Raw genomic sequence first — 112,872 nt, forward strand, 5'->3', positions numbered from 1 at the left:
TTTCGCAGCTTGTTGCGAACGCGCACGATCATTGGCAAGATGATCGCGGGTGGCACTGGGCGCGTGCTCCGCACCCACAGAAACAGTTAAAGAAGATTCTCTGTTAGATAAGTTAGCGGTCGGATTCCGCTTTTCAGGCCAGAGCGTTAGCTGCGGTTCGTGCGCCTGATCTGCCGATAGTGCTGCGCCTGATGTGCCGATACCCCGTGCGCCTGATCTGCCGATGGCATCAACAGGGTTATCAACAGTGCCTGTTGATGAGTTTTCGGGGCGGATGCGCAGCAGCTCGCGGCCGTCTTCCCGCTCGATCTGGAGGCGGTAGCCGGGGAGTTGCTGGCGGGCCGCGATCCGGCGCAGGTCGAGCGCGAAGTCGGACGGCCGGGCGAGGCTGCCGGATTTCTGATGAAGGTGCGCGACCTCGAAAATCCAGCCGTGGCGCTGGTGCCCGGCGTGCTTTCTGGCGACGCGGTAAAGCCATCGCTCGATGCCGCCAGTCAGCCGGAAATAGGCAGGGTCGATGGTCAGGACCAGCGAGCGGTCGATGACGCTATTGTAGAACCATTCGGGCAGGACAAATTCCATGCCCTCGACGCGGCCGGCGCGCGTCGTCATTTCCTCCCACTCGTTGATCCATGAGAATTGCCGGCGACGCCAATGCGGGCCGTTGCGGATGGTGGTGGCAATGACGGTCGATTGCAGCCGCGCCAGCGCGGCTTTCAGAAGCCGGTATTGGTGATTGCCGGTCGGCCGCCCGATGGCGCGCAACAGATGGTAGGGCGTAAACCGGACAAAGCGCGACGTGGTGAGGCCGTTGTTCTCGGCCGCAACGATCTGCGAGGCCGCCCATATCAGCACATCGGCGTCCCATATGGTCGCCATGCCATGCTCGGGCATCCCGAACACCTGCACCTCTATGTCGGCGGCCTTGTAGAGAATCGGCTTGGTGCGCGGGGTCTTCGCCAGCGAGAAGAACGGCCGTTCCATCAAGTCGCGCTGGTCGCGCGGCGGCGCGTCGCCCGTTGCGACCACGAAGGGGTCTAGACGGCTGCGCTCGCTATCCTCGGTCGGGTGCGCGGGGTCGTGATCGTCCTCGCGCAGCATCTAGCAGTCGCCCCGTTCTTCGGGCGTGAGGGGACGCGCGGGAAAGACGGTGCCGGCGGTCTTGTCGCGGGTGGATTTGCGTTCGCCGACCGCGCTCCAGTCTTCCAGATCGCGGACGGTGTAGAGGACGCGACCGCCGACCTTGCGATAGGTCGGGCCGGTCCCGTAGGTGCGATGCTTCTCAAGGGTGCGGATGGATATGCCGAGGAAGCGCGCGGCTTCCTTGGTGCGCAGCAGGCGCGGCGGCAGGCCCGCAAGCGGGTTGGGCATGGATCACCTCCAGTCAGGATTGGGCTGCCGGGGGCGGCAGCGGACTGTGGCGAACCATGGCGAGGGATCGGCGGCGCGTAGCGTGCCGCATTTGCGCCTATGCGCTGGCGGCACCCCCTCTGGGGTGATGCGGGCTAATAAATGAGATAATTCAGCGTCTCACTGCCTGCCCCGCCGAATAGGCAAAGACATTTACGGCCGGCTCGGATAGAAACGTAGACGGAGCAGACGCGCTGCTCTGGGGCGTAGTAACCCCTGACTAGCGGTTGGTGCCGGCCGTGACGGCACCACCATCCTCGAACCTTATGGTCGGGGAGCCCATGGCGTATGTCCAGGGCTTCTCGCCTAAAGGTCATGGGGCCGTCTAGTCACGGTTACTAACTCCCCGATCACCAGGTAGAGGGGCCAGTTGCGGGGGCGCACCGCAAACAAGGCTCTCTGGAACCTAGGAGGAGTGACTATGCGGGTTCCCGTCGAACTCGATCCCGATGTGGACGATGAAGCGCCGACCGGCGATACCATAACCGTCTATGACAAACGGCATTACGTTACCTATCTGCGCCTTCTCGATGCGAAGGCCGAGGGCGCGGACTGGAAGGAAGTCGCGCAGATCGTGTTGCACCGTGATCCGGTCGCCGATGAACTTCGCACCCGCCGTTGCTGGCGAAGCCATCTCGAACGCGCGCAATGGCTGTCGCGTGAGGGCTATCGGAAGATTCTGGAGCAGGCGGCAGCCAACAAGGCGTGAGGGTCACGCCACCCGATCAACGCTTGCCGGGCTTGATCGGGTAGTGAAGCAGAAGGCGATAGCCGCCGCGCATCATCTTGATACCGTGCGTGACCAGGCGGCGGGCCTTGTTCTTGCGAGGATCGCTCTCAAAGTCCTCCTTGGTGCCGCGAAAGCCGAGCAGGACTTCAGCGATGGTGCGATAACTTTCGCCATGCAGTCGGGCGTCGAGCGCGCGCAGGGACAGGATATGCCATTGCCGGAGTTGGGCGGGAACGGCCCGGAAGTCGGGACCGGGCGCGCGACCGTTGAGAGACCGCCAAAGACGGCGCGCAGCGTGGGCGCGCAGCTCCAGAAAGGAATCCATCGGCAGCGTGACAGCGTAGAACGCTGCCGCGTCGGGCACCGCCTTTGGCAGCCAGAATTGATGCGCGACGCCATCCACCTGCCAGATGCCGTGCCAGCCATCGGCCGCGCGGCGCATATCGAGGCCGTCGAGATGCGCCAACGTCAGTACCGGTTCGGTGTCGTCGTCCTTGTGATTGACGGGCGACAACATTACGGCTTGCGGTTGAAGGCGCGGACTCCAGATTGGCGAATGCTGCTCATGCGGCGCGTCTGGATCGCACGGGAAATCGCAAACCCCAGCGATGCGCGAACTCTTCGAGGTCGCGGGCATCTGTCCCTCCGGTCAATGCGATGGTCTGGCAGTCCCGACGATATTCGTCGTTGCGGCGCAGGTATTCCCAAGCGAAACCAGCGGCAGGGATGTGCTTTGTGTACCCGTATGCCGCCGGAGATCGCCAATCGATGCTGAGCATGGCGTCACCTCCCCAAGCCGGGATGCTGGGCAGCGCCCGGCAAAGAGAGGTTCAAGGATCGTTGGAAATAGAGAAGCCGCTCAAAGCAGATACCTTGAGCGGCTAACCCGATCATTCTTTGGTGTTTTTAGCTTAGCGACAGCCGGTGCTTTCGAGATGCCTGCCCTTATGAGCACGGACAGGCATTCACGTTCTCATCTGCTGGAAAACACATGCACCTCGCCATGCGCCGTCTCGATGGTGAACAGGTCGCCACCGATCTCAGCGTCGCGCGCCATCGCCTGCCAATCGACATAGTAGCGCAGCGCCTCGGGGATCGTGACGCTCTCTGAGGTCAATTCCTCCATATAGTCGGCGAGGCTGGCGTACTGACCATGATAGCAGTCTTGAAAGGCGGTTTCGGCTTGGTCCATGTCGCCACCGAAATGCCCCAGCAAGCCCGCGCCGAGTGCGCCATGCTCTGCGATGAAAGCGGCCATCCGCGCCACGCTGTCGATGCCGGCATATTCGGAGATGCTGACGCCCTCGAAGCCCTCATAGTCGTGAATGGCGTATTCCTCCGCGTCCTCGACGGGGGAACGGGCAAGCATCGCGGCAATCTCGTCCCTGATCTGGTCCGCGTCCTGATCCGCGTCGATCCAAGTGCCATGCAAATAGCCGTTATTGTAGGCGGCAAGGCAGGCGACATAGATGCGGGGGGTGCTGTCGGATACGTTGGTCATTTCTCTGATCCTCGGGTCGGAAGGTCAGCGAAGCGGAACGCCGCGCCTGACCTTCTGGCCGTCGCCGAGACCGGGTGTGCAAACGGAAGGAGGCTTCGCGGGGAACCGGCTGCACGGAGCGCGGCACGCGCGTAGGAAGCTGGGCGGAAGCCTCTTGAAGTGCGCGGAGGGCAGAGCCCTAAGTCTCAATCCTCAGAAAGGAATTTCGTCATCCAGATCGGGAGAAGTGGAATTGTTCATGGGAACCGCACCCTCGCTAGATGCCGTTGGCGGTTCCGTGCTTTGAGCGTCAACTGCGATAGGGGCTGTCCAGTGCCGGGCGATCCGATGCCAATCAACTTCGCGCTTGTTGGCACCTGTCCAAACATCCCAAAAATCAGGGTCGGCGGATTGAGGCTGATGCTCCTTTGCCAACTCGTCGATCTCGACCAGTACGGGAATAGGCGTCGCCCATCCCAACAGGATCGCCTGTTTTGATGGCAAGCTGGGCAGATCGCGCAGCAACCCACCCACGTTGTCTGGTACAAGACGCGCGACAAGGTTTTGGTCGGAATCGTTGACTATACGATGGAGAATGAAGGTGTTGCACTGAGCCAAAACGGTCGGCGAAAGCTCTGATGGTCGCTGCGACGACAGCACCAGACCTAAGCCGAATTTGCGTCCCTCGCGGGCAATGCGCTCGAAAATTTCCCGGCAGAGCTGGTTAGGACTGGACGCCGGGCCTTCGTCGTCCTTACCGCGTCGAATGAAGGTGTGAGCTTCTTCCAGCACGAGGACTGTGGGCAGTGATAGCCCCTCTGCATTGAGCCGCCGATAGCGTTGCAGAGATTCAAAAATCACCCGGGCCAGCACGGCCACAACGACGTGAACGACCTCGGAGGGGACCAAGGAAAGGTCGACGACAGCTAGCGGGCCATTGCGTGCGCCGTCATCACCGATATAACTTTTTAGCCATTCCTCGAAGCTGGTTGGCGGTACCTTTCCAATGACGCTTCCAAGCCGTTGATCCGCGAGCATGCTGCGAATACGAAGGCCAAGCGTGCTAATAAACGCCGCGAAATTTCCGCCTTGCTCGGCAGCCAGATGATCCAGATGTTCGGCAAGCAGTGTGACATCGAATGGAACTGGAGCGTCTTCACTGATTGCGGCGGCCGCGCCGACAATATCCGGTAGGGCATCTGTAACAACAGCGATGGCGTCACGGGCCGATTCAAGATCGCCGACCAAGAAGTCGTTAAAATAGGTCAATCCCGACCGCCGGGAGTCAACAATTTCAGTGATTGTGGCAGAAAGCGTTTGCAATAGCGTCGTCGCTGGGTCATCGACCGATGCTGCAAAATGAGCGGAATCCTCGGCGATGCCGCCCAGCAAGCGCGCGCAATCAAACCGGGGGCCGACCGCTCCGGCGAAGGCGGTGCTTCCCATATTGAGCATGGCGGTAATGCGACCACTTGAAACAAGCAGATGCCGCTTGATGGTGGCTTCTCGCGGTACATCTTCATGATGGCCGCTCTTCAGTTCTCGTATCCCGCGCAACAGAAGCGGACGTTGCGCACCCGGCTGGGCATGGGCAACGGCAGTCCATTCATGGCCGCTCCAAAGCCATGCCGGAACATCCAGCTCTCTTTCAGTTCCAACGACTGGTGGGACTCGGAACAGACGGAGTTGATCTCCTCGATCCGCAAAGGCTTTGGCATATTCGCCATTGGGATCTAGAACGATGAAGCGCGCGTTCGGATGGCCTTTTCGGCCCGCGTCACTCATCGCTTTTGCTCCTGCGTCGAGCGACCAGCGGATCAGTCCGGCAACCGTACAGGACTTGCCACTGCCCGTATTGCCGAGCACGGCGAGATGTCTGCCGAATAGCTTGTCGGGATCGACCTTGATCTCGGCGCTCGATGCAAGGGCCGAAGTCCCGATACGGACACGCCGATCCGACTCCTTCGCACCAACGATAGCCTCGACCTGTTCAGGTGTCGGCATGAGTACCTGATCGCCCACTGACGGAAACGCGGCTACGCCGCGCGACAGTTCATACACTGTCTGCTTCGATGCTCGGTCCCGCCGAGACGTGAGTGTGCCGACAGGCGAGACGCACATCTTTCGCAGTGGAAACGGAAGGTCGATCAGACCGAAATCTTTCAAGCCCGACCGTTTGGGATAGGGCGACCGCTCTATCCCGATCCATGATATGTAGGCGACCGTCGCGCCGGCCTCGTTAGGAATAAGGACATAGCCATTGAGGCGAGGAAATGCGGCAGGTGTTCCTGTGTTCAGCGCCGTTGCCTGCGGTGCATCCAATTCGAGCAGGATGCGGATTTCATCAGGCGAAACAGACTCAACCGCGCCGATAACCAAGCCAGCAATGGACTCTATGGGCGTGGTCATGCTGTTGTTCCGCCGCCTAACAATTCGCCGAACTCATCGGTAGTCGCAGCAGCAGCGTCTGGTGCGGACGGATGCTCTGGCGGGCGGTGCTTCAATAGTTCGGTCATGCGCCCGGTGATGTAATCAAGCGTTGGTTTCGGGAGGTAGTTTTCGATCAACGTTGTGAGGTCACCGAAATGGGGACCGATTAACAGCGATACCTGCGCCTCGCGAGTCCGTGAAAGAAAGCCTTTCAAGCGGTCATCCGCCGAGTAAGCGAGCACCACGAGATGGGTTGATGGGATCGTCAGCATGTCGAGCAACACGCGGTTGATGTGATCGTCCCCGAAGCCATAGCCGTAAGTGACGACAACCGCATTGGGCCTGCACGTTGCGGCGGCAAAATCACGAAACAGCTCTGCGTACGGATACTGTGTCGTTTCGACATCCTTCGCCGGGTTCGGATAGATCATCACCGTATCGACCGGCTTTTTGGGCAGATCGGTGTGATCGGTGGGGGCACCGAAGGGTATTCCCTTCCGCAAAATCTTCCGATCTGTCGTGCTGAATAGCCAGTCGAGAGAACCATGAAGTTTGGTCAGGCGGATGACGCCTTCCATGAAGCGTGGTTCCCCGCGAATGCCCGGCGGGTTGTAATGCACATCAACCTCGACGCGGGTTGACCGGAAAACAGGCGTGAGCGCTCCAACAAAACGGTCGATAATACGAAGCCCGGCGAGGTCGCAACCGTGCTCAATCAACCTGTCGTAGTTCGTAGTGAAGACATGAAGCCTCTCGCGCGAAGCCGCGCGACTGGCGAAGCTGAGTAGGAACGACTGAACTGCCCCTTCTGCAATGACTCGCTTTGCCGGATCGCCGCTGATCAGACCGGCTTCAGTTTTGAGAAGTGATTCAAGGAAACCACGGAGCTGTACATCCATCGCGGATTTAAGGGTGGCGGCTTTAGCCGTATCAATGATCTTCAACCCCTCATAAACCGAAAGGGCTGCCCGGAACTGATCCTCGATATTGGCCGCACCACGCCCCATGCGTGCCGCCTCATTCGCAGCGAAGTCGTCGATCTGCTTGTCGAACTCGCTCCCGAACACAACCTTGCCCATGCCTGTAGCATTGGCTCCGGCCATATATCCCACGGCGGTCGTGAAGCCGCTACCTATCAAAAGATTCAAGTGTTCGGCTTGAAAAACAGCGGATAGCCAAGGCTCGATCCGCTTTCGCGCTGACGCGATGAATTTATCTAGCGTATCGTCATCCGCAGGTAGATCGCTCCATGACTCGGAATGGCTCCCAACGCGATACGCATGCTTATCATCAAGATTCATATTTCCCCCGAACACACCCTACACGCCCTGAGGCTCGATCACCTTGAAAGGTGTTTTTCAAGAGCAGCATTAGTTGCCTTGAATAGGCGCTCGAACCGGCCTTCACTTGCGGCGGGCAAAACCGACGACGGGTCGCTGGCCATTTTTTGTAGGAACAGCCGCGTTGGCCGTGTTTTGTGAAACGCAATAGTAAGTGCATCAAACGCCGCCTCGAAGCGGCGGGCTATGCGAGGAATGCGGGCATTCAATTCCAACGTTTTGCCCTTCAGTTCCTTGGCGTAGGCTTCGTGCACAAGTGCTTCGTAAACAGCCGAGTCCAGTATATCTTCAATGTCGGCTTCAGTGGGGGGAGCTTCGAATGCTTCGCTTACGAAAACGATGTTATCCGACCGGATAAGCTTGCCTTTCACCAAATCGTCGCGCGTTGCCTTGGCGTCCTTTTCGTCATCGAATAGGACAAGCACGTTCAGTTGTTCAGACGTTAGCAGCGCTACCATGTAGTGAACTTTTTGCGCGCCGCCGGCTGGCGTTATGGTCAACCGGTCATCGAGGCCAACTTTTCCTTGCTCATTCAGATATGCCGAAACCGCCGAAAGAATCCAAAAGTCGGTGACGCCTTCAACAACCAGGTTGTTCGGCCCGATAAACAGGCTTTGGGCAAGGTCGTATCCAAGCGCGGCTTGTAACGGAAACAGGGTGCGGGCGTCACCGTTCGGGTCGTTGGAAACGGTCGTGCCTTCTTCTTCGGCAATATTGACCGTTCGTACCCAATCCAATTGGTGCGTTGGGACCATGAACGGTGAGTGTGTCGTATAGACGATTTGGTTGGTGAAATCGTCTTCGAGGTGTCGAAGCAAATCACCTTGCGACCGCGCGTGGAGATAGAGACCCGGTTCGTCCAACAGCAAAATCGCGCCATCGGCTTCGCCGTCTTCGGTATCTGCCGCGAACACGACATAGAACGCGAAAAACCATTGGAAGCCACGGCTTCTTTCATCAAGGTTCACTTCAACGTCATACGTACTGTTAGGATCGGAAATCAGCGTGTCGAAATGGTGTGCGTCGAGGTTGAAGCGTACCTTCAGTTCGCGGTCCTTCCACCGCTTGCGAATGGCGGTCGTGACGACGGCACCAGCACGGTTGGCTAATTGCCCACGTGTTTCTTGGTCATCGCTTTGCGACAGTTCGTTGAGCTTTTCAGGGCTAAGCCCGGCAACCTTACAAAGCTTTTCAAAATTTACGTCGGCGGCTGTCTGCTGCCCTTCATTTTTACGCTTGAGGAAGCGAGCAATATCTTGATGACCTCGTATTTCGGGGTAGTCTTCAAGATACATGAACTTTGGCAAGCGTTCGATAATCCAACCGCGCGCCTTCGAGTGTGCTTCTTCGCTTCCCGGGATGGCTTCGGCCATCTCTTCCAAGGACACAATTTTTTGGTCTTGGGCGTCTGTAAGTTCGATGTCCGCTGCTGCAAGCGCCTGCCGAAGCGCGGCAAGCGCCGAGGTCGCCGTTGCAGCCCATTTCGCGGCAGTCACTCCGGCACCGATGGCAACCACGAATGCGTCTGAAGCCCGCTCCAACTCGGCCTTTGCTTCGCCCGTCAACTTCGAGGCTTTTGCCTTGACCGCCGCGTCAATCTTACGCGCTTCGGCTTTAATCGCAGCGAGGTCGAAAGGGGTTTCCGGGGCGTCGATGCCAACATACCGCTTGTCGCCATATCGACGGCCAACAGTGACCTCAGACACACCTTCAGCGGCCGGCCAAATCTCAGCTAGGCGTCGCTGTTCGTACTCGCTCAATTGCCATGTGGAGTCTACAACCGGGGTGTGGTCGTTACATTCTGAAAGCTTCCGATGTCTCGGAAAATCCTTGATGGGATTGAGCGCCTTGAAGCCGTCTGCTGGGTTTAGACTATGAAGCGCCCGCAAGACGTTCGACTTGCCGCTCTCGTTTCGACCTAGTAACGCCGTGATACGAGAAACATCAACTTCACCGCTATCGTTGATGGATCGAAAATTCCTTACGCGAAAAGACTTGAGCTGCATTCGACACCCCCCCCCTTGAAGCACGAGGATAGGCGGTTCATGAGCCTCTCTCAATACAGTATGTGTCATCAAGACCAGCAACGAAGCTGCTGGAGCATGACCGCATCCCTCGGACTGGCTGTGGCATAGCGTCCGTGCACTAAAGGGCGTTGGGGCGTTCCTCAATTATCAGCTAAAAGCCACAAGTGATCCTCAAGTACAGTGACCGAAAGTGAAACGGGGGGAGCAAGGGGCGCGGAACACAATCAACCAAAGCCTCACGGGTCATTTGGGAGGGCTATAGCGTAGGTGTAGTTCTCTGTTTCTTCGGCTTCGGCCCGCCACCGGGCCCTTAGGCCGCAGTCTACCATCACTCAAATCGCTGTCTGGTGAAAGTTAGGTTACCCCGCTCTTCCATAGCGGCCGGTCCATCGAATTCAGCGCGGGTCAGCTTCGGGCCACGACGAGACATTGACCCAGGAGCGAGCGACACAACCCGCTTGCTCACTCTGCCATCATGTGACCGAGGTATCCTGCGGCAATCAACAATGCGACGAAGATGGCGAAGAGGATGAGCGCCGAGCTGCCAGCAAAGCCGGTTTTTCCACTCGGGAGGGGGGTGAGCGCCACGAGCAAGCTCCTAGTGGTTGTGCGTTTCAAACCGGTGTGCGACGCATTCAAAGAGTGACTATCACGCGTAAAGCCACCGTGGCTGACCTTAGTGCGGGTTCGCGATGCCGGAGGCCAGTTTCGCGGCCCGCTCTCGGTCAAGATCTTCGAGCATATCCGTGACTTCTGCTTCGGTCATATCGCGGATGTCGAACCAGTTTTCACAGTGTTGCACGACGACCCATTCATTGGACGACGTAGTCGCGTGGGAGATGATATACCGCGCTTCGGCTTCGGTGATGAGCTTGCGCGCTTTGTAGCGTGTCTTGAGAATTTCAGCGCGCGAGTTGTCTTTCGCTGTCATCTTCAATCCAGCGATGTCGGATAGCTGAGCGAGGCCCGTGGATGGCGCGTGCTGCGACCTGCTGGTTCATGCACGATCATGTCGGCGTGAGCTGCAAAAGCAACCGCACGAGCAAACGCAATGGCATGGGCTCGCACGCGGTAGTTCGCCGAGGTGGCGACGTGTCCTTCCTGAGCGACTGTCCAAAGCTTGCTAGGTCCACGAATGACATGGACGTCGCGGGTTAATGTTGTGATGTGATCGGTCGTCATGACCTAATCCTTATTGTGACCCTGATAGGGACGGCGTCAGCGCTGGAACTCAGAAGCGTGTTGCGGAACGAGTTCGTCCTGTTCGGCGACACGCGCTTCGCGTTCCAGAATTGTCTTCACGCGATACAACCAGCGGCGCCCATGCCGAGGCAGCAGGGCGAGGATCTTGTAGCTCGTGACCCGACCGACCACTGGGTGGCTGATAGCATCTTTCAGGCAAACCATTTGCCCGACCCTAAACTTGGCTGCTGTCATCGCCATCCATTCGATCTCTATCGAGGGCGCGCTCTAGTTCGGCGGGATCGACCGTCGTGAGTTGCCGGGACAGCACCGTCGGGCCCGGCAGCGTTATAGTGGTGGAGACGCGCCGATAGCCGACGACGGAAAGGCTGTCGATCGCTTCCTCTACCGTCTCGATCTCGTAGATACCCGGCGAGAGCGTTTTCTCGACACCGGCCAGCCGAAACGGGTGTCGAAATTGGACAGATGTGCGAACCGTGCGCTCGAACATGGGCTCTACCTCGAATGGGGGCGCCCTCGAAGTTCGTCAGGGCGCCCCCTGATGGTCGTCGAACTCGTTAGAGCTGGCGACCGTTGGCGAAGGCGTCTACGTCCTTCTGCGCCTGCGCTTTGTCCAAGCCATACTTGGACTGCAACCGAGCCACCAGGTCGTCTTTGTCCTTGAGATTGGCAATCTCGGTGGCATCGAACTTTGGCCACTTCCCTGCGATGTCGTTGCGCATGCCAGCAACTTTATCGGCCTGAGGAGCTGCTGCCGTCGGCTGAGTTGCATTGGTCATTTATCAAATACTCCTGAAGTACGCATAAAATAATCTGGGCCATTCCCAAATCATATTTTGACAATATGGCACATAGCTGCGCTTCAATTATGTTCAAACGAAAAAATAAATCGCAATTATCTAAAGCTTGATACCGAAATCAATTTGCCCTGATCTATTCTTACAACCAAGCGATGCCGGAGATTAAGTAGAAATATTTCGTCTATTTTCAATTCTATTCTTTCATCATTGCTCCAGCGTTGCTTGGGGTTGCATGAAGCGACGGGCATACCGAGAGGAAACAGTAGGGCCTTCTCTGAGAAGACCAACTGGCGCCAGGGACGAGCGCAGCACCTTAGACATCTGACGTGGAGGGTGCGGCTCCACGTCCACCTCGAACGCTCCCGGTTGGGTGGGCTCCTGCCGATGTGCTGCCACGAGAGGCGGGACATGAGCGACGGAACGGGTCGGGCAACTTGCCCGTCACCCGATGCCGGTTTCTGAGATCCTTGATCGCGAGGTTGAAACGATCGCGAAAAAAGGAGCTGATTAGCCCTTTTTGTTGCGCGGCGCTCGGATGTCCGACGTTGCTCCGAGCAACCTCGGGGTCACATCCGCTATCAGATTGTAGACGTCGAGACCCGGAACAACCCGCTCATAGTCGCCATCCAACTCGAGCGACGCGGCCCCGTGGACGAAGGTCCAGAGCCGCACTGCGATCTGCTGTGCGTCCGCTGTCTGCCCGTTCTTGCGGCAATAGTGGGCAACCTCTTCGACGACGTTCTTCAGGCATTCATCTCCCGTCCCATCCACCTTCTTGCTCTTTTTCAGCTCGCCGAACATGAGCCTGAAAATGGCGGGCTGAGCGACGGCGAACTCCAAGTAGGAGATGCCCATCGCGGTAATGCCCTCGATAGTGCCGCTGCCCTTCTCGGCCACCGCCTGTGCGTTCTGCTCACTCAGCTGGTCGAAGCCGCGCGCGACGATCTCCTCAAGGATTTCCAGCTTGTCGCGGAAATGCTTGTAGGGCGCAGCCGTCGTCACACCAGCGCGCCGGCACGCGTCTGCCAGCGTGAAGCCGTCGGGGCCATGCTCGATCAGAAGCTCGCGGGTTGCGGCGATAAGCGCCTCACGCAGATCGCCGTGGTGGAAGCTCTTCTTCGCGCGCACCGCAGTTGTCTTTTTCGCGCTCTGTCTTTTTGCTTGGGCCATAAGACCTTAATCCCATGCCATCGACCACCGACTCAGCAAGTTAGCATATCTAACTTAAGTTAGTGAGATTAACTTTTTTGCCTTCTCGCGCCGATTTCGCCTTGTCAAGTTAGCGTCACTTACTTATAAGTTAGCCCAACTAACTTAGCGCGACAACACTATCCGCACAAGGCCGCAACAGCGATGAGGCTTAAGATGAGCGTTCCCGCATCCAAACCCGCACGTCTCGCGAACTCGACACGGCCAGTCCTTCTTGCCGGCGCCCTCGTTTCGGTCGCGGTTGGCCTCGCTGGCTGCAAAAGCGAAGGCGCTGAGTACAAGGCGCCGCCGCCCCAACCCGTCCGCGCGGCTGCGGTGACACTCTCAACCGCGACAGAGACGCGTTCCTATACCGGAACGATCAAGCCGCGCTACGAAAGCGATCTCGGCTTCCGCGTCTCGGGAAAGATCGTCGAGCGTTTCATCAACATCGGCGACAAAGTCACGCCCGGCATGACGCTCGCGACGCTCGATGCCACCGACTACAGGCTCTCGCTTGAATCAGCCGACGCCGAACTCAAGGCCGCGGAGAGCAGCCGCGCCCAGACGGATGCTGACGAGAAGCGCTTTGCACGCCTGACAAAGGAGGGCTGGGTCAGCGCCGCCAGCTACGACCAGAAGAAGGCGGCGGCGGACGAAGCGCGCGGACGCGTCGAACGGGCCCTGCGCTCGCTGTCACTTGCCAAGAATCAGCTCGACTACACCAGTCTGCGCGCAACGGAAGCCGGCATCGTCACGGCGCTCCCAGTCGAGGTCGGCCAGGTCGTCAATGCCGGCCAGTTCATCGCTCGTGTGGCGCGCCTCGACGAACTCGAGGCCGTTGTCTCCATCCCGGAGAGCCGTATCGACAGCGACCGCAGCGCCGTTCCCTCTGTGACGCTCTGGGCTGCGCCCGATCTCGCCTATGAGGCCAAGCTGCGCGAGGTCTCGCCACAGGCCGATCCCGCCACCCGCACGTATCAGGCACGCTATTCGATCCTTAAGCCGAACGACGGCATCGGGCTCGGCAAGACCGCGACCGTGCACCTCGCGCAAATGGGCAATGGAGCCCAGGCAAAGCTGCCGCTCGCGGCTGTGTTCAAGGATGAGGGGCAGCCCTCGGTCTGGCTCATCGACGAGACGCATGGCCGCTTGATCAAAAAAGGCGTTGAAGTCGGCGCATGGACCGAGACCTCGGCCATCGTCACGAGTGGACTAGAGTCCGGCCAGAAGATCGTCGCGACGGGCGCGCATAAGCTCGACGCCGCCATCCCCGTTCGTATCATCGAGGTCGTGCAATGAACGCTCCCATAGAGCCAGATCATGCCCCTTCGCGCGGCAACCTCTCTGCCTGGGCCGTCGCTCATCCGGCGCTGGTCCTCTTCCTCATCATCGTGCTCTCGGCGGCTGGACTTTTCAGCTATCTCAATCTCGGTCGCGCCGAGGATCCGTCGTTCGCCATCAAGACCATGGTGGTCAGCGCGGCCTGGCCAGGCGCCACCGCCGAGGAAATGCAGGACCAGGTCGCGGACAAGCTCGAGAAGCGTCTGCAGGAACTCGAGTTGTTCGACTACGTGAAGACCTACACGCGCCCGGGCGTCACCGTCATCCAGATGCAGCTCAAAGACCGGGCGCGAGGGCAGGACGTAGACGATGCCTGGTACCAGGTTCGCAAAAAGCTAAACGACACCAAGCCGACGCTGCCGCAGGGCGTGCAGGGTCCCTTCTTCAACGACGAGTACGGTGACGTCTATTCTGCGGTCTATATGCTTTCGAGCGATGACGTCACGCTCGCCAAGCTCAAGGATTACGCCGAGATCGTGCGCCAACGCCTGCTGCGGACGCCCGGCGTCTCCAAGGTCGATATCGTGGGCGTACGTGAGCAGCGCATCTTCATCGAATTCAGCCACCGGAAGCTCGCCACGCTGGGCATCACGCCGCAGGCGATCTTCGATAGCGTGGCGCGTCAGAACGCGGTGACGCCGGCCGGCACCGTCGAGACCAGCGCCGACCGCATCGACGTACGCGTGACCGGCGCGTTCAAAGGCGAAGCGGCCATTGCGGAGGTGCCGATCGAGGCGGGCGGGTCCACGTTCCGGCTGGGGGACATTGCCACAATCAAGCGCGGCTACGAGGATCCTCCGAGCAGCATCGTCCGACACAACGGGGCTGAGGCCGTCGGCATCGTCGTGGCCATGACGAAGGGTGCCAACGTGCTCGAACTCGGCGAACGCCTAAAGGCGGCTATCGCCGATGCCCGGACGCAGATTCCGACCGGAGTCGAGATCGACCAGATCACGGACCAGGCGCACGTCGTCGAGGACTCGGTCAGCGAATTTCTGCGTTCGTTCGTGGAAGCGCTCGGCATCGTGCTCGTCGTGAGCTTCGTCTCGCTCGGATGGCGATCGGGCCTCGTGGTCGCAACGTCGGTACCTCTCGTGCTCGCGGTCGTCCTCCTCGTCATGTACGTTGGAGGCCTCAACCTCGACCGCATCACGCTCGGCTCACTCATCATCGCGCTCGGCCTACTCGTCGACGATGCCATCATCGCCGTCGAAATGATGGTGGTGAAGATGGAGCAGGGCTGGAACCGCATGCAGGCCGCGGCCTTCGCGTGGGACTCGACCGCGTTCCCAATGCTGACCGGCACGCTCGTGACGGCGGCCGGATTCCTGCCCGTCGGCCTCGCAAAATCGACGGCGGGCGAATACGCTGGCAACATCTTCTGGATCGTCGGCCTCGCGCTCGTCGTGTCGTGGATCGTGGCCGTGTTCTTCACACCGTACATCGGCGTCAAACTGCTGCCCGACTATGCGAAGCACGGCGCGGGGCATGATACCCACCACATCTACAATACGCGCATCTACCGCGCGCTGCGCGGCGCCGTACGCTGGAGCGTCCGCCATCGCTGGACCGTGATCCTGCTGACGCTTGGCGCATTCGGCTCGGCCATCGCGGCCTTCACCCAGGTGCAGCAGCAGTTCTTCCCGACCTCTTCGCGACCGGAGCTCTTCATCGAGATCCGCATGCCGGAAGGCACGTCCATCGGCGTCACCGAGGCGGCAGCCAAGAAGGCCGAGGCGCTGATCAAGGGCGATCCGGACCTCGACTACTACACGACCTACGTCGGCGAGGGCTCGCCGCGCTTCTTCCTGGCGCTCAACCCCGTCCTGCCCAACGAGAATTTCGCGCTCATCGTCATGATGACCAAGGGCGCCGAGGCGCGCGAGCGGCTCAAGGACCGACTGGATAAACTCGTCGCCGACAACGTCATTCCGGAGGCGCGGCTGCGCATCGATAGGCTGAATTTCGGCCCGCCGGTCGGCTTCCCGGTGCAATTTCGTGTCATGGGCCCCGACAGCGACAGCGTGCGCACGGTTGCCGACAAGGTGCGCGGCGCGATGCGCGCCAATCCGAACACGCGTGACGTGCAGTTCGACTGGAACGAGCAGAAGAAATCCATCCGCCTCGAAGTGGATCAGGACCGTGCGCGCTCGCTCGGCCTCACGCCGCAGGACATTGCGCAAACGCTGCAAACGCTGCTCTCGGGCTACACCGTGACCGAATACAAAGAAGGGATCGAGCTCGTACCCGTGGTCGCGCGCGCCGTACCTGAGGAACGACTGGGCCTCGGCTCGTTCGAGGACCTCACGATCCCGACGCGCTCGGGCGCGGCCATCCCCGTTTCGCAGGTGGCGCGCGTACACTACGAGTTCGAAGAACCGATCCTCTGGCGCCGGAACCGCGATGTCGTACTTACAGTACGCGCGGACATCGCTCCTGGCGTCCAAGCCCCAGACGTTACGGCACAGATCCAGCCGGAAATCGAAAAGATTGCCGCTGACCTGCCGCCCAGCATGCGCATCGAGGTCGGCGGCGCAGTGGAGGAAAGCGCCAAGGCAAACGTGGCGCTGTTCCAGATCTTCCCGCTCATGCTGATCGTCATGCTGACCCTTCTTATGCTCCAGCTACAGAGCTTCTCAACGTTGTTCCTGGTGTTCTCAACGGCACCGCTGGGTATCATTGGGGCGAGCTTCTCCCTGCTCGCGTTCAACGCTCCGTTCGGCTTCGTGGCCCTGCTCGGCCTCATCGCGCTCGCCGGCATGATCATGCGCAACACCGTGATCCTGGTGGATCAGATCGATGCGGACGTGACGTCGGGCCTGTCGCGGTGGGATGCAATCATCGAGTCGACCGTGCGCCGTTCGCGACCGCTGGTGTTGACGGCGCTCGCCGCCATCCTGGCCATGATCCCGCTAACCCGCTCAGTATTCTGGGGGCCAATGGCGATCACCTTGATGGGCGGGCTTCTGGTGGCGACGGTCCTGACGCTGCTGTTCGTGCCAGCCCTCTACGCTGCTTGGTTCCGGGTCCGCCATCCTCACGCCGGTGAGATTGTCGAAGACATCGGCGAGGAAGGCCCCATCACCGCACCTCAGCAGCCTAGTCTTGTTCTGGACGGCAACTGGCCGACCCGAAGCGTGGCCTGACACACGCGATTGACAAACGACAACGGCCCTCGATGCAGTTCGGCGGGCCGTTTTTTTGGTTCAGGGCTCCAACGCCAGACTTCTCGCACTGACGTCGTCCTGCGCGAACGCGAGGCTTTACGTGCTGACGAGGACGAGCTGTGGGCATCTCGTCCTCGTCCGTTCGTCATGACGCAGCGTCGACAGCATCAAGCGCTCTAGCTGAATAGACGAGCGCTGCTCCGGCATTCATCGCGATCGCAACACCAAGTGCTTCCGCCACCTCTTCCTTTGTGGCGCCGTTCTCCACGGCCTTCTGGGCATGCACAGAGATGCAGCCGTCGCAGCGCGTCGTCACCGCAACCGCAAGGGAGATCAGCTGCCTGGTCTTTTCGTCGAGGTGCCCGGTCTTCGCGCCGGCGCCGCTCGCCACCAGATAGCCTTTGACGGAATCGGGCGAAAGTTTTCCCAACTCGCCAATGCGGCCCATCAGCGCGTTGCGATAGGTATTCCAATCCAGCAAGGACATACGTGCTCCCTTTCGAGTTCTACTGGGTGATCGAGACTTGGGTTGAATGACCGACGAACTTCGTTTCGTCGGTGTCGATGGACGTGACCTCGAGCGTGTTCTCCGAAGCGTTCTCGTAGGTGAACCGGAAGTTTGGGTTGGCGGAGATCGAGAAGCTGGTCTCTGCCTTGAACACGAGCTCACTGCCACGGCGTACGGCGACTTCGCGTATGAACCGCGCGGGCACGTAGGCCCTGGTGTCGGGGTCCATCTGCAGACCGTTGGTGTTGGGGTGCTTGATCATGATCTGTGCCTCGCGCAACGCTGCCGTCTGAAGCGCCGGGTCGAAGCTCTTGACCACTGTCTTGCCCAGATCTGCACTCGCCTGATCCGCATCCTTGGGTGCGGGAGCCGCACATCCTCCGGATGCTTTCACGAAGGCCTTTGTCATGTGCAGCGTGCCGTCGTCCGTCTCGACCACGGCGTGCACATAAGAATAGGTGTCGATCCGTACGCGCGTCGTAAAGCGGCGCTCGCCTCCCCCGTTTCCTGCAGCAGGGCCGAACGTCACAGTCAGGGCCACGGGAGCCGGGTTCTGATCGATGATCAGCCACATCGACTTGAGCGGACCTTTGACGGCCGGAGGCACACGAACGGTAAGGGGAACCACTGCGGCATCCTCAGCCCGGCTGGGGGCATCGAGGATGACCACTCCGTCGCTCTCCTTGATCGGCCGATCGCCGAAGACCTCGCTCCGCAGCGATGGCCACATGTCTTCTTCGGCCTTCGCAGGATAGACGGCGCCCACCATCCATGTCGCCGCCATGACGATGGCCGCCGCTCGGCCAATCGCTTTCCGGTACGTTTCCATTTCTCGTGTTCCTCCGCTTTTCCTTATTCCCATTCGAGTTCGGCGAACGCCGCGATTACATTGCGAACGTGGTACTGCTCGAACAATTTCCAGTTGGAGCGCTCGGATTGCCCGGCCACCTTGGTGGCCTCGGTGAGGCTATTGCCTTCCTTGATGAGGCGGCGGACGTCGGCCGCGACGACCGACCAGTATTGCTTCTCGGGGAGGATGCCCTCGGGCATGTGCATTGCGTGCGGTCCGTGCCCGGGGACGACACGGGCAACGGTCCGTCCCTCAAGCTGCTCGATGAGCGAAAGCCATCCGCGAAGCGAGCCGTCGAGTGTCGGGATGTGGCCGGAGAAAAGCAGATCGCCAAAGAAGGCTGTTCCGGTCGTGCTGTCGGTGACGATGAGGTCGTTGTCCGTGTGAGCTGTCTTCTGCGCCTCGCAAACGAGAGAGCGGCCGCCGAGGTCGATGGTCAGCGTGTCGTCCACGCCTTTGGTTGGCAAGATGATCTCCGACCCATCAAAGGCGTCCTCACCAAGCATGTCTTTGCTGGAGGCCATGTAGCTCTGGGCCCGCGCTTCGAGCCCACGCCTTAGCTTATGATGCCCGACGAATTCCGGATTGTCCTCCTTGAAGGCCGCGTTTCCGAACACATGATCGGGATGCATGTGCGTGTTGATGATGTAGCGAATGGGTTTGTCGGTGACCGCCTTGATCGCAGCCCGCAGCTCACGGCCTACCTTGGCGCTTCCGAGCGTGTCGATCACGGCGACAGAGTCATTTCCAATCACGAAGCTGGCATTTGCCATGTCGCCGCGGTTCTCGGGGGATTGCAGTTCGTAGCGTCCTTGATGGACGAACACGCCGGGTGCGATATCGCTGACCGCGAGCGTCGAGCCGGCCATGGCGGGCATTCGCGCGATCAGGGGCGCGGCGGAAAACGCAAGGGCCGATGTGAGGATCGCCCTGCGGGAAGGACGTCGGCCGAGCACGGCCGTAATCTCGCTTGTCTCGCATTCACACGGCGAATGCCGATCTTTGAGTTGATCGAGTGTGCACATGACCATCCTTTCAGTAGGTAGGTGCCACAAGCAAAAAACTACCCCGCAAGTTGCGCCAACGCCTGGAGATAGGCTGGTTTGATGATCGTGGGATCTTTGAGTGCCCAGGCCACGACGCTCGCGCCCTGCAACACGCTGAGCAGCATCATGGCGTATGCCTTCGCGGGACGGCCGCCTTCGATCTCTCCACTCGAGATACCTTCAGCGATGACCTCTTCCAGCCAAGCGAGATGCAGCTCGAAGAATTTTTTGACGCGCTGCTGCATCGATACCGGCAGGTAGGCCGCGTCGGCGGCGAGCGCGCCGCAAAGGGGCATTTTCTTGTCCTGCAGGCTCGCCGCGAAGAAATCGCCGTAGGCCCGCAGCTTGTGCTTGGTGCCGACCGAGCGCGCGGCCAAAGTCTCCAACTCGGCAACGAAACGCTCAAGATAGGAATCGATAACCGCAGTCCCCAGCGCTTCCTTGGTCGGGAAGTGGTGGTGGATGCTGGCCTTACGAATGCCGACGCGCTCGGAGAGATCGGCATAGCTGAACGCCGCATAGCCCATGGTACGGATGAGCTGTTCTGCTTCGGCCAGAAGCGCCTGCTTTGTATCGAGCTGTGCCATGACTCTACGTCTACCTACTACATGGTAGACAGTCAAGGTCCGGTAATGTGAGATCGGGTCTGGAGCACTGCACGCACAGCTCAGGACGCGTCGCGGATCACTTTGGGCCGTGCGCTCGGGTCCGGATTTGATGCGTTATCGTCGGGCTCTGAACGATCCTGGACCTCGAGATGCACCAAATTGCAGTCAATATTAAAGGCGCTCTTGAGCCGTTTTTGCTCTCGAAGGGCTCGCTTCCTATTGCTCCAGACAGAGCACCGCTCCGCGTGTCCGTTCTCCGGGCTGTTCGGGACAAGCACCCACACTTTCCTCATTGCAACGGTGCCGGTTCGCCAGGCGCAGCAGCGCAATTGTCGTGCATCCAAATCCCTCCCAGCCGAGGCCCGCAACCCTGCTAAAGAGATTTAGAAGCGCACCGAGCTATAGCAAGCGGGGTTGTGCAATCCTTCCGGCACGCGGCACTACGCTTATGAAAGTGCTAGGTAAATTTAGCACCCCCCGTCACGACGCGTATTTCACCTGCCACCCCCACATTCCACTCCCTCGCTCGCACTCCCCGCCTTTCCGGTCCCGACCGCGCGTACGTTGGGGAGTTGGATCGCGGAGGAGAGTTCGAGTAAGTATCGAGCGCTCCCGCCGTTCGACTGCGGCGGAAAGCGCTCCAAAGTGCAGGGACGCATGAGAATTCTACTCATCGAGGACGAAGCGTTGCTTGGGGAAGCCGTGGCAACGCATCTCAGAAAGTGGCATGCGGTCGATTGGATGCAGCGCCTGGACGACGGCGCCGAAGCGATCGAAAACGTGGCCTACGACCTGATGCTGCTCGACCTCAATCTGCCTGATGGCCGAGGCATTGACCTCCTCCGCTCGCTCCGACAGTCTGGAAAAGGCCTGCCCGTTATCGTCATCACCGCGCACGATCAGGTCGGCGACCGAATTGAAGGGCTCAACTCCGGCGCTGACGACTATGTCGTGAAGCCGTTCGATCTGGGCGAACTCGCTGCGCGTATTTCAGCGCTGCAGCGGCGTTCAACGGCAATGCCCAGTCCGCGCCTCAAGGTCGGCGAATTAGAAATCGAAACGGGCAACCGGAAGATTTGGCGCGACGGCGAGGAGATTCCGTTGACGGCCCGCGAATGGGCTCTTGTTGATTGCTTCGTCCATCGGCTCGGCACCATTGTCTCAAAGTCCAAGCTCGAAGAGGCTCTCTTCGAATTCGGCTCCGAGATCGAGAGTAACGCGGTTGAGGTCTATATCAGCCGGCTTCGCAAAAAGCTCGGGAGCGACGTCATTCTGACGCTCCGTGGACTCGGTTACCGTATGGAGCGCTGACGCATGCGTTCCTGGACCATAAAAAAACGGCTGGTGACGTCACTCATAGCGTTGATCGGCGCGTTCTGGATCGTGGGTGTCGTCGGCGCAGCCCTTGTCGTCAGACACGAGCTCAACGAGCTCTTTGACAGCGCACTGCGCGAGACGACAGGTCAGATCATTCCGATTGCGCTGCGCGAGTATGAGCTCAAGAAATCCGGAAAAACCGAAGACATCGATCCTATCTTGAACACCCGCCGCGGACATGTTCACTTCCTGCTTCGTGCGAAGGATGGGACGGTTCTGATCAAATCCTATGGCACTCCCGAAACGGCGCTCCTTGTCGGCCTCAAGAATGGCTTCACGAACCAATCCGGGTTCCGTTACTACTCTCGCTTCCTGAAGAACAAGCAAATCTGGGTGCAGGTCGCCCAGGTACTCGAAGAGCGCCATGAAGCCACAGTCGGATTGTGGCTGGCTTTAGCCTCACCCCTCCTCGCCTTGCTACCGATCGCAGCTCTCGCGGTCTGGTGGACGGTGACGCGCGCAACCGAGCCGATCTCCCATATTTCTCGCGAGCTCGAAGCACGCGGGGGCGACTATCTCGAGCCCGTCGAAACAGCCGGCTTGCCCGATGAGCTTCGTCCCATGACCGATGCGATCAACACGCTCATGAGCCGTCTCAAGGCGGCGCTCGAGCAGGAACGCGCCTTTGCGGCCAATGCCGCACATGAATTGCGCAATCCGATTGCATCAGCGAGAGCACAAGTTCAGGTGCTTGCCGACAAGCTGTCGGGCACGTTCGAGCAGGCACGCGCGGAAAACATCGCATCCTCGCTCGGACAACTCGGGCGACGGATCGAAAAGCTGCTGCAAATGTCACGCGCGGACGCGGGACTCGGGCATTCGCGAGAGCGTACTGATCTCAATTTAATCACGGACTTGCTGGTCGATGAATTCAAGCGGAGACCCGATGTAGGCCCGCGCCTAAAGCTTGAAATGGCAAGCCGGAAGCCAAGCTGGGTGGCCATGGATCAGGACGCGTTGGCGATTGTGCTGCGTAACGCGCTGGAAAATGCCGTTATTCATGGATCGCGGACCGGCCCCATCGAGATCCGCGTCGGCAGCGACCAATCCGTGCGTGTCATCAACGACTGCGTGCCGATTGCACCCGAGAACCTTGCCGAGCTCAAAAACCGTTTTCGCCGTGGGGGACAGCGGAGCGCGAGCGGTGGCACCGGGCTTGGATTGGCGATCGTCGACACCATCGTCCATCAGGCCGGTGGAACCGTAGATCTCCTGTCGCCCGCGACAGAAAAATCCGACGGATTTGAGATCGTTCTGAGATTCCCTCGCACTGCATAATGCTGCCGGTCGCGGGGATAAGCCGCCGCTGTCAGGTTCCTTTCAGGTTTGCGGCGCGAAGTGCCGGACGCGAGCACGCCTCAGGGGGGCGGGCACGGGGGGAACAGCGATGTTTGCGACGGTGGTCTTGCCGGCCTACAACGAAGAGGACAGCATCGGCCCTCTTCTCCGCGAAATCCGCAGGGAAATCGTCGACCTGCCAGTCCGGGAGGTTTTGGTTGTCGACGACGGCAGCAGTGACACGACCGTTCAACGCGCGGCCGCTGAAGTAGGTGGTCTTCCAGGCCTTCGTATCATTCGACACGGGCAAAGGCAGGGACAAAGCCGCGCCTTGCTAACCGGCATTCGGGCCGCCAGCAACGAGATCATCATTACGCTCGATGCGGATGGGCAGAACAATCCAGCCGATTTCCGCAAGCTCTTCGAACGCTTCTCCGCCGAACAGGCATCCAAACCGCACTTGATGGTTGCCGGGCAGAGGGAGCGCCGTCACGACACCTTCGTGCGCCGGCTGTCCTCACGCATCGCCAACAACGTCCGATCGAGGCTGCTGCACGACAATGTTCGTGACACCGGCTGCAGCCTGAAGCTGTTCCGCCGCGACGACTTTCTCGATCTTCCGTTTTTCGACCACATCCACCGTTTCCTGCCGGCGTTGATGAAGGCATCAGGGGTGTCGGTCGTCCTGGTCGACGTCGGCCATCGCCCGAGGCGCGCCGGCATTTCGAAATACGGCCTATGGGACAGGCTCTGGGTTGGCGTGCACGACCTGATCGGAGTGCGCTGGCTCATGAAGCGCCAAGTCTCGAATGTCGATTTGGAGGAAATTCTATGAACGTCGGCGCCTTTCTCAGCGACCCGGAACACACCTGGCTTGCGATCGGTGTCGTCGGTCAATCGCTCTTCTTCATGCGCTTCTTCGTACAATGGATCGCTTCCGAACGGCGGGGCGAATCCGTTTTCCCAACGGCGTTCTGGTACTTTAGCTTGTCCGGGGGCGCGGTGCTCTTGGCCTACGCGATCTGGCGGCGCGACCCGATCTTCATTTTGGGCCAAGCGACCGGGCTTCTGATCTACTTCCGCAATCTCTATTTCGTAGTTGGTGCAGAGCGCGGGCGGCCCGCAATTCGGACGGCAGGCCAAGCGTGACAACCCCTCCGTTCGCGTTGGAGCGCACTGCGTTTGCCGCGCTCGTCGTCGGACTGTGCCTACTTGTCCTGACTGCTGCGTCGCTGCCGGCAATGCCGGTCGACGAGACACGCTATCTGACGGTGGCGTGGGAGATGCGCGCGAACGACTCCTGGGTGCTCCCCACGCTCAATTTTGAGCCCTATTCTCACAAACCACCCCTCCTGTTCTGGCTCATCAATGCGCTCTGGTCCGTGCTGGGGCTCGAGGTATGGCCTGCTCGCCTCGTCGGTTTCGCAAGCATGGGAGTTACGCTTTTTCTTACAGGGCGCCTGGACCGCGCTCTAGCTCAAGCCCCCGAAAGCCCGGAGCAGGCCGCTTTGCCTGCAAGAAGCGTCCTCATCCTGCTCGGTCTCCCAGTTTTCCTCGGGCTCGGATTTGCGATCATGTTCGACATGCTGCTGACCGTAACCGCGGTCGGCGCACTGCTCGCGCTCTGGAATGCAGGCAAGTCCGGCGGGTACAAGCCCTGGCTGCTCTATGGATTGTGCATTGGCCTCGGGCTGCTGGCCAAGGGGCCGGTGGTCCTTTTGTACGTGCTGCCTCCGGCTTTGCTGGGTTACTTCTGGATCGATCCTGAGCGCAGGCGCGGCTGGTATGTGCGTCTCGTGGGTGCCGTCGGCCTAGGAGCTGCAATCGGCCTTGCCTGGGCGCTTCGTGCTGCAATGCTCGGCGGGCCCGAATACGCCGAGATGATCTTTTGGAAGCAATCCGCCGGCCGCATGGCTTCGTCGTTCGCACATGCAAGGCCGTTGTGGTTCTACGTCCCCATCGCAGTCTTTTTCTTTCTCCCTGTCATCCTTTGGCGTCCCGTACGTGAGGCGCTGCGCACCAGCGTGACCACGGCCGGAGCGGCCCGAAACTTCCTCTTCAGCTGGCTGCTACCTGCTTTCGCCGGGCTCAGCGTGATCAGCGGCAAGCAGCTTCACTACTTTCTGCCGCTCGTACCTGGGATCGCAATCCTCATTTCGCTCGGATTGCGCAAGGCGTCCTTCCAGCCGAGCGATAGCCGCATGTTTCCGATATTCGCGAGTGCCGCGGGGATCATCCTGGTCGCACTGCTGGCCACCGCGCGCAAATGGGCTCCGCTGCCTCCTGACGGAACGCTTTCATCTGTCGTCGCCAACGCTCACCTTCCATCAATTGTTGCTGCGACGGTTGTGGCCATTTCCGTATTTCTGATCCTCAACCGCTCTGTCTCACAGATCCTGATCGGCATCGCGATGGCCAATGTGCTGCTTCTCGGGACGCTTTGTGCCGAGTCCCGGAGTACGGTCGCGCACCTGTACGACCTTCGTCCCATGTCGAAAGTGATCGCCGAGCTGAGTGGGCGCCCTATCGCGGCAACGGATCGGTCGCGCGGCGAGTTTGGATTTTTCGCCAAATTGCGCTCGCCTGTCGTTCTTGTCCCGGTCAACCGCCTCGCATGCTGGATGGCCAGCAACCCTGAGGGGGCCGTGATCGTCCGGTCTCATTTAGACGAGGACGAACTCGCCGAGACCGGCATTTCCTACCGCACAATCTATCAACAGACCTACCGCAACGACGAACTATGGAAGATCGTCGAGGCCAAGGACGTCCCACAACGCGTTTGCGGCAGCCCCGGATCGGGCGGCGAAGTGCCGTCGGAGGACATCGCGCCAGACTGATTTCCGGCGCGATGCGCCCGCAAAACAGGTCCTTCGCGGAACTCTGGCCGCGTCGGCGGCAAGAACTCCGCTCCTATCCCAGACAATGCGTGCGTGGCACCGTTAAAGCGCCGCCACGGTTTCGCGTTGGGGTAGCACAGGCTGCGCGTCTTCGATGACGCACCCTTTTACAAAGGGCCCCAGGTGCTGAAGCGTGATTTCCACTCCGTTCCGAAAGCGCACTCCGTCGTGGAACTGGCCTTCGTCGATACGCACGAAGTCGACCACCTCCTCCGAAGTCACTCCCAACTCGGCTTTCAGCCGCTCGGGCACATTCTCCAGCCGCAGGCGAGTGTCGCACGCCATGCAGACGGCGGTATCGGGATCGCCGGCTGCAATGAACCCAATTCCGTGGCTGGGGAAGCGATGCGTCACGTACTGCTCGCCCTTACGTGCGGGCCGGCTCCGATAGGCTTCCAATGAATAGTCACACATATTGGACCTCCTCTCGACCGAACTCCTGCAAAAGCAGGACTAAGATTCGAACGTGTGCGCGGGCCAACTTGTTTCAATGGTTCCAACACAAAAAAACGCGCCAGACGTGAGTCCGGCGCGATTTGCTTCGTAATCTATTCGTAAGCTAGGCGCGTTCAGGTGACCTTCTCGCCCATCGGCAGGTTGCGTAGCCGCTTACCGGTGGCTGCGAAGATGGCGTTGGCAAGTGCCGGTGCGAAGGGCGGAACGCCAGGCTCTCCAATGCCACCCGTATGCCAATCCGGGCCCTGCGGTTCGGCGATCACCGTGGTGACCTTCTTCGGATAGTTCCGCATGGTCGCGATGTTGTAGTCGGAGAAGTTCGACTGCTCGACCGCCCCGTTCTTGAAGGAAATGCCGCTGTAAAGGGCATTCGACATACCCATCACCGCCGCGCCCTCGATCTGGGACCGGATCCGCTCGGGGTTGACGTAGAACCCGCAATCAACGGCCGTCGTCGCCTCTGGAACCCTGATGGTGCCGTCTTCGTCGATGGCAACGTGGACAACGGTTGCGACGTAGCTGGCGAAAGAGCGATGCGCGGCAATGCCCAGGCCCTCACGCTCCGGAAGCTTCTTGCCCCATCCCGCCTTGTCCGCCACGAGCCGGATCACGTTTTTCAGGCGCACGGTATCGATCGGGAAGGACTCGTAAGGCTCGCCATAGTTCCAGAAGTCTTCCGGGAATCCCGAAGCCTTGAGATCGATCCGGCGGTCCGGCCCGATCACCTCGAGCAGGAAGTCCTTGGGATCGCGTCCAACCTTATGGGCAAGCTCGCAGATGGCGGACTGCACGGCGAACGCCCTCGGCACGTTCGAGACCGACCGATACCAGCCGATGCGCGTATGGGCCATGGCCTGGCCGTTCTCGCAACGGAAGTTCGGGATGTCGAACGGGACATCGACAAAGCCCATCCCATATTCAATCGGGAACTGATAGCCGCTGTCCGGTGCGAAGGTCGACACGATCGACGGAGCCACGCTGCGGTGACGCCATCCCGTTACCTTCCCCTTGTCGTCGACCCCCATCTCGATGCGTTCGACTGAGGTCGTGTGATAGAAGGAGTGCCGCGTGTCATCCTCGCGGGTCCATTGCAGCAGGACCGGATCGCCGCCGAGCTTCTGCGACAGAAGCGCGACCTCAATCATGAAATCCCACTTCGACTTGCGACCGAACCCGCCGCCAAGCAACGTCACGTGGACCGTCACGTCCTCGATCGGCATCTTCAGAGCTTCAGCGATATCCTTGCGCGCTCCGTAAGGGCTCTGGACAGGGGCCCAGATTTCCGCCTTGCCGTCTTTGATGCGCGCAACTGCGACCAGCGGCTCCATCGGCGCCTGCACCAGGTGCTTGGCGTGATACTCCACCGTCAGCACGTCTTTTGCCGACGCGAAGGCCTTGTCGACGTCGCCCTCGTTGCGGATCACCTTGCCCGGCTTCGCCGCAGTCGCCGCCATCTCTTTCGTATACGCGTCGGTGTCGTAACTCGCGTTGGGGCCCTCATCCCATTCGATCTGCAGCGCATCACGGCCGATCATGGCGGCAAATGTCGACTTGGCCACCACGGCAATTCCGCCAAGCTGGTGGAACTTCCGCGGCACGGCGTAGACGCCCTCGATCTCCACGACCTTCTCGACGCCTGGAGTCTTGAGGGTTTCCGTGGCGTCGTACTTCTTCATCTTCGCGCCAAGCACGTCGGGACGCGCCATGACCGCGAACTTCATGCCGGGCAAGCGAACATCGGCGCCATAGGTTGCCTTGCCCACCGTGATGTTGCGCAAATCGGCGATCTTGGTTTCGCCTTTGCCGATCAGCGTGAACTCGCCGGCTGTCTTGAAGCGCAAGGAGTCGCGAGCCGGAACCGGGAGGGCCATGGCCGCTTCCGCGAGATCTCCGAAGCCGATCTTCTTTCCAGTTTCTTTTTTGGAATCGTCCAGCAGAACGACACTGTGTGCCTTGGCACGGCAAAGCGCGGGATCGACACCCCACTTTGCGGCAGCGGCTGCTTCCAGCATCTGGCGCATCGCGGCCCCGCATTCACGCATGGGCTGAATGAAGTGGCGCATGCTGCGCGAGCCGTCGGTGTCCTGGTTGCCGTACTTCGGTTCGTCGCCTGGCGCCTGCACCAGGCTCACGCGGGACCAGTCGGCTTCCATTTCGTCGGCTACCACCATCGGCAAGCTCGTGCGAATGCCGGTTCCCATCTCGGACCGGTGGGTAACGATCTTCACATCACCATTCTTATCGATGGCAATGAAAACGTGGGGATCGCTGACCGTCTTGTCGGACATGCCCTCCGCGCCCGTGGGGTAGGGCTTCAAAGGCTCGCGTGCGCCGGCCGGAAGAATCTTGAGCGACAGCACAAATCCCGACGCGACGAGAGCGCCTCCTAGCACCTTGCGGCGGCTTACGTTCTCGATGAGCGCGCGATGCTCCTCGCGCTTCTCGACCTTGCGAGCTTCCTGCTCCAGATAGTGCAACATGGTCAGACTCCTTCCGCTGCCAGCCGCACGGCTGCGTGAATGCGCTGGTAGCATCCGCAGCGGCAGAGGTTTCCACTCATCTCTTCGACGATTTCCGCATCGCTCGGCGCATTGTTCTTCGCGAGCAGCGAGGCAGCCTGCATGATCTGGCCGGCCTGGCAGAAGCCGCACTGGGGCACACTGAGTTCGCGCCACGCCTTCTGCACGCGATGCTCTCCATCCGGGCTCAAGCCTTCGATGGTGGTGACGGATTTTCCATCGGCCATTTCGATAGTCGTCATGCAGGACCGCACGGCAACGCCGTCGAGATGAATGGTGCACGCGCCGCAGAGGCCCTGGCCGCAACCGTACTTGGTTCCGGTAAGACCCGCCTCGTCCCTCAGGTACCAGAGCAGCGGCGTGCCTGGGTCCCCGTCGAACGTCCGGCTTTCGCCGTTCACGGTGATCGTTGCCATGATTGTAACTCCCGGTTTCACGGCGGCACGAATGCCGCCAACTGCGTCGTGTCTTGAGCGTTTCTTGCTTTTATCGAGGCGGCTTTTCGCCGTTCTTGCTGATGTGGTGTCCTCCTGTTCAGGGCGCCAGTAGGGTCATGGGCCACACATAGGCCTGGCCCATGACCAGAAGACCAACGAGGGTCGCGAGCGCGACCGAATGGAAGAACACGAAGCGGAGGATCGAACCTTCGTGCCCGTACCATCTCGTGGCCGTGGAGGCGACGACGATCGACTGGGCGTCGATCATCTTGCCCATGACGCCGCCGGAGCTGTTGGCCGCAGCCATCAGGACCGGATTGAGTCCGAGTTGTTCGGCCGTGACGCGCTGCAGTCCGCCGAAAAGGACATTCGAAGCCGTATCGGAGCCTGTCAACGCGACGCCCAGCCAACCGATGAGCGTGCCGAACAAGGGATACAGCCACCCTGTATTTGCCAATGCGAGACCTAGCGTAGCGTCGGTGCCAGAGTATCTCGTGACGAAGCCAATTGCGAGCATGCAGGCGATGGTCAGCAGCGAATAGCGCACGAGGTAGAGCGTCCGCGCATACGCGCTCAAGAGTCCAAACGCCGAATACCCGAGAAACAGGCCGGACACGATCGCTGCGAGCAGGATCCCGGTGCCGGTCGCCGAAAGAATGTTGAAATTGAAGACTGCGCTTTCAATGTGCGGCGCGGCCACGACGGGTGGCACCTTTTGCACCATCTCGTTCAAGCCCGTGACGGGCACCTTCGCAACCCAGATCCCGTCGAGAGACGCGCGCACTTGAGGCGTTCCCCAGAGGAAGACGAACACGCTCAGCACGACCCACGGCGTCCAAGCCCGGCGAACGGCCGGTGCGGCGATGGGTTCAAGCACGGGCCTCGCTGCGGAAGACGGCGTCGCCGCCGGCGAGTCCGTTACGGATGTCATGGGGTTGGCAGGCTGCCAAACGCGCAGAAACGTAGCCAGCGCGATCATCGACACGATCGCGGCGACGATATCCACGAGCCACGGCCCGTGGAAGTTCGAGACTAGATATTGCGGAACAGCAAACGATACGCCAGCAACCAAGATCGGCGGCCAGATCTCGATGGTCTTGCGGAAGCCGACGAAGGCCCACACCAGCCAGAACGGCACGATCACCGAGAAGAATGGGAGCTGCCGGCCGATCATCGCGCTCAGATCATGCAGGTCCAGACCGGTGACGGCTGCAAGCGCGATCACGGGCGTTCCCAGCGCGCCGAATGCGACCGGAGCTGTGTTGGCGATGAGGGACAACCCGGATGCCGCGAGCGGTGAGAATCCAAGTCCGATCAGCATGGCGGCGGTGACGGCAACGGGCGTACCGAACCCGGCAGCGCCTTCGAAAAAGGCACCCAAGCAGAATGCGATGAAGAGCAGCTGCAATCGGCGATCGTCACTCACTGCGCTGATGGAGCGCTGCAAAATAGCAAACTCGCCCTTCTCGCTCGTGAGCTGATAGAGAAAAATCACGTTGAGGATGATCCAGCCAATCGGCAAGAGCCCAAACGCGGCGCCGTAGGCGGCGGCCAGACCAGCCATCGCCGGCGGCATGCCATAAGCGAAGATTGCAACCGCCAGGGCTGCGATCAAACCCAGGAGGGCGGCGATGTGGGCGCGGATCTCGAGGATGCCAATGGCACCAAGCAAAACGACGACGGGAATGGCAGCGACCGCAGTCGACAGGAGCATGCTGCCGAATGGGTCATATACCTGCGACCACATGCGTGTTCCCTACCCCGACCGACCTTATTGGTAAAATAAATATACCACGCGTGGCCATTGGTCAAAACGTGTTGTAAACTTGATCGTGCGTGCGCCTCTTAACTCGCGCATGACTACCTACGGGCTCTGACAAAAAGAATCGAATGCAAGCCATTCGGACACAGCGGGTTGCGGACGCTATTGCGACGCGCATCGAAAAACTCATTCTCGAAGGCGCGTTACGTCCGGGAGAGAAACTGGCCTCCGAGCGCGAGCTGGCGCAGCGGCTGGATGTTTCGCGGCCGTCCCTGCGTGAAGCCATCGATAAACTTGTCGATCGCGGTTTGCTCACGGCTGGACGCGGCGGTACATCCGTCGCACAGTTTTTGCTGCCGATCATGACCCCGCTCGCCAATCTCTATCGCGACCACAAAAATGCGGCGGGGGACTATCTGGAGTTCCGCCAATGGGTGGAAGCGCAAGCGGCGCAGGCCGCCGCGGAACGCGCGACGGAGGTCGACAAGGCCGCGATCCGCGCTTGTCTCGCCGATATGCGCAAGGCGCACAAATCGAAAGACTCGGCGCAAGAGGCGCAAGCGGACGTAAACCTTCATATCCGCATCTATGAGGCCAGCCACAACTTCATCGTTTTGCATGTCATGCGCGCGCTGAGCGAGCTGTTGCGCGACAATGTGTTCTTCAATCGCGAGCACCTTTATGGCCGGGCCGGCGTCCGGGAGAAGCTTCTCGCTCAGCACGTCGAGATCGGCGAGGCCGTCATCGCCGGGGACCCCGAGCGGGCCGAAAAAGCTGCGGCGACACACATCCAATTCGTGTTCGGCACCGTTGAAGACATTCAGCGGGACGACCAGCGGCTCGAATGCTCGATCTCACGTGTCGGGCGCAACGATTTTCTCGCCGAGCGGTAAGCGGCAAGGTCCAATGGAGCAGCGTATCGAGCGTCGCATGATGGCGGATCCGGGTCCTGGAGGCTTGTCCGGTGGACTGCTCGCGGACGAGGACGTTGTCAGCCAGATGTGGCAATGGGTGGCGGACGGCCGCCGCGCCGTCCTGGTTACGCTCGTCGGTGTGCATGGCGGCGCACCGCGGGCGCCCGGTGCGCAGATGGCTGTCGCCGATGATGGCCGTCATGCCGGTTATCTGTCCGGTGGCTGCCTCGAGCAGGCTATCGTGCTCGAGGCGCAGGATGTCATCTCAAAGGAACAAAACCGCCTTCTCCGATATGGCAAGGGTTCACCCTATATCGACATCAGGCTCCCCTGCGGCAGCGGCCTCGACATCTACTTCGATCAGTCGATCACACGTCAACACCTGGCCGAGCTGGTCCGCAATCGCGATCGGCGTCAAACAACTCTCCTGAGGACAGATCTCCAAACCGGGCAGAGCGTCGTTGTACCATTTGCCGGCAAAATTCTGCGCGAGGCGACTCTGTGCGCCGGTGACATCTTCGAGCGGATCTATACGCCTCCGGTGCAATTGCTTCTCGTGGGTAGCGGGCCGGGACTGCTAGGCCTCGCATCCCTTGGGGCGGCTCTCGGTCTTTCGCTTCGCGTGCTTGCAGTGGATGATCCGACACGTGTAGCGCTCATTTCACACGGCCTGGGTCCATCGCTGGTCGAGATGCCCTTGTCCGAGATCACTGCGGAGATGGATTTCGCCTCGGCTGCAGTTCTTGTGCTGCACGATCACGAACGGGAGCCGGACATCCTCTCCGAGCTGCTGCGCTCGGACTGTTTCTATATCGGTGCGCTCGGCAATCATGCGGTTCATCGGGCCCGCCTCGCCGAGCTCATGCGCCGCGGGATCAGTGAAACGGATTGCCGCCGAATTCGTGCTCCCGTCGGGGCCATTTCCGGCGCAAAGAGCAAGGCAACACTTGCGGTCGGCGTGCTGATGGAGATGATGGACGAAGCCAAGGCGCGTCATCTCGTTCCTTAGAAGACTTCCACACTGGCTGGAAGCAGCGAGCTTGACACGCGCACCTTTCCAATCGAGGTCATGGCCCGCCTAGTCCTGCTGCGCCGCGGAGACGAGATCGCTTGCAGAAGTTCATTTACATCGCTGTCGGGAGCATCGCGAGTTTGCTCGCAATAGCGGGCGCCATGCTTCCGGGTCTGCCGACGACGCCTTTTCTGCTCGTAGCGCTCTGGGCCTTCGCACGCTCGAGCGAGCGCCTCGTCGGCTGGCTGGAGCGCATCCCTCTGCTGCGCGAAGCGCTCGTGGAGGCGCGACGGTTTGAAGAGAGACGTGCCATCCGGCGCGAGGTGAAACTCATCGCGCTTGCAACGGCGTGGGGCTCCGTTCTTTTCACCGGACTAGCGTCAAGCTTTTCCCACCCTATTCTGCTCGGCGCCGTTACGGCTGCGGCTGTCGCGGGCAGTTTTGCAATGTGGTGGTATCCCACCGAACACTAATTTAGGTAGTCTCGTTCTTTGCCGCGCTAGGAGCTTCAATCATGACATCTCGCCCGCCTCTTCCACCCTTCACCGCCGAGACGGCGGCGCAGAAGGTCCGCATGGCGGAGGATGCCTGGAACACACGCGACCCTATGCGCGTGGCGGGTGCGTACACGCCCGACAGCCAGTGGCGCAACCGCGCCGAGTTTCCGCGCGGGCGCGATGAGATCGTCACCTTCCTAACGCGCAAGTGGGTCCGCGAACTTGACTACAGACTGATCAAGGAGCTTTGGACCTTTGCCGGGAACCGCATTGCGGTGCGCTTCGCGTATGAATGGCACGACGACAGCGGGCAATGGTTCCGCTCATACGGCAATGAGAACTGGGAGTTCGACGAGGCGGGCCTCATGCAGCGTCGCTTCGCGAGTATCAACGACAAGCCGATCGCGGAAAGCGAGCGCAAGTACCACTGGCCACTTGGACCACGGCCGAGCGACCATCCCGGACTTTCCGACTTGGGACTCTAAGAGATCAACCCGCGAGCGCAGGCTTTGGAAGCTTCTTGACGTCGGCCTCGAGATGAATCCCGTCCAGATCCTGCGGCCGACCTAACAAGTAGCCCTGCAGGTGATCGCAGCCCGCAAGCGCGGCGATCATCCTCTGCTGCTCGGTCTCGATGCCTTCCGCGGTGGTTTTGATACCCAGCGATTTGGCGAGTGAGACGACGGCCACGAAAATAGAACGCGCCTTGGAGTCCGTTTCGAGGTCGCTCACAAAAGAGCGATCAATCTTGATGCGCCCGATGGGCAGGCTCTTGAGGCAACTCAGCGCCGATTGTCCGACACCAAAATCGTCGATCGCCACGGAAACGCCGAGAGCGCAAAGATCCTGGAGCATTCGGCCGGCCGTGACCTCGTTATCAAGGATTGCCGTCTCGGTGACTTCCAGCTCCAGCCGCCCTGGCGCCAATCCGGTGCGGGTTAACGCCTGCGAGACCCGGCTTACAAAGTTCCGGTCCGACACTTGCGCACGCGAGAGGTTGACTGAGACTTTGACATTTTCCGGCAGACGCAGGGCGTCCCGGCAGGCCTGATCCAGCACCCAGTCGCCAATTTCCGAAATCAGTCCATTGCGCTCGGCAATGGGGATGAACTCGGCGGGCGAAATCGTGCCCAGCTCAGGGTGATGCCAGCGGATCAGCGCCTCCAGCGCTGCGATCCCACTCAAATCTCCAGCCGTGATCGGCTGGTAGACCAGGCGGAACTCTTTTTCGTCGATGGCGCGGCGCAGCTCGCTTTCGAGACGTCGTGCGGAGCACGCCCCCGCATCCTCGGCAGCGTCGAAGAACGCAAAATTTCCGCGGCCATTGCGCTTTGCCTTGTAGAGGGCCACGTCTGCCGATTTGAGGATTTCGTCGGTGGTAATGCCATCGAGCGGGGGCTGGGCAATGCCGATGCTCACGCCGATACGAAGCTGCTTGCCTTCGATGACGACCGGCCGGCGGATTGACTCCAATATGCGGCGCGCCACGATCGCCGCGTCGCAGGGCTGCTCATCGGTAAGGAGCACCGCAAACTCGTCGCCGCCTAAGCGAGCGACGGTATCTGTTTCGCGAACACACGAGCGGAGGCGTTCCGCAACGCCCCTCAGCAGCTCGTCTCCGGCTGCGTGTCCGAGGTTGTCATTGATGGATTTGAAGTAGTCGACGTCGATCAACATGACCGCGGTTTGCCTGCCGCGCCGCGCGGCCGCCAGAGCGCGCTCAATTCGATCGACGAGCAAGCGGCGGTTTGGAAGGCCTGTCAGAATGTCGTGTAGCGTGCGGTGCAGGAGCTCGGTCTCGGCCTGCTTTTCCGCGGTGAAGTCCGTATAGGTGCAGATAACACCGCCATCAGACAACACGCGCTGGCTGATGCGAATGTAGCGTCCATCGACGAGTTGCTGCTCGAGGTCGTTGTTGACGTTCAGCTCGACGCTGCGACCGTTCACTTCAGGAACCGATCCCGCCGCCTGACAGACCGCCATCAAATCCGAGAGCGACATGCCTGCGGGAACCGCCTCCTCCGTCAAACTGTAAATGGCGAGGAATTGGTTGTTCCGGACCACGACCCGGCTGTGGCGATCGAACAGGCAGACGCCCTGAGACATGGCGTCCAAAGCCGTATCGAGCTGACGGCGCCGGTCGTACGCCAGCTCGGAAACCCGCTCGAGCTCTCTTCTCAGCCTGTCGCGATCCGTGATCTCGGCTGCGATGGGTAGCGCGGTCAAGAGGTTCACAAAGCAAAACAGTTGAGCGACCCAAAGGCGCGTGCCCGGATCCTCCATCAACGCCGCAGGCCCCCACCCCTGATAGGTTGTGGTCAGAGAAACGAATGTGAGCCAGAGCGTAGCCATCGCGGCGTACCGCGGCCCTAAGCGGAAGGCGATCAGAACGGAAACCGGAACCAGCAGAAAGAGCAGCGGCGCGGACGACTGAAAGAAGACGATCGATGATACCGTAACCAGCAGCACCATATGCCGGACGACGCTCGCCATGGGCGGAGACGGTCCCGAAACGCGGGTCTTGGGCCAGAGAAGCAATATCGCGGGTGTCAGCACAAGAAGGCCCAGCGTATCCGCTAGATACCAGGTGGTGAACGCTTCGTTGTAGTGCGCACCGAACATGTTCAATGCGATGCCCGCACCAATCGCAGAGGGCAGCACTGGCACCGCGAAGCAGATGATTACGAAAGTGACGACCGTGCCAGCCTTCGTGAAATCGACGCTCTTCCCACAAGAATACCTGAGCAGGTGAAAAGCGAGCAGGCTTTCCGCGGCGCTGATAAGCGGGAAGAGCACGGCGCTCATCCAGGGATCGCCATTAAGGAGACAGGCAATCGCGTTGGCCAGAATGCACGCGATAACGAGGGCATGCCGGGTTTGCGCCCTCCTGCACGCCAAAAGCGCCGCGAGCATGATGCCATTTGCCGGCCAGATCGCCGCGATGCTCGTCGAGTTGCGCGTCAGACTAATCGCGAGATAGACAGCAACGCTATAGGCAGCCGCCGCGCCCAACACCCAAAGGGCATCGCGGCGGGTTCTTGACCTCAAAAGGCTGTTCGTCAGCGCCGTATGGAAACGGGCCTTTTCCATCGCTTGTCGTCCGAGCAGTTTGTCGGCCGACAATAACTGGTGAAATTCTAATAAAATCTTCCAGTTGTCGTTTTTTTGTGCGTGAACGTCTCAAGCATAGAATTCTTGCACTGCACGTGCGCTGCTATTCTGCAGCAGTTGCAAGCGCGACTGTAATGTCCTCCTTCGGGCGCCCAACGCTGACGTAACGGAAGCCGTGCCGAGCAACTACCTCGCGTCGATAGACATTGCGGAGGTCCACGAAAAGCGCTTCCTTCATCAGCGATTTCAATCGCGTGAAGTCTAGCGCCCGGAATGCATCCCATTCCGTCACGAGCACGAGCGCATCGGCGCCATTGGCGATCTCGTATGCATCGCCGCCAAATGCGACATCCGAAACGTATGCCTTCGCGGCCTCCATGCCTTCCGGATCGAAGGCCCGTACATGGGCGCCGCCATCCTGGAGGCCCTGGATAATGGCAATCGCCGGGCTCTCGCGGATGTCATCCGTGTTCGGCTTGAAGGTGAGCCCCAGAAGGGCAACGGTCTTGCCCCTGACATCGGTGCCGATGGCGCGGGCCACCTTGCGCGCCATGGCGCGCTTGCGCTGATCGTTGACCGCCACGGTCGTTTCGACCAAGCGCAGGGGGCTGCCGTAGTCCTGAGCCGTTTTGACGAGCGCGAGCGTATCCTTCGGAAAGCACGAACCACCGTACCCAGGCCCCGCGTGAAGGAACTTCGAGCCAATTCGCTTGTCGAGGCCGATGCCGTGCGCGACGTCCTGAACATTGCTGCCGACAGCTTCGCACAGATCCGCCATCTCGTTAATGAAGGTGATCTTCATGGCGAGATAAGCATTGGCTGCGTACTTGATCAGCTCGGACGTCCGCCGAGCCGTGAACATCAGGGGCGCTTTGTTGAGATAGAGCGGCCGATAGACCTCGGTCATCACCTCGCGTGCACGTTCGTCCTCGATGCCGATAACAATACGATCGGGGCGCTTGAAATCTTCAATCGCGGCACCTTCGCGCAAAAACTCCGGGTTTGAGACAACGGCGATATCGGCCGCTGGATTCTCTTCACGGATAATGCGCTCCACCTCGTCGCCCGTACCGACCGGAACCGTCGACTTGGTGACGACGACCGTGAAGCGCTGGATGTTTCCGGCTATCTCCTTCGCCACCGCATAAACGTAAGACAGGTCCGCATGGCCATCGCCGCGGCGCGAGGGGGTGCCGACGGCGATAAATACCGCCTCCGCGCGGCTAACGGCTTCTGCGAGATCGGTTGTGAACACGAGACGGTTGGCCTTCGTGTTCGTGGCCACCATCTGCTCCAGGCCGGGCTCGTATATGGGCATCACACCGGCTTTGAGGGAGGCGATCTTCTCCTGGTTGCTGTCGACGCAAGTCACTTCATGACCGAAGTCTGCGAAGCATGCCCCCGAGACGAGACCGACATATCCCGAGCCAACAACGGCGATGCGCATGTATTTGGCCTTTCTGCCGAGACGCAGCCGTCGCCGCTCTCAGCCAACGTTATCAGATACGGCAGCAGGGACCCCGCCGGCGCGCGGCGGCAGAACTAAGCAATCCCCGTGACGTTATTGTGCTGAGGGCAAGTGTCATAAACAAAAAAGGAGCGCAAAAGCGCCCCTTCCAAGCCAATCCGGCTGCGCGGACCTCAGAAATTGTGCTTAACAGAGCCGCGGATCGTCAGGTCCTCGGCGGGCGTCTCGACGGGATCAGGCTGCTTGGCGCTGTCATTCGCGCCGTAGAGCAACTCGAGGCCGAAATCCATTTTGGGCAGCACGCCCAGCTTGCCAAGGCCAGGAATACGGACTTCCGTACCGGCATTGTCTTCAGCTTTGGGAGTAGAGAAACCGAGGCCTTTATCTGTCGACGGAGCAGCCTGCACTTCTGCTGGCGCGGCTGTGACCGGCGCAGAAGCGCCTCCCTGCTCCTGAAACGCAAGGGTCGAGGTGCTGACAAGCGCCAGCGCCAGTCCCATCCCGATGTACCCAAGCAACTTCATTGAAATCCCCGCAGTGCCACTCTTCTGACTCGTGAAGATGAGGCTTCAGTCCGTTCATGACAAGAATGTTCGGGCGTAGTTAAGCCCCGATGAACGTTTCGTGGGGGAGGTGTGGTTGCGCTGCAATGTGGCGCGTCAGTAACAGACGCCAAGGTTTGCGCCGGCCTTGTCATTTTTCTCAGTAAGGGCCTGACATAGCCATATTTTCGCCAGGGCTCTTGGGGCGGCCGCCCGTAGTCGACCTCCCCAATCCAATCATCGCTGAGTTTTCCACTTTTCACGCGGAACGGCCAAAGTAGAGCGCTGAACGAACGCCATCTGCGCAAATGCAAAAGGAGCCGCCCTGGGGTGGCGGCTCCTTTCCTTCTCATGCGCCAGAGTCAATGGACGCACTTAGAACTGAATGCGAGCTCCGGCGATCACCATATCGAGGTCGTCGACCCCCGTGGTCGCAACCGCACCACCGACATTGGCTTTCGAGGTGATGTCACCCTCGTTGTGGCGGTAGATCAGGTAAAGGTCCATCGCCGCTGCTTCGATGTTCTGAACCACGCCGAGTGCGTAGAAATCGAAGTCCGAACCGATCGCAGTGCCGGCACCGTTCGAGCCGGTGAAGGCCGTGCCCGTGAAGCCGACATCGTCATTGCGATACTCGCCGAAGATGGTCGTCTTTCCGAGCGGGACGAACTTGCGCTCGAGACCAGCCTGGATGAACCACATCGTGCTGTTGTCATCCAAACCGGGATTGCCGGGGAAGAACTCGATCTCGTTCTCGCCGAAGCCGCCATAAACGTAGAGGCCTGTCGGAGCGTGCATGACCGTACCGGCAGCACCCCACCACTGACAGTCACCGACCTTGACGGCGGTCTGCGCGCAGTTCTGAGCGTTGGTGATCGGATCGCTGCTCTCGCCGTAGCCGGCGCGGGCGGTGATCTTGAAGTCGCCAACCTCGCCCTTGTAGTTCAGGGCCATATCCCACATGTCGTCCTCGCCCCAGGCTGCCGTAGCCGAGAAGCCGGCAAACGTCGGGGTGTCATAGCGGACGATGTTGCGGCGGCCGCTCTGGCCGGGCGTGCGGTTGTTGAAGCCGCCCATGAAAGAGGTCCATGCGGCCTGAACCGGGCCGCCGTTGACGCGGACGCCAAACGCACCAAGGCCGACAGCTGCGGCTTCTGCGTCGGAGTAGTTGCGCGTGTTCGCGCCGTCGGCATCATCGAGCAGATGGTAGGTTGCCGTGCCTTCGAGACCGACGGTCAGCTTGCCGAGGGTCTTGCTCTTCAGGAACCAGTTGCTCTTACGGATCGTGATGGTGCTGCCACCGACGCCATTCTGCTTAAATGCGCTCGACGGAGAACCGGCGATGCCGACCTCGATCGTATAGCCAGCAGCCCAGTCGTTATCGATCTTGGCTTCGCCGGCGAACTTGAAGCGCGTCTGTTCCAGAGAGTTCGTGCCGACGTAGGCGTTCTGCTCCGTGCCGTCGTCCCAGAAAAACACGCCTTCATTGACCCAGCCCGAGATCGCTAGCGAAACCTTCCGATTTCCTTTGCGAGCCGTCGTTGCCTCGAGTTCGGCAATGCGCTCCTCGAGATCTGCGCAGCAATTCCCCCCTAGATCAGCGGCTTGCGCCGATGCACCCCATAGAAGAACACTTGCGGCTGCAGCACACGCTACCTTCCCTGCCGCCTTAATGCTCACTTCATTCATAATCGGGTTCCCCCAGTTAGCTTCCCTAAAAACGCCACTGCTTGCGACTCACCCCACAGGCGATGACAGCCCTAAGTAGCTTTACGCTCTGTAAACTTACGTGACAGAAACCTTACCAATGCGTCACACATCAGGAATTATACGTCAGTAGTTGCACATCCGTTACAGGACCATCCTCCGCCTGATCCAAAAGCAAAAGGAGCCGCCTTTCGGCAGCTCCTTCGCAGTGACAGGAAAAGTGTAAGCGACGACTAGAACTTAATGAGCGCGCCGCCCATCACCACATCGAGGTCTTCGAGGTCAACCTTCGTCGTGGTGCCGCCGTTGAGAAGCGTCAGGTCGGCTTCGTAGTGGCGGTAGTAGGCGTAGAGGTGCATCGCTGCCGAATCGAGGCCCTGCACGACGCCGAGGCCGTACATCTCGATGCCCGAAGCGAAGATGTTGCCCGACGGATTGCCTGCACCGAAGCTGACGCTCCGCTCGTTCGCGCCACCCTCATAGTCGTAGTACTGGGCGAACAGCGTGGTCTTGCCGAGCGGGATCCACTTCCGCTCGATACCGGCTTCAACGGCCCAGAACGAGCTGGTGTCGTCGGCATTCGTGCCAGCGAACGGGCTAGCGGCGCCCTTGATCAGATCGTCCTGAAGCTCACCTGCGGCCGCGTTGATGTAGAGGCCCGTGGGCTCATGCATGACGCTGATCGAGCCGCCGAACTGGCTGCACTTTGCGTCCGGTTCGGTGTTGAAATCGATCGGGCATCCGAAGTTCATAGCCGAGCTGCTCGTCGAGTGCTCGTTGGTGTTTTCGCCGTAGGCGAAGCCAGCGGCGATCTTGAACGCGCCGATCTCGCCGCTCCACTTCAGACCGATATCCCAGAAATCGTCCGTGCCCCAGGCAACGGTACCGACGAAGCCGGCGATTTCCGGCGTGTCGTACTTGATTTCCGGACGACGGTCGCCCTCACCCGGCTGGTCGCCGTGAACGCCAAGGAGGCGGCGCCACTGGGTGTTGCCCGAAAGCGCGCCGTTGGTCAAACGGAGGTGCATGCCGAGGCCGGAGTCTTCGACGTCCGAGTACTTGGCGATGTCCTTCGTGGCAGCGAGGTTGATTTCGGTGATGCCTTCGGCAGCCGAGCCGGTGGTGCCGAGCGACACGCGGCCGTACTTCTTACTGTCGACGAACCAATACGAGTGACGGATGTCGAGGCCGATGTCGGTCGCCGGACCCGTCGGATCGTTCTGCGTCGAGCGCTTCGAGTTGGCGGTCCGGATGCCGAGTTCGAGCACGTAGCCGGCCTTCCAGCCGTCGGCGATCTTCGCATCGCCCTTGAAGCCGATGCGGGTCCGCGAGTTGTCGTTGGTGACGACGTAGGCGTTGCTCTCGAAGCCGTCATCCCAGTACATGACGGACTGGTTCACCTGACCGTAAACGGTCAGCGATACCTTGCGGTTACCCTTACGGGCCGTCGTGGCCTCGAGCTCGGCGATACGCTCTTCAAGATCCGCGCAGCAGTTGCCACCAAGATCAGCGGCCTGGGCAGATGCGCCCCCCACCAGCAGGAAACCTGCTGCCGCAAACAGCGACATGCGTCCCGCCGACATCCTCAAACCCCCAGTCATGCCCAAATCCTCTCGAAATCCTGCTCCGCCACGCAACGGCACGAGCACAAGTCATTGACCCTCACCACTCAGCAGAGCTGGACAGACGCATACCCAACCGCCTGCCCCACCACCGTGGACGAGCGGAGATAAATCCAAACTTTTCATTCGGGTAAGGGGCAAAAGGCTTTGTGACAGTTTCGCTAAACGGCCTAAGTGCCGGACCCGCACCCGCCCGTATTCACCCCTCCGTATTTCGATGTCAGTTATATGACTATATGAAATTCTAATTACTCTAATTGATAGAGAACCTTCCGATGTCATTCAGACTGCGGATGAGCAAAAATCCCGCCATCATTGCTGGACAAGGGACAATGTGCGACGCTTGGGAAGGGCGCGAGGAGCAATGAGCCGTCAGTTCAGAGCAGCAGTTGTCGGAGGTGGGCCAGCGGGTCTGGTCGCCGCGCTGGCGCTTGGGAAAGCCAGAATCGAAGTCTTTCTGGCGGCACCTCCCCATCGCACGCATGCGCATGCTCCCGACAACAGGACAGCGGCACTGTTCGCCGGCTCCATCGAGCTTTTGAAGAACGTCAATGCCTGGGAGGCCATCGCGCCTTCTAGCGCGCCGATCCGCGCCATCCGCATCATCGACGATACGGGAGCGCTGCTGAGAGCGCCCGAAGTGGTCTTCACTGCGGCCGAGGTCGGGCTCGATGTATTCGGATGGAACGTTCCGAACAGCGCGCTGGTTGCTGGGCTTCTCGATGCGGCCAGCCGGTCCGATAGTGGCGTATCCCTGCGCGCGACACGGGGCATCGCGCAGGTCGCGATCGCGGAAGACAGCGCAACGCTCTCGACCCAGGAGGGCGATACGCTCGTTGCCTCGCTTGTCGTTGGGGCGGACGGCCGTAATTCCATTTGCCGGTCTGCTGCCGGCATCGCCACCACCACGTGGCAGTACGAACAAGCCGCCATCGCCACAACCTTCTCGCATTCGCGCCCCCATCGCAGCATTTCGACGGAGTTTCACAGGCCGTCGGGCCCGTTCACGACCGTGCCTCTACCGGGCCTTGCGTCGAGCCTGGTTTGGGTCGAGCGGCCGGATGAGGCCCAGCGCCTCGCCGCGCTGGATGAGGCTTCATTCAGGGCCGCCCTGGAAGAACGGCTCCAGGGTCTACTCGGCACCATCGGTGACATTAGTCCCCGGGCGGTGTTTCCGCTCTCTGGCCTCACAGCCGCGGTCTATGGCCAGAACCGCACCGCGCTCGTTGGCGAGTCGGGACATGTCATCCCGCCTATCGGCGCCCAGGGCCTCAATCTCGGTTTCCGTGACGCGGCAGCACTTGCCGATTGTGTGGCTACCGCCCTCGGACAGCAGCGCGACCCGGGCGAAGCGTCGACGCTCGCCGCCTACAACGCCCATCGCCGTCCCGACGTGACCTCGCGCATCACGACCATCGACGTCCTGAACCGCTCGCTTATTTCGGACCTCGTTCCTGTCCATCTGGCCCGAGGCTTGGGGCTAGTTGCATTGAAAACGTTCCCCCCCCTCCGCCGCTTCGCAATCCGCGAGGGGTTGCAGCCGTCCCGCGAAGTGTCCTCACTCCTGCTGCCGGACGGCGCGCACCGCCTGACCCAACGCCGGGAAGCAGCAATGACCCGTCATTCCGCCGCGTAACGCCGCCCTTGACGCCTTCCTCGACAGTTGGCATCCGAAGATTCCCGACGCCCCGGGGCGCCTTCGGGCAGCCGAGCCTTTAGGAACGTGATGTCTGCCCCTCGCACCAGTTTCGCCCGCGACCTGCAGTTCCGCCTCGAGTACGTGCTGTTGCGCGCCATCGTCGGCCTCGTGCGCATTCTTCCGCTCGACACGGCGACTTCGGTCTCCGCCAGGGCCTGGCGGGTTCTTGCCCCGCGTGTCAACCCCAAGCGACACAAGCGCGCCCTCGCAAACCTCGCCATTGCCTTCCCCGAAAAGTCCGAAGAAGAGCGCCAGAGGATCTGCATGGCGCACTGGGAGAACCTTGGGCGCGTCATGGCGGAGACGATGCAGATCGATCGGCTGATCGAAGACAAGACGCGCATCACGATCGTCTCAGATAGGCTCTTCCGCCGCTACAAGGACAAGCTCGGCCCGGCGATCGGCGTCTCGCTGCATATGGGTAACTGGGAACTTTCGATCTGGCCGTTCGTCGAGGCCCGTGCCAATCCGGCGGCGGTCTATCGCTCGGTCAACAATCCCTACATCGACCGCTATCTGCGCTGGCAGCGGCGCAACCTTTATCCCGGCGGCCTCTTCGGGCGCGGAAAGGTTGAAGGCGAGCATGGCGACGATCAGAAGACGGCGCGCATCCTGACAGACTTCGTCCGCCGCGGAGGACGACTGGGACTGGTCTGCGATCTTTATGATCGCACCGGGCTTCCAGTGCCGTTCTTCGGGCAAGACGCGCGGACGCAGGCCATAGGCGCCATGATCGCGCGGCGCGTCGGCAGCCGCGTCTGGATGTCCTGCTGCAAACGTGTCGGCACATCGTCCAAGTTCGAGATCGAGATCAAGGAGCTTCGCGTTCCGCGTACGAAGAACATCGGCGAGGACGTGCGCTGGATCGTGGTTGAGATGCAAAAGCAGTTCGAAGCGTGGGTGCGCGAAGCCCCCGAGCAGTGGATGTGGTCCAACCGCCGTTGGAGCTGAAGAGGGATTGGCCTCCGTGACGGGACATATGCGCGTACTAAAGCCCCATCCGGCGATCTATGCCTTCTATGATGGGCGCGTGGCAGGCTATCGCTTTGCCGAGCACGAGAACTGGGTCGACGAAGGCGCGTTGGCGCTCGGCATCGCCAGCTATGCGATCGTGAGCGGGCAGGAGGCGCTCGTCTACGACACGCATGTCACGCTCGAACATGCGTCGGCCATCCGCGAGATCCTGGCCAAGGACGGCGTCTCATCCTTCAAGGTGCTGTTGAGCCACTGGCATCTGGATCACATCGCCGGCAATGGCGTGTTCGCCGACTGCAAGATCATCGCGACAGAGAAAACCGCTGCACATCTTAGGAACCGGCGCGAAGCCATCGAAACGGCGACCTACGAAGGCCCGCCAGCCATTTTACCCCTGGTGATGCCGTCGCGTACCTTTTCGGGGACGCTGCCTCTCCAGGTTGGCGACATCCGGCTCGAAGTCATCGAGGTGAACATTCATAGCGACGACGCGGCGGTGGTGTGGTGGCCGGATGAGCGTATCCTGCTCGCGGGCGACACGATGGAAGACACCGTCACGTACGTCGTGGAGCCGGAAAACTTCGAGCTTCACCTCGCGGATCTCGCCCGGCTCGATGCGCTCGCCCCTGCGCGCATCCTGCCGAACCACGGCGATCCCGATGTCATCGCTTCAGGCGGTTACAGCCGTGGCTTCAATCGCGCGATGCAGCAATACGTCCGCGCGCTCCTGCGCTGCAAGTCGGAACCCGAACTTCGCGCCATGCCGTTACGCGAGCTGATCCAGGGGCCGCTTAACACGGGGTGGATCACCTACTTCGAGCCCTACGAGGAGGTCCACCAGCTCAACCTGCAGAAGATTTGCCCCTCCTCGTGAGGACCATCCGTACCGTGTATTTTCCTCCTCGCCACGGCTGTTAACGTTTCGTAAACCGTTTCCGGCAAGAGTTCGTTAACGGTTTCCCGTCCGTGAAATGCCCATGTCAGATTTCGACATCTCAACGCCGACAATGACGTCATCGCTCAACGATGCACGCAACGACACCGGTCGCGTGGCGTTCTGCGGGCCTTACGTGCTGTCCGCTATCACGGGTTATCCGATCAGCAAGGTCGAGGCGGCCGTCAACGCGTACCGCAAGCTGCCGCCGGACCTGCAATACCGGGTCAAGGGCACCTACGCCGACGAGGTCGAAGCGGCGCTCGCGGTCTACGGCTTCGAGATGGTGCTGAAAGAGACCTTCATGCATCTCGAGCGCAAGAAGCGCCCGACTGTGTGGACGTGGATGCAAAAGCCGCGCAACGCCTGGGCGCACTACATCCTGGCCATCCACAAGGGCAAGGAAGGCCACTGGATCCTGATCAAGGGCGTGAAGATGTGCGACACCTTCACGGAAGGAAAGTGGACCTTCGTGGTGGACGGCCCCCACCGTGGCGCGCGCATCATGGACATATTCGAAGTGAAGAAGTCGATCGACGTGTAACGCGCGTAACGGGCCTCCCTCCTTTCGCCCGGTAGCTTCCGGCAAAACGACGTGCAAACGTTACGGTGGCGCCGCGCGGACACTGCCTCATGACTCCAGACCTCTCCGCCATTGTCGAAGAAGCCTACCGCGTGTTCGGGCGCTACAGGCCCGCCGCTTCCACGCTCTCCGTTTGTCACTGCAATTGTTGCATGACCGAAGACGTCGAGCGCGAGCTCATCAAGACACCCTTGCGTCAGATCCCCGCCGACCTTCTCGCAGAGTACACAAATTCGGCCCACGACTGGGATGACGGACCGGTTGCGCGCGAGATGCGGTATTTCCTGCCCCGCTATTTCGAGCTCATCGCGCTAAACCACCCACCGGACACCATGGGTCTCGACATCTGCTTGCGGCGTCTCGGGCAAGCTGACTGGCGAGCCAAATGGCCCGAGACAGAAGAGAAATTTATTGACCGCTTCTTCGATGCAGTCCTCGTTGCGAGCCTGCCCCGGCTGGATCTCGTCGAATGGCCGGCCGGATGGTGGCTGGACTTCGACCTGACCGACGTCCTTACGATGATCGTGACGGCAGACGGCGATCTTGCCCGGGCGCTCGCGGCCTGGGACCGAGCCTCAGACCCTCCTGCTGCCATTCATATGGCCGCACTTCGTCATCAGGTGATGCGGGAAGGCGGCCGAACTTATCTCCACTCCGCCTATCTGGCCGGGGATCACGACGCGGCGGCCGACGCGATCGGTACATTCCTCTCTCGCCCGGAGGTGGACCGCCGCCTCGAAGAAGTCTTCTTTACCGTGACCGATCCGCGGCTACAGAAAATCATTTCCGACGCTATGATGAGCTAGCTCATTCAACGTCCACCACCTCGCCGATGGAGCGTCCGCCGATGGCCCTGCACTTTCGCAGTCTTGCGACCCTGTCCACGGTTCTCGGCTTAGCGACACTTCATCTGATCACCGCAGCGGAAGCCGGAGGGAGCGATCCTCAGATCGTCCTCGATGAGATCTACGGACAGGTCGCTGAAATGTGCAGTGCCGACGGGGGCCCGCCTTACGATTTCACGGCAATCGCCAAAACGTACTTCACACCCGAGCTGGCGAAGAAAGTCGTCAAGGCGTCCAACGATAACAAGCTGGACTTCGATGTTCTCATCGACGGCAACGACTGCAAGGTTACGGAGCTCGATCTCAGGGTCGTCGAAGAGAAGGCCGGCACCGCGATCGGCCGCGCGGAGTTCAAGAACTTCGACGAAGAGCGGACCGTTGATCTGCTGATGTCTAAGGCCGGAAACGAGTGGCAGGTCACGGACATCGTGTATCGGCACAGGCCGTTCTCGCTCAAAGCCGCGTTCTGAGCGCCTTCAACCAACGTCGAGATTCGTGTCGGGGACTTATGCCGCGCGATAGGCGGTCGGGGCGACGCCCGTCCAGCGCCGGAAGGCGCGCGAGAAATGTGCCGGATCGGAATAGCCGAGCTGGAAGGCAATTTCGGTGACGGGAACCGTTCCTTGCGTCAGTAAATCCTTGGCCCGTTTGCACAAGGCATCTTCCACAATGCGATTGAACGACGTGCCGTGTTCGCGCAGATGGCGCTGAAGCGAGCGCCGCGTCGTTCCAAGCTTGGCCGCCACCCAATCGACGCGCGGATAGCCTTCGCAAAGCGCGAGATCTGCGACCGCCGCAATGGTGCCGATCGTATCGCCATTGCCGGGAACCAGCGGCTCCGCTTGGCTCCGCCGCACTGGAACGTCGGCGCTGCGGAAAAGGCCACGCCCCAACAACGCAGCATCGAACTCGATCCCAGGAACAGGATGGCCGTGCGATATATTCGTGCCGAAAATTTCCTCGAGTTCCGCGCGCGGCGATCCGCGTGGGAGCGCGGTAAGCACGACATCCGGGCGCCATTGCCGGCCGGCATATGTCCGCACGACATCGATCTGATAGGCCACGCCCAAAAGCTCGTTGTGGTGCCGACCGTCCGTCTCCGGCTCGACGAACTCAATAAACCACCGCACCTTCGGACCATTCCGCAGCAGCGTAAGCACTGTTGACGTCTGGAGCATCGTGTTGAGTCCAGCGTGCCCCCGCTCCATCGCTTGGGTCAGCGTCTCGGCAGCGCAGACCCAGGCGCCGAACGCGCTCAAGTTTGCCATTCTGACGACTTGCCCTAGGCGCGCGCCGAAATGAGGATCGCCTATTTCGCGCGCTGCGCTTTCAAGAAAGCGGAACTGCGCCCGCAAAGGAATCACGATCTCGGGCTGCTCGAGCACAGCGAACGGAAGATCGACGCCTCTCAACACACGGGCTGCGGAGCCGCCCTGCCGGTCCATGAAGTCGGTGATGGGACCGAGCGAGCTTGCCCGGGTAAAACCTGAAAGGCGAGGCGCCATGAGCGCTCCGAAAATGGGCGACCGTTGGCGCAAAATGGCAAGCGTAATTCATCCGAACAAGTCACGTTGGCGTGACGGATAAATCGACTACGACGGCAAATTTGCCTGCCGTCGCAGCTAATAAGACGATGGAGAAACGCACGATGGGCACCCTTCCCTTCGACACCCGCAACATCAAATGGAACACGCTCGACGGCTTCGACCATGTTGCCTTCCACATCTACGCGGTGGACGAGGAAAAGCGGATCGTCGACATCCTGTTCAAGTTCGACGCCAATTCGCGGATCGTGATGCATCGGCACAAAGCCGACTACATCACGTTCGTGGTGCAGGGGGAGCTGAGGATCTACCGCCCCAACGGCGAACTGAAAGAGATCCGTCCAGTCGGAAGCTATGTGGCGGGTAAAGCCGATGGCGAGCCTCACACAGAGGGCGGTGGCGATCAGGACGTGATCGCCTTCTACAGCAACCGCAACGTCGACACCCTCGTCTACGAAATTCTCGACGAAAACCAAAATGTGGTTGCCACCTTCGGGATGGTGGAATTCAAGGCTCTGCTCGAAGCGCAGACAGCGGCGCCGTCAACGCTCGTCGCGTAGCTTCCTTTTCGCTAGCACACAGTAGAGCGACGACATCCCTACTGTCAGAGGTGCCCCCGTTCAAGCTGCACCTTCGGCGAGACCCTTTCGCGTGGCGCGTGCTTCGCCCGAACTGCCGGCTCGGCGGGTCCAGTGAGAGGGAAGATATGAAAAGGCCCCCGATGCAATGCATCGGGGGCCTTTTCGATTCCGGTATCGGAGGCGCTTAAGCGTTCGCTTCAGCAGCCTTCTGCGCTTCGTGGCGGGCCTTGTCCTCGGCGCCCTTGACCGACTCGTCGCGGTCGACGAGCTCGATGACGGCGCGCGGAGCGCTGTCGCCGTAGCGGAACCCGGCCTTCAGAACGCGCGAATATCCGCCGGCGCGGTTCTTGTAGCGCGGAGCGAGCACGTCGAAGAGCTTCTTGACCATGTCCTCGTCGCGCAGACGGGCTGCGGCGAGGCGGCGAGAGTTCAGGTCACCGCGCTTCGCGAGCGTGATGTACTTGTCGATCACGCGCTTCAGGTCCTTGGCCTTCGGCAGCGTCGTGACGATCTGTTCGTGCTTGATGAGCGCTGCCGCCATGTTCGAGAACATGGCCTGGCGGTGCGCGCTCTGGCGGCCGAAACGGCGGCCCAATTTCTTATGGCGCATAGGTTTCTCTTTCTCTCAGGTTGTTACGGGGAGGTTCTTTGGCCTCACCTCGTAGTCTCTAACGTCTCGCCTATTGCGGCGGACGGTCGTGCCCCACCCCCGAAGGGGTGAGGAAACTCTGGTCCTAGTACTGATCCTCGAAGCGCTTTGCGAGCTCTTCGATGTTGTCCGGCGGCCAGTTCGGCACTTCCATGCCGAGGTGCAGGCCCATGCCAGCAAGAACTTCCTTGATCTCGTTGAGCGACTTGCGGCCGAAGTTCGGCGTGCGCAGCATCTCGGCTTCCGTCTTCTGGATGAGGTCGCCGATGTAGACGATGTTGTCGTTCTTCAAGCAGTTGGCAGAGCGGACCGAAAGCTCCAGTTCGTCGACCTTCTTGAGGAGGGCGGCGTTGAAGGCGAGCTCCGGATGGCGGCTCTCCTCGACGGCCTTCTTCGGCTCTTCGAAGTTGATGAAGACGGCGAGCTGGTCCTGAAGGATGCGGGCGGCGAGCGCTACGGCGTCCTCGGCCTTCACCGAGCCATCGGTTTCGATGGTCATGGTCAGCTTGTCGTAGTCGAGAATCTGGCCCTCGCGGGTGTTCTCGACCTTGTAGGAGACCTTGGTCACCGGCGTGTAGAGGCTGTCGACGGCGATCAGGCCAATCGGCGCGTCATCCGGGCGGTTGCGCTCGGCGGCGACGTAGCCCTTGCCCATGTCGGCGGTGAACTCCATGCGGATCTGCGCGCCCTGGTCGAGGTGGCAGATGACGTGCTCGGGGTTCAGGATGTCGACTTCGGAGCCGGTCTCGATGTCGCCGGCCTTGACGGGGCCGGGGCCTTCCTTCTTCAGCACCATGCGCTTGACGCCATCCGAGTGGATGCGCAGCGCGATTTCCTTGATGTTGAGAATGATGCTCGTCACGTCCTCACGGACGCCGGGGATCGACGAGAACTCGTGCAGCACGCCGTCGATCTGAACGGTCTTGATGGCGGCGCCCTGCAGAGAGGAGAGCAGCACGCGGCGAAGAGCGTTACCGAGCGTCATGCCGAAGCCACGCTCGAGCGGCTCAGCGACGATGGTTGCGACGCGGGTGCGATCGCGGCCCGGAGTGATCTCAAGCTTCGACGGCTTGATCAGGTCTTGCCAGTTCTTCTGAAGTACGTTCGTCACGGGGGTTCCTCGTAGCGGTTCTGGGTGCCGCCTCGCCCAAGCGCGGCACGCTTCCAACAGAGGATAAGCTCGGGGCCGGAGACGGGAGCGTGGCGCCGCTAATTCACCCGCCCAGGGAGGCCCGGAACTCGCTTGGTCTTAAACGCGGCGGCGCTTGCGCGGCCGGCAGCCGTTGTGCGGGATTGGCGTCACGTCGCGGATCGACGTGATCTGGAAGCCGACCGACTGCAGCGCGCGGAGCGCGGATTCGCGACCCGAGCCGGGGCCGCACACTTCAACTTCGAGCACCTTCATGCCGTGCTCCATGGCCTTCTTGCCGGCGTCCTCGGCAGCCATCTGAGCGGCGAACGGGGTCGACTTACGCGAGCCCTTGAAGCCCATCGTGCCCGACGACGACCAGGCGAGCGTGTTGCCCTGCGCGTCGGTGATGGTGATCATCGTGTTGTTGAAGGAAGCATTCACGTGGGCGACGCCCGACGTGATGTTCTTCTTCTCGCGGCGGCGGACTTTCGTACGCCCCTGTGCCTCTTTCGCCATTTGGTCGAACTCCTCATGCCCGTCGGCCGGGCCAAATCACATGCTGCTCGCGACAGCTACAACGTGGTCGGCCGGCAGAGCCGGCCGATGAAACGGATTAAGCCTTCTTCTTACCGGCGATCGGCTTGGCCGGACCCTTGCGGGTGCGCGCGTTGGTGTGGGTCCGCTGGCCGCGCACGGGGAGACCCTTGCGGTGGCGCAGGCCGCGGTAGCAGCCCAGATCCATCAAGCGCTTGATGTTCATTGCAACTTCGCGACGAAGATCGCCTTCCACGACGTAATCGCGGTCGATCGCCTCGCGAATCTGGAGAACTTCGGCGTCGGTCAGCTGGTTCACGCGACGCTCAGCCGGAATGCCGACCCGCTTGCAGATTTCCTCTGCAAACTTGGGCCCGATCCCATGGATATACTGAAGCGCAATCAGAACGCGCTTCTGGGTCGGGATATTTACACCAGCTATACGGGCCACTTCGGTCTCCTGAAGTCTTCTTGAAATGCCGCGAAAGCGGCCGCTATTTATCTGTTATTCAACGAAAAAACACGGATTGGTCTGGTCCGGGCGAAGATCGCCGCACGGAGCAGGCCTTCCGTTTCATCGTCCTGAAAGCGCGGTGTTGTAGCTTGGTCATAATACTTCGTCAACCTGCGCCTTGTTCTTGTGACATCTTTTCATAGGCCTCAGACGCCCACGATCGTATCGATCTGGCGGCCAACTTCCTCGATCGGGGCCATGCCGTCGATCGACTTCAGCTTGCCTTGGGCGAAATAGTAACCAATGAGCGGGGCTGTCTCCCGATAGTAAGCCATAAGGCGCGTTTTCAGAGCCTCGGCGTTGTCGTCGGCACGGGCTGCCCCGCCGGCGGCTACGGTGTCGTTGGCGCGCTTCTCGATGCGCGCCAAGAGGGCATTGTCGTCGACCTTGAGCTCGATGACAGCGTCCAAGATCGTACCCTTGGAATCGAGGAGCTCGTCGAGAGCGGCTGCCTGCTTCAGAGTGCGCGGAAAGCCGTCCAGGATGAACCCGTTGGCGCAGTCCGGTTCGGCGATACGGTCAGCGATGATGCCGATTACGACTTCGTCCGGAACCAAGCCACCGCTCTTCATGATGGCCTCGGCCTTGCGGCCGATCTCGGTCCCTGCCTTTACGGCCGCGCGCAGCATGTCACCCGTCGAGAGCTGGATCAGGCCTTTGCGCTTGGCGAGAGATTCGGCCTGCGTCCCCTTCCCGGCTCCGGGAGGACCCAAAAGAATCAGTTTCATCTACGCCCGCCCCTCGTCGTTGCCCCGCGAAGTTTAGCCTTCTTGATCAGCCCCTCGTACTGATGGGCCAGGAGATGGCTCTGGATCTGGGCCACCGTGTCCATGGTTACGCTGACGGCGATCAGAAGCGACGTACCGCCGAAGTAGAAGGGCACGGCCGCGTAGGACGTCAGGATCTCCGGCATGACGCAGACGGCGGCCAGGTAGATCGCGCCGACGACAGTGATGCGGGTCAGGACGTAGTCGATGTACTCGGCTGTCTTCTCGCCGGGGCGGATGCCGGGCAGGAACCCACCGTGCTTGCGCAGGTTGTCGGCCGTATCCTTCGGATTGAACACGACAGCCGTGTAGAAGAACGCGAAGAAGACGATCATCGCAACGTAGACGAGCAGGTGGACCGGCTGGCCACGGCCGAGCGCCGCGACAACGGTCTGGAGCCACTCAGGGCCACCACCCTGCGCCGACGAGAACTGCGCCGCCGTGATCGGCAACAGCAGCAGCGAGGAGGCGAAGATCGGCGGAATGACGCCCGCAGAGTTGAGCTTCAGGGGAAGATGCGAGGCATCGCCCTGGAACATGCGGTTGCCGACCTGTCGTTTTGGATACTGGATCAAGAGGCGCCGCTGCGCGCGCTCGATGTAGACGATCGCAGCGACGACGGCCAGCATCAGGGCGAGAAGCGCGAGAAGCAGGAACGTCGACAATGCGCCGGTGCGCGCCATCTCGAACAGGCCGACGAGGGCCGACGGGAGGCCGGCCACGATGCCTGCGAAGATAATCAGCGAAATGCCGTTGCCGACGCCGCGTTGCGTGATCTGCTCGCCGAGCCACATGAGGAACATCGTGCCGCCGACGAGCGTGATGACCGTTGTCGCGCGGAAGAACCAGCCGGGATCGGTGACGACGGTGCCAGCCTGCGAGCGTGAGCCTTCAAGGCCGATCGCGATGCCGTAGGCTTGGAAAGCCGCGAGCACCAGCGTCAGATAGCGGGTGTACTGGTTGATCTGCTTGCGGCCCGATTCGCCTTCTTTCTTCAGCGCTTCGAGCTTCGGATTCATGGACGTCATCAACTGAATGATGATCGACGCCGAGATGTACGGCATGATGTTCAAGGCGAAGATCGCCATACGCTCGACGGCACCGCCGGCGAACACGTTGAACATACCGAGGATACCCGACGACTGCGACCGGAACGCTTCTGCGAACGCGGTCGCGTCGATGCCAGGAATCGGAATGAAGGTGCCGAGGCGGTAGATGATGAGCGCGCCCAACGTGAACCAGATGCGGTTCTTCAAATCCTGAGCCTTGGCGAAGGCGCCAAGGTTCAGGTTCGAGGCAAGCTGCTCGGCAGCGGATACCATGTCGTTATCTCCCGGCTCGGTGAGCCTTCTTACTTGGTGTCCGGTGGCCGCCGCGTCGAGCCCCCTCCCCGCATCGTCATGCTCCGGAAGGAGAAAAGCGCGCGGGCCGCCCTCGGAGCGGCGCCGAGCTCAGCGCTATTCCTTACTCCTCTGCGGACGCGACCTTCTTCGCAGAGCCGCCGGCCTTCTTGGCGGCTGATTTCTTGCGCTTGGCCTCGTCGGCAGCCAGCACCTTCTTCTGGATGAGGCTGACCGAGCCGCCGGCCTTCTCGATGGCGGCTTTGGCGGACGCGGACGCGTGGTTCACGGTGAGCGCCAGCTTGGCTTTGATCTCGCCGGTGCCGAGGAGGCGGAGGCCATCCTTGGGGCGGCGGAGAATGCCGGCGTCAACCAGAGCCGTCACGTCGACCGTCTGGCCAGCCTTCAGCTTGCCCTCGTCAACGGCCTTCTGCAGCGCGCCGACGTTGATCTCGTTCCAATCCTTGCGGTCGAACTTGTTGAAGCCGCGCTTGGGCAGGCGGCGATGGAGCGGCATCTGACCGCCCTCGAAGCCACCGATCGCAACGCCGGTACGTGCCGTCTGGCCCTTGCCGCCGCGTCCACCGGTCTTGCCGACGCCGGAGCCGATGCCGCGGCCGATGCGCACGCGAAACTTGCGGGCGCCGGGATTGTCCTTGATGTCGTTGAGACGCATGGCCTCGAGCTCCTTATTCGTCTTCTACCAGAGACTGCGATCTGCGGGCGAGGTCACGAGGACCCGCCACGCATCCAGTCTCAGGCCTTGCCCTTCTCGTCGACGATGCGGACGAGATGGGGGATCCTGTTGATCATGCCACGCACCGAAGGGGTATCCTCCAGCGTGCTCTGGCGATGCAGCTTGTTGAGGCCAAGACCGATGAGGGTCTTGGTCTGGATCTCGGGACGGCGATTTGCGCTCGCAATCTGCTCGACCGTGATCGTCTTCTTGGCTGCCATTTTTCAGTACCCTTCTCGAATTCTCTCGCCGTGCTGGCTGATAGGCTTTGCGGCCTATCAGGCTTCAGCGCCGGCCTCGGCGCCCGAGCCATCGCGCCGACGGGCGACGATCTCAGACACCTTCTTGTTGCGGCGTGCGGCGACGGAGCGGGGGTTCTCCTGCTCCTTCAGCGCGTCGAACGTGGCGCGCACGACGTTGTACGGGTTCGTGGAGCCAAGCGACTTGGCCACAACGTCATGAACGCCGAGCATCTCGAACACGGCGCGCATTGCACCGCCGGCGATGATGCCCGTACCGGCCGGAGCCGAGCGAAGCACGACCTTGCCCGAACCGTGGCGGCCTTCGCTGTCGTGGTGCAGCGTGCGGGCATCGCGCAGCGGAACGCGCACCAGATTGCGGCGTGCGGCCTCGGTTGCCTTGCGGATCGCTTCCGGCACCTCGCGCGCCTTGCCATGGCCGAAACCGACGCGCCCTTTCAGGTCGCCGACAACGACAAGGGCTGCAAAGCCGAAGCGCTTACCGCCCTTCACGACCTTGGCAACGCGGTTGATGTGGACCAGCTTGTCCGAAAACTCGCTCTCGCGCTCCTCGCGCTCGCGTTCCCGGCCCCGGTCTCTCGATGATGGACGTGCCACTATCAAATTCCTTTCATCAGAAGCTGAGGCCGCCCTCGCGGGCCGCATCGGCAAGCGCTTTCACGCGCCCGTGGTAGATATAGCCGCCGCGATCGAAGATGACGTCCTTGACGCCCGCCTTGATTGCGCGCTCGGCGACAAGCTTGCCGATCGTTGCGGCCGCTGCCTTGTCGGCGCCGGTCTTGAGCGACGTGCGCAGATCCTTCTCGAGGCTCGACGCAGAAGCCAGCGTCTTGCCGTTGGCGTCGTCGATGATCTGCGCATAGATGTGCTTCGACGAGCGATGGATCGAGAGACGCGGACGGCCCGCGGCGCGGACCTTCAACGTCCGGCGCACGCGTGCACGGCGCCTTTCGAACTGGGTGTTTGCGTTGGCCATGGCCTGTGGTGTCCTACTTCTTCTTGCCTTCCTTGCGGAAGACGTGCTCGCCCTTGAAGCGTACGCCCTTACCCTGATAGGGCTCAGGCTTGCGCGAGGCGCGGATTTCGGCGGCAACCTGGCCGACGAGCTGCTTGTCGATGCCCGAAACGGTCACGACTTCCTGCTTTGCGCCGCCCACCTTCACTTCGACGCCCGCCGGGATCGTGTGGACGACGTCGTGGCTGAAGCCAACCGACAGCGTCAACTGATCCTTGCCCTTCAGAGCCGCCTTGAAGCCGACGCCGTGGATTTCGAGCGTATGCGTGTAACCCTCGGTGACGCCGGTGATCAGGTTCTGCACCATGGAACGCGACATACCCCACATGGAGCGTGCCTTCTTGGTGTCCTCGGCGAGCGTGAGCTCAATGCCGTCGGCAGTCTTCTCGACCTTGATCTCTTCGGGCAGCGTGAACGAGAGCTCACCCTTGGCGCCCTTCATTTTGACGGTCTGGCCCGACACCGTCGCCGTGACGGCGGCGGGAACGGGAACCGGCTTCTTTCCGATGCGTGACATCTTTTTTGTCCTCGCGCTCCCGGCCGGGGCCGGGACCTCTCGTTAGAATACGTTGCAGATGACTTCGCCGCCGACGTTCTCTTCCTTGGCGCGCGCATCCGACATCACGCCCTTCGGCGTCGAGAGGATGGCGACGCCGAGACCGTTGGCAACGCTCTTCAGATCGCGAACCGGCGAATAGACGCGCCGGCCGGGGGTCGAAACGCGGCTGATCTCCTTGATCGCCGGCTGACCATTGAAATACTTGAGCTCGATTTCGAACTCCGGGAGCGAGCCCTTCTGCTCAACGCGAGCGTAGCCGCGGATGTAGCCTTCCTCGACGAGAACGTCGAGCACGCGGGCGCGCATGTTCGAAGCGGGTGTCGAGACCTTCGGGCGGCGGCGGAGCTGCGCATTGCGGATGCGCGTCAGCATATCGCCGATGGGATCATTCATTGCCATGTGCGGAGGCCCTCTCTTACCAGCTCGACTTGACCATGCCGGGGATCAACCCCTGCGAGGCCAGCTCACGGAGCTGGTTGCGGCACATCTTGAGCTTGCGGTAGTTGCCACGGGCGCGGCCCGTGATCTCGCAGCGATTGCGGATACGCACGGCGGAGCCGTTGCGCGGCATCTCGGCGAGCTTGAGGCGCGCGGCGAAACGCTCTTCAGCGGGACGCTTCAGATCGTCGGCAATCGCCTTCAGGCGCTTGCGCTTCGCGGCGTGCTGGGCGACCAGCTTGCGGCGGTGGTTGTTCTTTTCGATAGAGCTCGTCTTAGCCATTCATATCCTCCAAAGGCCTTTCGGGATTGCCCGAGGTCCTCTAGCTGCGGAAAGGGAAGTTGAAACCACGAAGCAGCTCGCGCGCTTCGTCGTCGGAATTTGCCGAGGTGACGACGATCACGTCGAGGCCCCAAACCTGGTCGACCTTGTCGTAATCGATCTCGGGGAACACGATGTGCTCCTTGAGACCGCAGGCAAAGTTGCCACGGCCGTCGAAGCTCTTCGGATTCAGACCGCGGAAGTCCTTCACGCGCGGCAGCGCGATGGTGACGAAGCGGTCCAGGAATTCGTACATGCGGTCGCCGCGCAGCGTGACCTTGCAGCCGAGCGTCATGCCCTCGCGGACCTTGAAGGTCGCGATCGACTTGGTCGAGCGGGTCATGAGCGGCTTCTGGCCGGCGATGAGCGCCAGGTCGCCTGCAGCGTTGTCGACCTTCTTGCGGTCGGCCGTCGCTTCGCCCACGCCCATGTTGAGCACGATCTTCTCGATGCGCGGAATCTGCATCGGGTTCGCGTAGGCGAACTTTTCCTTGAGAGCGTCGCGGACGACCTTCTCATAGTGCGTCTTGAGGCGGGGTTTATAGTCCTTCGGACGCGGCTTCCACTCGCGCGGAGCGGCCTCGGCCTTCGGGGCTTTTCCGCCCTTGGCTTCCTTGCCCGGCTTGCCAGCGGGCGCGCCACCGGCCTTTGCGGCCTTCTGGGGTTTCTCTTTCTCGGCCATGGCTTAATTCTTCTCCGGAATGATCTCGCCCGAGCGCTTGGCGAAGCGGACCTTCTTGCCGTCGTCCAGGATGCGGAAACCGACGCGGGTCGGCTTGCCGTCCTTAGGATCCTCGAGGGCAAGGTTCGAAATCTGGATCGCGGCTTCCTTAGAGATGATGCCGCCTTCGGCCTTCGCCGTCTGGCGCTGGTGACGGCGCACGACGTTGATGCCGCGAACGAGGGCGCGGTTCTCCTTCGGGCGAACCTCGATGACTTCGCCGCGCTTGCCTTTATCGCGACCGGTCAAGACGACGACACTGTCGCCTTTTTTGATCTTAAGGGACGCCATTACAGCACCTCCGGAGCGAGCGAGACAATCTTCATGTGGTTCTTGGCGCGAAGCTCGCGCGTGACGGGTCCGAAAATACGCGTGCCGACCGGCTCACCCTGTGCGTTGATCAGCACAGCGGCGTTGCGATCGAAGCGGATCAGCGAACCGTCGGGACGGCGCACGCCCTTGGCGACACGCACGATCACGGCCTTCATGACCTGACCCTTCTTAACGCGGCCCTTCGGAATCGCCTCCTTCACGGACACGACGATCGTGTCACCGATGGTGGCGTACTTGCGCTTGGACCCACCCAGCACCTTGATGCACTGGACGCGCCGCGCTCCCGAATTGTCAGCGACGTCGAGATTTGTCTCCATCTGGATCATCGCACCGTCTCTCTTCCTGCCGCTGCAACCGCGGCTTCAAATCGTATTTCGTTCCGGTGCCGGTTCCGCCGAGCGGCCTAGCACCACCTCAAATTCAGTGCTTCTCGAGCACGACCCAACGCTTCAACTTCGAGATGGGAGCCGACTCCTGGATCTCGACCCGGTCGCCCGTCTTGTGCACGTTCTTCTCGTCGTGTGCGTGGTACTTCTTTGTGCGGCGCACCGTCTTCTTCAGAAGCGGATGCGTGTAACGGCGTTCCACCTCGACGACAATCGTCTTGTCGTTCTTGTTCGATACAACCACACCCTGCAGGACGCGTTTCGGCATCGCTCTATCTCCTTACGCGCCAGACTTCGATTTCGAGGCAGCCTTCGACGAGGAACCGCCCCGCTTCTGGCCGGCGAGGGTCAGCACCCGCGCGATATCCCGACGAACCTGGCGCACGCGCGAGGTGTTCTCGAGCTGGCCCGATGCCTTCTGAAAGCGCAGGTTGAACTGCTCCTTCTTGAGTTTCGCCAACTGATCGTCGAGCTGATCGAGCGACATGCCCTTCAAATCACCCGCTGTCATCGTCGTAATCCTTATCCTTGCACTCGCGCGGCTTAGCCGATGCGCGTCACAATGCGTGTCTTGATCCCAAGCTTAGCAGCGCCGAGCAGGAGCGCCTCACGCGCGACCTGATCGGGAACGCCGTCGAGCTCGAACATGATGCGGCCCGGCTTCACGCGCGAGACCCACAGCTCGATACCGCCCTTGCCGGAGCCCATGCGGACTTCAGCCGGCTTCTTCGTGACCGGAACGTCCGGGAAGATGCGGATCCAGACGCGGCCAGCGCGCTTCATGTGGCGCGTGATCGCGCGGCGGGCTGCCTCGATCTGACGTGCGGTGACGCGCTCGGGCTCCACAGCCTTGAGGCCATGAGATCCGAAGTTCAGAGTCGTGCCGCCCTTCGCAGCGCCGTGGATGCGGCCCTTGAACTGCTTGCGGAACTTTGTCTTTTTCGGTGACAGCATCTTCCGATTCCTTCACGGGCCTTCTTAGGCCTGCTCCTGTCCTTCGTTGGCCGCTTCAGCGGAAGCGCCACCACGCGGGCCGCGATCACCGCGATCGCCCCTCGGGCCGCGACGCTCACGGCGCTCGCCATCCTCGCGACGCGGGCGTCCACCGGTGCCGTCGCCGGCTCCTTCGGTCGCGCGGCGCTCAGAGGCCATCGGGTCGTGCTCCATGAGCTCGCCCTTGAAGATCCAAACCTTGATACCGATCACGCCGTATGCGGTCTGCGCAACGCCGTAGCCGAAATCGATGTCGGCGCGGAGCGTATGCAGCGGCACGCGGCCTTCGCGGTACCACTCCGTGCGCGCGATTTCAGCGCCGCCAAGACGGCCAGCAACGTTGATACGAATACCAACGGCGCCGGCGCGCAGAGCGGTCTGCACAGCGCGCTTCATGGCGCGGCGGAATGCGACGCGGCGCTCGAGCTGCTGGGCAATGTTCTCGGCGACAAGCGTCGCGTCGGTGTCGGGCTTGCGCACTTCGAGGAGGTTCAGGTGAACTTCCGACGAGGTGTAGCGAGCCAGCTCCGAACGCAGCTTCTCGATGTCGGCGCCCTTCTTGCCGATGAGCACGCCGGGGCGCGCCGTGTGAACTGTCACGCGGCACTTCTTGTGCGGACGCTCGATCACGACCTTCGAGATGCCGGCCGTGCGCTGCATCTTCATGATGTGCTCGCGGATCGCGAAGTCCTCATGAAGGAGCTTGCCGTACTCACCACGACGGGCGAACCAGCGGCTGTCCCAGGTGCGGTTGATGCCGACGCGCAGGCCGACGGGATTGACTTTATGACCCATTACTCGGCCTCCTTCTCAGCCGCAGCAGCCTTGGTCTCGCCAGCCGGCTTCTTGGCCGCGGCCTTCTTCTTCGGAGCTGCGTCCTTGGCGGACTTGGCATCCTTGCCCTTTGCCTTGGGCTTCTCAGCCTCAGCCTCGGTCTCACGAACAACGACCGTGATCTGCGAGAACGGCTTCTTGATCGAGAAGCCGCGGCCACGACCGCGGGCCGCGAAGCGCTTCATCACGAGGTTCTTGCCGACGTAGGCCTCGGAGACGATCAGGGCGTTGACGTCGAGGTCATGATTGTTCTCGGCGTTGGCAACGGCGCTCATCACGCATTTGCGCACGTCCTGAGCGATCCGCTTCCTCGAGAACTCGAGATCGGCGAGCGCCTGGTCGACCTTCTTGCCACGGATCAGGCCCGCGACGAGGTTCAGCTTCTGCGGCGAGACGCGAAGGTTCTTCGCGATCGCGCGGGCCTCTTTATCGGAGAGGCTCCTTTCCCGGCTCGGCTTGCCCATTATCTCTTACCCACCGCTGCTTTCTTGTCGCCGCCATGGCCATGGAACGAGCGGGTCGGCGCAAACTCGCCGAGCTTATGCCCGATCATGTCCTCGGTGACGTTCACCGGAACGTGCTTCTGGCCGTTGTAGACGCCGAAGGTCAGCCCCACGAACTGGGGCAGGATCGTCGAGCGACGGCTCCAGGTCTTGATGACCTCGTTGCGGCCCGACGAACGCACCTTCTCAGCCTTCTTGAGAATGTAGCCGTCGACGAACGGGCCTTTCCAAATTGCGCGTGTCACTCTCTCGTCTCCTCGATCGTCTGCTCGACGCTTAAGTCGGGTTACTTGCTCTTCGAGCGGCTTCTGACGATGAACTTGTTGGTCTGCTTGTTCTTGCGGGTCTTGAAGCCCTTGGTCGGCTTGCCCCACGGCGTCGCCCAGTGCTTACCACCCTTGGTGCGGCCACCGTTCGGATGGTCGATCGGGTTCATAGCAATCGAGCGGACGGTCGGACGGTTGCCCTTCCAGCGCTGGCGGCCGGCCTTGCCGATCACCTCGTTGTTGTGATCCGGGTTCGAAACTGCACCCACCGAAGCCATGCACTCGGCGCGGACTTTGCGGGTCTCGCCGGAGTTGAGCTTCAGCACCGCCCAGCCAGAGTCACGGCCGACGAGCTGCACGAAGGCACCAGCGGAGCGCGCCAGCTGGCCACCGCCGCCCGGCTTCAGCTCGACGTTATGCACAATGGTGCCGATCGGCATGGCAGCCAACGGCATGGCGTTGCCGGGCTTCACGTCAACCTTTGTACCCGAGACGACCTGATCGCCAACCTGGAGACGCTGCGGCGCCAGGATGTAGGCCAGATGACCATCCGAATACTTGATCAGCGCGATGAAAGCCGTGCGGTTCGGATCGTACTCCAGACGCTCGACAGTGGCGACAACGTCGTGCTTGCGGCGACGGAAGTCGACCATGCGATACGACTGCTTGTGACCGCCGCCGATGTGACGCGTCGTGATACGGCCGTCGCTGTTGCGGCCACCGGTCTTGCGCTTGCCTTCGGTCAGCATCTTGACCGGATCACCCTTCCAAAGGTGACCGCGATCAACCTGCACCAAGTGCCGGAGACCCGGGGACGTCGGACGGTATGTCTTCAATGACATGGGGACGGCTCTCCTTTAAAGGCCCGTCGTGACGTCGATCGAGTGGCCTTCCTCGAGCGTCACGATGGCCTTTTTCACGTCGCTGAGCTGGGCCTGGATGCCGCGGAACGTGCGGCGCTTGCCTTTGCGCACCAGTGTATTCACGGCCTTGACCTTCACATTGAAGAGGGTCTCGACCGCAGATTTGATGTCGGTCTTGTTGGCGCCCGAGGCGACCTTGAAGATCACCTGGTTTGCTTCCGAAACCTGCGTTGCCTTCTCGGTGATGACCGGAGAAAGGATGACGTCATATGCCTTGAGCTTGTTCATCACTTCGCCTCCGCTTTGGCCTTCACGTCGGCGAAGCGCACGTCAAGCGCTTCAACCGCGGCCTTGGTCAGCACGAGCTTCTCGCGGCGAAGAATGTCGTAGACGTTGATGCCGGCGATCGGCAACACGTCGATGTGCGGAATGTTGCGCGCCGCGCGAGCGAACGCATCATCCAGCGACACGCCATCAATGATCAGCGCGCTCTTCCAACCGAGGGAAGCGAACTGCTTCTTGAGCGCGCCCGTCTTGCCGTCCGAGGAAGCCGTATCGATCACGACGATCTCGCCAGCCTTCGCCTTGGCAGACAGGGCATGACGAAGCGCGAGAGCGCGGAACTTCTTGGTCAGGTCGATGGCGTGGCTACGCGGCTTCGGGCCGAACGCCTTGCCGCCGCCGCGCCACTGCGGAACCGACTTGTCGCCATGACGGGCGCCACCGGTTCCCTTCTGCTTGTACATCTTCTTGCCCGTGACCGAGACTTCGGAGCGGTCCTGGGCGTGATGCGTGCCAGCCATGCGCTTGAGCTGCTGGTAACGCACCATGCGATGCAGGATGTCGCTGCGCGGCTCGAGCCCGTAAATGGCGTCGGCGAGCTCGATCTCACCGGCCTTCTTCGCTTCGAGCGTGGTGACGCTTGCTTTCATCACGCCTTCTCCTTGCTGGCCGGCTTGAACGCGCCGGGCGTCGGCGCATCGGCATGGGCCTTCTTCTTGACGGCGTCGCGAACGATCACCCAGCCACCCTTGGAGCCGGGGACGGCGCCGCGGATCATGAGCAGGCCGCGCTCAACGTCGATCTTCGCAACGACGAGGTTCTGCGTCGTGACGCGCTCGTCGCCGAGATGGCCAGCCATCTTCTTGCCCTTGAACACCTTGCCGGGGTCCTGGCGCTGACCGGTCGAGCCGTGCGAGCGATGCACGACGGAAACACCGTGCGTTGCACGCAGACCGCCGAAGTTCCAGCGCTTCATGGCACCCTGGAAGCCCTTACCCTGGCTGGTGCCAGTCACATCGACGAACTGGCCGGCAACGAAGTGGTCAGCCGTAATCTCGGCGCCCACTTCGATCAGGTTCTCCGGGCTCACGCGGAACTCTGCAAGCTTGCGCTTGGGCTCCACGCTGGCAACCGCAAAACCGCCGCGCTCCGACTTGGTGAGGCGCGAAGGCTTTCTGGTGCCGGCTCCGACCTGAACTGCGGTGTAGCCATGCTTGTCGGCGGTGCGCTGCGACAGGACCTGAAGCTTCTCAAGCTTCAGCACCGTCACAGGCACATGCTCTCCCGCATCCGTGAAGATACGGGTCATGCCGACTTTCTGTGCAATCACTCCGGAACGCATTTGTTCGCATTCCTTCCTTTTTATTCGCAGCCGACACGGAAGACCTCCCGTTCAGCGCGGTATCCTCTAGAGCTTAATTTCCACGTCCACGCCTGCAGCGAGGTCGAGCTTCATAAGAGCATCGACAGTCTGCGGGGTGGGATCCACGATATCCAACATGCGCTTGTGCGTGCGCATCTCGAACTGCTCGCGGCTCTTCTTGTCGATGTGCGGAGAGCGATTCACCGTGAAACGTTCGATGCGAGTCGGCAACGGGATTGGGCCCCGAACCTCCGCGCCGGTGCGCTTCGCCGTGTTCACGATTTCCCGCGTCGACGCATCGAGAATTCGATGGTCGAACGCCTTCAATCGGATGCGGATGTTTTGGCCGTTCATTGTCTTGAACCCGCTAAATGAGAGAAGCGCTCCAGCCCGGCGTTACCGCCGCCCTCTCGAGCGCCTCTCTTCTTTTGCTACTCAACGATCTTGGTGACGACGCCGGCGCCGACGGTGCGGCCGCCTTCGCGAATTGCGAAGCGCACCTTCTCTTCCATGGCGATCGGCGAGACCAGCTCGACATCCACCGCGATGTTGTCGCCGGGCATCACCATTTCCGTGCCTTCCGGCAGCGTCACGACGCCGGTGACGTCGGTCGTGCGGAAGTAGAACTGGGGACGATAGTTGGTGAAGAACGGCGTGTGACGGCCGCCCTCTTCCTTGGTGAGGACGTAGGCCTCAGCCTTGAACTTCTTGTGCGGCTTCACGGAGCCGGGCTTTGCGAGAACCTGGCCACGCTCGACGGCTTCCTTGTCGATGCCGCGCAGGAGGCAACCGACGTTGTCGCCGGCTTCGCCGCTATCCAGAAGCTTGCGGAACATTTCGACGCCGGTCACGATCGACTTCTGCGTCGCTGCGAGACCAACGATCTCGATTTCCTCGCCAACCTTGATCACGCCGCGCTCGATACGGCCGGTGACGACCGTGCCGCGGCCCGAGATCGAGAACACGTCTTCGATCGGCATCAGGAAGGGCTGATCCTTCGGACGCTCCGGGAGCGGGATGTAGGTGTCGAGAGCTTCGTAAAGCTTGATGATCGCTTCGTCAGCGAGCGGGCCCTTCTCGCCGTTCAGCGCCTTGACGGCGGCGCCGCGGATGACCGGCGTGTCGTCGCCCGGGAACTGGTACTTCGAGAGAAGTTCGCGAACTTCCATCTCGACGAGATCGAGGAGCTCGGGGTCGTCAACGATATCGCACTTGTTCAGGAACACGACGATGTAGGGAACGCCGACCTGACGGGCGAGCAGAATGTGCTCGCGGGTCTGCGGCATCGGGCCGTCGACTGCGGACACGACCAGGATCGCGCCGTCCATCTGAGCGGCGCCGGTGATCATGTTCTTGACGTAGTCGGCGTGGCCGGGGCAGTCGACGTGGGCGTAGTGGCGGTTCGGCGTCGCGTACTCGACGTGCGAGGTGGCGATCGTCAGAATCTTGGTGGGGTCGCGGCGGCCCTGGCTCTCAGAAGCTTTCGCAACGTTGTCATAGGTAATCGCGCTGGTCGTCCAGCCGCGGTCAAACGAGACCTTCGTCAAGGCCGCAGTCAGCGTGGTCTTGCCGTGGTCGACGTGACCGATGGTGCCGACGTTTACGTGCGGCTTGTTGCGCTCGAATTTCGCTTTGGCCATCGTAGCCTCTCCTTAAAGCTCGTTCTGTACCTGTCCGGGGTTCACCCGGTAACCTTCGCCTGAGACTGCACCCCGGCTGGGGCGCCACCATCAGGCGTATTTCGCCTTAACTTCATCCGCCACGTTGCGCGGCACGTCTGCGTAATGCGCGAACTGCATCGTGTAGGACGCGCGCCCCGTAGACATCGACCGCAGCTGGCTCACGTAGCCGAACATGTTCGCGAGCGGCACGTAGGCACGGATGACCGTCGCGTTGCCGCGCATCTCCTGCGTGCGGATCTGGCCGCGGCGGGAGTTGATGTCGCCGATGATCGAGCCGACGAAATCGCCCGGCGTGACCACCTCGACGTCCATGATCGGCTCGAGAATCTTCACGCCACCCTTTTCGCAGCCTTCCTTCATGGCCGCGCGGGTCGCGATTTCGAACGCGATCGCAGAAGAGTCCACCTCGTGGAAGGCGCCGTCGTGGAGCGTCACCTTCATGTCGACGAGCGGGAAGCCGATCAGAACACCGTTGTCCCACACCGACTTGACGCCCTTTTCGACGCCCGGGATGTACTCGCGGGGAACGGTGCCGCCAACGATGGTGCTCTCGAACACGTTACCCTTGCCGGTCTCGTTCGGCTCGAGCTTGAGCTTGACGCGGGCGAACTGGCCCGTACCGCCGGTCTGCTTCTTGTGCGTGTAGTCGATGTCAGCCGGACGTGCGAGCGTCTCACGATAGGCGACCTGTGGGGCGCCGACGTTGGCTTCGACGTTATAGGTGCGCTTCAGGATGTCGACCTTGATGTCGAGATGAAGCTCGCCCATGCCCTTGAGAATGGTTTCGCCGCTTTCCTGATCGACGGAAACACGGAAGGACGGATCCTCGACAGCCATGGTGTTGAGAGCGATCGCCATCTTCTCCTGGTCGGCCTTGGTCTTGGGCTCGATCTTGAGGTTGATGACGGGCTCCGGGAATTCCATCTTCTCAAGGATGACGGGCTTGTTCGGATCGCACAGCGTTTCGCCCGTGCGCGTATCCTTGAGGCCCTGCAGCGCGACGATGTCGCCAGCATAGGCTTCCTTGATTTCTTCGCGGTCGGCGGCGTGCATGAGGTACATGCGGCCAGCGCGCTCTTTCTTGTCGCGCGAGGTGTTGGCGAGCGCCATGCCCTGCTCGAGCTTACCCGAGTAGACGCGGCAGAACGTGATCGAACCGACGTGCTCGAAGCTCATGATCTTGAAGGCGATCATGGCAAGCGGCTCGCTGTCGGACGGACGGCGCGGGCTCTCTTCGCCGGTCTTCGGATCGATGCCCTTGTAGGCTTCACGGTCGAGCGGGCTCGGCAGGAAGTCGACGACGGCGTCGAGAAGCGGCTGGACGCCCTTGTTCTTAAAGGCAGAGCCGCAGAGCATCGGGTAGAAGGCGCGCGTGACGGTCGCCTTACGGATGAGCTTACGGAGCGTCGCCTCGTCGGGCTCCTTGCCCTCGAGGTAAGCTTCCATCGCCGCATCGTCCATCTCGACGGCGGCCTCGATCATCGCAGCGCGGAATTCGTTCGCTTTATCGACGAGGTCGGCAGGGATCTCGCCCTCGACCATCGGAGCGTCCTTGGCGTCGCCTTCCCAGACGATCGACTTCATTTTGATGAGGTCGACGACACCCTTGAAATCGGCTTCGGCACCGATCGGAATCTGCAACGGCACAGCGCGCGCACCAAGCTTGTCCTTGATGTCTGCGACGCACATGTAGAAATCGGCGCCAGTCTTATCCATCTTGTTGGAGAAGATGATGCGCGGAACGTTGTACTTGTCGCCCTGACGCCAGACGGTCTCAGTCTGCGGCTCGACGCCCTGGTTGGAGTCGAGCACGCACACGGCGCCATCGAGCACGCGCAGCGAACGCTCGACTTCGATGGTGAAGTCGACGTGACCTGGGGTGTCGATGATGTTCAGACGACGCTTCTTGTTGTCACGACCCACCCAGAAGCAGGTTGTCGCGGCCGACGTGATCGTGATGCCCCGCTCAGCTTCCTGATCCATGAAGTCCATCGTCGAGGCGCCATCGTGCGTCTCGCCGATCTTGTAGGATCGTCCGGTGAAGTAGAGGATCCGCTCGGTCGTCGTGGTCTTGCCAGCATCAATGTGGGCCATGATGCCGAAGTTGCGGTAGTCCTCAATGGCGTATTGCCGGGCCATGCGATTGCCTCAGAGTTTTTCCATTTGCGCTTCAGTTGCCAACCCTAGCGGAGCCAAGCTCCACTTGGACGCAACCGCCGCGACTACCAGCGGTAATGAGAGAACGCCCGGTTGGCGTCCGCCATCTTGTGAGTGTCTTCGCGCTTCTTGACTGCCGTGCCGCGGTTCGAAGCTGCATCGAGCAGCTCGGCCGAGAGACGCTCAACCATCGTGTTCTCGTTGCGGCCGCGCGCAGCAGCGATGATCCAGCGGATCGCGAGAGCCTGACGGCGCTCAGAGCGAACCTCGACCGGAACCTGGTAGGTCGCACCACCGACGCGGCGAGAACGAACCTCGACAGCCGGCATCACGTTGTCCAACGCCTGATGGAACATGGCGATCGGATCCGACTTCGCCTTCTGCTCCATACGCTCGAGGGCGCCATACACGATGCGCTCAGCGACCGACTTCTTGCCGTCGCTCATGACGGCGTTCATGAACTTGGTCAGCACCAGATCCGCAAACTTCGGATCCGGATTGACTTCGCGCTTCTCTGCACTGTGACGACGGGACATGTGTCCTAGTCCTTCGCTTATTCTCGCTTCGGCTCACCCCCGGGCGAGCCAACCTTGGAACTTCGAGATCCCGGATCTTTCCGCTCCTAAGCGGCTCGCCCGGGGTACCTCTGCAAGCGGCCCTTACTTCGGCCGCTTAGCTCCGTACTTCGAACGACGCTGCTTACGGTTGGCGACACCCTGGGTGTCGAGCACGCCGCGCAGAATGTGGTAACGAACGCCGGGCAAGTCCTTGACGCGACCGCCACGGATCAGGACCACGGAGTGCTCCTGAAGGTTGTGACCCTCGCCCGGAATGTAGCCGATGACCTCGTAGCCGTTGGTCAGGCGAATCTTCGCGACCTTACGGAGCGCCGAGTTCGGCTTCTTCGGCGTCGTCGTGTAGACGCGGGTGCACACGCCACGCTTCTGAGGGCAAGCCTCCATGTGGCGCGACTTCTCGCGGTAAACCTTCGGGTTCCGGGGTTTCCGGATCAGCTGTTGTATCGTTGGCATGAATGCCCCGCTTATTCGTTCGGCTCCAAATACCTTGGCACCCTTTCGGCTGCCACTTCGTCCCGCTCGGCCCGCGCGTCCGTGACAGCGCATGCACCAAACGAAACCTGCCGAGCCCCGGAGCCCCGGAAGCCTAGCATGGAAAAAACCAGAGGATCATCCGGCTCGCCTTTCGGCTCGCCAGCGATCTTGGCCCGAAAATGTCCTCTGCTTTGGGACGGCAGCGTTTAGGCTGAAGCGCAAAAGAGAGCGCAGAGAGGGCCTACCACCTACCGTGAGAGTGGCGTTCCTATATACAAACGCCGATTCCGGGTCAACACCTTGTGGACAACCAAAACGCAAGAAGTGACGCGTTGCCCCTTGGCTAGCGGGTTTTCGGGCGCAAATGCGTGGACGCGCCGCAGTCAACACCCTTCGTTTATCATACGAAAGTCTTTTTTGTCCGGCGAGATCTCACCTTCTCGGGCTCGACCCCGGGGGCGTGCGGCTCCTGCGTTCGAAATGGATATTTCTTCGACCTGGAGGGCGAAAATGCCTCCTTTTCTCAGCGCTTCAGCCTTGACGGGGCAGACGCGCCCGAACCTCTGGCACGGTGCACTGCTTCTTCTCGGCTTCCTGGTTCTGGTCACGATTCCCACCATGCTGCTGTGGGGCGTCGCAGGCCTGGCGGCTGCGGCGATATTGCTCGCCCTTATTCTCCCCTTGGCGGTGGGAATGCCCGCAGAGGCCGTGATGCGGCTTTACCAGACAACGCGTCTGCCCCGGGACGACAGCCAGCTTTCGAGTCTCGTGGATGTCCTGAGCTTCCGGGCCGAGTTGCCTCGGCGACCGGACCTCTACGTCATCCCCAGCATGACGCTCAACGCCTTCGCGGCCGGATCGCGGGACCGATCGGCGATCGCAGTTACCGAAGGGCTGTTGCGACGGCTAACCTTGGCCGAGACGGCGGGCGTGCTGGCCCATGAAATCTCGCATATCCGGAATAACGACCTTCTCGTCATGGGGCTCGCGGACGTGATCACGCGCGTCCTGCAGCTCATGAGCTACCTGGCACTCGGATTTGCCGTATTCAACGTTTTCGCCTACGCGCGGGGCGATGACATGATCTCGTGGTGGGCCGTTCTTTTCCTCTACCTCGCCCCCGCCCTCTCCAGCCTTCTTCAACTCGGTCTCTCCCGCGCCCGCGAGTTCGAGGCGGACCGAAATGCCGTGGTGCTGACAGGCGATCCGGGCGCCTTGGCCTCTGCCCTGCGCCGCCTTGAGACGTATACGGGGCACTTCTGGGAGGACCTGATGTTTCCGGTTCCCGCCCGGCGCGTCCCGCACCCTTCGCTGCTGCGGTCGCACCCGGAAACCGAGGACCGTGTCCAACGCCTGATCGCTCTCAAGGGCGAGGCTTCCGCGCACGAACCGCTGGTCATCGTCGAGCAGCCGATGATGTCCCTGGTCGGCTATGGTCCGGGGGACATGCGTCCCCGCTACCGGTGGCCCGGGCTTTGGTTCTAAGGCGCTAAATCCCGCTACTTGCAGGGGATGTGACGGCGCACAGGGTTGCCTCGCGGCCGTCGCCAGCGTATCAGCGCGCTCATGAACGACACGCCGCCCACCGCCCCGCCCGTTCCCCGCTCGACGCTCAAGCTCGAAGCGATTCCGGATCTCGTCCAGCGCCTGCGCGCCGGTGAGCGGCGGGCCATTGCCGCGGCCGTCACGGAGCTCGAGAAGCTGTCGGCGAGCGCGCCGCCGCTCCTCGAAGCGTTGCAGCCCTATCTCGGCAAGGCGCTCGTGGTGGGCTTCACGGGCCCTCCGGGCGCCGGCAAATCCACGCTCGTCAATGCCGTCATCGCACACGTGCGTTCGCAGGGTGGCACTGTCGGCGTGATCGCCGTCGATCCGTCGAGTCCAATCTCGGGCGGTGCGATTCTCGGCGACCGCATCCGCATGACCGCCGCCCTGGACGACGACGGCGTCTTCGTGCGCTCTCTCGCGAGCCGTGGCTATCTCGGCGGCCTTTCGCCGGCGGCCGTCCGCGTCATCGATGCGCTCGATGCGGCAGGATTCGACCTCGTGCTCCTGGAGACGGTCGGCACCGGACAAAGTGAAATGGACGTCGCGGAAGTGGCCGACGTACGGGTCGTGATCTCGGCGCCGGGTCTCGGCGACGACATTCAGGCGATGAAGTCGGGCCTACTCGAGATCGCCGACATTCTGGTCGTCAACAAGGGCGACCGCGAGGGCGCGGAGCTGACCCTGCAACAGCTTCTTGGCGCGCTGTCGATCCGCTCGATGCGCGCTCATATTCCGGTGCTCAAGACGACCGCAACGACGGGCGAAGGCGTGCCCGAGCTTTTCAAAGCCATGCAAGAGGTCGGCGCGCGGGGTGAAAAGGCCGGACCGATGGCACGGCGGCGGCGGCGCGCGCGCTATCTCATCGCTCGCGCAGCGGCGGACATCGTCGCGCATCGGGTCAAGGAGGACAGCGGTCGCGAGATCGACGGCCTCGCCGACGACGTCTTGTCCGGCCGCATCAGCCCGGATACGGCGGCGCGCAAGCTTCTGTCACGCTAGCCCAGCGCCGCGCGCAGCATCCAGCCGATCAAAAACATCAGGCCCATCCCGATCCCCAGGATCCAGCTGCGGTAGCGGCGAAACAGCTGATAGGCGGCGGGCGTGTGCCGGACTCGCTGCGTGGATTCCAAGCCGCTACCGGTCGCGGGTGGTGTCGTGAGCTTTAAAATGCGCGTTGGCGACTCATCCGTTGCGGTCGCCGTTGCGTCGTCTTCGATCTTGAGAACGACGACAGTCGCGTTGTCCTGATCCGGATCGCGCTTGGCTTCGACGGCGGCGATCAGGCGTTCCGCCATCTCGCCAGCCGCCCCGTCGCGGTTCGCGTAGACAATGTCACCGATCTCGTCGCCAGCGAGCGTTGCAATACCGTCGCTGGCGAGAATGAGCCAGTCCCCAGCCGCAAGCGGATAGGGATCACCCTGAAGATCGAGGATCTCAATCTTTTTCCCCGTCAGAGCCGAACGGAGGGCGTTGCGATAAGGGTTACTCGCTGCCTCGCCCGCCGACATTTTTCCTCGACGCGCCTGGTCGTCGAGGAAGGCGCCGAGTGAATGATCGGCATTAAGGCGCAGCACATCCGGCGCGCGAAACAACAGAAGCAGCGAGTCTCCGACGCTCACCCACCGCAAGCCCGCGCCGTCGATCCACGCTCCGACCAGAGTGCAGCCCATGCCGCGCAAACCGGCAGTCTCGGAGGCGCGAGCGGCAATAGCCGAATTGCTTGCGCCAAGGGCGGTATGCAGGCGATCCCCGGCCGCGCCATGGCGTCCAGAGAACGCGCTGATGAACGTCTCACACGCGAGCCTTCCCGCTACCTCGCCTCCGGCATGTCCGCCCATCCCATCGGCGACCACGGCAAGAACGCCCTCGCCGTCCTGCGCGGCGGGGTGAGCCGCCGAGGGCCAGATCGCGAAGGCGTCTTCTTGTTTGGCGCGCGTACCGATCGTGGCCCGGGCTGCGCCTGCCACGCGCCAGGTCATGCGTCGCCGACCTCGTCATTCCAGGAGAAATCGGGACCGCAGCAGGCGACGAACCGGAACGTGGTGTTACCGATGCGGAAGATGTCGTTGGGCTTCAGCTCGGTCGGTGCCAGCACAGGCTTTCCGCCAAGCCGCACAAGGTTCGATTTGCCGCCATGCTGAAGGTAGAAGGTCTGTGTTTCGTCGTCGAAGGTGATGAAAGCGTGCTCCTCGCGCGAAATGCTTTCGTCACCAAAGTCGAGAGAAATGCGCTGATCGGGACCTCGGCCGACCGAATTCATACCGACAAAAACTGGCCGGAAACCGCCCCGGCCCGGCCCTTTCACAATGACGATCCAGCCTGCAACCGGGTCTATGTCGACGGTGCCTTCACGTATATACTGCGTCTTGGCGAGAGGCTGCGGCCTCGCCGCCGGAGAGGCCGCAGACGCCCCGAAGTTGCCGACGAGGCGCGTGGTGCCGATGACAGAGCCGGTACGGGGCGGCACGGCGCCCTCTTGCATGTCGGGGCGGGAAACCAAGCGTGTTCTTTTATCCTCCTCGTCGCCCGGACTTCTCGGATCGTTGTTCATCATCGTCTCCTTGTCCCGGCCCCTTCGAGCGATCTCGAAGGGGCGAGACATTTCCTGAATTCAGGTCGAGAACTCCGTCTCGGCGCGGAAGCGCAACCGGACCTCACCGAGCTCCACGGTGTCGCCGTCGTTGAGCTCACGCGATTTGTATTTGGTCTTGTTCACGAGGACGCCGTTCCCGCCACCGAGATCGGTGATCACGAAGCGCCGCGTGTCGGCGTTGTAGTGCAACACCGCGTGACGCCGCGAAATCGAGTCATTCAACAGGCAGATGTCGTTGTCCCGGTGCCGTCCGACGCGCACGTTGGTCGTGCGAAGCGGATGGCGTCCGGTGCCGTCGAGGACTTCGAGCCAGCCATAGATCGCCGGCTCAGCCTGCGCCGAATCGCGCAGCGCCTCGGCTGTTTGCTCCTCCTGCACATCTGCAGCGTTTGAAGTGCCTGAAGCGTCTGCCGCAACGCTCGGCGCAGCGAGACCCCGGGCTAGCAAGCCGCGTCCATAGGTCATGAAGCCGACGATACCGAGCCCCAGCAACGCGCCTAGAGCCACAAGCGGGATCGAATTGTCCTCGACCCAGTTCATGAACCCGCCGGACGGTCCCGGCTTTGGATCCGCGGCGCGTTCAAGGGTCGTCTCAAACGACGGAACGGCCGCGGCGGGAACCGCGACGTCCATTTCCGTTTTGAGGGTTTGGCCGTCGGCCAGCTCGGCTGCAAGCTCAACCGTCTGTGAGCCGGGCTCCCCGGCGAGCGCGACCTCAACGGTGCCGCCATTCTCCAGAACTTCGCTCGCGAAGCGGCTGGTGATGACGTCCTTAGCCAGGTCCTTGGTTCCCTGCTTCACTTCGACCGCATAGCCGCCGGTATCCTCGGCCAGGCGCGAGAGCTTCTGGAACTTGGGACGCTCGGCGCGATCGTCATAGAAGCCGAGTACGTGAATTGTGACGCCCGCGTCGCGCGCCGCCGTCACAACCTGATCGTGCGAATAGCTTGTGTCATTGGACGTGCCGTCACCCAGGATGACGAGGGCCTTGCGGTTACCGCTCTCCTTGCCGAGGGCCTCGATCGCCTGCAGGGCCGATTTATAGAGTTGTATAGTCGCTGGCGCGGATTTGACTGCGATGACCTGGCGCGCGAACTCGTTCTTCGACGCGCCGGAATCGGACACCAGCGTCAGATCATCGGCAAACGTGTAGGCGATGAAGCGGCGCTTGTTGCCGCGATGATCCGCGAACGTGACGACCGCATCCCCCATTTGCGACAGCGTCGTACGCCGAGCATTGGGAAGGAGCTGGATCAAATAGGCGGTGGTCAAGCCTTCGTTGGCGGACTCGAACGGCTGAAACTTGGTTTCCAGCTCAGCCGCGTGCCCCTTGGGCGCGGCCTTGACGCCGCTAAACACGGCAAAGCCATTGGCGCGGACGTCACAGGTAACGGTCGCCCCGCCAGCCGAGGACCGCGGCTCCTGGCACTTTGTGACAAGCTTGACCTGTGCGGCTTCAACGCCGGGCGAGCCAATCGCGGAGAACAACACGCCGATCGCCAGTATCGCTTCGCGCAGCCTCAACGGGCGCAGCATGCTCGCGTCTCCAGGTGTCGTCCCCACGGGTAAGAAAAATCATCTTACGCTGGTGATGTTTGGCGTTCAACAAGCGCACCCGCAGCACTCGTGTCTTGCGCACTGTTCTTATTCATGGAATCCGCCCGATCCCACAGCGCCTCCCTTTTCGCCGCAGGGCGAATGGGGCATTGTAGGGTCATGGGCTAGGAGGGTGCCGCTTCATGGAGGCTCGGAACGAGGCCGTGCTGCCGGTCGGCACGCGGATCGATCAGTACGTCGTCACCGGACTGCTGGGGCGCGGCGGGTTTGGCATTACCTATCTCATCAACGACGAGATGCTGAACAAGGAGTTCGCCCTCAAGGAATTCTTTCCTGAGGATCTCGTCCGACGCGAGGGCGACAGCCTCAAGTTTCTGGCGCGCGCAAACTCGGAAGCCGACTACCGCTGGGCGCTCAAGAAGTTTTTCGACGAGGCGCGCCTGCTTGCGCAGTTCAATCATGCGAACATCGTCGGCGTGCGGCGTGTCTTCGAGCTCAACGATACCGCCTACATGGTGCTCGATCTCGTCAAAGGCATAACGTTCGAGAAGTGGCTACGCGGTCTCGACAGCCCGCCCACTCAAGACGAACTCGATCTCGTGGCCGGACCCTTGCTCGACGCGCTCGAACTTGTGCACGAGAACCGCACCTGGCACCTCGACATCTCGCCCGAGAACATCATGGTGCGCGCGGCGGACGGCGCGCCGATCCTGCTCGACTTCGGCGCCTCGCGGTTCGAGATCAAGCAGCATTCGCAACTCGTCTCGGCGCTCGTCTTCAAAAGCGGCTACTCGGCGCCGGAGCAGTACACGTCCAACGCGGACCGCTACGGCCCCTGGACCGACATCTACGCGTTTGCGGCGACGCTCTATCGCGCCGTGACGGGCGAGCGGCCAATAGAGGCCACGTCGCGGCAGCTCTCCGACGACCTGAAGCCGGCGGTTAAATATTCCGGCCCTTATCGGCGGAGCTTTCTCGAGGCCATCGACGCAGCGCTCAAATTGCCGCCGGGCGAACGTCCGCAGTCGATCCGAGACTGGCGGACGATGCTGCTCGATGGCAGCTCTGTGGTCCCGGTTGAGCCGGCGACAGGCTCCCAGCGCGCGACACTCTCCAGACAAGGGACCGCCTCCCGTCCGCCGCTTGCGTATACGCGTCTCATCACAACGGGTCTCTCCAAACTGGGCGGAGCGTCGCGAATCTCCAAGGCGCTCTACGGCGCCATTGCGGCCGGTGTCGTGGCGCTGCTCGGCGGTGGTGCGCTGCTCGCGAGCGGCGAGAAGAACCCGTTCGCCGAATGCGGTGGACTGTTTTCGAGCGCCGACTGCTGGGGCGCCGTCGTCGACAAAGGCGGCAACATCTTCGCGCGCGTCGAGGAGCCGACCAAGGAAGCGGCGCAGACGGCGGCGCTGAAGAAGTGCGCGGACAAGCTCGGCGGGACCGGGTGCACCGTGATTGCCACCCTCGCCAAGGACGAGTGTTGGGCTCTGGCCGAAACGCCGGGCGATCCTACGCGATGGAAGGCCTCGGCTGGAAAGTCGATGGACCTCGCACAAAAGGATGCCCGGTGGGATTGCGAACGCTCCTTCGGCACGTGCCAGATCACGTTGACGTTCTGCGCCGACGGCACGAAGGGACCGTGAGATCTCTTTTTCTATTCCCGGAAGCGGTTCGTAATAGGGTAGCGGCGATCGCGTCCGAAGTTCCGGCTTGAGATCTTCACACCCGGCGCGGCTTGGCGCCGCTTGTATTCGGCGAGATAGAGCAAGCGCTCGATTTTGCGCACGACGTCCTCGGAGTGCCCGCGCGCAATGACGTCCTGCACAGGCATCTCCTGCTCGACGAGGCAGGCGAGAATGTCGTCCAGCACGTCGTAGGGCGGCAGGCTGTCCTGGTCCGTTTGGTTCTCACGCAGCTCCGCCGTCGGCGGGCGCACGATGATACTCTCAGGAATAACCTCACCTGCGGGACCACGTCCACCGACAGGGACGTTCTCGTTGCGCCAGCGCGCGAGCCGGTAAACCTCAAGCTTGTAGAGATCCTTCACGGGATTGAAGCCGCCGTTCATGTCGCCGTAGAGCGTGGCGTAGCCGACGCTCATCTCGCTCTTGTTGCCGGTGGTCAGCACCATGGCACCGAACTTGTTCGAGATGGCCATGACGATGACGCCACGTGCCCGGCTCTGAATGTTTTCCTCGGTGATGCCGGGCGTCTTGCCCGCGAAGAGGGGCGCGAGTGTTTCCGTGAAGCCTTTGACGGCGGGCTCGATCGGAACCGTATCGAAGCGGATGCCGAGCCTTTCGGCACACGTCGTGGCGTCGGCAATGCTTTGGTTGGAGGTATACCGGTAAGGCATCATGATCGCGTGGACACGGTCGGCGCCCAGCGCATCGACAGCCATGGCGGCTACCAGTGCGCTGTCGATGCCACCGGACAAGCCGAGCACGACGCCCGGGAAGCGGTTCTTGTCGACGTAGTCGCGCAGCCCGAGAACGCAGGCGTGGTAGGCAGTGCTATCGCCTTCCGGAAGGCGATAGATCGGACCCTTCGTGCAGCTCCATCCGTCCGATGTCTTCGTCCATTCGGTGAGCGCGATGTGCTCCTCCCAGGCGGGGAGCTGGCAGGCGAGCTTGTGGTTGGCGTTGAGCACGAACGATGCGCCATCGAAGACCAGCTCGTCCTGACCACCGACCTGGTTGACGTAGGCCAGTGGCAGCCCTGTCTCCGTGACACGCGCGACCGCCACGTTCATGCGCAGATCCGGCTTCTTCCAATCAAACGGCGAGCCGTTGGGAACGATCAGGATCTCGGCGCCGCATTCGGCCAGACACTCGGCGACCTCATCTTTCCAGATGTCCTCGCAAATCGGCACGCCAAGCCGAACACCGCGAAAGGCAATGGGGCTCGGGAGCTCTCCGGCGGAGAACACGCGCTTCTCGTCGAAGACGCCGTAGTTCGGCAGATCCACTTTGTAGCGGACGGCCGTGATCGTTCCTTCATCGAGGAGCGCCACGGCGTTGTAGATAGCGCCCTGATCGGGCCAGACCGTCCCCACTAGTACGGCGGGACCGGGGCCGAGCGTCTTGGCCAGCGCTTCGAGGCGGCTGCGCGCCGCGACGTGGAACGCGGGTCTCAGCACGAGGTCTTCCGGCGGATACCCGGTCAGAAACAATTCCGGAAAGACGATCAGGTCGGCGCCTTCGGCGGCTGCCCGTTCGCGCGCCGCGCGCAGCTTCTGCTCATTGCCGGCCAAGTCGCCCACGATGGGGTTCAACTGTGCCAGGGCAATTTTGAGGGAAGCGGGTGCGGAAAGTGCATTTTGGCTCATGGCGGAAAGATTTAGGGCCGCGGCCGCTTCGGGTCTAGAGCATCTTGCGATCCGATGTAGTCGGATCACACGATGCAATAGGTTTTTGTTTTATCGCATTTTCTCGCGACGAACCCGCCTCCACCTCATCGGAAAATGCTCTAGCGGCATTGAGGCGCGCAGGCCGCATTCGCCCCGCGGATATTGCAACCCGGCGATCCGTTCCCGCCGTAGACCGCGACTGTTCCAGCCTCTATCAGAATGAGTCTGCTTCCGCCCGCCAGTCAGCCAATCTCCTCATGCTCTCGATATTCGCGATCATCGCACCCGTTTTCGCGCTCATGGCCAGCGGATTTGCCGCCCGGCGCTTGCGATTGATCGGCCCGACAGCTGTGTCGGAGCTCAACCGCGTTGTGGTCTATCTCGCGCTGCCGGCCTTGCTGTTCGATATCATGGCGCACGCGAGCTGGAGCGACCTCGCACAGCCGCTGTTCACAGCGGCATTCGGCCTCGCGTGCGGGATCGTGTTCTATGCGACGGTCATTTGCAGCCTCATCGCGGGCCGGCCGCTGGCGTCGGCCAGCATCGATGGGTTGCTCGGATCCTATGCCAACACAGCCTACATCGGCTTTCCGGTTCTGCTCATGCTCTTCGGCAAGGAGAGCCTCGTTCCCGTCACGATCGCGTCCATCCTGACAGTCTGTGTGCTGTTCGCATCTGCCATCGTGCTGGCGGAAATCGGCGAGCATACCGAGCGGCGCCCGCTGCGCCTCGCAGGGAAGGTGATCCTCTCACTCGCGCGCAATCCGCTCGTCATTGCGCCACTGCTCGGCGTGGCGTACGGAGCAACCGGACTCGGCTTGCCCGGTGCGGCCGACACGTTCCTCAAGCTTCTGGGAGGGGCCGCGAGCCCGCTGGCACTCGTCGTAATCGGCCTTTTTCTCGCGGAACCACGGCCTGTCACCGACGCCAATCCACGCGCCGCGCCTCTGCTCGCAGCTGTGAAGCTCTTTGTCCATCCTGCGCTGACCTGGGCACTCGCCGTCGCGCTGGCCGTGCCGCCCCGCCTCGCCGCCATGGCGGTGCTGCTCGCGGCCATGCCAACCGGCACCGGGCCTTTCATGCTGGCCGAGTTTTACCGGCTACCTGCGGTCGTGACCTCGGCGGTTATCCTGATCTCGACCCTCGGCGCTCTGGCTACATTGCCCGCCCTCATGTTGGTTATGGGCGCGGGCAGCCCCTAGGGCGCCGCTAACCAGTCCGTCCAATGAACTTCGACCAATGGACAGGGGGCGGCGACGCCGCAGCCCCTTGTGCCCGCCAGCCCCATAGGGCACAGATTTTTCAAACTCACAGAGATCCCATCCCATGCGCATCGACGCGATTGCCATCGGCACCAACCCGCCGCACGATATCAACGTCATCATCGAGGTGCCGGTTGGTGGCGAACCGATCAAGTACGAGCTGGACAAGGCGTCCGGTACTCTTGTCGTCGACCGGTTCCTCTATACGCCGATGCGCTATCCGGGGAATTACGGATTTGTTCCTCACACACTTTCGAACGATGGCGATCCCATCGACGTGCTCGTCTGCAATACGCGTGCGATTGTACCGGGTGCCGTCATCAACTGCCGTCCGGTCGGCGTGCTGGTTATGGAAGATGAAGGCGGCGGCGACGAAAAGGTGATTGCCGTACCCTCAAGCAAGCTCACCAAACGGTACGACAAAGTGAAGAACTACTCGGACTTGCCTGAAATCACCATTCAGCAGATCGAGCACTTCTTCTCCCACTACAAGGATCTCGAGCCGAACAAGTGGGCCAAGATCCATCACTGGGGCGATGCCGCGGAAGCCCACCGCATGATCGCCGAAGCGATCGAACGCGCGAAGGCGTGAGGCCGGGCTAGCCTCTCACCTTCTCGGCAATAGACGTGTTCGTCGGTGCCGCGGCGGTCTGATCGTACGCCGTCTTGATGTATTGACTTCCCGTCTTTGTGATCTTTGTCGTCCAGCCGGTATCCCACGTAATCACTGCCGAGGGGCTTTCCTCGGTCCACGCTCCCGTCATGCCTTCGCAGGCCCGATCGGCCTCGGCGACGCCAGATGCGAACAGCGTAATTTCGAACGGATTACCTGCCGTATCCTTCACGGCCCACGTTCCGGCAAACTCGCTCCTGGCCAAGTTCTCTTCGCCGGAGCCGACGAGCGACAGAAAGCTGGAGAGCATTGCGCTCCCCTGTTTGCTCAAGCTTCCCATGCGTTAGTCCTCCGCTTTTCTGAGGCCGGCGCGTGGTATGCGCGGCCATGCGGATGAAAAACGCCTGATGAGGGCGACAGTTCCCCGAGGGAATTGGGACACCCTTTCGTATTTCAGGGTGTCCCAAGCTTGCTTTGCTTAACCGAGAGCGACCTGCGATCGCGCGGGGGCGGCCGCCGCTTCACGCTCAAGCTTCATGCGTTCGGCCACCAGGAAGGCCAGTTCCAGCGATTGATCGGCATTGAGACGCGGATCGCACTGGGTGTGGTAGCGATCCATGAGATCCGTTTCGGAAATCGCCGCGGCGCCGCCCGTGCACTCCGTGACGTTCTGCCCCGTCATTTCGACATGGATGCCGCCGGCGTGCGAGCCCTCGGCGCGGTGGACGTCGAAGAACGCCTCGACCTCTTTCAGGATGCGGTCGAAGGGACGCGTCTTGTAGCCGTTGGCAGCGCTGATGGTGTTGCCGTGCATCGGATCGCAGGCCCAAACCACCGTGCGTCCGGCCTTCTTCACGGCGCGGATGAGCTTGGGCAGGTGCTGGCCCACCTTCTCGTGGCCGAAGCGGCAGATCAGGGTCAAGCGGCCCGGTTCATCCTTCGGGTTCAGGATGTCGATCAGGCGCAACAAGCTGTCGGGGTCGAGTGACGGGCCGCACTTAAGGCCGATCGGATTCTTCACGCCGCGGCAGAACTCGACGTGAGCATGGTCGGGCTGGCGCGTGCGATCGCCGATCCAGATCATGTGACCCGAGGTGGCGTACCAGTCTCCGCTCGTGGAATCGAGGCGCGTCAATGCCTGCTCATAGTTGAGCAGCAGGGCTTCATGGCTGGTGTAGAAGCTCGTCGCCCGAAGCTGCGGCGTGTTCTCGCTCGTGATGCCGCAGGCGCGCATGAAGCCCAAGGTCTCGGCGATGCGATCGGCGAGTTCCTGATAGCGGTGACCCTGCGGGCTGTCCTTCACGAAGCCCATGTTCCACTGATGCACGCGCTCGAGGTCGGCGTAGCCGCCGGTCGCGAAGGCGCGGATCAGGTTCAGCGTGGCCGCGGATTGGCGATAGGCCTCGAGCTGACGCTGAGGATCGGGGATGCGAGCTTCCGGCGTGAACTCGGCGCCGTTGATGATATCGCCGCGATAGCTCGGAAGCTCCACGCCATCCTTCTTCTCCGAGGGCGACGAACGGGGCTTGGCGAACTGGCCGGCAATGCGGCCGACCTTCACGACGGGGCTGCCGCCGGCGTACGTCAGCACGACCGCCATCTGCAGGAAGACGCGGAAGAAATCGCGAATGTTGTCGGCGCGGTGCTCGAGGAAGCTCTCGGCGCAATCGCCGCCTTGCAGCATGAAGCCCTCGCCGCGCGCGACCTCGCCCAGCGCTTTCTTCAGCTCGCGTGCCTCGCCGGCAAAGACCAGCGGCGGGAACGTCGACAGGCGCCCCTCGACATCCTTCAGCGCGGCGGCGTCGGGATACTCGGGAACCTGGACGATCGGAAGAGAACGCCAGCTGTCGGGAGACCAAGTTGCGGCCATTGTCGTCTTTACCTTCCTCACCCCGCCCCACGGAAACCTACCGCGCAGCGTATTCAATTCTGGCTGTCAGGCCATCTTGATGGTCCGCCCAAGCCGTGTTCGTTCACGGGCTTATAGGGCAAGTATCCACCGATAGCCAGCCAGCGGCCAGAGCACATTTAAGGCGCGTGGCCGGAAATACGAGAGGCGGCCAGTTGCCCGGCCGCCTCCCCAACTCAACGCCTGTCCGTACGGCGTTATTCCGCAACGCGGCGGCGACGGCGGGCAGGCCCCCCGGCATCTGCTCCTGCCGGCATGAGGGCCTTCTCGGCATCCGAGCGCGCCTTCTCCTTGCTGATCAGCTCGTCGCGCTTGTGAGCGATACGACGGAGGCCGCGGAGCATACCACCGGTGCCGGCCGGAATGAGGCGGCCAACGATGACGTTCTCCTTGAGACCTTCCAGCGTGTCCGACTTGCCGATAACGGCAGCGTCGGTGAGCACGCGGGTCGTCTCCTGGAACGATGCCGCCGAAATGAACGAGCGCGTCTGCAGCGACGCCTTCGTGATGCCGAGCAGAACCGGGGTCGCGGAAGCCGGACGCTTGCCCGCCTTCTCGATCTTAGCGTTCACCTCGTCAAACTCGATCCGATCGACCTGCTCGCCCTTGATGAAGTCGGTCTCGCCGGTGTCGGTGATCTCGACCTTCTGCAGCATCTGACGAACGATGACCTCGATGTGCTTGTCGTTGATGGTCACGCCCTGCAGACGGTAGACGTCCTGGATCTCGTTGATCAGGTAGTTTGCCAATTCCTCGACGCCCTTGATCGCAAGGATGTCGTGGGGTGCAGGGTTGCCGTCGTAGATGTAATCGCCACGCTCCAAATGGTCGCCGGGCTGAACAGCCAGGCTCTTGCCGCGCGGGATCAGATACTCGACGGGCTCCAGCGCCTCGTCATCCGGCCGGATGCTGATGCGCTGCTTGTTCTTGTAGTCCTTGCCGAACTCGACCGTACCCGAGACTTCCGCGATGATCGCGTGGTCCTTGGGACGACGAGCCTCGAACAGCTCGGCAACGCGCGGCAGACCGCCCGTAATGTCGCTCTGCTTGGCGGAGGCCAGCGGAATACGCGCGATCACGTCGCCCGCCTTCACTTCCTGACCGGGCTCGACCGAGAGAATGGCCTCGACGGTCAGGAGGTAACGGGCATCGCCGCCACGGGCGACCTTGATGTGCTTGCCCTTGGCGTCCTTCACGACGATCGCGGGCTTCAGCTCCGCGCCGCGCGGGGTCGCACGCCAGTCGACGATGACGCGGTTGGTCGTGCCCTTGACCTCGTCCGTCTGCTCGCGAACCGACACGCCCTCGAGCAGATCCTCGAACTCGATCTTGCCCGTGGCTTCCGTGATGATGGGCCGCGTGTAGGGGTCCCACTGGGCGAGCTTGGTCCCGCGCTTGACGTCATCGCCTTCGTCGACGTGGAGCCGCGCGCCGTACTGGACCTTGTGCGTCGCAAGCTCCTTGCCCGACTGATCGACGATCACAACCGACATGGTGCGGCCCATCGCGATAAGTCGGCCCTGGCCGTCCTTCACGATGGCGCGGTTCTTGATCTTCACCTTGCCGTTGAAGTTGCTCTCGATGAACGACGAGTCGACGACGTTGGCCGTACCGCCGATGTGGAACGTGCGCATCGTGAGCTGCGTGCCCGGCTCACCGATCGACTGGGCAGCAATAACGCCGACCGCTTCGCCGATGTTGACGGGCGTACCGCGCGCGAGGTCGCGACCATAGCACTTGCCGCACACGCCGGTGATGGTCTCGCAGGTCAGCACCGAGCGGATGCGAACTTCCTGGATCTGAGCCTTTTCGATCGCCTCGGCGTGACGCTCCTCGATGAGGTCGCCCGCCTTGATGATCACAGACTCCGTGCCGTCGGCAGCGGTTGCAACGACGTCTTCGACCGCAGTACGGCCAAGCACACGCGCACCGAGCGAAACGATCACCTGACCCGCGTCGACAACTGCCTGCACCTTGATGCCGCGATCGGTTCCGCAATCAGCTTCCGAGATGATCGCGTCCTGGGCGACGTCGACAAGACGGCGCGTCAGGTAGCCGGAGTTCGCGGTCTTCAACGCCGTGTCGGCAAGACCCTTGCGGGCGCCGTGGGTGGAGTTGAAGTACTCGAGAACCGAGAGGCCTTCCTTGAAGTTGGAGATGATCGGCGTCTCGATGATCTCGCCCGAGGGCTTGGTCATGAGGCCGCGCATGCCGGCGAGCTGCTTCATCTGCGCCGGCGAGCCGCGGGCGCCCGAATGGCTCATCATGTAAACCGAATTGATCGGCTTATCGCGGCCGGCCTTGTCCTTTTCGGTCGCGGAGATGCGATCCATCATCTCCTTAGCGATCTGATCGGTGCACTTCGACCAGGCATCGACCACCTTGTTGTACTTCTCAAGCTGGGTGATGAGGCCATCGTTGTACTGCTGCTCGAACTCACGAACCATTTCGGTCGTATCGTGCACGATCTTGCTCTTGGTGTCGGGGATCAACATGTCGTCCTTGCCGAACGAGATGCCGGCCTTGAAGGCATGGTGGAAGCCGAGCGCCATGATGCGGTCGCAGAAGATCACCGTCTCTTTCTGACCGCAGTTGCGGTAGACGGCATCGATCATGCCGGAGATGGCCTTCTTCGTCAGGAGCTGGTTGACGAGCGAGAACTTCACGCCCGGAGTCTTCGGCAGCACTTCGCCCAGGATCATGCGACCCGGCGTGGTGTCGACGATCTCGGTGACCTGCTCGCCTTCCGCGTTGGTGTAGCGGAAGCGGCCCTTGACCTTGGCGTGGAGCGAAACAGCGCCAGCTTCGAGCGCATGACGCACCTCGCCGACCGAACCGAAGGCCATGCCCTCGCCCGGCTCCTTGTCACGGATGATCGACAGGTAATAGAGGCCGAGGACGATGTCCTGCGACGGCACGATGATGGGCTGGCCGTTCGCCGGATGCAGAATGTTGTTCGTCGACATCATAAGGACGCGTGCCTCGAGCTGAGCCTCGAGAGACAGCGGCACGTGAACGGCCATCTGGTCGCCGTCGAAGTCGGCGTTGAAGGCTGCGCAGACCAGCGGGTGAAGCTGGATCGCCTTACCCTCGATCAATTGCGGCTCGAACGCCTGAATGCCGAGGCGGTGCAGCGTCGGAGCGCGGTTGAGCAGCACGGGGTGCTCGCGGATGACCTCGTCGAGGACGTCCCAAACCTCCGGCTTCTCCTTTTCGACGAGCTTCTTGGCCTGCTTGACAGTAGCAGCCTGGCCGAGCGTCTGAAGGCGCGCATAGATGAACGGCTTGAACAGCTCGAGCGCCATCTTCTTCGGCAGGCCGCACTGGTGCAGCTTGAGCTCGGGACCGACGACGATGACCGAGCGGCCCGAATAGTCGACGCGCTTGCCGAGCAGGTTCTGACGGAAGCGGCCCTGCTTGCCTTTCAGCATGTCGGCGAGCGACTTCAGCGGGCGCTTGTTAGCGCCGGTGATGACGCGGCCGCGGCGGCCGTTGTCGAACAGGGCGTCCACCGACTCCTGCAGCATGCGCTTTTCGTTGCGGATGATGATGTCGGGTGCACGCAGCTCCATGAGCCGCTTCAAGCGGTTGTTGCGGTTGATGACGCGGCGGTAGAGGTCGTTGAGGTCGGACGTCGCAAAGCGGCCGCCGTCGAGCGGAACGAGCGGACGCAGCTCCGGCGGAATGACCGGAACGACGGTGAGGATCATCCACTCGGGTTTGTTGCCGCTCTCGATGAAGCTCTCGATGACCTTGAGCCGCTTGCCGAGCTTCTTGGGCTTGAGGTCGGTCGTGCTCTCGGCGATCTCCTGGCGCAGATCGTCACGGATCTTCGGCAGATCCATGCTGGTCATGAGCTCGCGGATGGCCTCAGCGCCGATACCGGCCGTGAAGCTGTCGGGCCCGTGCTCCTCGATGGCCTGGTTGTACTGGTCCTCGGTCAGAAGCTGCTTCTCCTTGAAGGGGGAGATGCCGGGCTCAGTGACGATGTAGTTTTCGAAGTAGAGGACGCGCTCGAGGTCCTTCAGCGTCATGTCGAGCAGCAGGCCGATGCGCGAGGGTAGCGACTTCAGGAACCAGATGTGAGCGACCGGCGCGGCCAGCTCGATGTGGCCCATGCGCTCGCGGCGCACCTTGGCCAGCGTCACCTCAACGCCGCACTTTTCGCAGATCAGGCCCTTGTACTTCATGCGCTTGTACTTGCCGCACAAGCACTCGTAGTCCTTGATCGGTCCGAAGATACGCGCGCAGAACAGGCCGTCGCGCTCCGGCTTGAAGGTACGGTAGTTGATGGTCTCCGGCTTCTTGATCTCGCCGAAGGACCACGAGTGGATATCGTCCGGCGATGCGATCGAGATCTTGATCTCGTCGAAGGTCGGAGTCGACTGCTGCGTCTTGAAGAGGTTGGTGATCTCGTTCATCGGCTCTCTCCAGGGGGATCAGCGGTGGGTGCGGGCCGCGATCCTCAAAATTCTTTTCAGTGGTTCCTTCTCCCTTTAGGCGGGGAGAAGGCTAGGATGAGGGGCAGAAACTGGGCTCAGCGAATTTGGCTGCCCCTCACCCCGACCTTCTCCCCATCGAAGACGACGGGGAGAAGGGGAGTTCTTTACTCAGCCGCGGCGGGCGGCAGCCGTGGTCGCTCGGGCGCCGCCTCGGGAGCAGCCTCGACGGCCGGCGCATCGGAGTTCAGAAGCTCGACATTGAGGCCGAGCGCCCGCATTTCCTTGACCAGAACGTTGAAGCTTTCCGGCACGCCGGCTTCGAACGCGTCGTCGCCGCGGACGATCGCCTCGTAGACCTTGGTGCGGCCCGCGACGTCGTCCGATTTGACGGTGAGCATTTCCTGCAGCGTGTAGGCCGCGCCATAGGCTTCGAGCGCCCAGACCTCCATTTCGCCGAAGCGCTGACCGCCGAACTGGGCCTTACCACCCAGCGGCTGCTGGGTGACCAGCGAGTACGGACCGATCGAGCGGGCGTGGATCTTGTCGTCGACAAGGTGGTGGAGCTTCAGGATGTACTTGTAGCCCACGGTCACCTTGCGATCGAACTGCTCGCCCGTGCGGCCGTCGTAGAGACGGACCTGGCCCGAACTGTCGAAGCCGGCAGCGTTGAGCATCTGCACGATATCGGCTTCCTTGGCGCCGTCGAACACGGGCGTCGCGATCGGCACGCCCTTGGTCAGCTTCTCGGCCACGGAGGCGAGGTCATCGTCCTTCACGGTCGGCTTGATGACGTCCTTGCCGTAGATCCTCTGCATCTCCTCGCGGAGCTGCTCGGCCTTGCCCGAAGCGTGGAACTCCTGCAGCGCCTCATCGATGATGCGTCCTAGGCCGCGGCAGGCCCAGCCCATATGCGTCTCGAGGATCTGCCCGACGTTCATGCGCGACGGCACGCCAAGCGGGTTCAGCACGACGTCAACGTGGGTGCCGTCCTCAAGGAACGGCATGTCCTCGCACGGCACGATGAGCGAAACGACGCCCTTGTTGCCGTGACGGCCGGCCATCTTGTCGCCCGGCTGGATCTTGCGCTTCACCGCCACGAAGACCTTGACCATCTTCATGACGCCCGGAGGCAGCTCGTCGCCACGCTGCAGCTTGTCGACCTTGTCGACAAAGCGGCGCTCGAGGCTCTTCTTGGCTTCCTCGTACTGCTTGTTGATGGCTTCGAGCTCGGCCTGAGCCTTCTCGTCCTTGAGGCCGATCTCCCACCACTGGCTGCGCGGGATATCGGCAAGGATCGCCTCGTCGAGCTCGGTGCCCTTGCGTGCACCCTTCGGACCCTTGGCGACTTCCTTGCCCATCAGCGAGTCTTTGAGACGCGCATAGACGTTGCGGTCGAGGATCTGCAGCTCGTCGTCGCGGTCCTTGGCGAGGCGTTCGATCTCCTCGCGCTCGATCGCCATGGCGCGCTCGTCCTTGTCGACGCCGTGACGGTTGAAGACGCGAACCTCGACGATCGTGCCCGTGACGCCGGGCGGCAGACGCAGTGAGGTGTCGCGTACGTCGGATGCCTTCTCGCCGAAGATGGCGCGAAGCAGCTTCTCTTCCGGCGTCATCGGGCTCTCACCCTTCGGCGTGATCTTGCCGACGAGGATGTCGCCCGGGTTCACCTCGGCGCCGATGTAGACGATGCCGGCTTCGTCGAGATTCTTCAGCGCTTCTTCCGAGACGTTCGGAATGTCGCGCGTGATTTCCTCCGGCCCGAGCTTGGTGTCGCGAGCCATGACCTCGAATTCCTCGATGTGGATCGAGGTGAACACGTCGTCGTACACGACGCGCTCGGAGAGGAGGATGGAGTCCTCGAAGTTGTAGCCCATCCACGGCATGAACGCGACGAGCACGTTCTTGCCGAGTGCCAGATCGCCAAGGTCCGTCGACGGGCCGTCGGCAACGATTTCGCCAGCCTCAACCCGGTCGCCGACGTTGATCAGCGGGCGCTGGTTGATGCAGGTGTTCTGGTTCGAGCGCTGGAATTTGCGCAGACGGTAGATGTCGACGCCCGGCTTCGACGGATCGGTCTCGTCGGTAGCACGGATAACGATACGCGTTGCGTCCACCTGATCGACGATGCCAGCGCGGCGGGCCGCGATCGCGGCGCCCGAGTCACGCGCGACACGCTCTTCCATGCCGGTGCCGACGAGCGGTGCCTCGGCCTTCACCAACGGCACAGCCTGACGCTGCATGTTCGAGCCCATCAGCGCGCGGTTGGCGTCGTCGTTCTCGAGGAACGGGATGAGCGCGGCCGCAACGGAGACGAGCTGCTTCGGCGACACGTCGATGTAGTCGACGCGGTCCTTCGGCACCAGCATCACGTCGCCCTGATAACGGACGGTGACGAGGTCTTCGGTCAGGCTGTTCTTCGCGTCGATATCGGCGTTGGCCTGAGCAACGTGGTGGCGCATCTCCTCCATGGCGGAGAGATAGACCACGGTGTCGGTGACCTTGCCGTCCTTCACCTTACGGTACGGGCTCTCGATGAAGCCGTACTTGTTCACTCGCGCGAAGGTCGCGAGCGAGTTGATGAGGCCGATGTTCGGACCTTCCGGCGTCTCAATCGGGCAGATACGGCCGTAGTGCGTCGGATGCACGTCGCGGACTTCGAAGCCCGCGCGCTCGCGCGTCAGACCGCCCGGACCAAGTGCCGAGAGACGGCGCTTGTGGGTGATCTCGGAGAGCGGGTTGGTCTGGTCCATGAACTGCGAAAGCTGCGACGAGCCGAAGAACTCGCGCACGGCTGCCGCTGCCGGCTTGGCGTTGATGAGATCCTGCGGCATGACCGTGTCGATCTCGACCGAGCTCATGCGCTCCTTGATAGCACGCTCCATGCGGAGCAGGCCGACGCGGTACTGGTTCTCCATCAGCTCGCCGACCGAGCGAACGCGGCGGTTGCCGAGGTGGTCGATGTCGTCGATCTCGCCGCGGCCGTCGCGCAGGTCCACGAGCGTCTTGATGACCGCGAGGATGTCCTCGCGACGCAGCACGCGCATGGTGTCGGGCGCATCAAGCTCGAGGCGCATGTTCATCTTCACGCGGCCGACGGCCGAGAGATCGTAGCGCTCTGCATCGAAGAACAGGCTGTGGAACAGATTGGTCGCCGCCTCGATGGTCGGCGGCTCGCCCGGGCGCATGACCCGGTAGATGTCCATCAGCGCTTCCTGGCCGTTCGAGTTCTTGTCGATGTTCAGCGTGTTGCGGATGAACGGTCCAATGTTGACGTGGTCGATGTCGAGGAGGTGGAACTCCTTGACCTTCTGATCCTTGAGTTCGGCAAGCAGCTTCGCGTCCAGCTCCGCGCCGGCCTCGGCGTAGATCTGACCGTTGTCGAGATTGACGATGTCCTCGGCGATGTAGCGGCCGGCGAGGTCCTCGGACGAAACGAGGACTTCCTTCAGGCCGTTCTCCGCCAGCTCGCGTGCCTTACGTGCGGTGATCTTCTCACCCGCCTTCGCCACGACGTCGCCGGACTTGGCGTCCATGAGGTCGGCGAGCGGGCTCATGCCGCGCATCTTCTCCGGCATGAACGGCATTTTCCAGCCGCGCTTCGATTCCTTGATCGGGATCTGCTTGTAGAACGTCGACAGGATCTCCTCGTCGTCGAGACCCAGCGCGTAAAGCAGCGTCGTCACCGGCAGCTTGCGGCGACGATCGATGCGCACATAGACGTTGTCCTTGGCGTCGAACTCAAAGTCGAGCCAGGAGCCGCGGTAAGGGATGATGCGGGCGGCAAAGAGTAGCTTGCCCGACGCATGCGTGCGGCCGCGGTCGTGATCGAAGAACACGCCCGGCGAGCGGTGCATCTGGGAGACGATGACGCGTTCGGTGCCGTTGATGACGAAGGTGCCGTTGAGCGTCATGAGCGGCATGTCGCCCATGTAGACGTCCTGCTCCTTGACGTCCTTGATCGACTTGGAGCCCGTCTCCTCGTTCACATCAAACACGATCAGACGCAGCTTCACCTTCAGCGGCGCGGAGTAGGTCATGTCGCGCTGCATGCACTCGTCGACGTCATACTTCGGCGGCTCGAACTCGTAACGGACAAACTCGAGCGTCGCGCGGCCGGAGAAATCGGAGATCGGGAACACGGACTTGAAAACGGCCTGCAGGCCATGGTCGTCAGGACGGCCGCCGAGCGGCTCCTTGACCATCAGAAAGTCGTCGTAGGAGCTCTTCTGAACCTCGATAAGGTTCGGCATCTCCGCGACTTCGCGGATGTGACCGAACTGCTTACGAATACGCTTGCGGCCGTTGAACGTCTCAGCCATGTCCGCTCCTCATTTCGCCGGGGCCGTGCCCAGGGCTTGCACGACCACTCGTCCATCTTGTCTAGCGCCGAGGTCGCCATCCCCTGCGCTTCGTTGGTGAACCTCTAAAACGGCTCACCGGAACGTCTCTTTGCGGGCTTTTGGCCCCCTCGAGACGCTCCGGACAACCGTTTTTGGCAGTCGTGAGTAGGCAGCGGGCAATTGAAGCGCGTCGGCGTCCCGACTGCTCAACTGCCCACTGCCCAACTGCCTTACTTCAGCTCGACAACCGCACCCTGGTCCTCAAGCTGCTTCTTGAGCTTGGCGGCCTCGTCCTTCGAGACGCCTTCCTTGACGGTCTTGCCGCCGGCCTCGACGAGGTCCTTGGCTTCCTTGAGGCCGAGGCCCGTGATGGCGCGGACTTCCTTAATAACGTTGATCTTCTTGTCGCCGCCCGACTTCAGGATGACGGTGAACTCGGTCTGCTCTTCAGCAGCGGCAGCTGCGCCACCAGCAGCCGGCGCAGCCGCAACGGCCACAGCAGCAGCAGCCGACACGCCCCACTTCTCTTCGAGAAGCTTGGCGAGCTCAGCTGCCTCAAGAACGGTCAGTTTCGACAGGTCCTCAACGATCTTTGCGAGATCCGACATTGTATATAGTCCTTCCGGTTTAGCCTTTGAGAGGGGCGCTTTGTCCCAGTTTCATTTTTCGTCTGGGGCGCCGGTTTCTTCAGTGTTGCCCAACGGTTAATCCCGCGGCTTGGCCGCGAGAAACGGTCATGCAGCTTCGCCACCCTGCGATGCCTTGGCCTGAATGACGCGTGCGAGCTTGGCGCCGGGCTCCTTGACCGTGCGGGCGATCTTCGTCGCCGGCGCGTTCAAGAGACCGATCAGCTTTGCACGCAGTTCATCAAGCGAAGGCAGGTCGGCGAGTGCTTTGACGCCGTTCGCGTCAAGGACGGAGGCACCCATCGCGCCGCCGAGGATCACGAGCTTCTCGTTCTCCTTGGCGTACTTGACGGCGACCCGTGCCGCGGCAACCGGATCCTTCGAGTAGGCCAACACAGTCGGCCCCGTGAAGAGATCAGAAATGCCTTCGGCGTTCGTGTCCTTGAGCGCGAGCTTCACCAGCTTGTTCTTGGCCACTTTGACAGAGCCGCCCGCTTCTTTGACGCGCTTGCGGAACTCTGCCGATTGAGCGGCCACCATGCCGGTGTTGTGGGCGACGACGACCACGCCTGTGTCCTTCAACACATCGTGGAGGGACGTCACGAGCGCCTTTTTTGCGGCTCTATCCACCTGCTCACTCCTGGTTGCGATCGAACCCCTCGCGGGGTGCATCGCGGTTGCACCTTGCCGCAGCTCAGCCCCCGAAGGGTTTTGCTGCGACGTTCGTCCTGTCCCGACCGCGCGCATGGAGAGCGGCACGGTGCTGACCCAGAAGGCTCAAACCGGAGTTCGGCGCGAGAAGCGCAGAATTCCGGGTGGTCTCCCGTCTCATGCGGGCCCTCGTCAGAGGATTATGCGTCACCGGCGAACCGGATCGGCGCCCATCAATCTTGGACAGGTCTCCGGTTTCGAGGCCCGAGAGCCCTTCGACCGGAGATCCCGCACCGAAGGCTGAGCCCCCGGTGCGGAATTTCTTAGCGCTTCGGACCGTCAATGATCCGAAGCGCCAGTTTGTTTTGCGGCTTACGCCGCGGGCGTCGCCGAAACGACGGTTCCGGTTTCGATCTTGAGGCCCGGCCCCATGGTCGAACTCACCGACACCTTCTTGATGTACGTGCCCTTGGAGCCCGCAGGCTTGGCCTTGGAGACGGCATCGACAAACGCCTTGATGTTCTCGACCAGGGCCTGCTCCGTGAAGCTTGCCTTGCCGACGCCAGCATGAACGATGCCGGCCTTCTCGACGCGGAACTCGACCGAGCCGCCCTTGGCGCCCTTGACGGCGTTGACGACGTCCATCGTCACCGTGCCGACGCGCGGGTTCGGCATCAGGCCGCGCGGGCCGAGCACCTTGCCCAAACGACCGACGAGACCCATCATGTCCGGGGTCGCAATGCAGCGATCGAAGTTGATCGTGCCCTTGGAGACGATGTCGACCAAGTCCTCAGCACCGACGACGTCGGCACCAGCGGCTTTGGCTTCTTCCGCCTTGGCGCCACGTGCGAAGACGGCAACGCGCGCCGTGCGGCCTGAGCCGTTCGGCAGATTGCAGACGCCGCGCACCATCTGATCGGCGTGCTTCGGATCGACGCCGAGGTTCATTGCAACCTCGATCGTTTCGTCGAACTTCGCCTTGGCGCGAGCCTTGACAAGGCGGACAGCCTCTTCAACGGCATAAGCCTTGTTGCGGTCGATGCCCTTCTGAACCTCGGCATTGCGCTTACCGCCGGCGAGACGGGTTGCGGCGATGGTCTCCTCGGAGACAGAGGCTTTCTTCGTTGCTTCCTTTGCCATGCGACTACTCCACCACCTTGAGGCCCATCGAACGGGCGGAGCCAGCCATCGTCTTGGTAGCCTGATCCAAATCGTCCGTGTTCATGTCCTTGAGCTTCACCTTCGCGATATCGCGGAGCTGAGCCATGGTGATCGAACCGGCCACATCGCGGCCAGGGTTCTTGGAGCCCGAGCCCGGCTTGCCGGTCGGCTTCATGCCTGCAGCCTTCTTGATGAGGTAGGTCGCGGGCGGCGTGCGCATCTCGAACGTGAAAGAGCGGTCAGAGTAGACCGTGATCTTCACCGGGATGGGGACGCCCTGCTCCATCTCCTTCGTCTTGGCGTTGAAGGATTTGCAGAATTCCATAATGTTGACGCCGCGCTGGCCAAGCGCGGGGCCGATCGGCGGAGACGGGTTAGCCGCTCCTGCCGGGACCTGAAGATTGATGTAGCCGTCTATCTTCTTTGCCATCGTATCCCCTAAGTTCTCGAGGAAGCTCAAGGCTTCCCAGGGTTAGCGGTCCGCGGATCCGAAAAAAACCTCTCGAACCCTCCCGCACGCTGGGCAGGCTGACCGGGTGTCCGGCCTACTTGCCCACTACCGGCGCTCATCGCACCGGAAGCTCCTTCATCACCTTCGAGCCTCTTTGAGGAGGCTCGCGTATTCCTGCTCGAGCTTCTTGTCGGAAAACCGGTACCCACTTTTCCGGAAGCTCTCGATTTAGGCTGGTACTTTTTCCACCTGCCCGAATTCCAGCTCGACTGGCGTCTTACGACCGAAGATCGAGACACCGACCTTGAGACGGGACCGCTCCCCGTCCACTTCCTCCACTTCGCCTTGGAAGGAGGCAAAGGGACCGTCGACCACTTTCACCTGCTCGCCCACCTCGTAGATGATCGAGGGCTTCGGACGTTCCACACCCTCCTTCACCTGGTTGAGGATGCGGGCCGCCTCATCGTCCGAGATCGGGATCGGCTTATTATCCGCTCCCAGGAACCCCGTTACCTTCGGCGTGTTCTTGATGAGGACGAACGCGGCGTCCGTCATCTCCATCTTCACCAGGACGTATCCCGGCAAGAACTTGCGCTCGGCCTGCACCTTACGACCGCGCTTGACCTCAACAATCTCCTCGGTCGGGACTACGACTTCCTCGAAAAGCTGATCGAGGTTCGCAGACCGCGCGCGCTCTTTGATGGCATCCGCCACCTTGCGCTCGAAGTTTGTATAGGCGTGAACGATGTACCAGCGCTTGGCCATTCTCTATTCGTCTCTATGTCTGCCTTCGCCCTGAAGGCGCTCGCGTTCCGGCCCGTTTGCCCGATTAGCCGCGCAGCCCAAGCACCATATTGACCAGATGCCCAAGCACCTGATCCGTAACGAGGAAAAACACCGAAGCCAAGGTCACCATCACCAGGACCATCAGTGTGGTAATCCACACTTCCTTCCAGGTCGGCCAGGTGACTTTGGAGACCTCCTGCCTTACCTCTTGGACAAATTCAAACGGATTGAACTTCGACATCAAAACCGCTTCCCGAGCGCCATGGGACAAATTGACGCTCCCCATATCTAAAGGGAACGTCAATTGAGCGGATCAGGCGCCCTCTTCACTGATCCACTTCCAAAAAACCTGCTGGCAGGGGAGGAGGGTCTCGAACCCCCAGCCTTCGGTTTTGGAGACCGACGCTCTGCCAATTGAGCTACTCCCCTATCGCACGGCACGCGCCTCGTCGACGCGAAAGGCGCGCATGCCTTATGCGGGGGCGGCATCCTTACCCGAACTTTTTACGTTTGTCACTTGCCTGTGGCGACTTTCTCGCCTCAAGAGCAACTTTCTTTTGCCGAGGGGCCATTTTCTGCCTCCTCAGCCCGCCGCGCCGACTTTTTCCACAACTACGGCAGTCCCATAGGCCAAGACCTCCGTCACGGCCGAAGCGATCTCGTTGGCATCGTACCGCATGCCAAGAATTGCGTTTGCCCCCGCCGCTTCGGCATGAAGCACCAAAAGATCGAACGCCTCCTGCCGCGTTTCCTCGGCGAGCTTCGTGTACACGGAGATGTTGCCGCCAAAGAGGATCTGGATCGACGCACCAAGATTGCCGACCACACTGCGAGAGCGGACCGTCAGACCACGAACAACACCCAGGTGCCGCACCACCCGATAGCCCTCAAGCTCGTTCGTCGTCGTCACGATCATGGCGCACGCCCTTGATTGCGGCCGGTTGGGATTGCATCCAGAGAATGCACGATCCGATCGCTGCCGTACAGCGCGCGCAAGGATTGCGTTGGGATGGAGGTGAGTGCCTGCGTTTGCGCGCCGGAGCGGGAGTGCCCGCGATGGGCGCTACGCTTGCTTAGTTTGAATTTGGAGCGGGTGATGGGAATCGAACCCACGTATTCAGCTTGGAAGGCTGCTGCTCTACCATTGAGCTACACCCGCGTTCCTTTGGAATGCTGGGGTTTCTAGCCTATTTGCACCATCCGTCAAACAGACAAAAGAGAACAAACCGACAAAACGGACACGGCGGTCCCGGAATTGTCCCGGAATGCTCGCGCCCCGTTCGATAACGCTTGCGCCCGCACGGCATCAAGCGTCCGGATGTGTCCACTCAATTCCTGCGCTTTACCCCGATGTAAACATCCGCGCGCTGACTTGCCGGGTAGCATCCGCGCGCATCAGCTTCGTGGTTGGGGTGAACCATGCTCAGGCCCATTTCCCCTCAGTCCATCGGCACAACGGACTTCTTTCGCAACAGGGCGTTTCTCAGCACGCTCGTCGATTTACTTCTCCCTATCGAGAACCCACGCGTCATCTTCCACGCCTGCTCATGCGGAGCTGAGCCGCTCTCCTTCGCGGTGCTCTGGCGCGAACGCCGCGGCGGCCGGATAACGATCCACGCGACGGACATCGAACCGCTGTTTCTTTCCATGGCGAAGACGATCACTCACGAGAGCGTGACCGAGAGCGATCGAGCGCTGGTCACATTTCTGACGCCCAGCAACATGGTGACGTTCCGCGCCGACGAGCCCTACGACGCCGTCATCTGCATGAATGCGCTCTGTTACCTTTCCGAAGACGAACAGCGCTTGGCCATTCGGGCCTTATGCAAATCCACCAAACAGTATCTCTGCATCACGGCCGCATCTCCTTCGCTGCTTCGGCAAGAATTGCAACGGACCGGATTTCGGCCGTTGTGGAAGAGCTGGGTGCAGATCTACTACGGTTGGCGCGAGCGCTTGAGCCTACGGCATCGGAAGTGCTGGAAGCTTCCGGTCATTCCCATGCTGATGCCTGCGTGGCGCTATTCGGGAACTTCGATATTCGCACGCTAGGTAAAGGACGCCGCGTGCGATCCCATCCTCAAATTCGCATTCTACGATGCGCACGCGTCCGTGAAGAACTGCGTCTTCTCGCAGAGTGCGGCGCATTTTCCGGGAACTCCTTCGCGCGCCTGCTCATTACCTCCACAAGTCACCACGCGAGGTGACACAAATCATATGGAGGAAAACAAATGGCATTTCCTAAGAAGCTGTTCCTCACCGGCATCGCCGTGGTGGTGCTCGCGTCGCCGACGCTTGCAGCCGACCGCATGACCGACAGCCTGAAGCAACAGTACCTCACTGGCGAAGAGATGAAGCAGCGCGGGGCTGCGGGCGATCAGGGCGCAATCGGCGCCACAAAGCCGAACTCCGGTCCGGGCGTCCAGGGGCCGGCCGGCACGCGCACAGGGCCAGCGGCTCGGGAGGCAGAGGACTCCGCAAGCTCCGGTACGTCTTCAGGCGAGTCCGGCACTGGCGCGAACACAACGCAGCCCAGCCAGGATTCGAGCGGCGTGCAGGGTTTCCCCGATACGAGGACCGGTCCGTCGACCCATCGCCCAAGCGATACTGAGTAGCTGACGGCGTATACATGGGCGCTGGCTGCGGCCGGCGCCCTTTTTCGTGTCCGCATTTTGCGAGCTTCCGAAGCGGCGGTCTCAGGCGACCGCCAGCCACTTCGCTTCGTGTTCCTCAGCCTCGCCGTTCTCGATGACTTTAAGAACGTCATCCCAGCGCGTGAGGAAGGCCGTTACGCAATCCGGGTCGAAGTGCGTTCCGGATGCCGAGAGAATTGCTTCACGTGCTTCATCCGGAGACCACGCTGCCTTGTAGGGCCGTTCGCTGGTCAGTGCGTCGAAAACGTCTGCGATTGCCGCGATTCTGCCGAAGAGCGGGATGTCGGCTCCTTTGAGCTTGTTTGGATAGCCAGTCCCGTCCCAGCGCTCGTGGTGTGACACCGCGATCTCGGCGGCGATGGCGATAAGCGGGGATTTGCTGTCCGCCAGGATCTTATAGCCATGGAGTGTGTGGTGCTCCATGACCGCGCGTTCCTCGGCGGTCAGCCTGCCGGGCTTCAACAGAATGGAATCCGCGACAGCGATCTTGCCGATGTCGTGCATTGGTGCCGCGAGATAGAGCGTGCGGCACTGCTCGGCGCTGAGGCCCATTCCCTCGGCGATCAAGAGGCAATAGCGCGCCATACGCGCGATATGCGATCCAGTTTCCGTATCTCGGTACTCGGCCGCGCGCGACAGGCGATAGATGATCTCCTCTTCGCGCTCTACAAGCTCGCGCGTCGCGTTCGCCACCTCTTCGGCGAGCCACGACACCTTGTCGCGAAGCTTATTCTGCGCAACGCGCAGCTTGAGAAGGTTGCGCAGCCGGGCCTTCACCTCTATCGCGTCGATAGGCTTTCTGAGAAAGTCGGTGGCGCCTGCATTGAGGGCCGCATAACGCGTGCTGGCCTGCTCGCTTGCCGTTATCATGACGACCGGCAAGTCTTCAAAACGCTCGTTCTCGCGAAGCCTCTTGATCAACTCGATGCCGTCAATGTCTCCCGGCATCTCGTAGTCGACCACAGCCATATCGATGTCGAGGCGCGGAACCTCCCGCAGCGCCTTCGCCGGGTCGTCGAACGTCACCGCCGATGCGCCAATCGATTGGATGATCTGTGACAGCAGCAACAATGTCGTCGCGCTGTCGTCAACGACAAGGACGCGCATCCTATGCATCCGACATCCTCCCCGCCGATGCCTTAGGCCGCGTTGGCTACAGCGTGCAGGATGGCTTGCGAGCTGCGCAGAGCTGCAGCCATGCGGGCAACGGTCGCCTTGTAGGCATCCGCCGTCAGCGTTCCCGCGTCGCGTTCCAACATCGCGACGTCGGCCGCAAGACCCGTGAGACCGAACGTGGCCGCAGATCCCTTAAGGAGGTGCGCCTCGCGCCTGATGACGTTGACGTCCGCATCCGCCGAGAGCTGCTCCAAGGAGGCCAGACGCGCCGTCATCTCCGAGAAGAAGACGTCGAGCGACTGACGGACCGCTGTTGCACCAATCTCATTAATGAGCGTGGCGATGGCAGCCGTATCGACTTTAATGTTGTCTTCTGTCGCCGCGGCTGCGGCTGGCGCTGGCGGATCAATCCGCGACGGCATATCCGCCGGCGAGACTTGAGCGCTTTGCAGTTTCTGAAACGCCGTGCTGTCGGCCGGAGCGCCGATGAAGATCTGTTTGCCCTTCGCCGCAACCGACTTCTGCGCTGCCAAGGCAATCTGAACGAATGTGACATCGAGGTCGTCGATCTCAGATATATCGACGAGAACTGCCTGGTTGTGATCAAGCGCCTGCAGTACCCGCGCGCGGCTCTCTGCGGCTCCGGCAAGCGTCAGCGAACCCTCGCAGCGCAAAACGAACATATCTTGGTGTGCAGGACCCACTGCAGGCCTCCGTGGCGATCAAGTCCTGCAGCGGACGCATTGCAGGCGGACGTCCACTAGGGACTTCCACCTGCGACTATGCGGCGCACACGTTAACAAACGGTGGTTGTGAAAGCCCCGATTTGCGGGAGTTTGGCGCGACATATTCGTTTACGTCGATTACCCCGGCATTCGCCAAGGAACGGACGCGACGCCTGTCGATCAGAAGAGAATGCTTTCGAGATCTTCATCCGCCGACTGAGCTGCGCTGCCGGAGGCCGTCAGGCCAGAGGACTCGCCACCTTGGGACTGATTGGCGTGAACATTGCGCTCGGCCGCCATCGTGTAGCGATTGCCGAAGAACGAGGCCGCGACGGTTTTGGCGCGCGGTGTGTCGCCTGCCTCTGTGGTCGCGCCGCTCAGGACCGCCAGAATGTTACGGGCCCGTTCAAGACGGGTTTCAAGATCATCTTGCTTCCCCATGCTGGCATAGGCCGACTGCAGATTTTCGCGCACCTTCTCTCCTTCGCGCGTGAGCGCAGCCAACGCGCTGGCAAGCTGGCTTCCGCCTTCCTGGAGCGCGGACAGAGCGCCTGACATGCGGTCGACGAGCTCCCGGAGACGATCGGCGCTGATCGTAGCGTTGTGCGCCTTCAGCTTTTCAAACTCCGCGAGCGTGAGATCCATGGCCTTGATGAGATCTCGAGCGTGCGTCGTGATGAAGTCTGCGGAACTGCGGAGCTCGCGTGAAATGGCACTGAGCGTGCGGCCCTCGTGCCCCAATCCATCCGACTTCAAATGCGCATTGAGTCCGATCAAGCGCACACCGCTGACAACACCTACGATGCCTTGGAGGCTACCGGCCTGAGCGTGAAGCGCAGAGAACCTCGCCCCCACGCTTTCGTTGAGCTCGCCAACACGGCTAAAAGCCTTTTGACTATCTTCCAGCAGCCCGCTGGCGATATCGATACGCCCAGCCAGCTCACCCAGGAACGACTGATCGGCGGCTCCACCCGAGCCATAGAGCGAAGCACCTTGATCGGCCATCGCCGACGCATCCCGAGATAGCTGCGATATCTCGTCTTCAATGGATCGCGTTTCACCATGTAGATCGGCGAGTGAATGGTCGATCTGTGAAGCCTGCAGATGTGCGACCTGCGCGGCCACACATTCACGCTCCTCGCGGGTGAGACCGGCCCACCACTGCTCGCCCTCGGCATCCTCCGGGGCCAAAAGGCCTTCAACGAGCGCCTCGATCGCTTCGTGCACGTGCGCCAAGCGCTGGCTGGTAATATCGGCGATTTGCAATGCCGTGATGATCTTACCGATCGACGCCGTTATTTGACGTGACCGTTCACCGATGCGCGACGCCTCCTGCAGAACGGCTGTCCGCCGATCATCGACTGACCGCAAATTGCGTTGGATCTCGGTCGCGATCGAACCCAACTGCGTGCGGTGCCTGCTGTTGAATTCCGTCAACACGTCGCGGGCGGTTTGCAGCACTTGGTGGGCCTTGCGCTGCTCGCCGCTGTATTGATCGATTGTGGCTTCGGCCGTCGCCGCCAGCTTGGCAACGTCGTACGTGAACGTCAGCATGTCCTGGCTGTTGGACTTCAACGCGGACGCTTCGATGCGGGCGTTTATGGCAATACAGGCGACAATCTTTATGTTGTCGCGGAGCTGGTCCAGCCGCTTGCCGATGTTCGAGTTTGCGTCGAACAGCTCGTCCATGACGCCGATCTGGTTCGGGATCAGATCGTGGATCGTGGCGCAGTCCTGGGCAACTTCCTCGAGCGTCATCGCCCCGTTGTCCAATTCGTCATTCGAGAGGGCGCCAGGCAACCCATCGAAGACCGATGTCAATGCATGGAAGGCGCCAATGGCCGCCACGAGTTCGTCGCCAGCCACGACAAACGCCTTCGCCCGCTTCGAAAAAGCGCCGTCCATCAGGCTTCCGGCTTCAATCAGGTCATCGATCTTCATTTGGTGACTGCCAGGTTAGGCGTGGGCGTAATTGATTTTGCGAATTTCCGACGGGATCAGGTCGAGCGGCAGAATTTTTCCGGCGGCCCCCATCTCGATGGCGACTTTCGGCATGCCAAAGACCACACAGGTCGCTTCATTCTGAGCGATGGTGTGGGCGCCGGCGTTCTTCATCTCAAGAAGTCCCTTGGCACCATCGTCGCCCATGCCGGTTAGCAAAATGCCAAGCGCATTTGCCCCCGCGTACTGGGCCGCAGAACGGAACAGCACATCCACAGACGGACGATGCCGCGAGACGAGCGGGCCATCCTTGATTGTGACCCGGAAGCTTGTGCCGATGCGGTTCAGCAGCATGTGATGGCTGCCGGGCGCGATGAGAGCGCGTCCAGGCAGGACTTCGTCCCCGTCCATTGCCTCCCGGACATTGATCTGGCACAGGCCATCGAGACGCTTGGCGAAGGCGGCCGTGAAGTGCTCCGGCATGTGCTGCACGATGACGATGCCGGGGCTATCTGCCGGCAATGCCACGAGGACATCCCTCAGAGCTTCCGTGCCGCCCGTCGAGGCTCCAATGCAAACGATCCGATCGGTCGCGCTCCGCATTTTGCTGGTGAGGCGCGGCGGCGGCAGGATGACATCTGCCGAAAGCTTGGCCTGCACCGGGCTGCTCCTGCGCGGGCGTGTCTGCTGCACCTTGGCGCGCGCAGCGGCTCGCACAGCATCGCAAACACGCGTCCGGGATTCCATCAAGAAGTGGGTGGTGTCGACGCGCGGCTTGCCAATGACCTCGATGGCGCCCGCATCGAGCGCTTCGAAGATGACATCAGACCGCGAGTCCGTACGCGACGAGCAAATGATGACTGGAATAGGCCGCTGGCTCATGATCTTGCGCAGGAATGTCAAGCCGTCCATGCGCGGCATCTCGATGTCGAGGATCATGACATCGGGAATTTCGCGGCGGATTTTCTCGGCTGCCGAGAACGGATCGGCGGCCGTTGCCATCACCTCGATGTCCGGCTCGGCGCCCAGGATGCTCGTCAGCACCTGACGCACGGCCGCCGAGTCATCAACGATCAGGACGCGTATCGGCGCTTTTGAGCTGGCTGCCATAGGGTTTGCTCTGCTTTTCCTGCATTCTTACGGAACACGGTCGGTACGATTTGCGCAATCTCGGAATGGTTTCCGCCTGCCATCGACTCGGAATGACCCAGCACAAGATAGCCCCCGGGTCGTAAATGGGAGATGAGTCGCGCAACGACCGCGTCCTGGATTGGCTTCGAGAAGTAGATCAGGATGTTGCGGCAGAAGATGACGTCCATGTCCCGATCGACGGGATATGTGGGATCCATCAGATTGAGATGGCGAAACGTCACGTTGCGGCGCAGCTCCGGCACGATGCGAACTTCCGCGCGCCCCGGCTGTCGCGCCCGCATCAAATAGCGGCGCTGCATCTCCGGCGGAACCGGCGCAATCATTTCGAGCGGATAGATGGCCCGTGTGGCCTGGCGTAGAACGTCAGTGCAGATGTCGGTGCCCAGGATCGAATAGGAGTTTCGCGCTTTCCCACGCAGAGCGTCGTCCAGCACCATCGCTATTGTGAACGCCTCTGCCCCAATGGAGCTTGCCGCACTCCAGATCTTGATCTGACGGCCCTGACCAGGCGAGCCCCTCTCCAGAATTTCTGGAAGAATGCGGTTGACCAGAATATTGAAATGATTGGGCTCGCGGAAAAAATCCGTCTTGTTGGTCGTCATACAGTCAATGAGATGCGGGAGCTCCTCCTCAAGAGCGCCGTTCTCGAAAATATAGTCTCCGTACCTTTCTACGCTGGAAAGCCCGAGCGCCTTCATGCGCTTGCGAAGCCTCCCTTCGACCATGGTCCGCTTGTTCGGCGGCAAGCGAATGCCGACCTTCGTCTCGATCAGCTTCGACAAATAGATGAAGTGCTGGTCGCTGAGCGTGCCTGTTAAGGGAACATGGCTGGATGCGTGCATCTTTTTCGTACTCACGGGAAGTGACCGCGGGTTGGAGCTGATGTCGTGTTTGTTAGGGTATCGACCGGCTGCCCAAGGGCGGCCGGTCGATTGAGTGAGTTGCAGCCGCTCAGCCTGCGCTCTGACGCTTGAAGTCTGCGTCGAGGGATTCGTCCTCGTTCATGTCGAGCGCGAAGCCGTGGCTGGTGGACGTGTTCGCGGACACTTTCGCAGGTGCCTTTGTCTTGGGTCGCTGAAACGACTGAGCTTTGGCGATCTGGGCGTGCACGGCCGGCTTGTCGGCTTTGGCCCCCTTTCGCCCCGACGCACGGCCCGACACGGCCGACGAATCGACCTTGAAGAAGGAAATCGTCTCCTGGAGGCGCTCGGCCTGATTGGCGAGTTCCTCGGCGGTAGCCGACATCTCTTCGGATGCGCTGGCGTTCTGCTGCGTGACCTTGTCGAGTTGCTGGATCGCCTGGTTGATCTGAGCCGACCCCACATCCTGCTCGCGGCAAGCCGCCGAGATTTCCTCGACCAGCTCGGCCGTGCGCTTGATGTCGGGGACAAGCTTGTCGAGCATGCCACCGGCTTCCTGAGCAACCTTCACGGTTTCACCGGACAGCGTGCCGATCTCGGCCGCGGCCGCCTGGCTACGTTCGGCGAGCTTGCGCACTTCGGACGCGACCACCGCAAAACCCTTGCCGTGCTCGCCGGCGCGGGCCGCTTCGACTGCCGCGTTGAGCGCGAGCAGGTCCGTCTGACGAGCGATCTCCTGCACGATGGTGATTTTCTCGGCGATAGTCTGCATCGCAGACACCGCACGTCCCACGGCCGCGCCCGAAAGCTCGGCATCCTTGGCCGACTGGCGGGCAATGCGCTCCGTCTCGCCGGCATTGGCCGCGTTCTGCTTGATGTTGGCTGCCATCTCTTCCGACGAGGACGACGCTTCCTCGCAGGACGAGGCCTGCTCCGTGGCGCCCTGAGACAACTGCTCGGACGTCGCCGCAAGCTCCTGGCTACCCGATGACACGTTGTCAGAGGCGCTTACGGCTTCGGAGACGACACTCGTCAACTTCTCAAGCATGTTCTCCAACGCGATGCCGAGCGTGTCCTTGTCCGACTGGCGCTTTGCCTGAACAGTGAGATCCCCGTTCGAGATCGCGTCGGCGACTTTTGCACTTGCATTCAAGTTCGAGGTCATGCGCATCATGGCCTCAACGAGGTCCTTGATCTCGTCATTGGATGCGACCTGAACCTTCTGATCGAGATCGCCGATGGCAACTGCGTTGGCAAGACCAACGGCCTTACCTAGCCCGCGGCTAATGTTGAGCGACAGCCAGATGGCAACAGCGATCGAGAACATCAAGACCGCGCCAGTTACGGAGAGCAGCACGTTCCTCGAGAATTCATAGAGATTGTGGGTTTCCGCGTCCGTTTGCGCCACACTGCGATCGACCTCGGCCGAGATCTGTTCGGTGATCTGGCGCATTTGATCCGCAGACACGCGGGCGTCGCCCATCGAGAGAGCAGCACCCTGCGCGTTGGTCTCTGCCGTATTCTGCGTAGCCAGGGCCATGATCTTATCCTGGATCAAAGCAAATGCGGCGATCTTCGTTTTCAGCTCGGCAGCTTTGGACTTAATGTCGGCGTTCGAGGACGCGAGGAGTTTTTCCAGTGCGGCCGTCGCCTTGTCCCGTGCATCGATGACACGATTCTTATAGTTCTCAATTTCGGTCGCGTCGGTAGTCATCACCATATTCTTCTCGTTGCGAACGCCCTGATCAATGGCGCTGACGAGATCGGCGGAATTGTTGAGATCGGCAACGGGACCGGTCACCATCTCCGTGACCGCCGTGTTGAGGGAGCTCAGATCGATGATGGCGAGCGTAGCCATCATGCCGGTCATCAATGTGAGCATACTGAAGGCGATGCCAAGCTTGGCTTTGATGGTCAGGCGCATAGAAGGTGGTTCCCGCGTTTGGTAGATGGTCTGATAAGTTGTTTCGGAAGCTAGGCAGCGTACTGGTTGCTCGTGCCGTCAATTAGCGTTGGTGCGTCGTCGGCCAGAAGGCGGGCGAGGTCTAGAACGACGACGAACTTGTCCCCCCTGCGCCCGATGCCTGCGATGTGGTTCGATTGCCATCGGCAGCCTGTCTCCGGCGGCGCATCGAGACGGTCGTCGTCGAGTCCGGTTACTTCAAAAACGCGGTCCGCTACCAAGCCGATCAGCGTCTTGCGGCCCTGCGCTGCAAACTCCAGAACCAAGATGCGCGTGTTCGACGTTGCGTCTATGCGCGGTAGACCGAACTTGGTGCGCAAATCGATCACCGGAACAGCCACACCACGGACGTCGATCATCCCCAGGAGTTGCTGAGGAGCATTCGGGAGCTTCGAGATCTCGCACATGTCGAGGATCTCCCGCACCGTCTCGACAGGGAGCGCGAACGTCTCTCTGCCGACGCCAAGCGTGACAAACTGTGTCATGGGTTGCACGGTCCGCTCTCCCTTAGCCTGCGCTCTGACGCTTGAAGTCTGCATCGAGCGCCTCGTCGTCGTTCATATCGAGCGCAAAGCCGTTTCCATTGCTTTTGGGAGCAACTGGCTTCGCTGCAGATGCCTTCGCCTTGGGACGCTGGAAGGACTGGGCCTTCGCGATCTGCGCATGCACGGCGGGCTTGTCGGCTTTCGCTGCCTTACGGGCGGCGATCGCCGACGACTCCACCCGGAAGAAGGCAATCGTTTCCTGCAGCCGGTCGGCCTGGTTGGCGAGTTCTTCGGCCGTGGCCGACATCTCTTCCGAGGCCGACGCGTTCTGCTGCGTGACCTTGTCCAGCTGCTGGATCGCCTGGTTGATCTGAGCCGAGCCCACATCCTGCTCGCGGCAGGCGGCGGAGATCTCCTCCACCAGTTCAGCCGTGCGCTTGATGTCGGGGACAAGCTTCTCAAGCATGCCGCCGGCTTCCTGCGCTACCTTCACGCTGTCCGAGGACAGCGTGCCGATCTCGGCCGCCGCAGCCTGGCTGCGCTCGGCGAGTTTGCGCACTTCGGAGGCCACAACCGCGAAGCCCTTGCCATGTTCGCCAGCGCGGGCCGCTTCGACAGCCGCGTTGAGAGCGAGCAGGTCCGTCTGACGGGCGATCTCCTGCACGATCGTGATCTTCGAGGCGATGGTCTGCATCGCAGATACCGCGCGGCCGACTGCGCCACCCGAGAGTTCGGCGTCCTTTGCGGACTGACGGGCAATGCGTTCCGTCTCCCCGGCGTTGGCCGCGTTCTGCTTGATGTTTGCCGCCATTTCTTCCGAAGAGGACGACGCTTCCTCGCAAGACGACGCCTGCTCCGCCGAACCTTGAGCAAGCTGCTCCGACGTCGCCGCCAACTCCTGGCTACCGGACGAAACGTTTTCGGACGCGGACAGGGCCTCGCTAACGATGTTGCGGAGGCGTTCAATCATGACGTTTACCTGAGCCAGCATGTCGCCGATCTCATCGTTGGTGGAGATCGTGACCGTTTCGGTCAGATCGCCGTCGGCTACCTTGCTGACGGCAGCATTTGCCCGGGACAAACCACGGCTGATCGTGAGTGCAATCCATACGGCGAAGCCGACCGCCGTCAGGAGCGCGACAGCGACGATGGCGAGCATGAGCATGCGGCCGGTTGAATAGTCCTCATCCGCGTTCTTCTTGGCTTCCTGCATGCGCTCAACGTTCGCCTGCACACCTTCTTCCAGCAACGCGACGAGTTCTTGAGCGTGGACGCGGGCGTTCCCCGACGAAAGGCTCGATGCCTCGGTCTGCTTGTTCTCGGCAACGAGGTTGCGGATCTGTTCGTCGTCCTTCGTGAACTTCTCCATCGCGACCTTCAGGTTCTTCCAGTAACCTTTGCGGTCGGCAGCTGCAGTCGATTCCATTTCCTCACGCAGCTTTTCGAAGGATTGCCCGTCCTCGTCGCTTGCCTTGATGAAGCGCTGCGTCTCTTCCTGCGACGTCGCCAGGATCAGGTTTTTCTGCGACCTGATTATCTGCAGCGACAGGATGTTTAGCTGTTGCACCGCCTTGAGACGATTTGCGTAGTCGTCAACGACCTCGTCGAGACTCGCCTTCGAAGCCGAAAGGCCGGTCAATGCGAAGGTAGCCATTCCCGCCATCAATGCGATGATCAGGCCAAAGGCGAGCATGAGTTTAAACTTGATCGTGAGGCGCATGGCGTTGGTTCCGTTTCCAGGAGGCCGCTATTTTCTGTCTAGTTGAAGATACGTTCCATATTGGGGACGACGACGAAGTCGTCCTTCCATTTGCCGATGAAGCGAATGAATTCTGCGCGCCAGTGCATTCCAATTTTCGGCGCTTCCTCCATCGAGGCCGCCGGAATTTCGGTGACCTCGTAAACCTTGTCCGCGACAATCGCGATCAGCGTCGGGACGCCGTCGAAATCGATCTCCGTCACGATGAAACGCGTGTCGATATTCGTGTTGGCGATTTCCATGTCGAAACGCTTGCGGAGATCCGCGACGGGAACGACTTTGCCGCGCACGTTGATGATGCCGCTCAGGAAACCGCGTTCTCCGGGAACTTCGGTCACGGGCACAGGATCGAGAATTTCCCGCACAAGGCCGACGTCGACCGCAAACAATTCGGATTGGAGGCCGACCATGAGGACTTGCATCGAGTCCTTGCTGGTGCTCGCCGTTGAGGCTTCTGTTGTCATGCGACGGCCCTCTGATTGGCAGCCAACCCGCGCTCGCGCGACTGGCCGAGTTCAACGACGTGCGCGATGTCAAGGATGAGCGCAGTGGTTCCGTCTCCGAGAATGGTCGCTCCCGAGAACGTCCCGACGTCAGCGTGCAGCTTGGATAGAGATTTGATCACCGTCTGGTGGCTGCCGATGATCTGGTCGATCACGAGGCCGACCTTGGTTTCGCCCGCCGAGACGATGACGACCTTCTGATGCAGATCCGGCGGCGTGTTCGAGCCGAACAGCTCGCGCAGTCTCAGGAACGGTACGAGATCGCCGCGGATATTGAGGAAGCTGCGGCCGTTCGAACGCTTGTCGGCGCTCTCCGAAAGCTCGACGCACTCCTCCACTGCAGACAGCGGAATGATGTAGCGGCCGTTGCCGACGCGGACCAGCAGGCCTTCGATGATGGCCAACGTGAGCGGCAGCCGCAGCGTGACTTGCGTTCCCTGCCCCGGCGTTGAAGCCAGATCGATCTTGCCCCGCATCTCGTCCATGGACCGCTTGACGACGTCCATGCCGACGCCACGTCCCGAGAGCTCGGACACCTGCTTTGCGGTCGAGAAGCCGGGGTGGAAGATGTACTGAAACAACGCGGCATCCGAGATGTCTGCGGATGCATCGATCAGCCCGCGTTCGATGGCCTTGGCGCGGATTCGGTCGCGATCGAGGCCGCGACCGTCGTCGGTCAATGTGAGCAGAACCTCGGCACCGGCGTGGCGGGCGCTAAGGCTGATGTGGCCGGTTGCTTCCTTGCCTGCCTTGCCACGAGCTACGGGGTCTTCGAGACCATGATCGATGGCGTTGCGGATAATGTGGACCAACGGATCGGCGAGACGCTCGACGACGGTCTTGTCGAGTTCGGTTTCTTCGCCGGACGTGACGAATTCAACCGGCTTGCTGAGGTCGCGCGACAGATCGTGCACCAGGCGGCGGAAGCGCGTGAAGAGCGATCCGATGGGAACCAAGCGGATACCCATCGTCGTATCCCGGAGGCCGTGCGTGAGACGCGCGATTTCTTCCGAAACGAGACGGATCGACGTATCGCTCGTACGTTCGGCAATCTGGGCGAGCCGCGCCTGCATGATGACGAGCTCACCGACGCGGTCCATCAACTCGTCCAGACGTTCTGCCTGGACGCGGATGGTGGTGTCTGCCTTCGTTGGGCGGGCTGCGACCGTCGGGGCATCTTTTTTCTTGTGCTGTACTTGGTCCACCTGCGAGGCGGAAATTTCCTGCTGCGGATCCGCGGCGTGCTGAGCGACCGGCTCAGCCTCGACACGCTCGATATCGAGGTCCATTTCGTCGGCGACGAATACAAAGACGTATTCGATGTCCGATCGCGATGCCGCCGTCGTCAGCCGGGCGGTCCATGAGATGTAGCACTGCTCGGGATCAAGATTTTCTAGCGGGGGCACCTCAGAGACATCCGCCTCGATGGCGCAGTCACCGAGCGCACGCAACTCTTCGAGGAGCAAAAGCGGGTTGGCACCGTTGACAAGCACATTGCGCTTGAAGCGCATGCGGATGATCCACGTCGCCATGCCAGCCCCTGCCGCGGGAACAGAGGCAGTGTGGATCTTGGGCGCCCCACCAGCGGTGGTCGGTCCACCGCTGGTCAGGTCTTGAAGGCGCTCCAGAATGTCGGTGCCTTCCTTTTCGTTCGCGCTGTCAGGCCGATCGACCAGCGACCGGATATGATCCTTTGCAGCCAAGGAGATCGAGATCACGTCCCCGCTGATGCGGGCCTCTCCTTTGCGAATGCGGTCAAAGAGGCTCTCGAACTCGTGCGTGAAAGCCGCGACATGTTCGAAGCCAAACATGGCGCCCGATCCCTTGATCGTGTGCAGCGCGCGGAACGCGCTGTCGACAAGGTCCTGGTCGCCTGGCTTGCTCTCGAGATCGAGAAGAGACTGCTCGAGACGATCGAGCAGCTCGGATACCTCGTTGCGGAATGTTTCGTTCAGGTCGACCTGGCTCATTGGATCACTTCCCCAGAACCTTCTGAGCAACCGCGATCAGCTGCTCCTGCTTGAATGGTTTGGTGATCCAGCCGGTGGCGCCGGCGTCTTTCGCCTGCTTCTTGAAGCTCTCGTCGGACTCCGTCGTGAGCAGGATAATCGGCACGCCCTTGTAGGTCGGGAGTTTGCGCAGCTCGCGTACGAGCGTGATGCCGTCCATCCGAGGCATGTTGAGATCGGTCACGATCATCTGAACGGGCTTGGCCTTTGCCTTTTCTAGGCCTTCGACTCCGTCAGCCGCCTCATGGACTTCGAAGCCCGCTTGGCTGAGCACCAGCTTGACCATCTGCCGAATGCTCGGAGAATCGTCGACCGTCAGAACGGCTTTCATCGTCACAGTCTCCTACAGGCGCAGCTCGCCTCAGCAGCGGCCGCGCGCCCCCGTTTTCGGAAACCCGTCTCCAGGCATTCCGAGTGAAAAACTCACGTCTTTGATTTCGTTGACCCGTCGAACCCCAAAAACCCTTGCAGCGCGACCTCGCTGCAATAGCCCCGTAAAACCCTTCGCGTTGCCTCTACGCCGCATATCCCGTTTTGTTCGGTTTTGGCACTAGTGCATCACGTTTCGAAACCATAGGTGGCGGATGGTTAAAACTTTTCTCGATTGAACTTCGTCTTTCAATTTTTTTTATACAGTGCACAAATTATATCGGAATATTTTTCGACTCCCCTCTTTCCTCCCGCAACTTTACTCTCGACAGGATTTGATTTTATCTTGCGTTTTCTGCATGTTATTTGTTCACAAAGTCGGCGCTCTTTGTTTTTTTGAGACTTTTCTCGGCGAAACGCTTCCATCCACTCTCGAGTTTATGAATCGACTCGAAGTTGTGCATCTTTCGGATATCGGCCCACTGCACAACTTCTGCGATTATTGCCCATGCAAACACAATAATTCCTCACAGGTTGCAAATACGCGAGAAACAGAAAACTCCGGATGAGAATTTGAGTTTCGCCGAAATTGGCGGTCGAGATTGAGTCGACTTCAATCAACAACTCAGATTCGCCTATCGGCTGCGCGCTCCCGAGCGCTCAATTCGCAACCTCCAGCAGCGCAGGGCATCCCCCCTGGGTAAACCGCCAGCCATGCTGCGCCAGGTGTTACTATCCAGAGATCGGTCACACACACGCGTCAGGATCCCTATATCGTAGTACAGGGCGCCCAAGAGTGGAGCTGATCCTATGGCCAGAACCGTACTCGAGATCACAGGCGACGAAGAAAAGGATGCAGAGGCCCGCGAATGGGTCGAAGCGATTTCCTCCGTCATGGCCTTCGACGGCAGCGAGCGTGCGGATTTCCTGCTCGGACGCGCAGTCGAGATGGCGCGGAGGCAGGGCGCGCGGCTCCCCTTCGCCGCCAATACGGCCTACATCAATACCATTCCGCCGCATAAAGAGGCGCAGCACCCAGGTGATCGTGAGATCGAGAACCGCATCCGCTCGGCCATCCGCTGGAATGCACTTGCGATGGTGCTACGCGCCAACAAGGCGTCGAGCGAGCTTGGCGGGCACATCGCGAGCTTTCAATCCGCCGCAACGCTTTACGACACCGGCTTCGCGCACTTCTGGCATGCGCCGAGCGCGGGCCACGGCGGAGACCTCGTGTTCTTCCAAGGCCATTCTTCTCCGGGGATCTACGCGCGCGCCTTCCTCGAAGGGCGCCTGACCGAAGACCAGCTTGTGCACTTCCGACAGGAATCCGATGGGCGCGGTCTCTCCTCCTATCCCCACCCCTGGCTGATGCCGCACTTCTGGCAGTTCCCGACCGTCTCCATGGGGCTCGGCCCGATCATGGCGATCTATCAGGCGCGCTTCCTGAAGTATCTGCATGACCGCGGCTTCGCAGATACGTCCAACCGCCATGTCTGGGTGTTCTGCGGCGATGGAGAAATGGATGAGCCGGAAAGCCTCGGCGCGATTTCTCTCGCGGGACGCGAAAAGCTCGACAACCTGATCTTCGTCATCAACTGCAATCTGCAGCGGCTCGACGGGCCAGTGCGCGGCAACGGCAAGATCATTCAGGAGCTCGAAGGCGGTTTCCGGGGAGCGGGCTGGAACGTGCTCAAGGTGATCTGGGGTTCGAACTGGGATCCGCTGCTTGCGCGGGATACGACCGGGCGTTTGCGCCAGCTCATGGAGGAATGCAACGACGGGCAGTATCAGGATTTCAAATCGAAGGACGGCGCCTATATCCGCAAGAACTTTTTCGGCCGGTATCCGGAGACGGCCGCGCTGATCGCCGATTGGTCCGACGAGAAGATCTGGACGCTCACGCGCGGCGGTCACGACCCCCGCAAAGTCTATGCCGCCTATGCCGCCGCTGTCGCGCATAAGGACCAGCCGACAGTTATTCTGGCGAAAACCGTCAAAGGCTACGGCATGGGCACCGCCGGCGAAGGCCAGATGATCGCTCATCAGCAGAAGAAGATGGGCGTCGACGACATCAAGCGCTTCCGCGACCGGTTCAGCGTGAAGCTGAGCGACGACGATCTCGAAATGCTGCCGTTCATCAAGTTCGCCGAGGGCAGCCCTGAGCTGTCCTACATGCGCGAGCGGCGCGCGGAACTCGGCGGCTCGCTCCCGCAGCGGCGCACCAAGACGACGTTCAAGCTCGACGCCCCTCCACTTTCCCTTTTCGATACGCAGCTCAAGGGCTCAGGCGAGCGCGAGATCTCCACTACGATGGTCTTTGTGCAGCTCTTGACGAAACTTCTGCGCGACAAGGCGCTCGGCCATCACGTCGTGCCGATCGTGCCCGACGAGAGCCGAACCTTTGGCATGGAGGGCATGTTCCGCACCTTCGGAATCTACAGCCAGGTCGGCCAGCTCTACCGGCCGGAAGATGCTGAGCAGCTCATGTACTACAAGGAAGATCGCACCGGGCAGATCCTCGAGGAAGGCATCACCGAGGCAGGAGCGATGGCGTCCTGGATTGCTGCGGCGACGTCCTATTCCTCGTCCAACGTGCCGATGGTGCCCTTCTTCATCTACTATTCGATGTTCGGCTTCCAGCGCATCGGAGACCTTGCCTGGGCTGCCGGCGATATGCGCGCGCGCGGCTTCCTGATCGGTGGAACATCCGGACGCACGACGCTCAATGGCGAGGGGCTACAGCACCAGGACGGGCACAGCCACATCCTGTCTTCGACCATTCCGAACTGTATCTCGTACGATCCAGCGTTCGGTTACGAGCTGGCCGTCATCATCCAACATGGCCTCAAGCGCATGCTCGATGATCAGGAGGACGTCTTTTATTACATCACGGCGCTCAACGAGAACTATGTCCACCCCCCAATGCCGGATGGCGCCGAAGATGGCATCATCCGCGGCATGTACCTTTTGAAGTCAACGGAGCCCTCGGCAGCCGGCAAGCCGAAAATCCAGCTCCTGGGATGCGGCGCGCTTCTCAACGAGGTGATTGCGGGCGCGGCACTTCTCGAACGGGATTTTGGCATTGGGGCCGACGTCTGGAGCGTGACAAGCTTCACCGAGCTTCGGCGCGACGCGCTCGCCGTAGAGCGCTGGAACATGCTTCATCCGACTGACACGCCGAAGGTGCCTTATGTCACGCAGTGTCTCGCCTCGCGCGGCGATGCACCGGCCGTGGCGTCGACCGACTATATGAAGCTGTTCGCCGATCAGATAAGGCCCTTCGTGCGCGGGCCGTATCATGTTCTCGGAACCGATGGCTTCGGCCGGTCCGACTATCGGCGCAAGCTGAGACAGCACTTTGAAGTCGATCGTCACTACGTCGCCGTCGCCGCGTTGAAGGCGCTCGCCGACGACAACAAACTACCGTCCTCGAAAGTCGTCGAAGCCATCGCCAAGTAT

Annotated in this window: 112 protein-coding genes, 2 tRNA genes and 1 pseudogene (1 of these 115 only partly in view); 27 read left to right on the top strand and 88 right to left on the bottom strand. The window is 61.3% G+C overall.

The window, feature by feature from the left end; all coding sequences use genetic code 11:
• Together VHO05_RS00005 and VHO05_RS00010 are read right to left on the bottom strand one after the other, a co-directional pair.
• Window positions 1–1,101: replication initiator protein A (locus tag VHO05_RS00005; protein WP_329644562.1), on the bottom strand; the 1,101-nt coding region annotated here is incomplete at its 3' end.
• Window positions 1,102–1,371: a helix-turn-helix transcriptional regulator gene (locus VHO05_RS00010; RefSeq protein WP_024353481.1), complete on the bottom strand. Its 270-nt coding sequence runs from the start codon at window positions 1,369–1,371 to the stop codon at window positions 1,102–1,104.
• Between the two features lie 460 nt (window positions 1,372–1,831).
• Here VHO05_RS00010 and VHO05_RS00015 point away from each other — a divergent pair, with 460 nt between their 5' ends.
• A complete protein-coding gene (locus VHO05_RS00015; RefSeq protein ID WP_207588942.1) occupies window positions 1,832–2,119 on the top strand; it encodes a DNA -binding domain-containing protein in 288 nt (95 codons plus the stop codon).
• 16 nt (window positions 2,120–2,135) lie between these two features.
• Here VHO05_RS00015 and VHO05_RS00020 read toward each other — a convergent pair whose 3' ends face one another.
• The 13 genes from VHO05_RS00020 to VHO05_RS00080 all read right to left on the bottom strand — a co-directional run bounded on the left by VHO05_RS00020 (window position 2,136) and on the right by VHO05_RS00080 (window position 12,590).
• Window positions 2,136–2,657: a DUF2285 domain-containing protein gene (locus VHO05_RS00020; protein ID WP_207588944.1), complete on the bottom strand. Its 522-nt coding sequence runs from the start codon at window positions 2,655–2,657 to the stop codon at window positions 2,136–2,138.
• A 46-nt stretch (window positions 2,658–2,703) separates the two neighbouring features.
• Window positions 2,704–2,919 (bottom strand): transcriptional regulator domain-containing protein, encoded by a 216-nt coding sequence (locus tag VHO05_RS00025; protein WP_207588946.1) that lies wholly within the window; start codon window positions 2,917–2,919, stop codon window positions 2,704–2,706.
• A gap of 194 nt (window positions 2,920–3,113) precedes the next feature.
• Window positions 3,114–3,641, bottom strand: a complete 528-nt coding sequence (locus VHO05_RS00030; RefSeq protein ID WP_207588948.1) for an antirestriction protein ArdA — start codon at window positions 3,639–3,641, stop codon at window positions 3,114–3,116.
• A gap of 192 nt (window positions 3,642–3,833) precedes the next feature.
• On the bottom strand, window positions 3,834–6,029 hold the full coding sequence (locus VHO05_RS00035; RefSeq protein ID WP_207588950.1) for an ATP-binding protein: 2,196 nt from the start codon (window positions 6,027–6,029) through the stop codon (window positions 3,834–3,836).
• Window positions 6,026–7,351, bottom strand: coding sequence for an SIR2 family protein (locus VHO05_RS00040; RefSeq protein WP_329644563.1), 1,326 nt, complete (start codon window positions 7,349–7,351; stop codon window positions 6,026–6,028). The genes VHO05_RS00035 and VHO05_RS00040 overlap by 4 nt, the downstream gene beginning before the upstream one ends.
• A gap of 38 nt (window positions 7,352–7,389) precedes the next feature.
• The gene (locus VHO05_RS00045) at window positions 7,390–9,396 is read right to left on the bottom strand and encodes an AAA family ATPase (protein WP_279678487.1); all 2,007 of its coding nucleotides are present in this window, start codon (window positions 9,394–9,396) and stop codon (window positions 7,390–7,392) included.
• A gap of 483 nt (window positions 9,397–9,879) precedes the next feature.
• A complete protein-coding gene (locus tag VHO05_RS00050; RefSeq protein WP_329644564.1) occupies window positions 9,880–10,005 on the bottom strand; it encodes a hypothetical protein in 126 nt (41 codons plus the stop codon).
• An 88-nt stretch (window positions 10,006–10,093) separates the two neighbouring features.
• The gene (locus tag VHO05_RS00055) at window positions 10,094–10,348 is read right to left on the bottom strand and encodes a hypothetical protein (protein WP_329644565.1); all 255 of its coding nucleotides are present in this window, start codon (window positions 10,346–10,348) and stop codon (window positions 10,094–10,096) included.
• A 2-nt stretch (window positions 10,349–10,350) separates the two neighbouring features.
• A complete protein-coding gene (locus tag VHO05_RS00060; protein WP_329644566.1) occupies window positions 10,351–10,599 on the bottom strand; it encodes a DUF2188 domain-containing protein in 249 nt (82 codons plus the stop codon).
• 36 nt (window positions 10,600–10,635) lie between these two features.
• Window positions 10,636–10,824: a hypothetical protein gene (locus VHO05_RS00065; RefSeq protein ID WP_329644567.1), complete on the bottom strand. Its 189-nt coding sequence runs from the start codon at window positions 10,822–10,824 to the stop codon at window positions 10,636–10,638.
• A gap of 10 nt (window positions 10,825–10,834) precedes the next feature.
• Complete coding sequence (locus VHO05_RS00070; protein ID WP_329644568.1) at window positions 10,835–11,110, bottom strand: hypothetical protein; 276 nt, start codon at window positions 11,108–11,110, stop codon at window positions 10,835–10,837.
• Between the two features lie 67 nt (window positions 11,111–11,177).
• Window positions 11,178–11,399, bottom strand: coding sequence for a hypothetical protein (locus VHO05_RS00075; RefSeq protein ID WP_329644569.1), 222 nt, complete (start codon window positions 11,397–11,399; stop codon window positions 11,178–11,180).
• Window positions 11,400–11,927: 528 nt separating this feature from the next.
• Window positions 11,928–12,590 (bottom strand): TetR/AcrR family transcriptional regulator, encoded by a 663-nt coding sequence (locus VHO05_RS00080; protein WP_329644570.1) that lies wholly within the window; start codon window positions 12,588–12,590, stop codon window positions 11,928–11,930.
• A 195-nt stretch (window positions 12,591–12,785) separates the two neighbouring features.
• On the opposite strand from VHO05_RS00080, the gene VHO05_RS00085 reads away from it, so the two are divergent.
• The gene (locus VHO05_RS00085) at window positions 12,786–13,910 is read left to right on the top strand and encodes an efflux RND transporter periplasmic adaptor subunit (RefSeq protein ID WP_329644571.1); all 1,125 of its coding nucleotides are present in this window, start codon (window positions 12,786–12,788) and stop codon (window positions 13,908–13,910) included.
• Entirely contained in the window at window positions 13,907–17,098 is a 3,192-nt protein-coding gene (locus VHO05_RS00090) for an efflux RND transporter permease subunit (protein ID WP_329644572.1), read from the top strand. The genes VHO05_RS00085 and VHO05_RS00090 overlap by 4 nt, the downstream gene beginning before the upstream one ends.
• 166 nt (window positions 17,099–17,264) lie before the next feature.
• On the opposite strand, the gene VHO05_RS00095 is transcribed toward VHO05_RS00090, so the two are convergent.
• The 4 genes from VHO05_RS00095 to VHO05_RS00110 are packed head-to-tail and all read right to left on the bottom strand — an operon-like array spanning window position 17,265 to window position 20,110.
• On the bottom strand, window positions 17,265–17,600 hold the full coding sequence (locus VHO05_RS00095; protein ID WP_329644674.1) for a carboxymuconolactone decarboxylase family protein: 336 nt from the start codon (window positions 17,598–17,600) through the stop codon (window positions 17,265–17,267).
• A 25-nt stretch (window positions 17,601–17,625) separates the two neighbouring features.
• A complete protein-coding gene (locus VHO05_RS00100; protein ID WP_329644573.1) occupies window positions 17,626–18,456 on the bottom strand; it encodes a quinoprotein dehydrogenase-associated SoxYZ-like carrier in 831 nt (276 codons plus the stop codon).
• Between the two features lie 23 nt (window positions 18,457–18,479).
• Window positions 18,480–19,502 (bottom strand): quinoprotein relay system zinc metallohydrolase 2, encoded by a 1,023-nt coding sequence (locus tag VHO05_RS00105; RefSeq protein ID WP_329644574.1) that lies wholly within the window; start codon window positions 19,500–19,502, stop codon window positions 18,480–18,482.
• A gap of 38 nt (window positions 19,503–19,540) precedes the next feature.
• On the bottom strand, window positions 19,541–20,110 hold the full coding sequence (locus VHO05_RS00110) for a TetR/AcrR family transcriptional regulator (protein WP_329644575.1): 570 nt from the start codon (window positions 20,108–20,110) through the stop codon (window positions 19,541–19,543).
• A 678-nt stretch (window positions 20,111–20,788) separates the two neighbouring features.
• On the opposite strand from VHO05_RS00110, the gene VHO05_RS00115 reads away from it, so the two are divergent.
• The 5 genes from VHO05_RS00115 (at window position 20,789) to VHO05_RS00135 (ending at window position 25,623) form a co-directional block, all read left to right on the top strand.
• Window positions 20,789–21,442, top strand: coding sequence for a response regulator transcription factor (locus VHO05_RS00115; protein WP_329644576.1), 654 nt, complete (start codon window positions 20,789–20,791; stop codon window positions 21,440–21,442).
• A gap of 3 nt (window positions 21,443–21,445) precedes the next feature.
• Window positions 21,446–22,786, top strand: coding sequence for a HAMP domain-containing sensor histidine kinase (locus VHO05_RS00120; RefSeq protein WP_329644577.1), 1,341 nt, complete (start codon window positions 21,446–21,448; stop codon window positions 22,784–22,786).
• 109 nt (window positions 22,787–22,895) lie between these two features.
• Window positions 22,896–23,621 (top strand): glycosyltransferase family 2 protein, encoded by a 726-nt coding sequence (locus tag VHO05_RS00125; protein WP_329644578.1) that lies wholly within the window; start codon window positions 22,896–22,898, stop codon window positions 23,619–23,621.
• Window positions 23,618–23,935, top strand: a complete 318-nt coding sequence (locus VHO05_RS00130; protein WP_329644579.1) for a lipid-A-disaccharide synthase N-terminal domain-containing protein — start codon at window positions 23,618–23,620, stop codon at window positions 23,933–23,935. The genes VHO05_RS00125 and VHO05_RS00130 overlap by 4 nt, the downstream gene beginning before the upstream one ends.
• A complete protein-coding gene (locus tag VHO05_RS00135; RefSeq protein WP_329644580.1) occupies window positions 23,932–25,623 on the top strand; it encodes an ArnT family glycosyltransferase in 1,692 nt (563 codons plus the stop codon). Before VHO05_RS00130 ends, VHO05_RS00135 begins: the two co-directional genes overlap by 4 nt.
• A 102-nt stretch (window positions 25,624–25,725) precedes the next feature.
• Here the strand turns inward: VHO05_RS00135 and VHO05_RS00140 are convergent, their stop codons facing one another.
• The 4 genes from VHO05_RS00140 to VHO05_RS00155 all read right to left on the bottom strand — a co-directional run bounded on the left by VHO05_RS00140 (window position 25,726) and on the right by VHO05_RS00155 (window position 30,842).
• Window positions 25,726–26,097 carry a hypothetical protein gene (locus tag VHO05_RS00140; protein ID WP_329644581.1) on the bottom strand — a complete coding sequence of 124 codons (372 nt, stop codon included), beginning with the start codon at window positions 26,095–26,097 and terminating at the stop codon, window positions 25,726–25,728.
• A gap of 155 nt (window positions 26,098–26,252) precedes the next feature.
• Window positions 26,253–28,619 (bottom strand): xanthine dehydrogenase family protein molybdopterin-binding subunit, encoded by a 2,367-nt coding sequence (locus tag VHO05_RS00145; protein ID WP_329644582.1) that lies wholly within the window; start codon window positions 28,617–28,619, stop codon window positions 26,253–26,255.
• Window positions 28,620–28,621: 2 nt separating this feature from the next.
• Window positions 28,622–29,074 (bottom strand): (2Fe-2S)-binding protein, encoded by a 453-nt coding sequence (locus VHO05_RS00150; protein ID WP_329644583.1) that lies wholly within the window; start codon window positions 29,072–29,074, stop codon window positions 28,622–28,624.
• 118 nt (window positions 29,075–29,192) lie between these two features.
• Entirely contained in the window at window positions 29,193–30,842 is a 1,650-nt protein-coding gene (locus tag VHO05_RS00155) for an L-lactate permease (protein WP_329644584.1), read from the bottom strand.
• A gap of 143 nt (window positions 30,843–30,985) precedes the next feature.
• Here VHO05_RS00155 and VHO05_RS00160 point away from each other — a divergent pair, with 143 nt between their 5' ends.
• From VHO05_RS00160 to VHO05_RS00175, 4 genes are all read left to right on the top strand, one after another.
• The gene (locus VHO05_RS00160) at window positions 30,986–31,750 is read left to right on the top strand and encodes an FCD domain-containing protein (RefSeq protein ID WP_329644585.1); all 765 of its coding nucleotides are present in this window, start codon (window positions 30,986–30,988) and stop codon (window positions 31,748–31,750) included.
• A 13-nt stretch (window positions 31,751–31,763) separates the two neighbouring features.
• Window positions 31,764–32,780, top strand: a complete 1,017-nt coding sequence (locus VHO05_RS00165; RefSeq protein ID WP_329644586.1) for an XdhC family protein — start codon at window positions 31,764–31,766, stop codon at window positions 32,778–32,780.
• Window positions 32,781–32,881: 101 nt separating this feature from the next.
• The gene (locus tag VHO05_RS00170) at window positions 32,882–33,256 is read left to right on the top strand and encodes a YbaN family protein (protein ID WP_329644587.1); all 375 of its coding nucleotides are present in this window, start codon (window positions 32,882–32,884) and stop codon (window positions 33,254–33,256) included.
• A gap of 41 nt (window positions 33,257–33,297) precedes the next feature.
• The gene (locus VHO05_RS00175) at window positions 33,298–33,765 is read left to right on the top strand and encodes a nuclear transport factor 2 family protein (protein ID WP_329644588.1); all 468 of its coding nucleotides are present in this window, start codon (window positions 33,298–33,300) and stop codon (window positions 33,763–33,765) included.
• 4 nt (window positions 33,766–33,769) lie between these two features.
• Here VHO05_RS00175 and VHO05_RS00180 read toward each other — a convergent pair whose 3' ends face one another.
• From VHO05_RS00180 to VHO05_RS00200, 5 genes are all read right to left on the bottom strand, one after another.
• Window positions 33,770–36,370, bottom strand: coding sequence for a bifunctional diguanylate cyclase/phosphodiesterase (locus VHO05_RS00180; protein ID WP_329644589.1), 2,601 nt, complete (start codon window positions 36,368–36,370; stop codon window positions 33,770–33,772).
• Between the two features lie 124 nt (window positions 36,371–36,494).
• Entirely contained in the window at window positions 36,495–37,838 is a 1,344-nt protein-coding gene (locus tag VHO05_RS00185) for a UDP-glucose/GDP-mannose dehydrogenase family protein (protein WP_329644590.1), read from the bottom strand.
• 194 nt (window positions 37,839–38,032) lie between these two features.
• A complete protein-coding gene (locus VHO05_RS00190) occupies window positions 38,033–38,383 on the bottom strand; it encodes a hypothetical protein (RefSeq protein ID WP_329644591.1) in 351 nt (116 codons plus the stop codon).
• 393 nt (window positions 38,384–38,776) lie between these two features.
• Window positions 38,777–40,090 carry a porin gene (locus tag VHO05_RS00195; protein WP_329644592.1) on the bottom strand — a complete coding sequence of 438 codons (1,314 nt, stop codon included), beginning with the start codon at window positions 40,088–40,090 and terminating at the stop codon, window positions 38,777–38,779.
• Between the two features lie 251 nt (window positions 40,091–40,341).
• Complete coding sequence (locus VHO05_RS00200; RefSeq protein WP_329644593.1) at window positions 40,342–41,709, bottom strand: porin; 1,368 nt, start codon at window positions 41,707–41,709, stop codon at window positions 40,342–40,344.
• A 385-nt stretch (window positions 41,710–42,094) separates the two neighbouring features.
• Here VHO05_RS00200 and VHO05_RS00205 point away from each other — a divergent pair, with 385 nt between their 5' ends.
• From VHO05_RS00205 to VHO05_RS00230, 6 genes are all read left to right on the top strand, one after another.
• Window positions 42,095–43,366, top strand: a complete 1,272-nt coding sequence (locus VHO05_RS00205; RefSeq protein WP_329644594.1) for a UbiH/UbiF family hydroxylase — start codon at window positions 42,095–42,097, stop codon at window positions 43,364–43,366.
• A 90-nt stretch (window positions 43,367–43,456) separates the two neighbouring features.
• Window positions 43,457–44,380, top strand: coding sequence for a lipid A biosynthesis acyltransferase (locus VHO05_RS00210; RefSeq protein ID WP_329644595.1), 924 nt, complete (start codon window positions 43,457–43,459; stop codon window positions 44,378–44,380).
• Window positions 44,381–44,396: 16 nt separating this feature from the next.
• The gene (locus tag VHO05_RS00215) at window positions 44,397–45,278 is read left to right on the top strand and encodes an MBL fold metallo-hydrolase (RefSeq protein WP_329644596.1); all 882 of its coding nucleotides are present in this window, start codon (window positions 44,397–44,399) and stop codon (window positions 45,276–45,278) included.
• Between the two features lie 103 nt (window positions 45,279–45,381).
• Entirely contained in the window at window positions 45,382–45,882 is a 501-nt protein-coding gene (locus VHO05_RS00220; RefSeq protein ID WP_329644597.1) for a hypothetical protein, read from the top strand.
• A gap of 89 nt (window positions 45,883–45,971) precedes the next feature.
• Window positions 45,972–46,727, top strand: coding sequence for a hypothetical protein (locus VHO05_RS00225; protein ID WP_329644598.1), 756 nt, complete (start codon window positions 45,972–45,974; stop codon window positions 46,725–46,727).
• Between the two features lie 41 nt (window positions 46,728–46,768).
• A complete protein-coding gene (locus tag VHO05_RS00230; protein ID WP_329644599.1) occupies window positions 46,769–47,236 on the top strand; it encodes a hypothetical protein in 468 nt (155 codons plus the stop codon).
• Window positions 47,237–47,272: 36 nt separating this feature from the next.
• Here the strand turns inward: VHO05_RS00230 and VHO05_RS00235 are convergent, their stop codons facing one another.
• The gene (locus VHO05_RS00235; protein ID WP_329644600.1) at window positions 47,273–48,271 is read right to left on the bottom strand and encodes an AraC family transcriptional regulator; all 999 of its coding nucleotides are present in this window, start codon (window positions 48,269–48,271) and stop codon (window positions 47,273–47,275) included.
• Window positions 48,272–48,414: 143 nt separating this feature from the next.
• Here VHO05_RS00235 and VHO05_RS00240 point away from each other — a divergent pair, with 143 nt between their 5' ends.
• Window positions 48,415–48,870, top strand: coding sequence for a regulator (locus VHO05_RS00240; protein WP_329644601.1), 456 nt, complete (start codon window positions 48,415–48,417; stop codon window positions 48,868–48,870).
• Window positions 48,871–49,075: 205 nt separating this feature from the next.
• Here VHO05_RS00240 and rplQ read toward each other — a convergent pair whose 3' ends face one another.
• The 31 genes and pseudogenes from rplQ to rpsL form a co-directional block, all read right to left on the bottom strand.
• Window positions 49,076–49,501: a 50S ribosomal protein L17 gene (gene rplQ / locus VHO05_RS00245; protein WP_329644602.1), complete on the bottom strand. Its 426-nt coding sequence runs from the start codon at window positions 49,499–49,501 to the stop codon at window positions 49,076–49,078.
• 124 nt (window positions 49,502–49,625) lie between these two features.
• Window positions 49,626–50,651, bottom strand: coding sequence for a DNA-directed RNA polymerase subunit alpha (locus VHO05_RS00250; RefSeq protein ID WP_329644603.1), 1,026 nt, complete (start codon window positions 50,649–50,651; stop codon window positions 49,626–49,628).
• A gap of 138 nt (window positions 50,652–50,789) precedes the next feature.
• Entirely contained in the window at window positions 50,790–51,188 is a 399-nt protein-coding gene (gene rpsK, locus VHO05_RS00255) for a 30S ribosomal protein S11 (RefSeq protein ID WP_020087346.1), read from the bottom strand.
• A gap of 97 nt (window positions 51,189–51,285) precedes the next feature.
• Window positions 51,286–51,657, bottom strand: coding sequence for a 30S ribosomal protein S13 (rpsM, locus tag VHO05_RS00260; RefSeq protein WP_291181622.1), 372 nt, complete (start codon window positions 51,655–51,657; stop codon window positions 51,286–51,288).
• Between the two features lie 209 nt (window positions 51,658–51,866).
• Window positions 51,867–52,448, bottom strand: coding sequence for an adenylate kinase (locus VHO05_RS00265; protein ID WP_329644604.1), 582 nt, complete (start codon window positions 52,446–52,448; stop codon window positions 51,867–51,869).
• Window positions 52,445–53,809 (bottom strand): preprotein translocase subunit SecY, encoded by a 1,365-nt coding sequence (gene secY, locus VHO05_RS00270; protein WP_329644605.1) that lies wholly within the window; start codon window positions 53,807–53,809, stop codon window positions 52,445–52,447. Before secY ends, VHO05_RS00265 begins: the two co-directional genes overlap by 4 nt.
• A gap of 142 nt (window positions 53,810–53,951) precedes the next feature.
• Window positions 53,952–54,503: a 50S ribosomal protein L15 gene (gene rplO / locus VHO05_RS00275; RefSeq protein ID WP_329644606.1), complete on the bottom strand. Its 552-nt coding sequence runs from the start codon at window positions 54,501–54,503 to the stop codon at window positions 53,952–53,954.
• An 80-nt stretch (window positions 54,504–54,583) separates the two neighbouring features.
• Complete coding sequence (gene rpmD, locus VHO05_RS00280; protein ID WP_329644607.1) at window positions 54,584–54,784, bottom strand: 50S ribosomal protein L30; 201 nt, start codon at window positions 54,782–54,784, stop codon at window positions 54,584–54,586.
• 57 nt (window positions 54,785–54,841) lie between these two features.
• On the bottom strand, window positions 54,842–55,420 hold the full coding sequence (gene rpsE / locus VHO05_RS00285) for a 30S ribosomal protein S5 (protein WP_329644608.1): 579 nt from the start codon (window positions 55,418–55,420) through the stop codon (window positions 54,842–54,844).
• Window positions 55,421–55,436: 16 nt separating this feature from the next.
• Window positions 55,437–55,799: a 50S ribosomal protein L18 gene (gene rplR, locus VHO05_RS00290; protein WP_329644609.1), complete on the bottom strand. Its 363-nt coding sequence runs from the start codon at window positions 55,797–55,799 to the stop codon at window positions 55,437–55,439.
• Window positions 55,800–55,812: 13 nt separating this feature from the next.
• Entirely contained in the window at window positions 55,813–56,355 is a 543-nt protein-coding gene (rplF, locus tag VHO05_RS00295) for a 50S ribosomal protein L6 (RefSeq protein WP_329644610.1), read from the bottom strand.
• A gap of 42 nt (window positions 56,356–56,397) precedes the next feature.
• Window positions 56,398–56,796 (bottom strand): 30S ribosomal protein S8, encoded by a 399-nt coding sequence (rpsH, locus tag VHO05_RS00300; RefSeq protein WP_329644611.1) that lies wholly within the window; start codon window positions 56,794–56,796, stop codon window positions 56,398–56,400.
• Window positions 56,797–56,812: 16 nt separating this feature from the next.
• Window positions 56,813–57,118 (bottom strand): 30S ribosomal protein S14, encoded by a 306-nt coding sequence (gene rpsN, locus VHO05_RS00305; RefSeq protein ID WP_329644612.1) that lies wholly within the window; start codon window positions 57,116–57,118, stop codon window positions 56,813–56,815.
• 40 nt (window positions 57,119–57,158) lie between these two features.
• A complete protein-coding gene (gene rplE, locus VHO05_RS00310) occupies window positions 57,159–57,839 on the bottom strand; it encodes a 50S ribosomal protein L5 (protein ID WP_329644613.1) in 681 nt (226 codons plus the stop codon).
• Between the two features lie 3 nt (window positions 57,840–57,842).
• Window positions 57,843–58,169, bottom strand: coding sequence for a 50S ribosomal protein L24 (gene rplX, locus VHO05_RS00315; protein ID WP_329644614.1), 327 nt, complete (start codon window positions 58,167–58,169; stop codon window positions 57,843–57,845).
• On the bottom strand, window positions 58,169–58,537 hold the full coding sequence (rplN, locus tag VHO05_RS00320; RefSeq protein ID WP_291148831.1) for a 50S ribosomal protein L14: 369 nt from the start codon (window positions 58,535–58,537) through the stop codon (window positions 58,169–58,171). Before rplN ends, rplX begins: the two co-directional genes overlap by 1 nt.
• Window positions 58,538–58,631: 94 nt before the next feature.
• Window positions 58,632–58,865 carry a 30S ribosomal protein S17 gene (gene rpsQ, locus VHO05_RS00325; RefSeq protein ID WP_308959797.1) on the bottom strand — a complete coding sequence of 78 codons (234 nt, stop codon included), beginning with the start codon at window positions 58,863–58,865 and terminating at the stop codon, window positions 58,632–58,634.
• A 12-nt stretch (window positions 58,866–58,877) separates the two neighbouring features.
• Window positions 58,878–59,108: a 50S ribosomal protein L29 gene (gene rpmC / locus VHO05_RS00330; protein ID WP_329644615.1), complete on the bottom strand. Its 231-nt coding sequence runs from the start codon at window positions 59,106–59,108 to the stop codon at window positions 58,878–58,880.
• Between the two features lie 32 nt (window positions 59,109–59,140).
• Complete coding sequence (gene rplP, locus VHO05_RS00335) at window positions 59,141–59,551, bottom strand: 50S ribosomal protein L16 (RefSeq protein ID WP_329644616.1); 411 nt, start codon at window positions 59,549–59,551, stop codon at window positions 59,141–59,143.
• Between the two features lie 24 nt (window positions 59,552–59,575).
• Window positions 59,576–60,385: a 30S ribosomal protein S3 gene (rpsC, locus tag VHO05_RS00340; RefSeq protein WP_329644617.1), complete on the bottom strand. Its 810-nt coding sequence runs from the start codon at window positions 60,383–60,385 to the stop codon at window positions 59,576–59,578.
• 125 nt (window positions 60,386–60,510) lie between these two features.
• Window positions 60,511–60,888, bottom strand: a pseudogene (gene rplV, locus VHO05_RS00345) (50S ribosomal protein L22); the annotation flags it as partial.
• Complete coding sequence (gene rpsS, locus VHO05_RS00350) at window positions 60,888–61,172, bottom strand: 30S ribosomal protein S19 (protein ID WP_329644618.1); 285 nt, start codon at window positions 61,170–61,172, stop codon at window positions 60,888–60,890. The gene rpsS and the pseudogene rplV, both read right to left, overlap by 1 nt.
• Window positions 61,173–61,213: 41 nt before the next feature.
• The gene (gene rplB, locus VHO05_RS00355) at window positions 61,214–62,035 is read right to left on the bottom strand and encodes a 50S ribosomal protein L2 (RefSeq protein WP_329644619.1); all 822 of its coding nucleotides are present in this window, start codon (window positions 62,033–62,035) and stop codon (window positions 61,214–61,216) included.
• Window positions 62,036–62,050: 15 nt separating this feature from the next.
• A complete protein-coding gene (locus VHO05_RS00360; protein WP_329644620.1) occupies window positions 62,051–62,344 on the bottom strand; it encodes a 50S ribosomal protein L23 in 294 nt (97 codons plus the stop codon).
• Complete coding sequence (rplD, locus tag VHO05_RS00365; RefSeq protein WP_329644621.1) at window positions 62,344–62,988, bottom strand: 50S ribosomal protein L4; 645 nt, start codon at window positions 62,986–62,988, stop codon at window positions 62,344–62,346. The genes VHO05_RS00360 and rplD overlap by 1 nt, the downstream gene beginning before the upstream one ends.
• The gene (rplC, locus tag VHO05_RS00370) at window positions 62,988–63,680 is read right to left on the bottom strand and encodes a 50S ribosomal protein L3 (protein ID WP_329644622.1); all 693 of its coding nucleotides are present in this window, start codon (window positions 63,678–63,680) and stop codon (window positions 62,988–62,990) included. Before rplC ends, rplD begins: the two co-directional genes overlap by 1 nt.
• Before the next feature lie 66 nt (window positions 63,681–63,746).
• The gene (gene rpsJ, locus VHO05_RS00375) at window positions 63,747–64,055 is read right to left on the bottom strand and encodes a 30S ribosomal protein S10 (protein WP_020087370.1); all 309 of its coding nucleotides are present in this window, start codon (window positions 64,053–64,055) and stop codon (window positions 63,747–63,749) included.
• A gap of 77 nt (window positions 64,056–64,132) precedes the next feature.
• Window positions 64,133–65,341, bottom strand: a complete 1,209-nt coding sequence (tuf, locus tag VHO05_RS00380; RefSeq protein WP_329644623.1) for an elongation factor Tu — start codon at window positions 65,339–65,341, stop codon at window positions 64,133–64,135.
• A gap of 90 nt (window positions 65,342–65,431) precedes the next feature.
• A complete protein-coding gene (fusA, locus tag VHO05_RS00385; RefSeq protein WP_329644624.1) occupies window positions 65,432–67,522 on the bottom strand; it encodes an elongation factor G in 2,091 nt (696 codons plus the stop codon).
• 83 nt (window positions 67,523–67,605) lie between these two features.
• The gene (gene rpsG / locus VHO05_RS00390) at window positions 67,606–68,076 is read right to left on the bottom strand and encodes a 30S ribosomal protein S7 (protein WP_329644625.1); all 471 of its coding nucleotides are present in this window, start codon (window positions 68,074–68,076) and stop codon (window positions 67,606–67,608) included.
• A 123-nt stretch (window positions 68,077–68,199) separates the two neighbouring features.
• A complete protein-coding gene (rpsL, locus tag VHO05_RS00395) occupies window positions 68,200–68,571 on the bottom strand; it encodes a 30S ribosomal protein S12 (RefSeq protein WP_329644626.1) in 372 nt (123 codons plus the stop codon).
• A 531-nt stretch (window positions 68,572–69,102) separates the two neighbouring features.
• Between rpsL and VHO05_RS00400 the strand changes: the two genes are divergently transcribed.
• Both VHO05_RS00400 and meaB read left to right on the top strand, forming a co-directional pair.
• The gene (locus VHO05_RS00400; RefSeq protein ID WP_329644627.1) at window positions 69,103–70,077 is read left to right on the top strand and encodes a zinc metalloprotease HtpX; all 975 of its coding nucleotides are present in this window, start codon (window positions 69,103–69,105) and stop codon (window positions 70,075–70,077) included.
• 81 nt (window positions 70,078–70,158) lie between these two features.
• On the top strand, window positions 70,159–71,136 hold the full coding sequence (gene meaB / locus VHO05_RS00405) for a methylmalonyl Co-A mutase-associated GTPase MeaB (protein WP_329644628.1): 978 nt from the start codon (window positions 70,159–70,161) through the stop codon (window positions 71,134–71,136).
• Here the strand turns inward: meaB and VHO05_RS00410 are convergent.
• Genes VHO05_RS00410 through VHO05_RS00420 form a run of 3 tightly spaced genes read right to left on the bottom strand, consistent with a single transcriptional unit; the run spans window position 71,133 to window position 74,266 of the window.
• Window positions 71,133–72,116 carry a PP2C family protein-serine/threonine phosphatase gene (locus VHO05_RS00410; protein WP_329644629.1) on the bottom strand — a complete coding sequence of 328 codons (984 nt, stop codon included), beginning with the start codon at window positions 72,114–72,116 and terminating at the stop codon, window positions 71,133–71,135. The genes meaB and VHO05_RS00410 overlap by 4 nt on opposite strands.
• The gene (locus VHO05_RS00415; protein WP_329644630.1) at window positions 72,113–72,688 is read right to left on the bottom strand and encodes an FHA domain-containing protein; all 576 of its coding nucleotides are present in this window, start codon (window positions 72,686–72,688) and stop codon (window positions 72,113–72,115) included. Before VHO05_RS00415 ends, VHO05_RS00410 begins: the two co-directional genes overlap by 4 nt.
• A gap of 60 nt (window positions 72,689–72,748) precedes the next feature.
• Window positions 72,749–74,266: an FHA domain-containing protein gene (locus VHO05_RS00420; protein WP_329644631.1), complete on the bottom strand. Its 1,518-nt coding sequence runs from the start codon at window positions 74,264–74,266 to the stop codon at window positions 72,749–72,751.
• A 203-nt stretch (window positions 74,267–74,469) separates the two neighbouring features.
• Between VHO05_RS00420 and VHO05_RS00425 the strand changes: the two genes are divergently transcribed.
• Window positions 74,470–75,930, top strand: coding sequence for a protein kinase domain-containing protein (locus tag VHO05_RS00425; RefSeq protein WP_329644632.1), 1,461 nt, complete (start codon window positions 74,470–74,472; stop codon window positions 75,928–75,930).
• An 11-nt stretch (window positions 75,931–75,941) separates the two neighbouring features.
• Here VHO05_RS00425 and VHO05_RS00430 read toward each other — a convergent pair whose 3' ends face one another.
• The gene (locus tag VHO05_RS00430) at window positions 75,942–77,615 is read right to left on the bottom strand and encodes an NAD+ synthase (protein ID WP_329644633.1); all 1,674 of its coding nucleotides are present in this window, start codon (window positions 77,613–77,615) and stop codon (window positions 75,942–75,944) included.
• A gap of 278 nt (window positions 77,616–77,893) precedes the next feature.
• Between VHO05_RS00430 and VHO05_RS00435 the strand changes: the two genes are divergently transcribed.
• Together VHO05_RS00435 and ppa are read left to right on the top strand one after the other, a co-directional pair.
• Window positions 77,894–78,838, top strand: a complete 945-nt coding sequence (locus VHO05_RS00435) for an AEC family transporter (RefSeq protein WP_329644634.1) — start codon at window positions 77,894–77,896, stop codon at window positions 78,836–78,838.
• 124 nt (window positions 78,839–78,962) lie between these two features.
• The gene (ppa, locus tag VHO05_RS00440) at window positions 78,963–79,490 is read left to right on the top strand and encodes an inorganic diphosphatase (RefSeq protein WP_329644635.1); all 528 of its coding nucleotides are present in this window, start codon (window positions 78,963–78,965) and stop codon (window positions 79,488–79,490) included.
• Between the two features lie 7 nt (window positions 79,491–79,497).
• Here the strand turns inward: ppa and VHO05_RS00445 are convergent, their stop codons facing one another.
• The 13 genes from VHO05_RS00445 to VHO05_RS00505 form a co-directional block, all read right to left on the bottom strand.
• Complete coding sequence (locus VHO05_RS00445; RefSeq protein ID WP_329644636.1) at window positions 79,498–79,821, bottom strand: hypothetical protein; 324 nt, start codon at window positions 79,819–79,821, stop codon at window positions 79,498–79,500.
• Window positions 79,822–79,989: 168 nt separating this feature from the next.
• On the bottom strand, window positions 79,990–81,381 hold the full coding sequence (locus VHO05_RS00450) for a class II 3-deoxy-7-phosphoheptulonate synthase (RefSeq protein WP_329644637.1): 1,392 nt from the start codon (window positions 81,379–81,381) through the stop codon (window positions 79,990–79,992).
• 236 nt (window positions 81,382–81,617) lie between these two features.
• A complete protein-coding gene (rpoC, locus tag VHO05_RS00455; protein WP_329644638.1) occupies window positions 81,618–85,841 on the bottom strand; it encodes a DNA-directed RNA polymerase subunit beta' in 4,224 nt (1,407 codons plus the stop codon).
• Window positions 85,842–86,026: 185 nt separating this feature from the next.
• The gene (gene rpoB, locus VHO05_RS00460; RefSeq protein ID WP_329644639.1) at window positions 86,027–90,181 is read right to left on the bottom strand and encodes a DNA-directed RNA polymerase subunit beta; all 4,155 of its coding nucleotides are present in this window, start codon (window positions 90,179–90,181) and stop codon (window positions 86,027–86,029) included.
• Between the two features lie 251 nt (window positions 90,182–90,432).
• Window positions 90,433–90,810, bottom strand: coding sequence for a 50S ribosomal protein L7/L12 (gene rplL / locus VHO05_RS00465; RefSeq protein ID WP_329644640.1), 378 nt, complete (start codon window positions 90,808–90,810; stop codon window positions 90,433–90,435).
• Window positions 90,811–90,936: 126 nt separating this feature from the next.
• Entirely contained in the window at window positions 90,937–91,458 is a 522-nt protein-coding gene (rplJ, locus tag VHO05_RS00470; protein WP_329644641.1) for a 50S ribosomal protein L10, read from the bottom strand.
• Between the two features lie 393 nt (window positions 91,459–91,851).
• Window positions 91,852–92,619, bottom strand: a complete 768-nt coding sequence (gene rplA / locus VHO05_RS00475; protein WP_329644642.1) for a 50S ribosomal protein L1 — start codon at window positions 92,617–92,619, stop codon at window positions 91,852–91,854.
• Window positions 92,620–92,623: 4 nt separating this feature from the next.
• The gene (gene rplK, locus VHO05_RS00480) at window positions 92,624–93,070 is read right to left on the bottom strand and encodes a 50S ribosomal protein L11 (protein ID WP_329644643.1); all 447 of its coding nucleotides are present in this window, start codon (window positions 93,068–93,070) and stop codon (window positions 92,624–92,626) included.
• Window positions 93,071–93,319: 249 nt separating this feature from the next.
• Window positions 93,320–93,856, bottom strand: a complete 537-nt coding sequence (nusG, locus tag VHO05_RS00485) for a transcription termination/antitermination protein NusG (RefSeq protein ID WP_329644644.1) — start codon at window positions 93,854–93,856, stop codon at window positions 93,320–93,322.
• A gap of 64 nt (window positions 93,857–93,920) precedes the next feature.
• Window positions 93,921–94,118, bottom strand: coding sequence for a preprotein translocase subunit SecE (gene secE, locus VHO05_RS00490; RefSeq protein ID WP_329644645.1), 198 nt, complete (start codon window positions 94,116–94,118; stop codon window positions 93,921–93,923).
• Window positions 94,119–94,230: 112 nt separating this feature from the next.
• Window positions 94,231–94,306 (bottom strand) — tRNA-Trp (locus VHO05_RS00495).
• Between the two features lie 154 nt (window positions 94,307–94,460).
• Complete coding sequence (locus VHO05_RS00500; RefSeq protein WP_329644646.1) at window positions 94,461–94,793, bottom strand: YbjQ family protein; 333 nt, start codon at window positions 94,791–94,793, stop codon at window positions 94,461–94,463.
• A 169-nt stretch (window positions 94,794–94,962) separates the two neighbouring features.
• A tRNA-Gly gene (locus VHO05_RS00505) sits at window positions 94,963–95,036 on the bottom strand.
• Between the two features lie 260 nt (window positions 95,037–95,296).
• On the opposite strand from VHO05_RS00505, the gene VHO05_RS00510 reads away from it, so the two are divergent.
• Together VHO05_RS00510 and VHO05_RS00515 are read left to right on the top strand one after the other, a co-directional pair.
• On the top strand, window positions 95,297–95,929 hold the full coding sequence (locus tag VHO05_RS00510; RefSeq protein WP_329644647.1) for a CheR family methyltransferase: 633 nt from the start codon (window positions 95,297–95,299) through the stop codon (window positions 95,927–95,929).
• A gap of 179 nt (window positions 95,930–96,108) precedes the next feature.
• Window positions 96,109–96,492 (top strand): hypothetical protein, encoded by a 384-nt coding sequence (locus tag VHO05_RS00515; RefSeq protein ID WP_329644648.1) that lies wholly within the window; start codon window positions 96,109–96,111, stop codon window positions 96,490–96,492.
• A gap of 81 nt (window positions 96,493–96,573) precedes the next feature.
• Here VHO05_RS00515 and VHO05_RS00520 read toward each other — a convergent pair whose 3' ends face one another.
• From VHO05_RS00520 to VHO05_RS00570, 11 genes are all read right to left on the bottom strand, one after another.
• Entirely contained in the window at window positions 96,574–97,647 is a 1,074-nt protein-coding gene (locus VHO05_RS00520) for an HD domain-containing phosphohydrolase (RefSeq protein WP_329644649.1), read from the bottom strand.
• Between the two features lie 23 nt (window positions 97,648–97,670).
• Window positions 97,671–98,351, bottom strand: coding sequence for an Hpt domain-containing protein (locus VHO05_RS00525; protein ID WP_329644650.1), 681 nt, complete (start codon window positions 98,349–98,351; stop codon window positions 97,671–97,673).
• A 201-nt stretch (window positions 98,352–98,552) separates the two neighbouring features.
• The gene (locus VHO05_RS00530; RefSeq protein ID WP_329644651.1) at window positions 98,553–100,313 is read right to left on the bottom strand and encodes a hypothetical protein; all 1,761 of its coding nucleotides are present in this window, start codon (window positions 100,311–100,313) and stop codon (window positions 98,553–98,555) included.
• A 15-nt stretch (window positions 100,314–100,328) separates the two neighbouring features.
• Window positions 100,329–101,423 (bottom strand): chemotaxis response regulator protein-glutamate methylesterase, encoded by a 1,095-nt coding sequence (locus tag VHO05_RS00535; protein ID WP_329644652.1) that lies wholly within the window; start codon window positions 101,421–101,423, stop codon window positions 100,329–100,331.
• Window positions 101,387–102,307, bottom strand: coding sequence for a CheR family methyltransferase (locus VHO05_RS00540; protein WP_329644653.1), 921 nt, complete (start codon window positions 102,305–102,307; stop codon window positions 101,387–101,389). The genes VHO05_RS00535 and VHO05_RS00540 overlap by 37 nt, the downstream gene beginning before the upstream one ends.
• A 109-nt stretch (window positions 102,308–102,416) precedes the next feature.
• Window positions 102,417–104,249, bottom strand: coding sequence for a methyl-accepting chemotaxis protein (locus VHO05_RS00545; protein WP_329644654.1), 1,833 nt, complete (start codon window positions 104,247–104,249; stop codon window positions 102,417–102,419).
• Between the two features lie 50 nt (window positions 104,250–104,299).
• Window positions 104,300–104,773, bottom strand: coding sequence for a chemotaxis protein CheW (locus VHO05_RS00550; RefSeq protein ID WP_329644655.1), 474 nt, complete (start codon window positions 104,771–104,773; stop codon window positions 104,300–104,302).
• Between the two features lie 22 nt (window positions 104,774–104,795).
• Window positions 104,796–106,493 carry a methyl-accepting chemotaxis protein gene (locus tag VHO05_RS00555; protein WP_329644656.1) on the bottom strand — a complete coding sequence of 566 codons (1,698 nt, stop codon included), beginning with the start codon at window positions 106,491–106,493 and terminating at the stop codon, window positions 104,796–104,798.
• A gap of 38 nt (window positions 106,494–106,531) precedes the next feature.
• Complete coding sequence (locus tag VHO05_RS00560) at window positions 106,532–106,996, bottom strand: chemotaxis protein CheW (RefSeq protein WP_329644657.1); 465 nt, start codon at window positions 106,994–106,996, stop codon at window positions 106,532–106,534.
• Window positions 106,993–109,005, bottom strand: coding sequence for a chemotaxis protein CheA (locus VHO05_RS00565; protein WP_329644658.1), 2,013 nt, complete (start codon window positions 109,003–109,005; stop codon window positions 106,993–106,995). The genes VHO05_RS00560 and VHO05_RS00565 overlap by 4 nt, the downstream gene beginning before the upstream one ends.
• A 4-nt stretch (window positions 109,006–109,009) precedes the next feature.
• Window positions 109,010–109,375 carry a response regulator gene (locus VHO05_RS00570; protein ID WP_329644659.1) on the bottom strand — a complete coding sequence of 122 codons (366 nt, stop codon included), beginning with the start codon at window positions 109,373–109,375 and terminating at the stop codon, window positions 109,010–109,012.
• A gap of 848 nt (window positions 109,376–110,223) precedes the next feature.
• Between VHO05_RS00570 and aceE the strand changes: the two genes are divergently transcribed.
• Window positions 110,224–112,872 carry the 5' portion of a pyruvate dehydrogenase (acetyl-transferring), homodimeric type gene (aceE, locus tag VHO05_RS00575; RefSeq protein WP_329644660.1) on the top strand. 39 nt of this gene lie beyond the right edge of the window, so 2,649 of the gene's 2,688 nt are visible here — the first part of the coding sequence; the start codon lies at window positions 110,224–110,226; its stop codon lies off the right edge, out of view.

The organism is Hyphomicrobium sp. (genome assembly GCF_036262015.1).
Taxonomy (GTDB): Bacteria; Pseudomonadota; Alphaproteobacteria; order Rhizobiales; family Hyphomicrobiaceae; genus Hyphomicrobium_C.

Bases quoted from the DNA above. Each gene is read 5' to 3' on its own strand.
- VHO05_RS00010 (WP_024353481.1), bottom strand. From the start codon at position 1,371: ATGCCCAACCCGCTTGCGGGCCTGCCGCCGCGCCTGCTGCGCACCAAG.
- VHO05_RS00015 (WP_207588942.1), top strand. From the start codon at position 1,832: ATGCGGGTTCCCGTCGAACTCGATCCCGATGTGGACGATGAAGCGCCG.
- VHO05_RS00020 (WP_207588944.1), bottom strand. From the start codon at position 2,657: ATGTTGTCGCCCGTCAATCACAAGGACGACGACACCGAACCGGTACTG.
- VHO05_RS00025 (WP_207588946.1), bottom strand. From the start codon at position 2,919: ATGCTCAGCATCGATTGGCGATCTCCGGCGGCATACGGGTACACAAAG.
- VHO05_RS00030 (WP_207588948.1), bottom strand. From the start codon at position 3,641: ATGACCAACGTATCCGACAGCACCCCCCGCATCTATGTCGCCTGCCTT.
- VHO05_RS00035 (WP_207588950.1), bottom strand. From the start codon at position 6,029: ATGACCACGCCCATAGAGTCCATTGCTGGCTTGGTTATCGGCGCGGTT.
- VHO05_RS00040 (WP_329644563.1), bottom strand. From the start codon at position 7,351: ATGAATCTTGATGATAAGCATGCGTATCGCGTTGGGAGCCATTCCGAG.
- VHO05_RS00045 (WP_279678487.1), bottom strand. From the start codon at position 9,396: ATGCAGCTCAAGTCTTTTCGCGTAAGGAATTTTCGATCCATCAACGAT.
- VHO05_RS00055 (WP_329644565.1), bottom strand. From the start codon at position 10,348: ATGACAGCGAAAGACAACTCGCGCGCTGAAATTCTCAAGACACGCTAC.
- VHO05_RS00060 (WP_329644566.1), bottom strand. From the start codon at position 10,599: ATGACGACCGATCACATCACAACATTAACCCGCGACGTCCATGTCATT.
- VHO05_RS00065 (WP_329644567.1), bottom strand. From the start codon at position 10,824: ATGGTTTGCCTGAAAGATGCTATCAGCCACCCAGTGGTCGGTCGGGTC.
- VHO05_RS00070 (WP_329644568.1), bottom strand. From the start codon at position 11,110: ATGTTCGAGCGCACGGTTCGCACATCTGTCCAATTTCGACACCCGTTT.
- VHO05_RS00075 (WP_329644569.1), bottom strand. From the start codon at position 11,399: ATGACCAATGCAACTCAGCCGACGGCAGCAGCTCCTCAGGCCGATAAA.
- VHO05_RS00080 (WP_329644570.1), bottom strand. From the start codon at position 12,590: ATGGCCCAAGCAAAAAGACAGAGCGCGAAAAAGACAACTGCGGTGCGC.
- VHO05_RS00085 (WP_329644571.1), top strand. From the start codon at position 12,786: ATGAGCGTTCCCGCATCCAAACCCGCACGTCTCGCGAACTCGACACGG.
- VHO05_RS00090 (WP_329644572.1), top strand. From the start codon at position 13,907: ATGAACGCTCCCATAGAGCCAGATCATGCCCCTTCGCGCGGCAACCTC.
- VHO05_RS00100 (WP_329644573.1), bottom strand. From the start codon at position 18,456: ATGGAAACGTACCGGAAAGCGATTGGCCGAGCGGCGGCCATCGTCATG.
- VHO05_RS00105 (WP_329644574.1), bottom strand. From the start codon at position 19,502: ATGTGCACACTCGATCAACTCAAAGATCGGCATTCGCCGTGTGAATGC.
- VHO05_RS00110 (WP_329644575.1), bottom strand. From the start codon at position 20,110: ATGGCACAGCTCGATACAAAGCAGGCGCTTCTGGCCGAAGCAGAACAG.
- VHO05_RS00115 (WP_329644576.1), top strand. From the start codon at position 20,789: ATGAGAATTCTACTCATCGAGGACGAAGCGTTGCTTGGGGAAGCCGTG.
- VHO05_RS00120 (WP_329644577.1), top strand. From the start codon at position 21,446: ATGCGTTCCTGGACCATAAAAAAACGGCTGGTGACGTCACTCATAGCG.
- VHO05_RS00125 (WP_329644578.1), top strand. From the start codon at position 22,896: ATGTTTGCGACGGTGGTCTTGCCGGCCTACAACGAAGAGGACAGCATC.
- VHO05_RS00130 (WP_329644579.1), top strand. From the start codon at position 23,618: ATGAACGTCGGCGCCTTTCTCAGCGACCCGGAACACACCTGGCTTGCG.
- VHO05_RS00140 (WP_329644581.1), bottom strand. From the start codon at position 26,097: ATGTGTGACTATTCATTGGAAGCCTATCGGAGCCGGCCCGCACGTAAG.
- VHO05_RS00145 (WP_329644582.1), bottom strand. From the start codon at position 28,619: ATGTTGCACTATCTGGAGCAGGAAGCTCGCAAGGTCGAGAAGCGCGAG.
- VHO05_RS00150 (WP_329644583.1), bottom strand. From the start codon at position 29,074: ATGGCAACGATCACCGTGAACGGCGAAAGCCGGACGTTCGACGGGGAC.
- VHO05_RS00155 (WP_329644584.1), bottom strand. From the start codon at position 30,842: ATGTGGTCGCAGGTATATGACCCATTCGGCAGCATGCTCCTGTCGACT.
- VHO05_RS00160 (WP_329644585.1), top strand. From the start codon at position 30,986: ATGCAAGCCATTCGGACACAGCGGGTTGCGGACGCTATTGCGACGCGC.
- VHO05_RS00165 (WP_329644586.1), top strand. From the start codon at position 31,764: ATGGAGCAGCGTATCGAGCGTCGCATGATGGCGGATCCGGGTCCTGGA.
- VHO05_RS00175 (WP_329644588.1), top strand. From the start codon at position 33,298: ATGACATCTCGCCCGCCTCTTCCACCCTTCACCGCCGAGACGGCGGCG.
- VHO05_RS00180 (WP_329644589.1), bottom strand. From the start codon at position 36,370: ATGGAAAAGGCCCGTTTCCATACGGCGCTGACGAACAGCCTTTTGAGG.
- VHO05_RS00185 (WP_329644590.1), bottom strand. From the start codon at position 37,838: ATGCGCATCGCCGTTGTTGGCTCGGGATATGTCGGTCTCGTCTCGGGG.
- VHO05_RS00190 (WP_329644591.1), bottom strand. From the start codon at position 38,383: ATGAAGTTGCTTGGGTACATCGGGATGGGACTGGCGCTGGCGCTTGTC.
- VHO05_RS00195 (WP_329644592.1), bottom strand. From the start codon at position 40,090: ATGAATGAAGTGAGCATTAAGGCGGCAGGGAAGGTAGCGTGTGCTGCA.
- VHO05_RS00200 (WP_329644593.1), bottom strand. From the start codon at position 41,709: ATGACTGGGGGTTTGAGGATGTCGGCGGGACGCATGTCGCTGTTTGCG.
- VHO05_RS00205 (WP_329644594.1), top strand. From the start codon at position 42,095: ATGAGCCGTCAGTTCAGAGCAGCAGTTGTCGGAGGTGGGCCAGCGGGT.
- VHO05_RS00210 (WP_329644595.1), top strand. From the start codon at position 43,457: ATGTCTGCCCCTCGCACCAGTTTCGCCCGCGACCTGCAGTTCCGCCTC.
- VHO05_RS00220 (WP_329644597.1), top strand. From the start codon at position 45,382: ATGTCAGATTTCGACATCTCAACGCCGACAATGACGTCATCGCTCAAC.
- VHO05_RS00225 (WP_329644598.1), top strand. From the start codon at position 45,972: ATGACTCCAGACCTCTCCGCCATTGTCGAAGAAGCCTACCGCGTGTTC.
- VHO05_RS00230 (WP_329644599.1), top strand. From the start codon at position 46,769: ATGGCCCTGCACTTTCGCAGTCTTGCGACCCTGTCCACGGTTCTCGGC.
- VHO05_RS00235 (WP_329644600.1), bottom strand. From the start codon at position 48,271: ATGGCGCCTCGCCTTTCAGGTTTTACCCGGGCAAGCTCGCTCGGTCCC.
- VHO05_RS00240 (WP_329644601.1), top strand. From the start codon at position 48,415: ATGGGCACCCTTCCCTTCGACACCCGCAACATCAAATGGAACACGCTC.
- rplQ (WP_329644602.1), bottom strand. From the start codon at position 49,501: ATGCGCCATAAGAAATTGGGCCGCCGTTTCGGCCGCCAGAGCGCGCAC.
- rpsK (WP_020087346.1), bottom strand. From the start codon at position 51,188: ATGGCGAAAGAGGCACAGGGGCGTACGAAAGTCCGCCGCCGCGAGAAG.
- VHO05_RS00265 (WP_329644604.1), bottom strand. From the start codon at position 52,448: ATGAAACTGATTCTTTTGGGTCCTCCCGGAGCCGGGAAGGGGACGCAG.
- secY (WP_329644605.1), bottom strand. From the start codon at position 53,809: ATGGTATCCGCTGCCGAGCAGCTTGCCTCGAACCTGAACCTTGGCGCC.
- rplO (WP_329644606.1), bottom strand. From the start codon at position 54,503: ATGCGTCTCAACGACATCAAGGACAATCCCGGCGCCCGCAAGTTTCGC.
- rpmD (WP_329644607.1), bottom strand. From the start codon at position 54,784: ATGGCAGCCAAGAAGACGATCACGGTCGAGCAGATTGCGAGCGCAAAT.
- rplR (WP_329644609.1), bottom strand. From the start codon at position 55,799: ATGGCCAACGCAAACACCCAGTTCGAAAGGCGCCGTGCACGCGTGCGC.
- rplF (WP_329644610.1), bottom strand. From the start codon at position 56,355: ATGTCACGCATCGGAAAGAAGCCGGTTCCCGTTCCCGCCGCCGTCACG.
- rpsH (WP_329644611.1), bottom strand. From the start codon at position 56,796: ATGGCAATGAATGATCCCATCGGCGATATGCTGACGCGCATCCGCAAT.
- rpsN (WP_329644612.1), bottom strand. From the start codon at position 57,118: ATGGCTAAGACGAGCTCTATCGAAAAGAACAACCACCGCCGCAAGCTG.
- rplE (WP_329644613.1), bottom strand. From the start codon at position 57,839: ATGGCCGAGAAAGAGAAACCCCAGAAGGCCGCAAAGGCCGGTGGCGCG.
- rplX (WP_329644614.1), bottom strand. From the start codon at position 58,169: ATGGCGTCCCTTAAGATCAAAAAAGGCGACAGTGTCGTCGTCTTGACC.
- rplN (WP_291148831.1), bottom strand. From the start codon at position 58,537: ATGATCCAGATGGAGACAAATCTCGACGTCGCTGACAATTCGGGAGCG.
- rpsQ (WP_308959797.1), bottom strand. From the start codon at position 58,865: ATGCCGAAACGCGTCCTGCAGGGTGTGGTTGTATCGAACAAGAACGAC.
- rpmC (WP_329644615.1), bottom strand. From the start codon at position 59,108: ATGACAGCGGGTGATTTGAAGGGCATGTCGCTCGATCAGCTCGACGAT.
- rplP (WP_329644616.1), bottom strand. From the start codon at position 59,551: ATGCTGTCACCGAAAAAGACAAAGTTCCGCAAGCAGTTCAAGGGCCGC.
- rpsC (WP_329644617.1), bottom strand. From the start codon at position 60,385: ATGGGTCATAAAGTCAATCCCGTCGGCCTGCGCGTCGGCATCAACCGC.
- rplB (WP_329644619.1), bottom strand. From the start codon at position 62,035: ATGTCATTGAAGACATACCGTCCGACGTCCCCGGGTCTCCGGCACTTG.
- VHO05_RS00360 (WP_329644620.1), bottom strand. From the start codon at position 62,344: ATGAACAAGCTCAAGGCATATGACGTCATCCTTTCTCCGGTCATCACC.
- rplD (WP_329644621.1), bottom strand. From the start codon at position 62,988: ATGAAAGCAAGCGTCACCACGCTCGAAGCGAAGAAGGCCGGTGAGATC.
- rplC (WP_329644622.1), bottom strand. From the start codon at position 63,680: ATGCGTTCCGGAGTGATTGCACAGAAAGTCGGCATGACCCGTATCTTC.
- rpsJ (WP_020087370.1), bottom strand. From the start codon at position 64,055: ATGAACGGCCAAAACATCCGCATCCGATTGAAGGCGTTCGACCATCGA.
- tuf (WP_329644623.1), bottom strand. From the start codon at position 65,341: ATGGCCAAAGCGAAATTCGAGCGCAACAAGCCGCACGTAAACGTCGGC.
- fusA (WP_329644624.1), bottom strand. From the start codon at position 67,522: ATGGCCCGGCAATACGCCATTGAGGACTACCGCAACTTCGGCATCATG.
- rpsG (WP_329644625.1), bottom strand. From the start codon at position 68,076: ATGTCCCGTCGTCACAGTGCAGAGAAGCGCGAAGTCAATCCGGATCCG.
- rpsL (WP_329644626.1), bottom strand. From the start codon at position 68,571: ATGCCAACGATACAACAGCTGATCCGGAAACCCCGGAACCCGAAGGTT.
- VHO05_RS00400 (WP_329644627.1), top strand. From the start codon at position 69,103: ATGCCTCCTTTTCTCAGCGCTTCAGCCTTGACGGGGCAGACGCGCCCG.
- meaB (WP_329644628.1), top strand. From the start codon at position 70,159: ATGAACGACACGCCGCCCACCGCCCCGCCCGTTCCCCGCTCGACGCTC.
- VHO05_RS00410 (WP_329644629.1), bottom strand. From the start codon at position 72,116: ATGACCTGGCGCGTGGCAGGCGCAGCCCGGGCCACGATCGGTACGCGC.
- VHO05_RS00415 (WP_329644630.1), bottom strand. From the start codon at position 72,688: ATGAACAACGATCCGAGAAGTCCGGGCGACGAGGAGGATAAAAGAACA.
- VHO05_RS00420 (WP_329644631.1), bottom strand. From the start codon at position 74,266: ATGCTGCGCCCGTTGAGGCTGCGCGAAGCGATACTGGCGATCGGCGTG.
- VHO05_RS00425 (WP_329644632.1), top strand. From the start codon at position 74,470: ATGGAGGCTCGGAACGAGGCCGTGCTGCCGGTCGGCACGCGGATCGAT.
- VHO05_RS00430 (WP_329644633.1), bottom strand. From the start codon at position 77,615: ATGAGCCAAAATGCACTTTCCGCACCCGCTTCCCTCAAAATTGCCCTG.
- VHO05_RS00435 (WP_329644634.1), top strand. From the start codon at position 77,894: ATGCTCTCGATATTCGCGATCATCGCACCCGTTTTCGCGCTCATGGCC.
- ppa (WP_329644635.1), top strand. From the start codon at position 78,963: ATGCGCATCGACGCGATTGCCATCGGCACCAACCCGCCGCACGATATC.
- VHO05_RS00445 (WP_329644636.1), bottom strand. From the start codon at position 79,821: ATGCTCTCCAGCTTTCTGTCGCTCGTCGGCTCCGGCGAAGAGAACTTG.
- VHO05_RS00450 (WP_329644637.1), bottom strand. From the start codon at position 81,381: ATGGCCGCAACTTGGTCTCCCGACAGCTGGCGTTCTCTTCCGATCGTC.
- rpoC (WP_329644638.1), bottom strand. From the start codon at position 85,841: ATGAACGAGATCACCAACCTCTTCAAGACGCAGCAGTCGACTCCGACC.
- rpoB (WP_329644639.1), bottom strand. From the start codon at position 90,181: ATGGCTGAGACGTTCAACGGCCGCAAGCGTATTCGTAAGCAGTTCGGT.
- rplL (WP_329644640.1), bottom strand. From the start codon at position 90,810: ATGTCGGATCTCGCAAAGATCGTTGAGGACCTGTCGAAACTGACCGTT.
- rplA (WP_329644642.1), bottom strand. From the start codon at position 92,619: ATGGCAAAGGAAGCAACGAAGAAAGCCTCTGTCTCCGAGGAGACCATC.
- rplK (WP_329644643.1), bottom strand. From the start codon at position 93,070: ATGGCAAAGAAGATAGACGGCTACATCAATCTTCAGGTCCCGGCAGGA.
- nusG (WP_329644644.1), bottom strand. From the start codon at position 93,856: ATGGCCAAGCGCTGGTACATCGTTCACGCCTATACAAACTTCGAGCGC.
- secE (WP_329644645.1), bottom strand. From the start codon at position 94,118: ATGTCGAAGTTCAATCCGTTTGAATTTGTCCAAGAGGTAAGGCAGGAG.
- VHO05_RS00500 (WP_329644646.1), bottom strand. From the start codon at position 94,793: ATGATCGTGACGACGACGAACGAGCTTGAGGGCTATCGGGTGGTGCGG.
- VHO05_RS00510 (WP_329644647.1), top strand. From the start codon at position 95,297: ATGCTCAGGCCCATTTCCCCTCAGTCCATCGGCACAACGGACTTCTTT.
- VHO05_RS00515 (WP_329644648.1), top strand. From the start codon at position 96,109: ATGGCATTTCCTAAGAAGCTGTTCCTCACCGGCATCGCCGTGGTGGTG.
- VHO05_RS00520 (WP_329644649.1), bottom strand. From the start codon at position 97,647: ATGCATAGGATGCGCGTCCTTGTCGTTGACGACAGCGCGACGACATTG.
- VHO05_RS00530 (WP_329644651.1), bottom strand. From the start codon at position 100,313: ATGAAGATCGATGACCTGATTGAAGCCGGAAGCCTGATGGACGGCGCT.
- VHO05_RS00535 (WP_329644652.1), bottom strand. From the start codon at position 101,423: ATGGCAGCCAGCTCAAAAGCGCCGATACGCGTCCTGATCGTTGATGAC.
- VHO05_RS00540 (WP_329644653.1), bottom strand. From the start codon at position 102,307: ATGCACGCATCCAGCCATGTTCCCTTAACAGGCACGCTCAGCGACCAG.
- VHO05_RS00545 (WP_329644654.1), bottom strand. From the start codon at position 104,249: ATGCGCCTGACCATCAAAGCCAAGCTTGGCATCGCCTTCAGTATGCTC.
- VHO05_RS00550 (WP_329644655.1), bottom strand. From the start codon at position 104,773: ATGACACAGTTTGTCACGCTTGGCGTCGGCAGAGAGACGTTCGCGCTC.
- VHO05_RS00555 (WP_329644656.1), bottom strand. From the start codon at position 106,493: ATGCGCCTCACGATCAAGTTTAAACTCATGCTCGCCTTTGGCCTGATC.
- VHO05_RS00560 (WP_329644657.1), bottom strand. From the start codon at position 106,996: ATGACAACAGAAGCCTCAACGGCGAGCACCAGCAAGGACTCGATGCAA.
- VHO05_RS00565 (WP_329644658.1), bottom strand. From the start codon at position 109,005: ATGAGCCAGGTCGACCTGAACGAAACATTCCGCAACGAGGTATCCGAG.
- VHO05_RS00570 (WP_329644659.1), bottom strand. From the start codon at position 109,375: ATGAAAGCCGTTCTGACGGTCGACGATTCTCCGAGCATTCGGCAGATG.